This window comes from Streptomyces sp. NPDC006733 (genome assembly GCF_040636125.1).
GTDB lineage: Bacteria > Actinomycetota > Actinomycetes > Streptomycetales > Streptomycetaceae > Actinacidiphila.
This window is the reverse complement of sequence record NZ_JBEYJD010000019.1, coordinates 1-113544: the sequence shown is the minus strand read 5'-3', so window position 1 is coordinate 113544 and position 113544 is coordinate 1. Positions and strand designations below refer to the sequence as shown.

Genomic DNA, 113544 nt, shown 5'->3' with positions numbered 1-113544 from the left:
GATGCCCAGTTCGGGGAAGTCCTTGGGCTGGATGTCGACCGCGACCTGGTTGTTCGACGCGTCGCGGACCCGCACGCGGCGTTCGGTGCGGTGGTGCAGGTAGAACGTCGCCCAGGCCAGCCGGGTCTCGTCGTCCTCGCGGCAGGCCACCTTGAAGTAGTCCAGCTCGTAGACGTCCACCAGCGGGCAGCTGCCCAGCTGGTGCTCCAGTTCGGTGACGTCGTCCTTGCGCAGCATCTTGAACAGTTGCTGGTAGCCGGTCCGGCCGCGGACCTGGTCGAGCACTCGGCGGGTGACCTCCTCGGTCAGCGCGTTCAGGTCCTTGCCCTCGAGGTGGTCGGCGTTGTCCGCGCCGGCGACGTGGGTGACGCCGTCGGCCGCGGCCTGCGCGGTGGCGCGGATGTCGGCGTAGATCTTGAGTTGGACTTGGTTCCAGTCCTCCGCGGTGAGCAGGTCACCGGGGGCGCGTTCGACGTACGGGGTGTCGGTCATCAGATCTCCTCCGTCGGATGGGGTCCGGCGACCCGGTCCCTGGTCACGTCCGCATGGACGCCGGCCGCTTTGGCGAGGCCGACGCCGACCGGTCCGGGGCGCAGCAGCGCGTCGGCGAGCGACGGCAGCGGCGGTCCGTACACGATCTGCCGGGCGGATTCGAACCGGCCTCCGGGGAAGGCCACTTCGAGGTCGTAGACGGCCGGGCCCGATGCCCGGCCGCACACCCGGATCTGATTGCCCCAGGCCCCTGGTTCGGCGGCGGACAGCTCGACGAAGCCGGGCGCCAGGCCGGGTTCGGACAGGAACATCCGGGCGGGTGTTCCGGGGCGGCCGCCGCTGAGCGGGACCGGGTCGCGGAAGGGCAGCGCGACCGCGCTCCAGCCGATCGGCACCAGGTCGACCAGGCGGGCGCTGACCAGGCGGGAGCCGGTCTGCAGGTCGTTGAGGCGGTCGACCAGGAAGTCGGGGTCGGTCACCGGTTCGGTGACGACGCGGGTGTGCGCTTCGGGCCCGGCCGTACCGAAGCGGACGGTGCCCGTTGCCGGCGCTCCGGTGCCGGCGGCGCCGAAGGTTCCGCCGAAGCGTTCGTCCAGCTCGGCCGGGAGGTTGACGGTGAACGCGCCGGCCTGGTGGGCGTCCCAGTCCACGCGGAGCACGGCGGTGGGGCGCCGGAGGGCCAAGGAGGCGAGCACGGCGGCGGGGTGCGCGTGCTGGGGGCCGAAGCGGCTCAGGTCGAAGACCGCTTCCTCGCTGTCGGTGCCTCCGGCGAAGCGGTCGGCGTTGAAGGACGCGGCATCGAAGCGGGCGGCGCGGCACTCCGAGAAGCTCCAGGCGTTCACCCCCCGGCGTACGCCGAGCAGGCCGGTGCCGGTGGTGTGCACCTGGGTCGCCGGGCGGCTGGTCCCGTGTTCGGTGATGACCGCCCGCACGGTGTCGCCGTCGGCCGGCTCGATCGTCAGGGTGCCGCCCGCGCCGATGGCCTCGCCGACGCGGATCGACCAGCCCGCCGCCGGGTCGGCGATGCGCGGGGCGGACACCCCGGCCCGCGTGGTCAGTGTGACCCGGCCGGTGACATCACCGGCGCCGGTGTTGCGGAACCGCAGGACGGTGCCGTGGGCGGCGGGGCCGGAGGCCCACGCGGGGCGGGCGGGGTACTCGGCGACCTCCAGGAAGCGCAGCGGGACCACCGCGACCCTGCCGGCGGCGCCCGACGTCGGGGAGGTGAGCCGCAGCGTGTCCCGGGGCGCGAGGGAGGCCAGGCCCGGAGCGACGTCGTTGATCGCGGCGATGATCTCGGTGGCGACGGTGGTCGAGGCCGTGGCGCCGGCGACGTCCACGTCGAAGGGCGGCCCGTCGTCGACCGCCAGGCGCAGGACGGAGCGCCGGGAGAGGTCCACCGGGGCGAGCAGGTCGACCGCGCCGTCGAGGACGGCGGGGCCGGGCGGGCGCCCGACGGCCGACGGCGCGCCGAACAGCAGGGGGCCCGCGTTGCCGGTGCCCGTATGGGAGAGCGCGATGCGGCTGGAGAAGCCGCTGGTCGGCGAGGCGATCCGCAGCACCCGCCCGCCGGGCGCGGTCACCGGCGACGCGTGTGCGGGCGTCGCCGCGTTGATCGCGGTGGCCACCTCGGAGAGCGTCACGGCGGCGGGGTCGGCAGCCGCGCGCGTCAGGTCCACGACGACCGCCGGTCCCCCGTCGACCGCGAGCGTCAGCTGGTTGGCGACACTCAGATCCACCGGGCCGGTGCGGTCGATCGTGCCGACCACCGCGGCGGGCGTGGCCGCGGCCCCCTGGTAGGTGCGCGGTGCGGCAATCCCCAGGACGGCGGTGCTGGCGTCCGTCCCGCTGCTGGGCGGCAGCACTTCCAGTCGGCTGGGCGCGCCCAGGGACGGGGAGGTGAGCAGCAGGTGGTGGCCGTCGTGCGCGGCGACCTGGGCGACGAGGGCGACGTTGATCGAAGCGACCAGTTGGCTGAGGCTGCGCCGTACCGGTCCGGCGGGATCCCCGAGGGCGATGTCCACCGCCGGCGCGCCGTCGACCGCCAGCCGGAGCGTCGCGCCGGCCGGCAGTGTGACTCCGGCGGTCAGGTCGGCGGTGCCGGTGAAGCGGACACCGCCGGCTGCGCCGCCCCGCGTCAGCCCCGGGTCGACACCCAGCACCGCGCTGAGGGCATCGCGCCGGCGGGGTGCTTCCAGCACGATCGACGGGGTGTACCCGCCGGGGCGGGCGGACGACCGGAGGGTCAGGGTCCGGCCGTCGGTGGACGCGAGGGCCGGAATACGGGCCTGGTGGGTGAGGGCCGTGTTGATGGCGGTGACGATCTCGGCGGGCGTGGTGGCGCGCGGGCGCGGCCCGGCGCAGTCGACCTCCACCACCGTGCCGCGCTCCCTCCCGGAAGTGCCCTCCCCCGCGGCACCGGGTGCCGGCGCGGGGGTGTCGGTCAGCCGGATGCGCAGGTAGCGGTCGACGGTCAGGTCCGCGCCGCCGCTCAGGTCGTTGGTGCCGAGCAGGACGGCCGGCTCGCCCGCGGTCCCGACGGCGGTGCGGGCGGTGAAGCCCAGGAGCGTCGTGGCCGCGTCGTCGGTGACGCGGGCGCGGGTGACGAAGCGGCGGCGGTCGGTCCGGCGCAGGGGGGCCACCCGCAGGCGGCCGCCGGCGCCGTCGGTGGGTGAGACCAGGATCAGGTGGGCGCCGTCATCGGTCGCGATCTGCTGGCCGACGCCGGTGTTGATCGCCTTCGCCAGGTCCTGCACGGCCGCGCGGGTGAGGTCGCACACGCCCCGGCGCAGGTCGACCTCCACCGGGTCGGCGCCGTCGACGGCGAGCGACAGCAGGTGGCGGGCCGACAGGTCGACCGTCGCCGACAGGTCGGCGGTGCCGGTGAAGGCCGCGGTGACCGGGGGGTGGCCGGGGCTGCTGCGGGGGCGCAGGCCCAGGAGGTCTTCGGCGACGTCCCCGGCGACCTCCTCGACGCGCAGGCGCCCTGTCGGCCCGGGGCTCGACGAGGTCAGGGTGAGCGTGCTGCCGTTGTGGGCGGCCACCGCGTCCCCGAGTCCCTCGTTGATCGCGGCGACGATCTCGGCGAGCGTGGTCGCGGCCGGATCCGCGCCGGCCACATCGAGGGTGACGGCCGGCTGCGCGTCCACGGCCAACCGCAGATGCGACCGGTCCTGGAGGTTCACCCCCGGCCCCAGGTCCCGGTCCCCGACGACGCGCGCGCTGCGCGCGGCCTCGCCCACGGTGATCGGGGCGACCGGGCCGAACAGCAGCGCGGTCGCGTCCTGGGCGGCGGGGGTCTGGAAGGCGAGGTGCCCGGCCGCGCCCGACGTCGGCGAGGTCAGGGTCAGGAACCGGCCGTCGTGGGTGGCCACCGGCAGGCCGAGCCCGCGGTTGACGGCGGTGACGATCTCGCCGAGGGCGACGGCCGCCGGATCGGCCGCGGCGGCCGTGCAGTCGATCTCGGCCAGGTGGCGGCCGTCGACGGCCAGCCGCAAGTAGCGCCGGTCGGTCAGGTCGACCGCGGTACTCAGGTCGACCCGGCCCGTCACCGCGGCCCGGGTGGCAGCCGCCCCGCGGTAGCTGCGCGGCCGCAGCCCCAGGACGCGGTCCGCGGCGTCGCCCGGCCCGTCGTCGACGGTGATCCGCCCGGTGCTGCCCGCGGTGCGTGACATCAGCCGCAGCCGCCCGTTCTCCACGGTGGCGATCCCCGCCACGCCGAGCTGGTCGTGGATCGCGGCCACCATCTCCTCGGCGGTCACCTGGGCGGGATCGGCGGCGCCCGCCGCCAGTTCGACCGACTGCGGGCCGCCGCCGTCGAGGGCGATCCACAGCGTGCCGTTCGCGCGCAGGTCGACGCCGCCGCGCAGATCGACGTCCCCGGCGAGGGTCGCGCGGGCCGCGTCGGCGCCGTACCGGTCGACGGCCGGCCGGCCCAGGACGAGCGTCGCCGCGTCCGCGCCGTCCGGAAGGGACGTGAGCAGCACCGGCTCGTCCCGACTCCACCAGGAGTCGAGCGCGTCGTCCTCGAGGTGCAGCCCGAGCGCCTCGGCGGCCACCCGCAGGATGCCCCGCACGGTGACCGTGCCGTCGAGGAACGTCCGCACATAGCGCTGGAGATGCTCCCGGAACTCCTCGACCGATTCGTCCGCCCGCGGCGCCAGCCCGTACAGGGCCGCGAACAGGGCGAGATCGACGATCGCCGGCTCCCCCGCGTCCGCGAAGGCGACCCAGTGCGCGCGCATCACGGCCACCAGGCTGTTCTCGGCCGCCTGCAGCTCCCCGCCGTACGCGTCCGCCAGCGCCCGCAGCGCGGACGGGTCGCCCAGCGTGCGGAACGTCGGCGGCAGGTTCGCCAGGACGCGGTCGGCCTTAGGCACCGGACGCCTCCCGCAGCGTGACGTCCGTGGCGGCCATGTCGAGCGCGATCCACCACGGCTCGCCGGCGATCGTCGCCACGACGCGGAAGGTGCCCGCTTCGATCTCCGCGTCGGTGGCCGGCTGCCCGGTGGGGCCGACGAGCAGCGACCGATCGGGGATCCGCGCCCCCGTGGGGGCCTGCGACCCGGCCGCGGCGAGCGCGGCGGCCACAGCGGCGCGCAGCCCCTCGGCGGGCGCGGTGGCCACGGTGGCCAGCAACGCGTCGAGCACGGTGCCGTCACCGGTGTCGCCGGACAGGTCGGCGCGGGCCACGACGACGTCCACGATGGTGGCGGCGGTGATGTCCTCGACGCCCCGGACCGCGGCGAGCAGCTGCGCGCCGTCGGCGGCCTGGCCCCCGGACAGCGCGTCGACGACCGCTTGCAGCGCGGCCACGACCTCGGCGGCGATCTGGTCCTGCCCCGCCTCGGAGATGTCCGGGGTGACCGTCGCCGTGATCCGTGGCGTGATGTGGACGTACCGCGCGACCAGCGTCGCCAGCACGCCGGCCGCCCGGGTGTCGTGCACGGCCGCGGTGAGGCTGGGCAGGCGCTCCGGTTCGGCCTCCACGACCACCGTGACCGTGCCCGGATCCGACCGGTGCGCCGGCGGGCTGTTCGGGTCGAAGAACTCCACCGGTCTGCCGTGCCCCTCCCGGATCACCAGGTCGAGCGCGGGCAGCGTGGCCTTGCCCGACGCCCGCAGCGCCGCCCGGGCCCGGTCGCGCAGCTCGTCGTCGGTCTCGTCGGCGGCCGCGCGGATGGTCGGGTCGAGGTTGGTGACGCGCTCGATCCCGGCCACCGGTTGCGTCATCTCGCTGATCACACCGGCCGCCACCAGGCCGGCGGCGCCGGCGAAGCCGGTGTCCGCCCGCACCGGCACGTCGATGCGCACCTGTCCGCGCTGCAGGGTCCGGGGCTGGGTCGAGGTGAACACGACCCCGCCCCCGGCCAGCCGGGTCCCGGCCGGGATGGTGATGTTGCCGTCGACGGCCGCGACCCGGAAGAAGGTGACCAGGCCTTCGGCGTACTCGGCGGTCCGGCGGGTGACGCCCAGGATCGACACCACATAGTCCAAGGACCGGCCCGTCGCGGTGTCGACGAACGCGGACTTGTAGGCCTCGTTGATCTCTTGGTAGACCGTCGCGATCTCCCGGCCGACCGCCTCGGACAGGGTGCGCGTGACGCTGCCGACGTTGATGTCGCTCAGCGGCGAGCGGCTGGTCGTGCGGAAGTAGTCGACGTAGAAGGTGCTGTCGTCGTCCGGCCGGATGCCGTCCTCGAGCCAGATCACCGCGTTGGTGGCGGCGCCGAAGGTGAAGTCGATGTCGAGCACGAACGTGCGCGGCGCATCCGCCGCGGTGCCCGTGATGCCGCGGACGCCCCCCGCGGGCTCGGCCAGCGGGTAGGTCAGCACCTTCACGTCGAACAGGATCGGTTCGTTCACGACGCCGCCGACGACCGAGGTGAGGATGTCGTCGACCAGCGCGCCGTAACTGCGATGGATCAGCGTTGCGGTGTCACCGTTCATGCCACGCTCCCTCCGAGGTCGATCGGCAGCACGAGGTTCAACGGGGTGGGCTCGTGGAGGGTCAGGACCTCCACCTCGATGACCAGCCAGGTCGGGCGGCGCCGATCCGTCGTCACGGTCACCGCCCGGACCGCGGCGATCCGCGGTTCGCCCTGCAGGGCCTGCAGGACGAAGAGCTTGGCGCGGTTGCGGGTGGCGGCGGTGTTCGGTTCACCGACCAGCTCGTGCAGGCGGCTGCCGTACTCCGGATGGCCCAGGTGGGCCAGCTCGCCGACCTGGGTCAAGAAGCGCAGCAGCAGCGCCTGTTGCAGGGCCGGCACCCCGGTCAGCCGCTGCAGGTCGACCACGTCGGACGCCACCGGACGGGCCGCGGTCCGCAGGTCCGCGCCCCGCTCCCGCTGCTCGGCGTGCTCCAAGTCGCCCAGCAACCGCACATCGGCCCCGAACAGCGCGTCGAAGTCCGTCATGGGCGCCTCCTCGTCCTCACGGCGGCCACCGGTCGCTCACACAGCCCGCCGCGGGCGGGCCCAGGACGAGCAGCACGCCGGGCGGGGAGGGAATGCGGTCGCCGACCCGGACCAGCGCCCGGCCCGCGACCCGGACCCCGGAACTGGCGAGCGCCCCGATCACCAGCGGATACGGCACGCCGGTGACGGAGTTGACCATCGTGCAGAGCGAGCCGCTGGTGGCCAGCGGCATCCCGCCGGCCGTGACGTGGGGCGGCAGCACGGCGACGATCGTCCCGCTGTCGGGGGCTCCGGCCGCACCCGGTGTCACCAGCACCGCTGCCCCTACCGTGACCGGTGATCCCGGCATGGCGACCTCCCCCCTCGTGATCCGTCTCGTCCCTGTTCTACGGGCCGGCGGTCTTCGGACCGTCTTCGTGCTGTCTCAGGGGCTGAAGGAGGTGGCGCCCTGGATGGTGACGCTGGTGCCCTGGATGGTGGCGCCGGTGCCGCCCTGCAACGTCGCCTGCACGGTGCCCTGGACGGTGGCCCGGGATTTCGCCTCGATCGAGGCGTTGACGCCGGCCTTCACGCGGACGCTGCCCTTCGCCTCGAGCGTCAGGTCCTGCGCGGCGGTGAAGGACACCGACCCCGCCGAGTCCACCGCGACGTCGCCGTCCTGGTTCACCGTGATCGTCGTGCGGCCGGCGGTCACCGTGACCGTGCCGCCGCTGGCACCCGACTGGTCCAGCCGCAGCTGCGTCTTGCCCGCGGTGGCGGTGACGGTTCCGTCGACGACCCGCACGGTGATCTTCGGTGGCATCTCGATGACCAGCTCGCGCGGGGGGCTGCGGTCCGCATGGTTGCGGATCGCGGCCAGGACCGACTGGTCGTCCGCCGCGGCCAGCGGCAGCCGGAAGACGAGTTCGTCGGTCGTCGACAGCGGCGGGCGGTCGAGGTCGTCGTAAAGGCGGGCGATGACGATGGGCGCGTTCACGTCACCGTGGTCGAAGGCGAGCAGGACCAGGTCGTTCACGTTCGGGATCGCGACGCTGCCGACGTGCCCGGTGCCGACCGGGACGCGTTTGAGCTCCAGTCCGCTGCCGCGCAACTTGACGTCGACGCCGTAGTTGTCGTCATCGTCCGTGCCGGTGTGCGGATGGACCGCGGTCACGACCGCGAGCTCGGTGGTCCGGTGGGCGGCCAGCTCGCCGCGGACGATCGCGGCGATGGTGTCGATGATGGTGCTCACGGTGCCACCCCCTGCAGACTGCGGAATGCGACGTCGGTGGTCAGCCCTGCGGCCTTGGTCAGGTGATGGCGGACGGCGCGCACCTGGTAGGTCCCCTCCAGCGCGTCGACCCCGGCCCGGTCGGGAAACCCCTCCAGCCGGATCAGCTGGCCCAGCAGCAGCTGCGGCCGCCCTTGGATCCGGACCCGTCCGTGCAGGGCCTGCTCGGTCAGGGTCTCGGCAGCCGCCTGGGCCACCGCCGCGGCCAAGCGGCCGGTGCGCACGGCGGCGCGCTCGATCAGCAGCATCGGCGGCGCGCTGCCGGAGGTCCCGTGCCGGGGGCCGAAGTCCTTGGTCAGCCACGCCCACGACTCGTCGCCGCCCGCGCCGGGGCTGTCCCCCCAGACCTGCACGGAGCCCGCGCGCGGACGGGACCGTCGCAGTTCGGCGTGGAGCACGTGTTCGCCGTAGCGGAGTCTGTGCACGGTCCGGTTGCCGGTGAAGCCTTCGAAGACCAGTTTGCCGTCGGCCGTGACCCAGGTGTCGAACCCCGCCAGATACGCCAGGTCCCGCACGTGGCGGGCGACCGGGCGCCGGCCGTCGATCACGTACGCGGGCAGCGCGGGACCGTCCTCGACCGAGGCCACGTCGAGGCCCGCCGCGGTGGCGAGCGCGCGCACGATGGCCCCGGCCGTGGTGTCCTCGAAGGTCCGGTCCATGAAGGTGCGCAGCAGCGTGTCGCCCCCCGAGTGCCCGGTGATCCGCTGCGTCTGCAGGCCGGGCTCGACGGCCACCACGCTCCCGGTCAGGACCCGCACGAGCTTGTCCTCGTCGGCGTACCCGAGGTCGACCGACATCGTGTCCCCGGGCTGCGCCCGCAACCCGCCGACCTGCCCTTGGCGCAGGGTCACCGCGTCGGCCGGGGTGTCGAGATCCAGCCGTACGGTCAGCTCGAGGGCGGTACTGGCGCGCGCCTCGATCGTGGTGTCGATCACCTGGTCCCCCACGGTGATCCGGTAGGCAGGCCGCAACATGCTCAGCCACCTTCCCCGCCGGGGCCGAGCCACTGGCGCAGCCGCTCGCCGTACGCCGACGTCGCGTCGTCCGCGTCGTCCGCGCGGACCCGCGCGGCCAGCTCGGGCCGCTGGGCGAACACGTCCGCGGTGGACAGGGGGTGCGGCGTTGCGAGGAGGTTGGGCAGGAACGTGGTCAGCAGGTGGTCGCGCAGGTCCCGCTGGGCGGGATCGAGTGCGGTGCGGAACATCGCCCGGGCCAGCCGCGCGCGCTGCGCGGTGTCGAGCGACTCCGTCACGCTGGCGTCCTCGTAGGCCGCGCGCAGATAGGCGGCCTGGGCGTCGGTGCGGGTGGCGGGGTCCTCGGCGATGCGCATCAGCGCGTCGAAGCGCTCCGGCGAGCTGACGACGGCGGCCCGCACCTGCACCCACACGAAGCGGGCGAAGCGGGCGCCGCCGTCCGCGCGCACCTGTCCGGCCCGCGCGAGGATCTGGTCGACGGTCAGGGGGCGGGCCCGCAGGGCGAGCGCGAGCCGCAGATCCGGCAGCATCGCCGGTGCGGGCTGCAGGCTGCCGCAGTGCTCCTCGGTGAGCTGGTCGGCGAGGTGCGGGGTGCGGCCGTCGCACAGAGCGACGAGTTCGGACCCGGCCTCGGTGCTCACCTGCGACCAGAGGCCGTAGTAGTCGAGCACCACGTCCTGGCCGCCCCGCTCAGCCACGGGGATCCGCACGAGCTCCCCGACCGGGTCGGTCAGCGTGCCCTGCAAAACCTCCAGCAGCCGGACGTCGAGCGTGCCGGCCCGTGCGGGCAGGTGGTCCGGGCCGGGCTGCCACGGCCCGAACTGCCGGGCCTCGACGCGGACGTGCACGATCAGGCCGGCGGCCGCGATCTCGGAAACGACCGGTGTCCCGCTCATGCGCGTCCGTCCCCGGCCAGCAGCGGCACCGCGCTGGGAGCCCGGACTTCGACCCCGACCGAGGTCGCCGGCACGGCCGGCGAGGTGGTGGTCCGTGCGGTGATCCTGGTCGCCGGCGCGGTCGCCACGGTGATCGCCCCCATTTCTGGGTTGATGGTCCATCGTCCGTCCATCTGCCACGTCAGCCGGTGCAGGACGTCGTACAGGCGGTTCGCGGGGTGCGCGCTCGGCGTGCTCACCGCGCTGAGGTTGGTCCACAGCGACAGGAAGCAGGTGAAGCGGATCTCGAACACGAAGGCGGTCAGCTGCCCGCTCGCGGGCAGCGGGTGGGTACCGCGCGCCGACGCGCCGGGGCTGTCCACCGCTTCGACGATCCAGCGCTCCCCCACGGCCAGCGGCGTCCGGCTGCGGATGCGGCTGCGCCCCAGCGCGGCGGAGTCGCCCCCGGTGCCCACGGCGCTGCGGCCGGAGTCCAGGATCGGCGGCGCGACCAGGGCCGGCGCGGGATTACCCGGCAGGAAGGTGGGTCCGGCTCCGGTCGCCTGCGTGCCGTTGGAGCAGAAGACCAAGGGCGCGGGGTGGATGACGGGGGGCGTCACTGTCGCGTCGGTGTAGGTCGGGGCGAAGGTGTTCGGTCCGGCCATGTTGTTGAACCAGCCGCCGAAGAACCGTGTGGCCAGCCGGCGGCCGTTGGCCCCGCCGGTGACGAGGTCGATCTGGGCGTTCATGTGGATCGCCGCGGTGCCGGGGTTGTTCACGTCGAACGTTCCGGACCGGACGTTGATGCCGTTGCCGGCGAGCGGGGCCGCGGTGAAGTTGGCCGCGGTCGCCACGGAGTCGTCCTTGAACAACGTGGCGCGGCCGAGCAGCAGGTTCAGCACGATGTTCGGCTCACGGTCGATCTTGTACTCGAAGCGGCCGGTGCCGTTGCCGTCGACGAAGGGCCGGACGTGGAAGGTCCCGGTGTTGTCGGTCAGCAGCGTCGCGTGCCGATCGTTGCCCGCCACGACCGTGACGGTGGGCGCGGACCCTGCCGGATGCAGGTTGACGATCGCGGCGGCATCGTTGCCCCCGCTGGCCGCCGCGATGCCCGCGGCGCGCTGGGCGCCCCAGCTGACCGGTGTGCCGGCGGGCGTGACGTCGACGCTCAACTGCACCGGGCCGGCGCCCAGGACCGAGTTCTCCAGCAAAGGCAGCGGCTCGTTGAGCACCGGGTCCTCGTCGAAGGCGCGCGCGGCGGTGACGGTGAACAGATGGTCGGCGGCCGGTCCGTTGCCCAGCCGGGGCGTGCGCGGCGGCGTGGCCGGGACCGTCGCCTGCAGGTTGCTGAACTGCACGACCGTGAGCGCGACCCGGTCACCGTCCGGCTCCAGCCCGTCGATGCCCAGCTGGAACCCGCAGTCGCGCAGCCCCGCGCTGACCCGGGCGCCCTCCGCCCAGAACTTCGTGCCGGCGGCCGGGACGGGGCCGGCGAGCGTGGTCGTCGCGCCCAGCGCGGTCTGACCGGCCGCGGCCACCTCGTCGGCGGCCGCGAACAACCGCACGCGGGGGGCGGGATCGGCGAAGTCCAGCGCGCGCAGCACGAGGGTTCCGGTGAAGCCGGCCGGCTTGGGCGGGCGGACCGTGAGCATCGCGCGGCCATGGTGAAAGGCCCCGTCCTGCTGGTGGACGAACCGGCCGGGGCTCATCTTCGTGGCCGCCGTCATCGCGGCCGGGTCCGTCGTCCTCGCGGTCCGGCTCGCGTGCAGGTCCAGCGTCAGCGCGACAGCCGTCATCGCCTTCTTCGCCGACAGCCCCTTCTTGCCGTCGACGGTCAGGGCCAGCGTCAGGACGACGTCGCCCACCTGGTCGCTCGCCCGCACCCCGGCGGCGAAGATCGTCACTCCGGCCTGCAGCTGCGCACTGGTGAACACCGCGCCGTCGGCGACCTGGTTGCCGCCGGTGACCGCGTCGAAGAACTCGATCGGGCCCGCCTTGGAGATGCTCAGTTTGCCGCTGCCGGTGAAGGCGGTCGAGGCTTTCAGCTCGACCGGACGGCGAGCCGGGCTGGTCTGCGGTTTCTTGACCACCACCGCGTCCGGGGAGGTCACCGTCGGGGTCGGCGGGGGCGGGACCGGGGGGTTCGCCGGCACGTCCAGCACGATGCTGGGCTGGACGAACGCCACCGCGCGGTCGACCACGACGATCTCGGCGTCGGCGGAGCCGTCCAGGCGGAAGCAGACGGCGTTGCCCTTCACCTCGTCCAGGGACCGGGTCCCGGCACTGACGACGAAGGGGCCCTCCACCTCCGCGGTGTAGGTGCCCGGGCCCTTCTGCCGGTCGTAGTGGAAGGTGCCGTCCGGCTGCGGGCGGGCCTGGACGGGGGTGCCGGCGGGCGCGCTGCCGGCGGTCCTGGGGATCTCGCCGTCCAGGTACTCGCCGTCGGCCGCGGTGAGGAGGTACGTGCCGGTGAAGGGCGTACCGTCCTCGAAGCGGATCGTGCCGTGGACGGTGAACGAGCCCGGCTCGGCGGGCGTGCGGCACCAGGGGCGGGGCGGGTCCGGCGGACCGGTCGGGCAGGGCTGGTCCCAGGGGACGACGAAGCCGTCGACGGCGCTCGCCGTGTCGTCGCCCAGGCACCAGCCGCCGCCTCCCGCGCCATCCGGGACGAGGGGCAGCGTGGCCGGTCGCGGCACCGGGCACGGCATCACGCTCTCGTGGACGAACAGCAGCTCGGTGCGCCGGTTGGGCCGCCACGCGTCCTCCGTGTTGCGTACCGGATCCTGCTCACCGCACCCGAGCCAGCGCAGCGGACCGGAATCGCAGCCGGCGGTGTTCCGGTTCGCCATCAGCCGCGCGGCCGGCAGGTTGAGCGGTTCGTGCCCCAGGTAGGCCTGGATGAGCACCGGCCAGGTGGCGTCGCCGACCACGCCGTCGGCGGCGAGGCCATGATCCTTCTGGAAGGTGCGGATCGCCGTGTCGGTCAAGGTGGCGTCCTCGCCGGACGTCCTGCCGACGTTGCCCAGGTACCGGCCGAGGTCCTGCAGCATGTGCTGGACCTCGCGCGTCCCCCAGCTGTCCCGGACGGTGGTGATCGTCCCGCTCGGCCGCTGCTTGCGCAGCTCGTTCCACTCGGCGACCGACCGCAGCGGGTCGCTGCCGAACGTGAGCATCGCGTACGTCGCCCGGGCGCGCCGCTCGGACAGCGCCTGGTTGTATCGGTCCGCGCCGACCAGATCCGTGTGCCCGGACAGCACCAGGCGTTCGTCGGGATGCCGGTCGGAGTAGGCGGCGGCCGCCTGCAGCACGTGGCGCATGCACGGCTCGACGAAGGCCTTGTCGAAGCGGAAGTGGATCGCGAACACCGTGCCGACCGTCGCCCCCCGGCGCAGCACGATCGTCACCGCGGCGACCTGACCGTCCTGCACCCGGATCGTCGCCGAGCCGGTCAGCACCTCGCGTTGACCGCTCGGGGTCGCCGTGTCGTCGACGAGCGCGTCGACCGTGTACTGCCCGGCCGGAAAGGGGTCTTCGAACCAGGTGTCCGGCCTGATCCGGTGCGTGAGCACCCGGGTCAGGTCCGCCGTGGTCCCGGCCGCGACGCCGTGCGCGGTGACCCGGACCCGGTCCATGTCGAACGCCGGATCGCCCTCCACGACCACCGTCACCGACAGCTTGCCGGTCTCGACGTCGAGCGGCGGGGGCGGCGGGATGATCACGTCCTCGGTGTCGATCGTCGCTGCCGGCGCGAACTCCCGCAGCGCGAACCGGTACTCGAAGGCGTCCGGGCGGCCGGCCGCCTCGCGGACGTCCATCCGCTCGATCAGTACCCGGTCGACCTGTGTGGCCGAGGTGATGTCGGAGACGAAGGCGACCGGCTCACCGGCGTGGAACGCCTTGCGCAGAGCGGCCAGGTGCGGCAGCGTCCCGGCCGCCGTCAGCACCCCGGTCAGCCTGACCCGGGCCGAGCGCCGGCCGAGGGCCTGCAGGAAGTCCCCCTCGAGCCCGGGGACCGGGTGGCGGGTGACCACCTGGTCCTCCCCGGTCTCGATCAGCTGGACCTGTTCCAACTCCAGGTCTCCCAGCATCGGCCGGACCACCGGGTCAGCCCTTCAGGCTGTTCAGGTGCGCGACGATGGCGGCGATCAGCGCGAGGATCTCCGTCTTGACGGCTTCGACGCTCGGCAGTGCGGTGACGACATCGGCGATGTCGGCGATCGCCTTGATGGCGCTGGTCTCGTTCGGCAGCAGCTTCTTCGCCGCTTCGAGCAGCGCCGGGAGCTGGCCGGTCAGCGCCGACGCCTCGGCCAGCCCGGGGATGGTGGAGACGTCGAGGTGCTCCACCTCGGTCTTCAGCTTGGTCATCAGGTCGACGAGCAGGGTGAGCAGCTCGTTCACTTGCGGGACCAGCGCGGCGATCGCCTTGATCGCCGGTTTGATCGTCGGCACGTTGGTGTCCAGGAAGCCCTTGAATTCCGCCAGCACCGCCTTGAGCTGCTCGAACAGATTCTGGTCAGCCATGGTTCCCTCTCCCCCGGTCCCTTCGGTTACGGCAGGTCTGCGGTGGCCTGCGTCAGCCGCCCCAGCAGCTCGGTCAGCGGCTCGACGAACCGCTCCAGCCCGGTCGCGAACGGCAGCGCGATGTCGAGCCCGTCCAGGACGCCGTCCAGCAGGTCGGCGGCGCCATCGAGGATGTCCGCGTCGAGCGGTCCGACCGTGGCGGGTTCGACCGGTGCGATGAACTCGCGCAGCGTCAGCACGTAGCCGAACCGGCCCGGTCGGCCGGCCAGTTGCCGGACCTGCAGATCGTCGATGAGTACGGTGTCGATCGCACAGTCGGTCGTGATGTCGGCGACGAACGGCACCGCCACCCCGGTCCGCAGGTCCTTCTTCAACGTCTCGACGAGTTCGAGCGCCCGCGCGTCGGTGGCGACCCCGGTGACGGTGACGGTGGTCGGCGCCCGCCCGAGGTTCTGCAGCAGGCTGCCGTCCTTGCCGACCGGCTGGTGCTCGGCCAGCGCCCGCCGATCGCTCGTCCCGATCTCCTGGACCTGCGGCAGTTCGGTCCCCGCCAGCATCGGCCGCATCCCTCACACCTCGATCCCGTGCCGCCGTGCCGCATCCCCGAGCACCCGCTCCAGCACCCGTTCGACGTCCTCGTCATCCCAGCCGCCGGTCGCCCGCTCCCCGACAGGCTCCTCGTCGGGCCAGGGGGCCGGCGGCACGTCCGGGTCATCCGCGCGGGCCCGCGCCCGGCTCGCGTCGTGGACGGGCTGTCCGCCGCCGCCCCAGACGCCTGCGCTCGGCTCCGCGGCTGCTGCGGTCCGGGCAAGTTGGGGGTTCGGTCCGCCGCCTCGACCGCCCGGTAGCGCAGCGTCGCCCCTGCGGCCCGAGCCGCCGGCGACGTGCCCCGGCTCCGCACCATCCGACGGCGCCGGCCGGTTCGCACCCGGCGGCGCCGCCAGGCCGCCACCGGGCTGCACGAACGCGCCGGACGCCCGCTCGTGCCACCCGTTGCCGGGCCGCGACCGGCCCGGCTGCGCGGTGGCTCCGCCGGCTGTCCGGTCGTGCGGGCCGGTCCGCCCCGTTGCGCCGCCGGACGTCTGATCGGCTGCACCCCGCGGCCGCGGCTCGCCGTGCTCCGACGGGCCTGCACCACGCCTCGGTGCGGTCGCCGCGCCTGCGGGATCTTCTCCCGCCAGGGGGCGCCGAGCCCGGTCGACGGGCACGGCCTCGTCGCCGCCCCCACCCCCCGGCACGCCGGCTCGCCGCGCGTCGGCCTTCCGCCGCTCCGCGCGCTCACGAACCCGCTCGAGCAGCCCGGGCGGTGCCGGGCGGCCGGCGCGGGGCGGCGTGCGCAGGACGTCGCAGAGCGCATCGGGCTCAGCCGCGATCCGGCGGCCGACCGCCTGCTGGAGCAGGCCCGTCACGTCCTGCGCCGCCACCCGCGCCCGTGGCGGCTCGCAATCGGTCACCGGGTCCGCGCCCGGCGGCCGCACGGGCTGCTGCACCTCCGGGTCGGGAGGAGGGCAGAGCACCGGAGCCGGTGGTGCCGCTCGCCTCCGCGCGGCCGGCCGACGGGATGTGCTCTCGTCCGCTGGGCACGGGCGTTCAGGCGTAGCGGGCGCCACCGGCGTGTCGGGCGGTGGTACCGGCGCCGGCGCACTGGTCAGGCACTCCCCCAGCAGCGGGGCGGTCAGGACCGACGGCAGCGGGAACGCGGTCGCGCACAGGGCTCGTGCGGCCGGGCCGCTCCGATCCAGCCGAGCGATCGAGCGGGCGAGCTCGCCGCGCCAGGCAGCGAGCGACCCGGCGGCCGGCAGGCCCGGGCGGGCGGGACGGCCGGAGAGCTGAGGCGGGGCGAGCTGATCGGCACGGGCGGCCGCCGGACCAGGTCCGGTGGGCCGGCCGAAGGGAAGGGTCATGTCAGGCGACCTCCGAGCTGCGACCGGCCATCTCGACGTACATCAGGATCTGGCCGACCGTCATCGCGCTGACCTCCTCCGGCGTCCAGCCGAACTCGTCCGCGAGCACGAAACACGCGCGGGCCAACGGCGTCTGGACGAGTTCGCCGAGCCGGTCCCGGGGTGTGTCGATCCCGCTCAGCTCGTTGATCCGGTCGACCAGGAAGCGCGCCAGGCCGGCCGGCAACCGTCCGGCCTGGTCCACCGTCAAGGACGGTTCGACCAGCGCTTGCTGGATCATCAGGCCGGCCGCGAGTTCGCGGTCGTCGCGGGCCGCGTGCGCGATGCGTTGCACGTCCCGGACCGTCAGCGGCCGGATCGTGACGGCCCCGGTCGGGGAGCCGGGCGGCAGCTCGACCTCGTGGGTGAGCGCGCTGCCGGCCAGCAGGTCGTCAGCCGTGAGCATCGGTGGCTACCCCGTCTCAGGCGAAGGCGATGTTGATCGGCGGTGCTTCGCCACCGCCCGTGTCGCTCCCGGAGCCTTCCCGGTCGACGACCCGCACGGTCAGCGCCTTGAAGCACAGGTGCTCCACGACGAACTCGTCCTCCGGCAGCGACCAGCTCCAGTTGGCGAACTTCACTCCGCCCAGCTCGAGACTGAGCGAGTTCGCCGGCCGGGCCGGATCGGCCAGGCGCAGCGTGATGCTGAAGGTGGGCTGCACGTACGGCTCGGGCGTCGCGGTGGACCTGGCGCCCCGGCCGAGCAGCAGGAACAGCAGCGCGCCGTTCACGTAGGCGCGGCCGACCGTGCCGGAGATGGCGATGTCGCCCGGGCTCAGCGAGACCGGATGCCGGCGGCCGACCTCGTAGAACTCCTTGAGCGCGGTGTCGACGCGGACCTTCACGTCGCTCAGCCGGCCGACGGTCTGGATCGCGAACGTGTCGACGACGGCCTTCGCGTCCGCGCCCTCCGGCGTGTCCTCGCCGGCCAGCAGGAGGGTGCCGTGCGCACCCGTGAACACCTCTGTGAGTGCCATGACCGTCCTTACCGTTAGCCGAGGAAGATGGTGACGACGATGAAGTCGATGCTGAAGGTCGGCAGGATGACGAGGTCGACCAGCGCGCGCCCGCGGATCTCGTCGTCCCTGCTGGCGTGCACGTCGAGCTGGTAGCTGACCAGCATCTCGCTGGTCACCATCGACGCCAGGAAGCCGTTGATGGTCGCCCGCAGCGCGCCCCGGACGCGTTCGTTGTTCAGCAGCCCGATGTAGGGCGTCGCCGCGGACCGGACGCCGAGTTTGGCGTAGTCGACGATGCGCCGGGTGGTGATCTGCGTCCATGCGGTGTTCGTCGAGGTGGTGATGCCCTTCACCACCCGGAAGCCCTGCCGGTTCTCCAGGGTGAGCACGCGGCTGAGGACGAGCTGCTTGAGTTCGGCGCTGTTGAAGTCGTGTTCCAGCTTGTCGACCGCGAGCACTTTGTTGGTCAGGCTGATGTGCGGGCTCTGCGCGGAGAGCAGGCCGGCCACCGCCGCGGCGGAGTACGTCCCCGGCAGGACGACGGGTGCCGGCGGGCTCTGGGAGCGGTCGGCGGTGCCGATGCCGGGTCCGACGAAGACCAGGCGGTCACTGTTGAGGCTGTGCGCCGAGGTGGCCGCCAGGAAGGCCGGCCGGTCGGCGGCGGGTGCGGTCCCCACGACCGCGATCCGCTCGCGCTTGATCTCGTCGCCCGACGCCGCCGCGCAGTGGGCGGCGAGGTCGTCGCCGAAGGTCTGGTCCTGTCCGGCGGCGACGATGATGTGCGCGTCCACGTCGAGCAGCGCGTCCAGGCCCGTCTGGTAGTCGGCCCCCGCGGCACCGTTGGCGCCCCCGACCAGGGGGGTCGCGGCCACCGCGTCGGGCAGTTCAGCGGGGTGATACGCCGCGGGAGCGGGGGGCGAGGCCGGGGCCGAGCCCGTGACGAGGGCGGAGTCGGCGAGGTCCGCGATGAGGTCGTCGCCCGACACGATGTTGTAGGTCTCTTCGGCCTGGATGCCGAGCTTGACCGTGACCTTGCGGGCGGCCGACTTGGCCACGGTGTAGGTCGCGAGCACGGTGTCGCCGGCGCCCGGTGCGGTGCCGAAGGTGAGCTCGCCACTGGTGGTGTCGACGGCCACCTGCGTCGGGTTGGGCGTCGTGTCATAGACGATGCCCGGCACCTGGTCGGCCCCGCCGGCCGACGGCCGCACGACGATTCTGTTGGTCGCGCTCTGGATCACCGGGATGTGCGCGAGGGTCGGCGGTGTCCCGGCGACCTCCTCCGCGCGGACCTGGGCGTTGGCGGTGGCGGTCGACACCGCCACGGTGAGTGCGTTGCCCCAGGTGCCCGGGGATTTGGCCGCCAGCCGGACGCAGGGGCCGCCGGGTGAGGCGAGGTCCACCGCCGCGGGTGCGGTGTTGCTGTCGGCGATCCGGACGGCCCAGACGGTGGTGGCACCGTACTTGTAGGCCTGTTCGAGCGCCCGGGTCAGCGTGAGCTCACCCGAGGCACCGTCCACCCAACGGTCGTAGCTGCCGTACCGGGTGAGCGCGTCGGCGTAACTGCCGAGCACCTGCGGCACCCCGATCGGGCCCTTGCCGGCGGTGCCGACGACTCCCAGGTTGCCCACGGTGATGGCCCCGGGGACGATGAGCGCCTCGGGACGAACCTCGATCAGGACGCCGGGCAGAACTGTTTCCGTCATCTCTCCCTCTTCTCCGTGAGCCGCAGGTAGACCACGGCGGTCTGATCGAGGCCGGGCTCCGAGTAGGTGATGCTGAGCCGGTCGGACCTGGTGCTCAGCACGATCGGCGGGTCCAGCTGCCGGTCGAACCCGGCGTACTCGTCCGGTACCAGGTCGACGTTCCAGTCGCCCATCGTCAGCGTCGTGCCGGACGCCCCGAGGCTCGCGAAGAGCGCTCCCGGCGGCTGGGTCACCTCGGCCGGGCCGGTGGCCGCCAGGAAGCTGTCGAGGTCGGGCTGGACGACCGGCGGCGTGCCGGACGCGTCGGTACGGCGTACGGTCACCGTGCCGCCGAGCGGCGGTCCGGGCTCGAACGCGAGCGCGCTGATCCGGTGGATCGTCGTGGGGCCGGCCAGGCCGAGGGCGGGTGCCGCCTCGTCGTCCCAGCGGACCAGGCCGTGGGTGATCGTCTCGTGCTCGCGTGCGGGGCCGGCCGCCTGCTCCGGGTCGGTGGTCACCTCGATCCGCGTGATCAGGCTGTCCGCGTCGTCGGCGGCGGCGTACCGGTATTCGTAGAGCAGGTCGAAGCTGGTGGTCTTGCGCCAGGCGGTCAGGGAGCCGAACTCCTCCGCCGGCGGGGTGTCGGCGACGTGGAAGCGCAGGAAGCCCGCGGAGCGCAACTGCTCACGGTCGTCCAGCAGGTCGGAGTGCAACGTCAGCACTGCGGCGTCGACCTCGGGCGCCGACGCGGACCACAGCTGGAACCGCACGCGGGCGTCGAGCCGGCCCGCCCGCAACGTCCGCACTCCGAGAGCGGCGGACTGCGTTCCGGCCTGATTCCCCAGGCCGGCCAGCTTTTCGGTGACCCGCTCCAACGTCACGTTGGGTTGCGGCAACGCGGGAGCCCCTGCCGGCAACCGCGCCCCGAGCACGGCCAGCATGTCCGCCACGACCTCCGTCAAGGTGGGCCCGGCCATCACCGACCGCCGCCCGCCCACGCGCCCCGGACCGTCCGGACCCGCGTGGGCCGAAACCGCGCCGGCCAAAGCGGCCGCCGCCCGTCTCCCGTCGGCCGCGTCGCACCCCGGCGCCCCGGTGCGGGACAGCTGGCGTTCGACGAAGCGCGCGATGTCCGCCGGCCGCCGCCAGCCCTGCCGTTGCCCGGTGACCGCGTCGGTGACATACCCGGCCCAGCCGGCCGCTCCCGCCTGGCCGCCGGCCCTCGCCGCGGGCTGCTCGCGCAGCGCCCGGACCACGAACGAGCGCACCGCCACGAGGTCGTCGTCGTTCGCGCTGACCGCCTCACCGTTTCCCCTACCGCCGTCGGCGTTCACGCCGCCTGCTGCTGCTTCATCGCCGCGATCTCCTTCGCGAGCCCGCCCGCGAGTGCTTTCGCCTCCTCACTTCACCGGCCCCCGGTCTCCGCCCCGTCTCCCCGCCGTCTCTCCAACGCCTCAGCCCCACCCACGACGAACCGGCCCGACCCCCCAGGGAATCGGACCGGTGACGGCCGGATACGGCGTGTTGGATGGTCGTTCAGGCTGGGGTGTTCCCCAATTGGTGGCTGATCGCGTCGACACTCGCGCGCAGCGCCGCGAGTTCGGCGCGCACCCCGTCCAGCGTGGTGGGCGACCCGAGCGCCGCCGCGACCGGCCGGGCGCCGGCCGGCGGGCTGGGGCGCAACGGGGGAGACGGCGTGTCCGCGCCGATCTCCGCGGCCAGCGCCTCGGTCCGGGACTGGGGACGGACGCCCAGTTCGTTGGCGAGGACCTGTTGACAGCGCCGGAACTGCCGCAGGGCGCGCGTGCGGTCGTCAATCAGGTAGTACAGGCGCATCAGCCGGCGATGGGTGCGCTCGTGCGCCGGTTCGATCTCGAGCAGCTTCTGCGCCCAGCAGATCGCCGCCTCCAAGCGCCCCCGGCGCTCGCAACCGCTGCTGAGCTTGTCCAGCAAGGTGATGTGCAGGTCTTCCAGATGGGCTCGTTCCGCTAAGCACCACTCCTCGTAGCAACTCGTCAGCAGCGGGCCCCGATACAGCGTGCTGGCCTGGTCCATCGCGGCCAGATCCGCGTCGGTGAGATCCTCGACCCGGGCCAGCTGTGCGGCCCGGGCTTGGTCGGCGAAGACCTCGACGTCCGTCCACAGCGGCCGGTCCGGATTCACGCGCAGCAGGTCCCCGTCGGTCAGGACCAGTCGCTGACCGGCAGGTCCGCCAGTGTCGGTGACCTGGCGGATCTGCCAGAGTGCCTGCCGGATCGCCTTGCGCGACGCCTCCGGTCCGGCATCCGGCCAGATGACCTCGGCGGCCAGCTCCCGTCGTACGTTGCGTTGTGGTGCGAGCAGCACCAGCGCCAGCAGTTCCTGGGCCTTGCGCAGGATGGAGCCGGCGACTTCACGGTCGGCCGATACGATTTGGAACGGCCCGAACAGATGGACACGAAGCTCGAGCACAGCAGTACCCTCCCCCACTCGACCAGCGACCCAGGCGCCTGTGCGAGCCCGGTCCCCCCGCCGATCGAACACACCTCCTATCCGCAGCGTTCGGCCCCCCGAGCGGTACGTGTGAGTGGTGCAGACACAGGATGCGCTCATCCGGTAGCCGTCGGCAAGATGAGGTGGCCTGTCCGGTTCGCCGCGATTTGCCGGAGGTTTCGCGCCCTGTCGAATCCGCGCGCGGCAACGTCATCTTCGGGGTGAAGTCCTTCAATCCGCTGTCCGGAAGCGCGCGAAATCACCATCGAGCATGACCAGTTCGGGCCCCCTCCAACGGACCATGCCCGGCGTGGCCGACCGGGGTCGGCCGGGGAGTGCTCCCGAGGTCGGCCCGGATCTGATCACTTTGGATCAAGGCCGTGTCGGGCAGCCGTCGGCGAGTGGGGGCCGCTCCGCCCCGCGCCGGCCGAGCACCCGGGGGACGGATCTCATCCGCAGCACCACCTCCCGCGCCCATTGGCTAGGTTGGCCGGCATGACCGACCACAGGGCCCTCGCCTGGCCACCTGCCCCGATCACCACCGACCGGCTCATCCTCCGCGCGTCGCAGGCCCGGGACCGGGCGGCGGTCATCGAGCTGAACGCCTCACCGGAGGTGGGCACCTACCTCGGCGGCCCTCGCCCGCGCGCCGAGCTCGAGCGCACGCTGCCCGAGATACCCGGGCAGCGCCCCGGCTTCTTCGTCGTCGAACTCGACGGGGCAGCGATCGGCACGATCCTGCTCGACCCGCACGCCCCCGAGCTTCCGGGCAGCAACCACCGCCGGGCAGCCGGACAGACCGAGCTCGGCTACTTGGTTCTGCCGCAGGCGTGGGGACACGGGTACGCCACCGAGGCGTGCACCGCAGCGCTCGACTGGTTCGCCGGCGCGCTCCCCGGCGAGCCGGTGGTGCTCTACACGCAGAGCGCGAACGTCCGCTCGATGCGTCTCGCGGCGACGCTGGGGTTCACCGAGGTGGAGCGCTTCGAGGCCTACGGGGCCGAACAGTGGTTCGGCGTGCGGTCCGCGGACACGCCTGATGCGGCGTCCTGGCCCGCGAGCCTGCGCGGAACGGAGACGCGATGACCGATGAAGCTCCCTTCCGGGTAGGGCTTCGCGTCGAGGACGTGACCGGGGCCGCCACGTTCTACGCGGGGCTCGGGTTCCAGCAGGCCGGATCGATAGCGGGTCCCGACGGCGGGCCGGTCATGGTGATCCTGCGACGGGGTGGCCTCCAGCTGCTCGTCGATTCGCTGACCGGCATGCCGTTTCCTGACAGCGCTCGCGAGCGCCTGACCGTTGCTGGTCCGCGAGGCCTCGGGGTGGTCCTCGGCATCCAGGTGGAGGACGTCGACGCGACCGCGGAGTACTGCCGCTCGGCCGGAGCGGCGGTGACCTCCGGGCCGCTCGACGCACCGTGGGGCGAGCGTTACGCCGAATGCCTGGATCCGCACGGCTACGCCTGGAAGTTCTACCAGCCGCTCCCCGATGCACCCCCGGACGGCCTGAACAGGGCCTACGACAGCTGGTTCGCCTGAGACCCCACCCGGGCGCCAGGGGCAGAGTGCCTGAGCTGGTCCTGCTGCACGTCGAAACAGACCAGCCCCGTCACTGTCGCCAGGATCGCCGCGTAGGCCGACGCTTCCTCAGCCATACCGCCGAGCCGCTCCGCGGCACGCTTGCCATCCCCTGGGCGGCCCGTGCCCGTCCGGGACACGAAAAGCCCCCGGCCTACCGCCGTGCCCGGATCAGCAGGTACAGGAAGTACGGCGTGCCGATCACGGCGGTGACCACGCCCGCGCCCAGTTGGGCCGGGGCGATGACGGTGCGGCCGAGGAGGTCGGCGGTGCAGACCAGGAGGGCGCCCAGCAGGAGGGCTACCGGGATCACGCGGGCGTGGCGGCGGCCGACCAGGGCGCGGGCGGCGTGGGGGGCGACCAGGCCCACGAAGCCGATCGTGCCCGCGGCGGCGACGGCCGTGGCGCTCAGCAGGACGCTGACGATCAGCAGGCCCAGCCGGGCCGATGAGGTGCGCAGGCCGAGGAGTTTGGGGGTGTCGTCGTCCAGGGCGATCAGGTCGAGTTCGGTGCGGCGCAGGACCGCGACCGCGGTCCCGAGTGCCAGGGCGGCCGCGACGGGCAGCGCGTCGTGCCAGGTGCGTCCGTAGGTGGATCCGGACAGCCAGGTGAGTGCCTTGGTGGCGTTGAACGGGTCGGTGAGGACGATGAACAGGCTGATGAGCGCCGTGGTCGCGGCGGAGACGCCGACGCCCACCAGGATCAGGCGGTTCTGTCCGAACCCGCCGCGGGCCGCGAGGCCGAACACGACGACGGCGGTGATCGCCGCTCCCGCCAGCGCTGCCCCGGCGATGTTCCAGGAGCCGGCGAGGGGCACCTTGGTCACGAGCAGTACGGCGCCGAGGGCCGCTCCGCCGGTGACGCCGAGGATGCCCGGCTCGGCGAGCGGGTTGCGGGTGACGGCTTGCACGAGGGTGCCGGACAGGGCCAGCGCCGCTCCGGCGAGGAGCGCGGCCAGGACCCGCGGCACCCGGGTGTCGAGGATGAACGCCACGGAGCGCCCGGCCCGGCCCTGCGCCCAGTTGGCCACGTCGCCCATCAGTAGTTTGGTGTCGCCCAGCAGCACCGCGCCGACGACGGCTCCGAGCAGGACGGCCACGAGCAGTCCTGTCGTGACGACGAAGACCGCCGTGCTGGGGATGCGCAGCCGCTCCGGAGCGGGGGCGCTGGTGGTGTCGCGGACGCGCAGCGCCATGGCGATGAGGAACACCGCGCCGAGCACACTGGTGACGACGCCGGTGGGGACCGCCACCGCGGACTGGGCGCTCACGGTGGCGCGGACCAGGACGTCCGAGCCGAGCACCAGAGCCGCCCCCGCCAGTCCGGCCACCAGCAGGGTCGCCCGGATGCGGACGAAGGGCCGGATGCGGCGGGCGAGCGGGCGGACCAGGGCCGGGGCGCAGAGGCCGACGAAGCCGATGGGGCCGGCGAGGGTGACCGCCGCCGCGGACAGCAGCGAGGCGCACACGACCACGGTGGTGCGCGTGCTGCGCACGCGGACGCCGAGCCCGCGGGCTGCCTCGTCGCCCAGGGCCAGCGCATCGACCCGGCGGGCGACCAGCAGGAGTCCGGCGATGCCCGCGGCGATGACGGGGGCCATCTGCAGGACGCCGGCGAACCCGTTCTGGCTGATGCTGCCCTGGCTCCACTGGTAGAGGCCGTTGGTCCGCTCGGGATACAGCAGCAGCAGGGCTTCGGTGACGGAGGACAGGCCGAGGGACAGGGCGCTGCCGGCCAGGACGAGCCGTACGGTGCCGGTGCCCGGTCCGGACAGGGACAGGACGACGGCCGCCGCCGCGAGCGCTCCGGCGAACGCGACCCCCGAGGAGGCCACGAGCGGCAGGGTGGTGCCGGTGACGGTGAGCACCCCCAGCGCCAGGTACGAGCCCGCGTTGACCGCCAGGGTGTCGGGCGCCGCCAGCACGTTGCGGCTGACGGCCTGGAGTACGGCGCCGGCCACGCCGAGCGCGGCGCCGACCAGGAGGCCGGCTGCCGCCCGGGGCAGCCGGGAGGCGATGACCACCGAGGCGTCGCCGGCGTCGGCGCTGCCGGTGACGGCCTTCCAGATCTCGGCCGCGCCGACGGCGGAGGTGCCTTGGGTGATGTCGATGAGGGCGAGCACGGCGACCAGGGCCGCCAGCGCGGCCGTCACCGCGACCGCGCCCGTCCTGGAGGTGCCGGCCCGTGAGCCGGAGGCGGGCGCGGTTGCGGTGAGGGTCATGGTGCTACTTCTTCAGGGCGATGAGGAGGGCGTCGACGTAGGCCTGCAGCGACTTGGGGCCGCCGAACATCCAGATGCCGTCGGGCAGCCGGTGCACGTTGCCCTGCTGCACGAAGGGCAGCGTCGTCCAGGCGGCGTTCTTGGCGAGGTCCTTGGTGAAGGGGTCGCTGGGCTCGCCGGCGTTGCCGATGTAGGCGAACTCCACGTCCCCGAGGCCGGACAGCCCCTCGACGTCGGTGGTGCCCAGGCCGTAGCTCTTGTCGCCGGGGACCTTCCAGGCGTTCTTCAGACCGAGCGCGGTGTTGACCGCGCCGATCAGGGAGCCGCTGGTGTACGGGCGGATGGAGACCTGGTTGGAGGCGACGTAGGCGTCCGCGAAGGCGACGGGGTGCCCCGCGAGCCCGGCGGCGGCGAGCTGCTTCCTGCCTGCGGCGATCTTGGCGTCGAACTCCTTGTTCGCCTGCGTGGCCGCGGCGGCGGTGCCGGTGGCCCGGGCGATCAGGTCGAGGTTCTGCTTCATCCGCCCGATCTGGTCGGCGGCGTCGGCGGCGTTGAGTTCGAGGACCGGCGCGATCTTGCGCAGTTGCTTGACGGCGGCGACCGGCAGGTCGTTCGTGGCCACGATCAGGTCGGGGGACAGGGCGGCGATGGTGTCCATGCTGGGCTCGCCACGGGTGCCGATGTCCTTGGGGGCGTTCTGCAGCGGAGCGGCGGTGTCCCAGGCCGTGTACCCCTTGACGTCGGCGACGCCGACGGGGTTGACGCCCAGCGTCAGCAGGCTCTCGACGACGTTCCACTCGGTGGCGACGACCTTGTGGGCGGGCCCGGCGAGGGTGATCTTGGCGCCGGTCGCGTCGGTCAGGGTGATCTGCTGCGCCGTCTTCTCCGGGGTGCTGGTGGAGGCGGACTCGGTGGTGCCGCAGGCGGCCAGGGTCAGTGCCGCGGCGGTGGCCGTGAGGGCGAGGAGGTGGCGTCTCATGAGGTGGTGCTGAGCCTTCCGGTGCGTGCATGGTGGCGGCCGACGGCGCGGGTGCGCAGTCGGCCGGTCAGGGGGTCGGTGTCGACATCGATGCGGATGCCGTAGGTGTCGGTGAGGCGCTCGGTGGTGAGGACGTCCTCGGGACGGCCGTCGGCGATGATCCGGCCGGCCCGCAGCAGGGTGATCCGGTCGGCCACCGCCGCCGCCTGGTCCAGGTCGTGCAGGACGACGCCGACGGCGATGCCGTGGTCGTCCGCCAGGTCCCTGATCACGTCGAGCAGCTCGACCTGGTAGCGCAGGTCGAGGTAGGTGGTGGGTTCGTCGAGCAGCAGCACGCCGGTGTCCTGCGCGAGGCAGCCCGCCAACCACACCCGCTGCAGCTGGCCTCCGGACAGGTGCTCGGCTCCGCGGTCGGCGAGGTCGACCAGGTCGGTCATGGCCAGGGCGAGCGCGACGGCGGCCGGTCCTCCCGGGTCGGCCTTGGACCAGCGCCCCCGGTGGGGGTAGCGCCCGAATTCCACGATGTCGCGGACGGTCAGTCCGCTCGGCGTGGGGCGCCCCTGGGTCAGCAGGGCGACCCGGCGGGAGAACTCCCGGGCGGTCAGCGCGAGGGCGTCGGCCGCCGCGTCCCCGGCGCCGAGGGTCAAAGCGGCGGTACGGGGACGCTGCAGGCGCGCCAGGGTGCGCAGCAGCGTCGATTTGCCGCTGCCGTTGGGTCCCACCAGGGCGGTGACCTCGCCGGGCCGGAGCGTGATCGCCGCATCGTGGACCACGTCCGTCCCGCCGTACGCCACCGTCACGTCCCGGGCGGACAGCTCGTCGCCGCGGGCTCGGGGGATCTGGTTTGCTTCTTCACCGGAACTCACGATGGTGAGGGTAGCCTACCCTTACCTGTGCTGCTTCTTGCGGGTCTGCCTGGTCGCGGCGCGAGCTCGGCGGCACTCCCCTGCGGCGGGCGACACCGCCGGTGGCGTCCTCAAGCCGGCGACGTCCTCACGTCGGCGCACGGGGGCGCCCGCGCGTGTGCCCGGGTACCCCCGTGCGCCCCTGCATGACCGGTGACCGCGGAACACGATCCCCGCGACCATGAACTGCCGCCCACGGCCGGGCAGTCGCGCCCGTGCGGAACGAGGCGCTGGGGCACCTCACTCACCACGATCGCGGGGGCAGACGATGACACGACGCTGGCTGATCACGGGCTGCTCCTCGGGACTGGGGCAGGCCTTGGCCGCCGCCGCGGCGGCGGCCGGGGACGACCTGGCGGTGACCGCCCGCAAGAGCGCGGACCTGGAGGAGCTGGCAGCGGCCTGGCCCGGCCGGATCACCCCGATCCCCCTCGAACTGCGGGATGCCGCCTCCTGCGAGGCAGCGGTCCGCACCGCCGTCGAGCGCCTCGGCGGGATCGACGTCCTCGTCAACAACGCCGGCGCCGGTCTGTTCGGCGCGGTCGAGGAGGTCTCGGACGCCGAGCTGCGCGAGCAGCTGGAGATCCTGGTGGTGGGCCCGTGGCGGCTGAGCCGCCTCGTGCTGCCCCTGATGCGGGCCCAGGGACACGGGCACATCGTCAACGTGTCGTCCGTGGTCGGCCGCATGGCCTTTCCGGGCCTGGGCGCCTACGGCGCGGCCAAGCACGCGCTCGAAGGCATGAGTCAGGCCCTGGCCCTCGAGACCGCCCCGCACAACATCCGCGTGACGGTGCTGGAGCCGGGCATGTTCGCCACGCGGTACGGCATCTCCATGACCGAGGCCGGCCACCGGGTCGCCGCCTACGACGGCACCAACCGCGAGATGCTCGAAGGCTCCCGCGGCCTGGCGGACAATCCGGAGACCGGCCGCCCCGAGGCCTTCGCGGCCCACGTCCTCGACATCGTTGCCGCCGACGCGCCCACGCCCCTGCGCATCCCGGTCGGCGAGGACGCGTACGGCTACCTGGACCTGGCCGACCAGGCCGCCCGCACGGAGTTCGCCGCCGCCCGGCTCCTGACGCAGGCGTCACTGACGCCGGCGCCGGCGCCGACTGCCTGACGGACGGGTTGGCGGAAGAGGTCGCCAGGCGGCTACTTGATGAGCAGGGAATCTCGCAGCGCATCGTGGCTGAAGCTGTAGACCGCCCCGCGCTGCCGCAGGACACCCCGGGAGTGGGCGTCGTCCAGGAAGACCATCAGGTCCCAGGGCAGGCTGTCCTGCAGCACCAGCTGCCACCGCGTCACCGCGTACCACCCCCAGGCGCTGGTGTTGAACAGCACCAGGAGCCCGGTCAGGGCCACCGACAGGCAGATGAGGCTCCCGCTGCTGCTGCCGTTCAGGGTGTTGATCAGCACGATCCCGGAAACGAGCAGCCACACGACGAGGGCGCTGCGCAGGATGCGGAAGCGGTCGGTGCGCAGGGCGCCCGGCGGGCTGACGGACCGGTGGGACGAGCCCCCGCGCAGTCCGGGAACGTCGAGGAACCGGTTGGCCGTCAGTCTCTCCAGAATCCCCCCGTGCGACCGGGGGGGCCGGGCGACGAGACCGGTCGCTGCTCCGAGCACGGCTCCGGTCACCATCCAGTCCCCGAACGCGTCGTCCGCGAAGAAGTTCAAGCTGTCCAGGTCCGCCGCGTCGGCAATGATCATCACGGCGGTGAACGCGAAGAACATGAAGGCGCCGCCGAAGACGGCCCCGAAGAGCGTGAACCAGGCCAGGGAGGCGACCCGGGGTCGCGAGGTGTGCAGGCGCCACCAGGCGATGTCGGTGCCTTCTCCCGTTCTGACCTGCCACTCCGCGAGGAACGACAACCACCGTGTCACGCGCTCGGCCTGGTAGCGGCTCTCGCGGCCCCGGTTCTGGGAACGCATGTTGTAGACCCCCGGGATGTATCTCCGGTGCAGTTGCCGTCGGATGCCCTCCTCCGGGAACGACAGGAGTTCGGTCGGGTCGGTGCTCGGTACCTGATAGGACGTCCGCACCAGATCGAGGAGCATCGGCGTCGTCAGCATCCGGCTCACCGGAGCCTCCGGCATCCGGCGCAGCACCTCCAGGACGGGGGTCCAACGAGTGTCCCCCGGTGCGGTGCTCGCCTGGAGGTAGTCGGCGGCGTCGTGCGGGGACAGCGGCTGGAGTTCGATGACCGCCGCCTTGCGCAGGGTCTGCCCGGTTCGGTCGAAAGCGGCCCGATAGGGCTGCGTGCGGCAGGCCACCAGGAGCGACTGGGTGTACGGGGCTTCGGCCAGGACGTTCAGTGCCTGGTCCAGCAGGTGGGCGGGGAGTTCGTCGAGACCGTCCAGGATCGGCAGGACCAGGGGGCTGTCGGCGAGATCCCCCGCGAGCTGGTGGCCGGCCGAGCCGCGCAGCAGCGCGGGGTAGTCCTCGCGCAGCTTGCGCGCGATCCAGTAGCGCAGGCTTTCGGTGTCCGGACGCCAGGTCGACGCCGCCAGCACCAGCGGAACCGGTACGGCGCCGTTCCGGGCGGAACTGTCGAGCATGCGCTGGGCCACCTGGATCAGCGCCGAGGTCTTGCCGACCCCGGGGTCCCCCAGCAGCACCATCTGCCGGGTCGGCACGGTGAGGAACCCGTCGTACAGACGCTGCACGACACCGGTCAGGCCCTCCCCCGGCCGCAGCGCACCCCGCGAGGAGTTCTCGTCCGCCAGGCCCAGGCTGGGCCGCTCCGTCATGTGCCACCGGACCGGCAGGGGTGCGGCGGCGGCGAGCCGGCGGAACGCCGCCTCGGCCTCCAACTGCGCGGCGACCATCCGACCCAGCCTCGTAGCGAGCTCGGCCAGCTCGGGGTCGTCCGACGCCACCCGGGCCGCAGCCTCCCAGCCGTCCTCGGCCGACGCGGGGCCCAGCGCTTCCCGGTGACGGGTGCGGGCCAGGCGGGCCACCTGTGAGACGAGCGGCTCGATCCCCGCCGCGGTCAGTTGCCCGATGACGACCGGCTGCCGGTCGGAGCGGGCCAAGTAGGCCGGGATCCGCTCCGTCGATCCGCCGGGCAGCACCACCGGCAGGTGGAGTGCGCGGGAGAGCCCGAGTTCGTCACGGACGAGGTCTGCGGCCGACGGGAGGGCCCCGCCGTCCTCGATGTCGCCCCTGGCGTTCGGCGGTTGTGCCGACGCGACGACCACGAGCACCTGGTCCGCGGCGCGCACCTCCTCCCTGAGCCATGCCACCCAATCGGTGCGGCGCTGCCCGGGCGGCTGGTCCAGGCGGGCGTCGACGCCCTGCTCGCGCAGCAGGTACCACAACTCGCGCACGGCGCTGAAGTGCTCCGCGGACTCGTAGGTGTAGGAGATGAACACCCGCGGTGAGACGCCCTGCAGGCGGGTCCCGCTGCCGAGGGGCCCGCCGCCCGCGGGCAGGCGCCGCTGGAAACGGCTGAGCAGGGCCCGCCGCTCGGTCTCCGTCAGCTCCGACCGCAGCTCGGTGACCCGCCCGCCGGTGAGGTGGGCCACGACCCGTTCCGTGGCGGCGAGGACGGTGTTCTCCTGGCGCGGCCGGTCGCCGAGGGTCGCCAGCGTCTCCTCGTACGCGTAGAAGCTCTTGTAGGGGATCTCGACCTCGCCCCAGTAACGGTCCGGGTCGTCGACGTGGGAGAGGAACCGGCCGAAGCGGGCGCGGGCGTAGTCGCGGCTCGCGTCGAGCTTGTCCAGCTCCGCGTCCTCCACGCGCATCGGCACCGGAAAGACCGTCAGGTGACCTCCGCGGTACTGGCGTTGGGCGGAGGTCGCCACAGCCGCGGCACCGTCGATGGCCTGGGTGCTCAGGGAGAAGCAGTCGACGAGGATGTCGGGCAGCTGGACGGTGCAGATGCCCGCCGTATCGCTGAGACCGGTGCGGCTGTCGATCAGGACGTAGTCGTATCCCCTGCGCATGTCCCGCTTGAGCGCCTCCAGGAAGCCGCCGCCGCCCAGGCGGTCGTAGAAGTCGTCCCAGTCGAACGCGCTCACCAGGTTCGCGTAGGAGGAGTTCTGGCACCCGGCCGGCACCAGGTCGACCGTGCCGGCGCCCGGGAAGGCGTCGTACTGCACCGAGACCGTGTAGGGCGCCACCTGGGCGTACTGCTCGTACCAGGCCGGGTCCTCCGGTACGTCATCCGTTGGATCGTCCGGCTCCGGGTTCGGGTCCGGGTCCGAATCCGGGTCCGGGTCCGGGTCCGTGTCCACGGCGGCCTCGGCGAAAGCCCACAGCAGGTCGATGACACCGGGAGAGGAGCGCAGCTCCGGATCCGGCAGGAAGGGGTGGAAGTACCGGTGCAGCCCGGGGGCTTCGAGATCCCAGTCGACGATCAGCACGCGCAGCCCGTTGTTGGCCAGGATCCAGGCGGCGTTGGCCACGGCCATCGACCGGCCGGTGCCCCCCTTGTAGGAGTAGAAGGTGAGGATGGTGCCGTTCGCGGTCACGGCGTCACCCCGCCGGGCCCGGCCACGACCGGACGGGACGACGGGCCCGGCTCGGCGACCGGGCGCACCTTCGTGGCCTGACGGACGACCCGTCGGCGGATTTCGTCCAGCGCCCCGGCCAGGGCGCTTTCGAACTCCTGCATCGACTGGACGTTGTCGAGGAACACCTGTTTCTCGCCGCTCCAGTTGGACAGGCACTCGTCCAGCATCTCCTCGGCCGCGCTGCGGTCGGTCGTCAGAGCCTCCCAGGACACGACCACGGCGGTGTTGGCGTAGCGCCGGTCGTTGAGGCGGGTGAGGATGCGCTGGTAGTCCTCCAGCCCGGTGGCCCACGGGTCGACCAGCAGCACCACGAGTTCACGCCGCTCACGGGCCGCCTCGATCGTGTCGAGCAGGGTGTCGTCCAGTGGCTGCAGCCAGGAGAGCATGTTCTGCGCGAGCGCGACGCCTTGGGCCCGCAGCGCGAGCGGGTCGGGGGTCTCGGGGTGGTACGGCCGCCAGTCCTCCCAGTCCTCGCCGTACGATTCCAGGACCGTGCGCACCATCCGCATGCGTTCCGTCCCACCGGCCACCACAACGAAGGTGACGCGGCGAGGTCCGCGCACCGCCCCCTTTGCCCGTGTTGCCCGTGCCCCGGTGGGCGGCGGGCTCGGGGTGGGGGCGAAGGCCGGGACGAAGGCGTTGGGGGCCCGCGCGAGGTCGAGGACGCCGGAAGGGGACGCGGGGGTCTTGGCGGCGTCCACGATCCGCTGCGCCAGCCCGAACAGAGCCTCCTCGTAAGCGGTTCTGCGACTGGTCACGCGCATCAGGAAGCGGAGCCCGCTCTTGGCGTAGTCCCGGCCGAACTGGTCACGGGTGTCCTGCAGCCACGAGATGCCCCCCGGCACCCCGGCCAGGGGCGGCACCCACCACACGGGAACCACGCACAGCGGCCGGGACCCGCTCGCCTGCTCGTGCGCGTCGACGCGCGTGTGGAAGGCGTGCCACTCCTGGCCGCAGTATTCGCTGACGAAGAAGTGCGACGAGTAGACCGGGACGAAGACGTCGCAGGTACCGAGCGCCCCGCCGGTGGTGAGGGCCCAGTCCGACCCCGACGGCTGGTTCTTGTCGAGGAAGCCGACGTCCTTGGCCTGCCCGATGAGAGTGCCGACCTCGAGGCACAGGTCGTCGAAGAACGTGTAGAGGTGGTCGTCGACCGCGTCGTCACGGGCGTAGCTGAAGAAGAAATGCGTCACGGTGCCTCGCACGGCGGGGTCTGTCCTGCGGTTGCCAGGTCATGTCACTGCCCACCCGACCTGTCGGATGCGGGATGGTGGTTGCCGGACGGTGGTTGTCTGCGGAGATTCCTGTCGGGAAGCACCTCCGGCGGATCCGGGACCCGTCACGGCGCATCACCCTCCCGGCCGTCACGCTGCGGCGCCGCCAGCTGCACCCACGTGCCCATCTCCTGCTGCTCGATGCGGGTCACGTTGGCGGCCAGGGCGCGGTCCCGGGTGGAGGTGTCCGCGTACGGCTCGGCACCGGTCCGGTACAGCCGGCGCTCGGCCTCCACCGCCTCCCGCGCCTGGCTGAAGCGCACGTAGTCCTCCTGCCAGTGGAAGGCCGCACGCAGCCCGGTGACGACCACGACGATCCCCCCGAGCACGGCCGGTACGCGCGCGTCCCCGGGCTCGTACACCGCGGTCACGGGGATGGCCCCCGACACCAGCAGCTGCACGACTTCGGTCAAGCGGTAGAAACGACGCGCCTTGATCGCCGCCCTCGCATACCAGGAGTAGGAGCCGTCGGCCAGCCCGAGGGCGTAGCCGGGAGGCGCGGCCTCGCCGGACGATGAAGAGGACACGCAAGCTCCCCCGAGCAGGTGTGGCATCGATGGTGCACACACAGTAGCGGTCAGGTCCCGGCTCGCGGGGCGATCCACCGGATCAGGGGCACCGGATTCTCGGGGGTCACGGGCTCATGCCGACGCCGCGGATCCATCCTGTGCTCGCGAGACCTCCCAGGACCGGGAGCTCCAGGTCAGCCAGACCTGGCCTCCCATGACGGCGCGACCGTGGCGCCCGCTGCCCTCCCTCGCGGCACGGGCCAGTAGCCGGAGGCCGGCGCGCTCAACTGCCGCTGAGTGGCGAGCGCCACGAGACATCGTGCCAGGGCCTGCTCGTCAGACGCTCCAGCAGGGACGCCGCTGTATCGGCGGCAGAAGCCGGGGGAACCCCAACCGCTGTGAGCGCGGCGCTGACCCTGGCCACCGCCCCCTCGGGCACGTCCGGCTCATTGAGGAGGGGCAGGACCAGCAGGAGGCGGGCGTCGCAGTCCTCGACCCCGTCGACCGTCGACCGTCGGGTACCGCGGGGGCGTGCTGACGGCGGAGGCGCTCAGCCGTCAGCCGCCGAGGAGGAGTTCGAGAAGCCGCCCGGGAGCCCGCAGCGGCAGGTAGTGATCGGCGTTGCCGACCACCTCCGTCCGCGCGTCCGGGATGCCGTCCGCCAGGCGCCTGGCGATGACGCTGATCTCCGGGTGGTCGTGATCGCCGACGATGACCGTGGTCGGGACCGCGATGCGGTCCAGCCGGCCCACCGCGTCCTCGTCGGGGTCGAGCGCGTGTCCCTTCGCCGCGGCAGCTCTGATGTCGGCGTTCTGTCGCACCATGGGTTCGATGACGTCGAATCCCGGGGCCCGGTCGCCCAGGCTCGCCCAGAGCGTGAGCTCCAGCTCGGCGATGCGGCGTGCGTCCGATCCGTGCTGCGCCGCGCCATAGGCCTCCATGTCCGGGCTGCGGGGCCACTCGTGTCCTCCGGCCGAGGCCGCGATCAGCGTCAGCGCGCGCACCCGCTCGGGGTGCTCCAAGGTGAAGTCGAGTGCGACCTCCCCTCCCATGCTCAGGCCGACGAGCTCCGCAGCCGGGAAGGCAAAGTGGTCCAGGACCGCCAGCAGGTCGTCCTCGTAGCGGAACGGCGCGGTCGCGAGCGTTGACCGTCCATGGCCCCTGGCGTCGTAGCGGATTACGGTGTGGTGCTGTGCCAGCGGGGCGAAGACGCGGTTCCACAGGCGGCTGTCGTGGACCGATCCGTGCAGCAGGACGAGCGGGGGGCCGTCCCCGGCCCGCTCCGCCCAGAGGTGGCCTCCGCCGGAGACGGGGATCAGCTCGGTGGTCGTCGTCATACCGGCGATTCGATCACACCCCGTCGGCAGCCCGTCCACCGGTGGCAGAGCGCATACCCGGCGAGCTGTGCCGTGCGATCCGTCAGGAGCCGGGCGGGCTGTCGGTCAGGCCGAGGTCTCCTGAAAACGGCGCGGTACGAGTGCGGGGTTCGGGGTAGTCGCCCGCCATCTGATCCCCTCGCAGCCTTGCCTGCGGGGGGAGTTCGTGCCGAAGGAGTATCGATGATCAGGTCGCATTCCCGCCGACTGCAGCGGCGTGCTCGCGAGGTGTTCGGCTGGAAGCGGTTGCGTCCCGAGCAGTTGCCGGCCATGGAGGCGGTGATGCGGCGCCGCGACACGCTGGTCGTCATGCCGACCGGGGCCGGCAAGTCGGCGGTCTACCAGGTGCCCGGGCTGCTGCTCGACGGGCCCACCGTGGTCGTCTCGCCGCTGATCGCGCTGCAACGCGACCAGGTGCAGGGCCTGCTGCGCCGTGACGGCGCGGATGCCGCCGCGATCAACTCCACGCAGAGCGCCGGGGAGAACAGCGCGGTGTGGGACCGCATCAGCGGCGGTGACATCGACTTCCTGTTTCTCGCGCCGGAGCAGTTGACCAAGGACGAGGTGGTCGAGCAGCTCGCCGCCGCGCGGCCCGCGCTGTTCGTGGTGGACGAGGCGCAGTGCGTGTCGTCCTGGGGGCATGACTTCCGGCCCGACTACCTGCGGCTGCGCCAGGTCATCCAGCGCATCGGGCGCCCGCCGGTCCTGGCCCTGACCGCCAGTGCGGCGGCCCCCGTGCGGGCGGACATCATCGCCCAGCTGGGGATGGAGGACGTCCACGAGATCGTCACCGGCTTCGACCGTCCCAACATCCACCTGGAGGTCATCCCCTTCCAGGACGACGCCGTCAAGCGCCGCGCCGTCATCGAACGGGCCGCCGCCGAACCCAAGCCGGGGCTGGTCTACGCGGCCACCCGGCGGGAGGCGGAGGACTACGCGCGGGAGCTGGGCGAGCTGGGCCTGGACGCCGCCGCCTACCATGCGGGTCTGCGGGCCGCGGAACGCACCGACGTCCATCACCGCTTTCTGGAAGGTGAGTTGGATGTCGTGGTGGCGACCTCGGCGTTCGGCATGGGCATCGACAAGCCCAACGTGCGCTTCGTCCTGCACGCCTCCGTGCCGGGTTCCCTGGACGCGTACTACCAGGAGATCGGCCGGGCCGGCCGCGACGGGAAGCCGGCACGCGCCATCCTCGCCTACCGCGCCCAGGATCTCGGCATGCAGCGGTTCTTCGCCGCCGGACGGCCCGATCCCGACACCGTCGCCCAGGTCGCCCAGCAGCTGAAGGCCCACCGGGCTCCGGTGTCGCCCAGCGAGTTGCGCGAGGAGACGGATCTGACGGCCAGCCGGCTGACCGCCGTGGTCAACCTCCTCGAGCAGGTCGACGCCCTGAGCACCACGGACGAGGGCAAGCTGCAGCCGGTGCCGGGCATCAGCGCGGCACGCGCGGCCCGTGAAGCGGTGGAACTGGGCGACGCCCGCCAGCAGCTCGAGCGCAGCCGCGTGGACATGATGCGCGGGTACGCGGAGACCATCGGCTGCCGCCGCCGCTTCCTGCTGGGCTACTTCGGCCAGTCCCAGGACGGGGAGTGCGGCACCTGCGACCGGTGCGCCGCCGCCGAACTGCTCAAGAACGGCGACAGCGACCACGGCTGCGACATCCTCGCCGGCACCGGCAGTGCTCCGACCACGTCCACGGAGGCCGGCCCGCACCCCTTCGCCCCGGGTACCCACGTCAGTCATGAGCAGTGGGGCGACGGCGCGGTGATGAGCGAGGAGGACGGGCGGATCACCGTCCTGTTCGACACCGTCGGCTACCGCACGCTGTCCCTCGCGGTCGTGCAGGACAACGCGCTGCTGACGCCCGTCCCCGCGTAGCCCCGCGCGGTGGCCGGAACTGCTGCCGCCCTGCCCGGTTCAGCTCGGGCAGGGCAGCAGCAGTTCGTCCCGCGGAACGGCCGAACGGTCAGCGGTCAGCGCTCACTGGGCCGTGGCGCGGGCGGCTTCGCGGATCAGCTCGGCGACCTTCTTGGGGTGGGCGAGCATGACCAGGTGTGAGGAGGGCACCTCGGTGGTGGTCATGCCGGCCCGCTGGTACCCGAACCGTTCGACGTCGGGGTTGATGGTGTGGTCGTCCGCGGCGATCAGCCCCCAGGACGGTGTGGTCTTCCAGGCCGCGGCGGGCGCCGCGTCGGCGAAGGCCTGCGCGGCCAGCGGGCGCTGGCTGACGGCGAGGACCGCGGTGAGCTCCGGCTCGACGTCGGCAGCGAAGATCGCGGGGAACCGTGTGGCGTCCACCGTCACATCGGTGCCGGTCTCGGTGGAGCCTTCGATCGGGAAGGGCGTGTAGAGCAGGGCCGAGGCCAGGTCGGAGTCGGGGAAGCGGCCCTGCAGCTCCCCCAGGCTCTCGCCCTGCTCCAGGGCGTATCCCGCCAGGTAGACCAGCGCCCGCACGTTGTCCTCGACGCCCGCGACCGTGATCACCGCACCGCCGTAGGAGTGTCCGACCAGGACCACCGGGCCCGGGATCTGGCGGACGACCGAGGCGATGTAGGCCGCGTCACCGATCAGGCTGCGGTTGGGCACGGCCGGGGCGACGACGGGGAAGCCGTCGGCCAGCAGTTCGGGGATGACCCGGGCGTAGCTGGAGGCGTCGGCGAACGCGCCGTGGACCAGGACGATGGTGGGCGTGGGTGACGGGGCCATGGAGCCTTCTTTGCTGATCGAGGGGCCGGGGGTTGCGCGGTGGGGCCGGCCGGTCAGGCCGGGTGCAGCGCGGTGCGCAGGGTGTCGGAGGCCAGGTTGATGGCGACCTCGGCGCCGTGGGTGGAGCGCAGGGCGTTGAGCATCACGAAGTCGTGGATGACGCCCTGGACGCGGAGGGCGGTGACCGCGACGCCGGCGGCGCGGAGGTGGTTGGCGTACGCCTCGCCCTCGTCGCGCAGCACGTCGGCCTCGCCGGTGATGATCAGGGCCGGGGGCAGGCCGGTGAGCTGCTCGGTGGTGGCGCGCAGCGGGGAGGCGGTGATCTCGGCGCGCTGGTCGGCGTCGGTGGTGTACTGGTCCCAGAACCACTGCATGCCGTCGCGGCGCAGGAAGTAGCCGGTGGCGAACTGGTGGTACGAGGCGGTGTCGAAGCTCGCGTCGGTGACCGGGTAGAACAGCACCTGCTGGAGCAGGGGCACGTCGCCGCGCTCCTTGGCCATCAGCGTCAGCGCGGCGCTCATGTTGCCGCCGACGGAGTCGCCGACCACGGCCAGCCGGGTGCCGTCGAGGTCCTTGTCGGCCCCGTGGGTGACGATCCACTGGGCGACGGCGTAGTTCTGCTCGATGGCCACCGGGTAGCGGGCCTCGGGCGACAGGTCGTACTCGGGGAAGACCACGGCGGCGTGGGCGCCGAAGGCCAGCTCGCGCACCAGGCGGTCGTGGGTGTGGGCGTTGCCGAACACCCAGCCGGCGCCGTGGATGTACAACACGACCGGCAGGGGGCCGGTGGATCCGGCCGGGCGCACGATCCGCGCCCGCACGCTGCCGGTGGGACCGCCCTGGACGGTGATCCATTCCTCGTCGATCGCGAGCAGCTCCGCGTCACCGGACTGGACCTCGTCCACGGCCTTGCGGCCCTCGGCCGGCACCAGGTCGAACAGGAACGGCGGGTTGGCGGTCGCCTCGGCGAAGGCCAGGGCCTGGGGCTCGAGAACGGGCTGGACCGGGGTTGTCGCATCGGACATCTGCAGCTCCTTGCTTGAGGGGAAAGCTTTCCTGAGGACCACGCTAGGGGGTGCGGGCAGCGTTCACTTGTCCGCCGGTGCACCGGAAGTGTTCTCGCAGTGCGCTGCGGACCGGCCGTGCACCTGCCATTCGCGGGGCGTTGTTCCGTAGGCCGCGCGAAAGGCCCGGCTGAAATGGCTGGGATTGACAAATCCCCACCGCTGGGCGACGGCCGCCACGCCCATTTCCCGGGCCATGGGCCGCAGCAGATCCCGGCGGCAGCGCTCCAGGCGCTGGGTGCGGATCCAGCCACCCACGGTCGCGCCCTCGAGCTGGAACAGCTTGTGCAGATACCGCACCGACATGCGGTGCGCTGCGGCGATCGCGGGCGGCGTCAGGTTCGGGTCGTCGAGGTTCCGCAGGACGTGCTCTTTGACGCGATCGAGTGAGGCGGCGGTGACCTGCGGGTTTTCGGTTGCCAGGCGGCTGTGCCACTCGTCGATGAGCAGCACCATCAGGTCGAGTGCGGTGGCGGCGACCCGGCGGCCGACCGCGTCGCCGAACCCCTCGGCCTCGCGCGCCATGCGCGCGAGGAAGGTCGCCACCAGCGCACCGCTGCCCTCCTGGCCGCTGAACGCGGTGGCGGTCAGTGCGCGCAGGTCCTCGTCGCGCACCTGCAGTTCGGTGCGCGGGAAGTGGAAGGAGGTGAACGTGAAGGGTTCTGCGAGCCGGATCGTGAACGGGCGGGACGCGTCGCTGAGGGAGAAGGCGCCCGGCCCGATCACGCATTCCCGCCCGTCCTGCTCCTTGAGGGCGGTCCCCCGCTCCTGGAGGGTGACGATGAGCGAGTTCCGGTCATCGCGGGCGATGTGGCGTTTGTTGCGCCGGACCGTTTGTGGTCCCGCCTGGACGCGGGAGATCTGCAAAGGGCCGAGGCGACTGCCGACGATCGTGCCGGGCGCCGGTTCGGGCTCGAGCAGGCGTACTTCCATCGGCACGAAGGTGCCGGAGACCGCGGCGTGCCAGCACTCCGCCCGGTCGGCAGCGGACAGCGGCGCGGTGGACAGGACCGTGGGCACAGGCTTCCTCCGGGGACGTCGCGGCCGCCCGGCGAGGGGTTTCGGCCGGCGAAGCCCCCGTCCGTGCCGGCGCGGCGGATCCCGCTGGTCAGAAGCCGGGCAGCAGATCGGATCTGCGGTCTCCAGCCTGCCGTGCGGTCGGGGCGCACGCATCAGTCGGTCGACTGGTCCGCACGTCACCCCGGGTGGTGGCCGTCCTGCCGGGCGGCGGTCCGGGGTCGGGCGGCGGTGGGCGGCCGGGGCGCGGCGCGCTCAGGCCAGCAGGCGTCGCAGGAAGGCGCTGCCCTGCTGGACGGCGGCGCGCGTCGGCGGGCTGTCGCGCAGGGCGGACAGCGACGCGAAGTCGTGCACGGTGCCCAGGAAGCGCAGCGCGGTCACCCCGACGCCCGCACGCCGCAGCCGCTGCGCGTACTGCTCGCCCTCGTCCCGCGCCACGTCGGCCTCCGCCGTGATCACCATCGCCGGTGGCAGGGCCGCGAGGTCCGCGAGGCTCGCCCGGAGCGGGGAGGCCGTCGGGTCGGCCTGCTCGCGGGGGTCGTCGGTGTACTGCTGCCAGTACCAGTGCAGTGCCTGCCGGGTCAGCAGGTAGCCGGTGGCGAAGCGCCGCTGGGAGGGGCTGTCGCAGCGGGCGTCGGTGAGCGGGTAGTACAGCAGCTGGGCGCGGATCCGCGGGCCGCCGCGGTGCTTGGCCACCATCGTCAGCGCCGTGGCCATGGTGGCGCCGACGCAGTCCCCGGCCACCGCCATGCGGTTCGTGTCCAGGCCGCCGAGCGCATCGGCCTGCCGCACCGTCCAGGTCAGCAGCGCGTAGCACTCCTCGATGGCCACCGGGTAGCGGGCCTCGGGGGTGCGGCTGTATTCGGGGACGAGCGCGGCCACCCTGGCGCCCAGCACCAGTTCGCTGACGAGTCCGGCATGGGTCTGCGCGTCCCCCAGCATCCACCGGCCCCCGTGCACGTACAGGACCACCGGCAGCGGGCCGCTGACGCCGGCCGGCCGCACGATCCAGAAACCCACCAGGCCGGACGGTCCCACCGGGGCCACCCGGAAGTCGGCTTCCACCGCGAAGTCCTCGATCGCGTGGCCCTGGGACTCCAGCAGGACCTGCCGGCCGTCGGCAGGGCCCAGGTCGTGCAGGAAGGGCGGCGCGGAGGACGCGTCGACCAGCCGTCGCACCAGAGGATCGAGCACGACGCCGGCCGGGCCGTCCCGGCCGGCCTCCGTGCCGGAGGTCGCGCCGAACTCGGCGCCGAACTCCGCGCCGGGGTTCGGGCCGAACGTCGGTGGCGTCCCGCTCATCGCTCGGCCGTCCCTGTGCGTCCCGTACGCCGCTCGATCACGTCCCGCAGCTGGTGGCGGCTGCTGATGCCGAGTTTGGGATACACGTTGTACAGGTGCGTGCCGATGGTGCGCGGGGACAGGAAAAGCTGTTCTGCGATCTCGCGGTTCGACAGGCCGTTCGCCGCCAGCCGCACGATCTGCTGCTGCTGGGCGGTCAGCTCCGCCAGCGGGGCGGCGGCGTGCGGGGCGACGGCCTGTGCGGCGACCGCCTTCGCCGCGACGGCCTGCGGGGTGGTGGCCGCCCCGCTCGCCCGCAGTTCGGCCAGGGCCTGCGCGGCGAGCCAGTGCGCGCCCAGCCCGGTGGCGGCCTCGATGACGGTGGCCAGCTGTTCGCGCGCTTCGAGAGGCCGGCGCTTCCTGCGCAGCCAGATCGCGTAGCTCATGCGGGCCAGGGCGCGTTCCATCGGCCACTGCTCCGCGCGCGGATTGACCACGGCGAGGCGGAAGTGCTGCTCGGTGTCGGCGTCCTGGTCCACCAGGGCGGCCGCCTGGTGCAGCAGCAGCGTCATGCGGGTGGTCGGCCGGCGGCCCTGGCTGGTGCGCACCGCCGCGAGGACCTGCGCCACGTCGTCCTGTCGCCCCAAACGCTGGGCGGCGGCGGCCAGGGCCGGGAGGCAGCGGCTGGAGAGGAGGGAGTGCACCGGGGTGCCGTCGGCGGCGAACAGGGACCGCACGTGGCGAAAGGCGCCCTCATGGTCCCCGCGGGCCAGGGCGGCCAGCCCGCGGGCCCGCAGCACCAGGGCCCAGGTGGCGCGGTTCTCGTCCAGGTTGACGGCGCACCAGTTCGGCCCGTTGAGCTCGTCCCCCGGCGTGCTGTCCCCACGCAGGGCGCCCAGGGTCACGCGCAGAGCCTCGAGATCCAACGCGAGGTACGTCATCTTGCGGACCGCGGCGAATGCCTGCGCCTCCGCGATCACCTCCTGCGCCTCGGCCCAGCGACCGGTGGCCAGCAGCACGTCCACCTGGACGGTGAACAGGTGCGCGACCGGTCCGACGGCCCCGGCCGCCCGCAGGGGCACGAAAAGCTGCCGCAGCAGGTCCGCGCACAGGTCCGACTCGTCCGCGAAGTAGGCGACGGCTCCCACCGCCACCATGCGGTGCAGCGTCGCCGGGTCATTGACGTCGGACAGCCGCGGCATCGCGGTCAGGGACTTCAGCAGGCCCACGGCGTGCGCGGCGGGGTCGCCGATCGCCGTGACGACGGCGCGCAGGGAGGCGGCGACGTCCTCCCGGAGGAGGTGGGGGTAGTGCGGTTCCGTCGTCCGGGGACCGGCGCCCCGGGCGTGGCCGGCCTCCGCAGCCCGGTCGAGCATCCCCGGCAGGGCGCGCAGGTGCTCCGCGAGCCCGGACTGATGGGCGATACCGCCGGCTACCGCGACCATGGCGGTGGCGGTGGTCCCGTCGAGCGGGGGGTGGCGCTGCCACGCGTCGGCCAGCAGGGAGAAGGCCTCGCGCTGGAAGGAGAACAGCGACAGCGCCCAGCCGGTGGCGCAGATGGCGACGTTCAGCAGTTCCGGGTCGCGGTTCACCGCGGCGAAGCTCGCGTACAGCTCGCGCACCCACGCCGGGTCGCCGAAGTCGTTCGCGGCCGTCAGTGCCTTCGCGAGGCGGCGGGCCCGGTCGTCATCGTGCGGGCTGAAGCGCGCGGCCTGCTCCAGGGCCTTCGCCGTGGCGTACAGGCCACCGCGCCGCTGGGCCAGCAGGGCGGTGGCCTCCAACGCCGCGGCCACCGTCTCGTCCGGGCCGATCGCCGCGCCGGCCCAGTGCCAGGCCTGGCGTGACGGCTGTCCGCCCAGCACGGCCGCCAGGTCCCGGTGGGCCTGCTGGCGGGCCTGCACGGGCTCGCGGTGGAAGGCCGCCGTGCGGATCAGCGGGTGCCGGAAGAGCACCCGGCCGTCGGCGACGGTGATCAGGCCCGCGCGCTCGGCCGGGGCCCACACGGCAAGGTCGCTGCCGGCGCCGAGGGCCGCCATGAGCGTCGTGAGTTCCTCGTGCGTCGACGCGGCGGCCGAGTACAGCAGCGCGCGCCGCGTCGCCGCCGGCAACGCGGCCAGCTGGGCGGCGAACATCTGCTGGATCCGCGAGGTCTGCGGCAGCCCGTCGCCCGCCGGCGCGTGGGCGCCTCCGGCGCGCAGCGCCCGGCACAGCTCGATGACGGCCAGCGGATTGCCTTGCGCCTGCTCCAGCAGGTCCAGCCGGGCGCCGCCGGTGGGCGCGCCGGGCTGCGCGTCCAGGAGCTGGGCCGCCGCCTGCGGCGCCAGCGGCCCGAGCGGCAGCATCGCAAGATCCGCGGGAAGGCCCGGTGGGGGAACCTCGCCGCGGGCCCCGAGCAGCACGGTGACGGGTTCCTCGGCGAAGCGGCGGGTCACGAACAACAGGACGTCCAGCGAGTCACGGTCGCAGGACTGGATGTCGTCGACGGCCAGCAGCACCGGGCCGGCCTGCGCGATGTGCCCGAGCAGCGTCAGCACGGCGACCCGGAACACCATGGGCGCGGCGGGCCGCGTCGGCGGCGCGAGCCCGAAGGCCACGCGCAGCGCGTCCCGCTGGTACTCGGGCAGGAACGCCAGGTCCCCCAGCACCGGCAGCAGCAGCTGGTGCAGCGCCGCGAAGGACTGCTGCATCTCCGTCTCGCAGCCGAGGGCGGCCAGCACGCGCGTGCCGGACCGTGCGGCCCGCTGGGTCGCGAGGTGCAGCAGCTCGGTCTTGCCGGTGCCGGCTTCGCCCAGCACCAGGAGGGACTGGGGCCGGTCGCGGCCGCGCTCGACGCATGCCACGATGCGGGCGATCTCCGCCGCGCGGCCGACCGGGAGCGCGGCGTCGGTCTCGGCGCCACCCGGTGCAGGGTCACGCGGCGGGGCGGCTGTCGTGCCGGGGGCCGCGCTGTCCGTCACCCGGATCCTCCACCTTCCGCCTTCGGCGCTCGACGCCGGCCGAGCCCACTTACTGCCCGGTAGCCTATCGCGCGACCGTGACGCGCCCGCGGGCGCTCCCGGCCGCTGCGGGGCAGGCCGCCCGGCGCCGCTCACGTCGCCCCCGGCGCTTGCCGTGAGCGCGTCGGTCGGGGGCCGGGGTGGGTTGTCGCTCCGCCGGAGCGAAGTGCGGCTGTGCGAAACCCAGTTCGTCAGCACGGACAGCCGGCGACGCACGTGCGAGTGATCCTTTCCCGCACGGGTGCGTTTGGGCCGTTCGGGTGCGGCCGGGCGGGCAACAGTGGGTTCATGATCATGGATCCCGATGCCCCTTCCGGAACCCCTGAGGACGCCGGTACTCCCGCTGCTCCCGACCAGCCCGCAGCGGCGCCCTCGCGCCAGCCCTCCCGTCGTACCGTCATCGCCGGCGCAGCCGCCATCGCCGGCGCCGGCGGGCTGACGGTCGCCGCCACGTCCGCCGACACCTCCCAGGCCGCCCCCGCCGGCGCCGCCGCCGGTTGGGACGCCTGCCGGACGATCGCCCGGGCCATCCTCGTCCGGGACGAGCAGGACCGCCCGCTCGTCCCGCGCTACGCCGACATCCTGCTGAAGAACGGCCTGCCCCGCTCCCGCCGCCCCGGCAGGAAGGTGCTGATCGTCGGCGCCGGACCGGCCGGCCTCACCGCCGCCCACCTGTTGCGCGAAGCCGGCCACCAGGTCACCGTCATCGAGGCCAACGCCAACCGCGTGGGCGGCAGGATCAAGACCTTCCGCACCGGCGGCCACGAGAACGCCACCCAGCCCTTCGCCGACCCCAAGCAGTACGCCGAGGCCGGCGCGATGCGCATCCCCGACAGCCACCCGCTGGTCACCGGGCTGATGGACAGCCTCGGCCTCAAGCGCCGACGCTTCCACCTGGTCGACGTGGACGCGGCCGGCCGCCCCGCCCAGCGGACGTGGATCTACGTCAACAACATCCGCGTCCGCCGCCGCGACTACGCGCGCGCCCCGCAGGAGCTCAACCGCTCCTTCGGCGTGCCGACGGCGTACGAGTCCGTGCCCGCCGCACAGATCGTCCGCGATGCCTTCGCCCCGGTCCGCCAGGAGATCGACGGCAAGCAGGACACCGAGCTCGTCGAGGGCTGGGCCCGGGTCGTCCAGCGCTACGGCCATATGTCGATGTACCGCTTCCTGACGGAGGAGGCCAAGCTCGACGAGCGGACCATCGATCTGATCGGCACCGTCGAGAACCTCACCTCCCGCCTGCACCTCGCCTTCATCCACAGCTTCATCGGCGCCTCGCTGATCAGCCCCGACACCGCCTTCTACGAACTGCCCGACGGCACCGCCACCCTGGCCGACGCGCTGTACGCCCGTGTCAAGGACCTCGTACGGCTCGACCGCCGGGCCACCCGCATCTCCCACGGCAAGGACGGCGTCACCGTCGAGACCGTCTCCGAGGGCCGCGGCGGCAGCCCCGTACGGCGCGAGACCTTCACCGCCGACACCGCCATCATCACCGTCCCCTTCTCCGGGCTGCGGCACATCCCCATCAGCCCGGCCCTGTCCTACGGCAAGCGGCGCGCCGTCACCGAGCTGCACTACGACGCCGCCACGAAGGTGCTGCTCGAATTCAGCCGCCGCTGGTGGGAGTTCGACGAGGCCGACTGGAAGCGCGAGCTCGAGGCCGTGCGTCCGGGCCTGTACCGCAAGTACCAGACCGGGCAGACCGTGGCGGACGGCACCCTGCTGGGCGCCCACCCCTCCGTGCCCGCAGGTCACATCTCCGCGGGCCAGCGCACCCACTACGCCGCCAGCCGCACGGTCACCCGCGACCAGCCCGAGGCCGCCGAGGTCATCGGCGGCGGCTCGGCCACCGACAACCCCAACCGCTTCATGTTCCAGCCCTCCTACCCCGTCGAAGGCAGCGCCGGCGGCGTCATCCTGGCGTCCTACAGCTGGTCGGACGACGCCCTGAAGTGGGACTCACTGGACGACGAGGAGCGCTACCCGCGCGCCCTGGCCGGGGTCCAGGAGGTGTTCGGGCAGCGCATCGAGGTGTTCTACACCGGGGTCGGCCGCACCCAGTCCTGGATGCGCGACCCCTACGCCTACGGGGAGGCGTCGGTGCTGCTGCCCGGCCAGCACACCGAGCTCTTCGAGCACGTCCGCACGGCCGAGGGCACCCTGCACTTCGCCGGATGCCACACCTCCATCAAGCCGGCGTGGATCGAAGGCGCCCTGGAATCCGCCGTGAGAACCGCCCTGGAGGTCCACACCGCCTAGCGACCGCACCCGGCCCGTCCCACCGCGCCGACTCGGCGGCGTGGTGGGACGGGTGGGACGGTGGGAGAGAACCGCGGGTCCGGTCGCCCTCCGCGGCTGTGGCCTTCGGCAGGGCCGACTCGCGGCCCTGGGGCGCGACGGCTATCCCACCTGTGCGTGGTCGGCGCGCTTCTGACGGTCCGCCCACCGCCGCCGCACCCAGTAGGCCATCGGCGCGGTGGCGACCGCTGCCAGGGCGTCCGGCCCCTGGAAGGTGCCCGGTACCGGCAGCGTCGCCCACCGGGTCACCGGCCAGGCGACCACGAAGGCCCGCCCGACTACGTTCTTGACCGGCACGAAGCCGTCCCCGGCGTGCTGCAGCTGGTGGTAGCGCGAGTCCTGGGAGCCGTTGCGATGGTCCCCCATCACCCACAGCATCCCCTGGGGCACCTTCACGGTCCCCACGGGATCATCCCCGCACGGTGTCGCCCCCGGGTAGATGTACGGCTCGTCCAGCGCCACCCCGTTGACCTTCACCGGCCCGCCGGCGTTGCACTCCACGGTGTCGCCGCCCACCGCGATCACCCGCTTGATCAGGTCCTTCTCATCCGCCGACGGCATCACCCCGATGAAACTCAGGGCCTGCTGCGTCCGCCGCACCACGGCGTTCTGCTGCTGGGCCGGCTGATCCTTCAGCCAGTCCCCCGGGTCGTGGAACACCACGACCTCCCCGCGCTCGGGCTTCGATCCGAACCACGGTGTCAGCTTGTCGACCAGCACCCGGTCGCCCACTTGCAAGGTGTTCTGCATCGACCCGGAGGGGATCGAGAACGCCTGCACGAAGAACGTCTTGATCCCCAGCGCCAGCACCAGCGCCACCCCGACCAGCAGCGGCCACTCCACCCACGCCGGCCGCCGGCCCGTGCGCGCCCGCACCGCCGTGCTCGTCCTCGCCACCCCTGACCCCCACCCGCCGCAGCCCGACCCGCCGACTACCCAACGAACGAGAGTTCCCGTCGACCGCACGCGGGCGGGGGAACCCCGGCGGGCTCGGACCGCTCCTCCTGTTCTGTCCGGCCGGCCGGACAGGATCGCGGGGCAGACCGGGCGCGGCGCCGGGAGCGCAGCAGTGCCCGGCGGAGGGTGTTCCGCCGGGCACTGCGCGTTCGTGTGGGCTCAGGTCCTAGTCTCCGACGAAGTACAGGTATCCCGATTTGCGGATGGCCACGTGGGCGGCCTCAAGGACCTGCCGGATCTTCGGCGTCACCTCGTTCGACGGGAGAGCGGACAGCTCGTCGACGAATCGGTAGAGCTGGTACGAGTTGAACATCGTGTCCCCGTGCTGCATCACCCCGCGCCGGAGACTGTCCTCCGGCGCCGTGCGGCACATCGTGCCGAAGGAATCCTCGGCATCATCGCCGATGAATTCGATCTGGTCGCGCCTGACGTCCCGGACGTAAATTCCCAGGCCCATCGCTGGATCATCTCCTCACCTAGGGAATCGGGTACATGGTGATCACGTCGCCCCATTTGCTGCAGACCAGCATGACGCGGCTGGTGGCTCGCGCCCCTTGCTGCGCCGACGTGACCCCGATGTTGGCGATCCCGCTGTCGAAGACGCGTTCGTAGTACTGGTTCGCGTTGGGCCCGGTCATCTGGGTCTCCAGGCCCTTCTGGAAGATGTGTTCCAGCTGTTCGTTGCTCAGGTCCGACCGGAAGAGCCCCTTGGTGTAGTCGGTCATCCCCCCACCGGGGAAGTGATAGTCGCGCAGGTCGTCGATGGCCCGCTCGTCCAGCTCCGGGAATTCGAAGCCGCACGGCAGCGGCCACGGCACCCCGCCACTCGCCTGGACCGTCCTGGCCGATGCGCTGACCGTGTTCTTGCCGACCGTCTTGGGCTTGGTCGGGCAGGAGGGGGCTTCCGGGTCCTTCTTCAGCTTCTCCAGGAGCTTCCTGAATTCCTTCAGGACGCGCTTGCCCCGTGCGGATGCCTCGAAGAACTCGGCGATGCCCAAGGTGACCCGCGTGATGGCGACACTGAGGGCCGGGAGTTTGGCCACGAGGACGGCGAGGCTGAGGGCGTTGACCGCCGTCCACAGGCACGCTTCGATGTCCCCTTCGCTGAAGCAGGCCTTGGCGTCGGTGTAGCCGATCACGTCGAGGAGGATCGCCCCGCCGTTGGCCTTGACCCAGTCCAGCACGTCCTTGCCGGCGAGTCCCAGCGCCTCCTTCCACTCGTCCACACACGTCTGGCCGCACTGCTTGCGCAGCAGCGCTTCGTCGTCACTGCTCAGCGGCGCCCCGGTGTCCGGTCCGCCGGCGTCCACGCGCGCCTTGCGCTGCTCCTCCAGCCGCTTCTTCGCGGCTTCCTCGGCCCGCGTGGCGGCCTGGTCGGCCTCCGTGGCGCTTTGCTGGGCGTTGGCGGCGGCGGTCTCGGCCGCGGTGGCGTCCCGCTCCGCCGCAGCGGCCACGAGGCCGGCCTGCGAGGCGTCGGCTTCGGCGGCGTTGGCCGCACCGCGGGCTCCCGCGGCGTCCTTCTCCGCCTCCGTCGCCGCGTTGCGGGCTGCGGCGGCTTCGCCTTCCGCGGTGGTGGCCGCGGAGTCCGCCGCCGCGGCGTCGGCCTTGGCCTGCAGGTCGTACTGGGTGGCGTTGTTCGCGGCCTTCACCGTGGCGGCCGCGTCGACTGCCGCTGCCGCGGCGGACACGCGCGCCTGCTTCACCGACAGGGCCGCCTTGGCGGCCTGCGCCGCGGCGGTCGCGGCGGCTTCGGCGGCGAGCTTGGCGTCGGCACCGGCCCGGGCGGCGGCGGCCTTGGCGGCCTGCGAGGCCTTCTCGGCCTCCTCGGCCTTGACCTGGGCGGCGGCGGCCTGCTGCTCCGACAGGGTCTTGGCGCTCTGCCCGACCAGGACGGCCATGCCGGCCGAAGCGTCGATCTCCTTGTAGGGGGTGCCCAGCGAGATCGCTTCATTGGCCGGGTTGATGACCGCCGTGGCAGCATCGCTGGCTGCGGTCGCGGCCTGGGCCGCGGCGAACGCGTACCCGGCGGTCACCGCGCTTTCGATCAGAGCCTGCTTGGCCTCCGATCCGGCCACGGCCGCGTCGGCCTTGGCCTTGAGCGCCTCCGCGGCGGCAATCCGCGCGAACGCCTCGGCCGCCCGAACGTTCTGGGCCGCCTGTTGGGAGGCGTTGATGGCGTCGGCTGCCGCGGCGTGCGCCAGCGTGGCCTGTGCGTGGGTGGTGGCCGCAGCCGCCTGGGCGCCGTCGGACGCCGCCCGGGAGCGGCTGGCCGCAGCGGTGGCCTCGGTGGCCGCCTTGCGGGCGGCGATCGCCGCGGTACCGGCGGCGTTGGCCGCCGACCGGGCCCGGCCGGCGGCCCCGGCCGCGTCGTTCGCGGCCGTCCGGGCCTCCGTCGCGGCGGTGCGTGCGGCGGCGGCGTCGGCGGTGCCTTGCGCTGCGGCGGCCGCGGCTTCGAACGCGGACGCCCGGGAGGCGGCGGCGTCCTTGCGCCGTTCGGCGAGGACCGCGCTGTCGCGGGCGGCAGCCGCCTGGCTCTCCGCGACCAGCGCGGAGCCCAGCTTGCTGCTGGCGGTGGCCCCGGCGGTCTGCGCCCGCTCCAGTGCGGCGGCCGCTGCGGTCCGTTCGCTCTGCGCCCGGGTCTCGGCCGCCGCGGCCTTGGCCCGTTCGGTGTCGGCCCGCTGACGTGCCGCGGCGGCCGCGGCACCCTCGGCCTTGGCCGTCAGCAGTTTCGCGTGGGCCACGTCCGCCGAGGCCTTGGCCTTGGCTTCCGCGGCCTCGCCGCGGACCCGGGCGGCCTTGGCCGTCGCCGCGTTCTTGGCCGCCGCGGTGGCCTGGGCGGCGGCGGCCGTGGCCGCCGCGGTGGCCTGCGCCGCACTCTCCTGGGCGGCGGCCCGCCGGTACTGCGCCTCCAGCGCGTTCGCCTCGGCCCGAGCCTGGGAGAACAGCGCGCCGCTGTCGGCCACGGTGGCCTTCGACGCGAGCAGCGCGGTGCTGGCGGCCTTGTACGCGGCCTCGGCCCCTGCCGCCGAGGCCTTGGTCACCTGCGCCGACTGCTGCGCGTACTGCAGACCGCGTCCGCGCGGCGCGCCGGCCGCGGCGGCGACCTTGGCGGCCTCCGTCTGCGCCACGTCGACCTTGGCCGCCTGTGCCTTCGCGGAGTCCGTGTACTTCTTCGCCAGTGCGATCTGTGCGGTGATCCGGGTCTGGGTGTTCTTCAGCTCGGTGTCGGTCTTGAGCTTCTCGGCGGCCGTCGGCTTCCAGGTCGGACCCTTCTTCCGCTGCCAGGACAACACCTCCTCGGCGACCCAGGCCTGACCGACCGCCTCGACCATCGCGTACGAGGCGTTCCACATGTCGTTGTACGCCTGCGCCTCGGCCGCGGTGATCGCGTCGCGGAACGTGGCCTGGCCGTCGCGTTCGGCCTTCCACTCGGCGCGCGCGGTGTCCACCACGTTGTCCATGACCCGGTAGGGGTCGGCCGGATTCTCCGGATCGCAGTTGGACCAGCGGATCTTGAGCGCCTCGACCTCGGTGCGGAACTCGACCGAGTCCGGCACCGGGGCGACCTTGGCGAAGCCGCCGGACTGCAGGAACATCCGCGCGTCGTCGGCGGACATGCCGACCGACAGGTCCGTCAGCTTGCCGGCGGAACCGCCCAGGGTCTTGGCCAGCTCGGTCTGGAACTTGTCGAGCGCCGTGAAGTACGCGTCACTGCCCTTCGTGGCCTCGATGATGCTCGAGACCCGCGCCTTCGCCTCGGCACCGGCCCGCGGCACCAGGTCCGCGAACACGGCCCCGCTCGTGCGGTCGTGCGAGTTCCGTCGGAAGGTCCGCGTCGCGGTGTCGAACTCCGGCGCGTTGGCGTGGTGCTCGAAGGCGTTGATCTGCGTCAGCCAGCGGGTCTGCTGCTCGGTGTTGAACCCGGGCGGCGGCGGGGCGGTCGCCCAGTCCTTGTCGTTGGCGAGGTCGATGGGGGTCAGGCCCGCGCTGTTCTGCGTCACCGCCTTCCGCCGGTCCGCGTCGGTGCCCGCGAGGGCGGTCAGCGCCGTGCTCTTCACCAGCGGGCCGCCACTGTGCAGGACGTGGCCGACCCGGCACGCATCCGCCCGCGACTGCTCGGCAACCGTCGAGCTGGGCGTCCAGGTGTTCCAGTTGTTCGTGTCGGGCTTGCCGAAGTTGGTCCAGATGCTCCACTCGGGCCAGGGCCCCCACTGCAGGTCCGGCAACCCGGGCGGTGCGCCCTGGACTGCCGACCGCACCGCCGTGGAGCGTTCGGCAGCCGAGACCTGTCCCGCCACCGCACTCGCGTCGGCGGTGGAGGCGAGCAGCGACAGCGTGGTCGCCGCCGCGGTCACCGCGAGTATCCGTTTGACTGTCCGGTGGACCGTTCCCGGTCTCGCCCGTCGCGTTGTCCTCATACGTCCTTGTTCTCCTGGTGGTTGGTGCGCGCGGAGCCGACGGGCTGGTCGTGTCGGCGCCGCCTGTCCCGGAGCCGATGCCGGTGCCGCAGCGCACGCCGAGGTCACGGGGCGCGCCGCGGGGGCAGGGGTCCGGAAGAATGCGGGCTCCCCTGCGGGCGGGGGAGCGGTACGTGCCGGTGGGGCACTCGGTGCGGCCCGGGGCCGCGGCAGGGCTGCGGGCGCTGTCCGCCACGGCGACGGCATCGCCGGCGGGCAGGTGGGGGCGTGCCGATCGCGGTGCAGGGGCGCGGTGCGAGCGGACCGGTCGACGTGCGCCGCGCGAGCGCCGCTCCGCGCCGAGGGCGATGGGGCTGCCGGGTGCGGGGGGACGGGCTGCGGGCCGGCGGACTGGTTACGCGGGCGGTGGAGTGACGGCCAGGCTGTTCTTGGCGAGTTCGTAGGCGGGCAGCAACTTCTGGTGCTCGGCGGTGTCGAGGCCGCCCAGGTGCAGGACCACCGTCCCCTGCGGAGTGGCCACGGCCAGGGCCCGCTCCCGCCGGGGCTGGTCCGGCTCGAGGCCCACGCCCAGATAGGTGGTCTCCGCCGCGGTCAACGTGCCGGCGGCGACCTGGCGATCATGACGGTCGCTGATGTTCTTGTCCCCGGCGAGGAACGCGTCCAGCACCTGACGGGGGCTGCTTCCGGACGTGGGCCCGCTCCACACCCGCAGGAACCCGACCAGCCCCGACGGCTTCGCGTCGATTTCGCACACCAACGTGACCGGGCCCTGCTGGAACCCTCCGCTGGGGTCCCCGCCGTTGGTCACGGGCTTCGCCCTCCAGGCTGCCGGGAGGGCGAACGACACCGGCATGGTGCACGGTGTCCCCCCGCTGCCGACGTTTCCCGCTTTGAGAGACGGCTCGGTCCCGTCCCGCCAGACGTCGTCCGCTGACGACGTCGAGCCCGAACCGGAGGAACAGCCCGTCAGCACACTCAGCAAGGCAGCCACACATGCCGCAGCCCTCACCGATTTCCGCATTCCACTACCCCCGCCGACTGCGCACAACCACGCAGTTCGTGGTCAAGCCGCGCCAACCTAACTGGCACCCCTGACCGGGTCAACCTCCCCCGGGCGGGCCGCTTTCGCCACCCGGAGCCGGTGACCCCACCGTCGAACTCCCTCTGAGGGCAGCGCAATCGCCCCCATTTCCCGGCGGGCCGCTCAGCGGTCGGCGATCCCCCTTCGAAGGTCCGTACGGCGGGAACGACCGCCGCCGAAAACGCCTCGGACGCGAGTGCGAGGGGGTCCGGGCGCGCCTGCACCCCGTGCGGCGCGGGGATTTCGGGACGCCGACGCGTCCGGGCGCTCTCCACCTGGCGTGCGCGCCCCGGCGGGGTCGGATGCGGGTTGGGGCGGGCACAGCGGAACGCGGGGGCGGATGCCCACCGAGCCGCGGCACGCTCCCGAGCAAGCCCGCCGCCGCGGAGGGGAAGACCCGACCGGGCCTTGGCCTAGACTTTAGGTGATCTTTATCACGCCTTGGCCGCACCCGTCGTTTCGACCAGCTATGCCCGGTCTGTACGAGACGGCACCTGCCTGAGACGTGGCGCCTTGGCGGGGCCGGCGACCTCCCGCACGGACCTGCGCCCCGCACCGCCCGGCCCGCCGTCCGCCGGCCCGCGCCGCGGTGCGGGCGGGCACGGACCGGCGGACGACGAAGTCCGGGCGCAGCGGTCAGCCGCCGATGGACGACTCCTGCGCGGCGGCGACGATCGCCGTCGCGTCCTCCGGCAGCAGGTAGCCGGCACCGACGGACTTCTGCGCGGCCGCCCGCACCTTGGTCACGTAGTCGGCGTGGGTCGGGTAGAGCCGGCTGAGCGCCGGTTCGGGGGTGGACGGGAACAGCGGGTCCGAGGGGTCGCCGGCATCGTGCCGGTCCCACGCGTCGCCGTCGCCGTTCCACGGGTCGCGGGCACCGTACAGGCCGCAGAAGACGCCGCTGTCGGTGGTGTCGCGCGCACCGGTGAGCGTGCGGGTGGGCACCGTGACATCCGGCAGCCGCACGCCGCCGACGGCCAGGCCGGTGGCCGGATCGCGCAGCACGGCGCTCAGCGGTTGACCGCTCGGCGGCCGCACCCCGCCCCGTGCCCACAGCGCCAGGTGGCGCAGCGCCGCGTTCATCGCCCAGTGGCCGGGGCCGTCGTTGAAGGGGGCCGATCCGGCGGCGCAGTCCGGCGCGGGCGCGGCCGAACCGGCCGACTTCTGCACGGTCGGGTTGCCCAGGTCGAAGGCCCACTGATCGCCGTGCGCGGTGCCGGCCAGCTCCCAGTGCACGACGCTGCCGGTGTCCGGCTGCCGTGCGCTCGCCGCGCCCGGCACATCGGTCTCGGTGAGCACGACGAACGTCGGCACCGCCAGGTCGGTGCGGATCCGGGACGGGTTGGGCATCAGCAGGGTGTCGGCGAGCACGCCGCTGATCGGGGCGGCGATCGCGCTGTTGCTGTGCACCAGGAAGCCGTCGTAGACCTGGGCCACCGGCTGGACGGCGTTGACGTACGTCGTCATGAACCCCGCCGACTGCGACTCCCCGTCCGCGAGCAGCGTCCGGAGCGGGAGTCCGCCGAGCGGGTCCGCCCCGCGCGCGGTGCGCAGTGCCTGGCCCGCCTGGGAGAAGATGTCGTAGGCGAACGCGTCCCCGGGGTGGATCAGGCTGCCGTAGCGGGCCGGATCCCACCCCTTCAGGCCCTTGATCTGTCCCAGCCCGCCGTTGACCCCGACCGCCTGCGCGGACACGCCGACCCAGGCGTAGCCGGCGCGCAGCAGTTCGTCCCGCTCGAACCAGTAATCCGGGGACAGATCGAGCTGACCGCTGACGTTGAGCCACTCCACGACCACCGTCCCGTTGAACCGCGCCGGATCGGCGGGGCGGCGCACCAGCAGGCGGCTCTTGTACGCGGCGGTGCCCGAGGGGCGGACGCTCCACCGGCCGTCGGAGGTCCACAGGCCCGATTTGGCGTACGACGTAGCCGTACCTTCGATGAAGTACTCGCTTTCGGTGTAGCCGAACGAGCCGAGGTCCTCCGCCGCGGCGAGGAAGGGGAAGCCGTGGCTGCCGGCGGGCGCGACGGTGACCGTCGGACTCCCGGCCGCGGCGGCAGAGGCTGCGGCCGGGGCAGCCGGCGAGGTGACGACGAGGGCGCCGCACAGCAGCGCCCCCAACGCGGTGGCGGTGACGGACCGCCGGGTTAACCGAGCAAGCATGCGCACCAGTTGCCTCCAGGATTGCGTGTCCCAAGGGGTTGCCACCGCAGTCTCGACGGGCTGCCACGTGCTGCCATCGGCGAATTCACCAGTGCCGCAGGCGCGCTCCCCAACCACCGGAAGCGGCCCGACCGCTGAACGGTGCTCCGGCCGTGCGGCGTCGCCTCGCCGCTGGCCACCGGTGCGTCACCGCTCCCCCGCCCCGGCGTTCAGCGGGGTGTGCCGGCGTCGGCCGTGAACGGGCCGCCGTGGCCGGGCACGATCAGGTCCGCGGCTGCTATCACCCGCAGCCGGGAGGCCCGCAGGACCTCCCGGTCGGGGGCCACCGGGTCGTCCGCGGGGCCGTCCGCGTGCCACCACAGGTCGCCGGCGAAGGCGACCACGCCCGCGTCCGTGCCTGCCAGCAGGGTGATGTCCTCGGCGCTGTGGCCCGGGGTGCGGATCAGCCGCAGCGACGGCGTCAGCTCGTACCCCTCCGCGTCGCGGTTCGTCCACTGGTCGCCGCGGTACTCCACCTTGTGGTCGTGCACCCGCGCCTGCCCGAACAGGCCCACGTTCAGGGTGTTGTCGGGGTGGTGATGGCTGAGCACCACGTCGGTGATGTCCTCGGGGCCCAGCCCCAGCTGCGCGAGGGGGGCGAGGATGTCGTCGCGACTCGCCACCATGCCCGGATCGAAGATCACGTGGCGGCTGGCGTCGGCGATGTAGGAGACGGTGGCGGCGACGCCGGGGCCGGTGGAGCCGACGTAACCGGTGGTCAGGATCGTGTATACGGCGCTGCGGCCGAGCGGTGCGTCTGTCATGGCCGTCATCCTTCCGGGCCGGCGGTTCCTCAACGAGTGGCACAGCTGCCGCTGTTCGCAGGATTCGTGCCACACTGGCCGGATGCCGCCCTTCGCGACCGTCGCCGCCTACACCCCGCCCGGCGTCGGCATGCTCGCCGTCGGCATCGTCACCGAGGTCTTCGGCCCGCACGGTCCGGCCGCGCCCGGCTTCGACTTCGCCCTGTGCAGCGATCGGCCCGGGCCGGTTTCCACCGACCTCGGCGTGCCGCTGTCCATCCCGTACGGCCTGGACCGGCTCGCCGCCGCCGATCTGGTGATCGCCCTGCCGTGGGCCGACTTCCGCACACCGCCCCCGCCCGCCGTGCTCGAAGCGCTGTCCGCGGCCCACGAGCGCGGCGCCCTGGTCGCCGCCCACTGCGTCGGCTCCTTCGCACTCGCCGCCGCCGGGCTGCTCGACGGCCGGCGGGCCACCACCCACTGGCGGTTCGCCGAGCTGCTCGCCGGCCGTCATCCGAACGTCACCGTCGAGCCCGACGCCCTGTACATCGATGAGGGCCGCATCCTCACGGGCGCGGGAGCCGCTGCGGGCTTCGATCTGTGCCTGCACCTGATCAGACGGGAGCACGGCGCCGCGCGGGCCAACGCCGTCGCCCGGGACATGGTGCTGCCCTCCCACCGCGACGGCGGGCAGGCGCAGTACCTCGCCGCCCCCGCCCCGGAAGACTGCCGGGACGAGCGGCTCGCCGAGGTGCTGGCCTGGGCCCGCGCCAACCTCCACCAGCCGCTGCCCGTCGCGGACCTGGCCCGCCGGGCCGTCATGAGTAAACGCTCCTTCGCGCGCCGCTTCGCCGCCGCGACCGGCACCACCCCCCACGCCTGGCTGCGCGGCCTGCGACTGAGCAGCGCCGAGGAACTGCTGGAGACCACCGATCTGCCGGTCGAGGAGATCGCCCACCGCGTCGGCTACGGCAGCGCCGCCGTCCTGCGCGAACAGTTCGTGCGCCGCCGGGGCGTGCCGCCTCGCTCCTACCGCCGCTCCTTCACCACCACGCCGTGACCAGCCCCCGGACGGGTCAGGGCTGTGGTGCAGCGCGGTCCGCAGGCGCCGCGGGTAGTCCGGACTAGGACCCCGCCGCCTCAACCGGCGGGGGGAGGCGCGAGTCCGAGTCCGGACTCGGACCGGAGCCCCGGACGACTCGGGCAGCCCGGGCAGCGGCAGGACCCGGACCGGAGTACACGATTCCGCCCCCAACGCACTGAACCCACTGACCGATCCGGACTACCGAGCGGAGTGCTTCGACCACGAGAGGGCCACGGACGGCGCACGGGGGATGTGCCCACAGGCCTCCTGGGCGCCCTGGCGCGCAGCGACCTGAGCCGCTCCCCCGCCGGCACGGCCGGCGGGCCACCGGCCGACCGAGGTCCCGATGCGCCACGGCCCACGCCCCGGACTGCTGGGCGATACCGACCGCCACCGAGGGCCACAACGCCCTGGTGTTGGACCAAGCGGTCCGCGGGGAAGTCCTGACCCGGACCGCGAGCGACCGGATCGGAGGGACACGACTCGATACGGTCCTGATCGCGACGGGGCAGTCCGCCTGCCCGGTCGCGCGGTCGCCCCGTCGCCCGATCGTTTGCGGCGGGTCGGCCGCGGGCCGCCAGGGCCCACGCCTCCCCGGCCGCCCTGCCGTCCGCGCTGCCGCCCCCACTCACCCGCCGGCCGCGATCAACCGCGCAGGCCGGCGGGTGCGGGCAGTTGCCCTGCGACGATGGCGGCGAGCGAGAGTCCGAATCCTGCGAGCTGCAGCGGACCGAACCGCTGGTCGAGCACGACCACGCCGAGCGTGGTGGCGACCAGCGGCGAGAGCAGCAGGAGCACGGCGACCGAGGTGACGGGCAGCGTGGTGACACCGCGGAACCACAGGATGTAGGCGAGCAGCCCACCCACCAGGCCCATCCAGAGGTATCCGCAGGCGGCGGTCGCGTCGATGGTGGGAGGTGCTCCCTCGGCCAGGAACGTCACCGGCAGCAGGACGAGGCCGCCTGCGGTGAGCTGCCAGCCGGCGAAGGCGGTGGGGCCGGCTGCGCCGGGGCGTCCCCAGCGCTTGGTGAGGGTGATGCCCAGGGCCATGGAGGCCGCGCTGCCGAGCGCCGCCGCGATCCCCGCCTGGTCGAAGGCCGCGTTCGGCCCGATCACCATCAGGCCGACGCCGAGCACGCCGAGCACGCCCCAGGCCAGGCGCCAGGCGGACAGGGCCTCGCGGAGCACCGCTACCGCCAGCAGGGCGATGACGAGGGGCTGGGCCGCCGCCAGGGTGGCGGCGACGCCGCCCGGCAGGCGGGCGGCCGCGAAGTACAGCAGCGGGAAGGGCAGTCCGATGTTCAGCACGCCCAGCGCCGCGGCTTTCGCCCACCAGGCTCCGCGCGGCAGCCTCCGGCTCAGCGCCAGCGCGATCAGGCCGCCGGGCAGGGACCGCAGCAGGCCTGCGAACAGGGGGTGCCCCGCGGGGAGCAGTTCGGTGGTGACGATATAGGTCGTACCCCACGCCATGGGGGTGACCGCGGTCAGGACGGTCCGGGGCAGATGTCCGCGCGGGACACCGCTGATGGCGTCGGCGGAGGGGGTCCGGGCGGCGGGAAGGGTCATGTGCGCAGTCTCGTGCGGTGGTGATCCATGAGTCCAACACATGTTGGTCATGGGATCGATCGCGAGGGAAGATGCATCCATGGAGCTCCAGCAGATGCGCTACGTCGTCGCCGTCGCCGAGTTGAACAGCTTCACCCGGGCCGCCGAACGGTGCCTGGTCGTGCAGTCCGCCCTCAGTCACCAGATCGCCCGCCTGGAGAAGGAACTGGGCGCGCGCCTCTTCGACCGCACCAGCCGCCGGGTGCGGCTGACCCCGGCCGGGACGGCGTTCCTTCCCGCGGCCCGGCAGTGCCTGGACGCCGCCGAGCGCGCGGCCGCCGAAGTCGCCGCCGCCGTGGGAGAGATCCGCGGCCGCCTTGCCGTGGGCGCCATCTCCAGCGTCACCGCCGTCGACATCCCCCGGGCGCTGCGCGACTTCCACCAGCGCTATCCGGACGTACGCATCAGCCTGCGCGTGAGCCCGAGCGAACTGCTCGTCGAGCAGGTCCAGGACGGAGCCCTCGACGTGGCCTTCCTCGGGCTGCCGACCACTGCGCAACCCCACGGCGTCGCCGCCCGCGCCCTCGCCCGCGACCGGCTCGTGGCGGTGGTCGCCCCGGACCACCCTCTCGCCGACGAGCCGGTCGTCGACCTGCTGCGGCTCTCCCGCGAGGTGTTCGTGGACCTGCCGGCCAACACCGCCGGTCGCGTCCAGTCCGACCAGGCCTTCGCGGCCGCCGGCCTCGGCCGCGACGTCGCGTTCGAAGTGACCAACGCCGAGTTCCTGGTCCGTCTGGTCGAGCAGGGCCTGGGGATCGCCATGCTCCCCTCCGCGTACGCCGCACAGCTCACCGGCGTGCGCACCATCGAGGTCACCGACGCGCCGGCGCGCGTCGAGTACGCCATCTGGAGCCCCACCACCCACACCCCCGCAGCCGGCGCCTTCCTCACCCTCCTCGACATCCCGACCGCACGCGGGCCGGGAAGCCGCCTTGCCGCCGCGCGCTGAACGACCGGTGAGGCAAGAGCGGCGCCGATCGCCGGGGGGCGGGAGGGTGGGTGGTGCGGCGCCCGGACGGAGGTTCCCGTCCGGGCGCCGGGGTCGGGTGCGTCGGGGCCGGTTCAGGCGCCGGTCAGGGGGTGTTGTTGGCGAGGGCCAGCAGGCGGGTGCTGTCGCCGCTGAAGCGGTCGCGGTCCACCGCGCCGGAGATGCCGCTCACCGCACCGGAGTCGGTGTACTGCCAGAACGTCCAGTACGGGAAGCCGCTCGGGATGGACGGGCTGGCCGCGCTGGTCCAGTGGCCCACGAACAGCGGGCTCTTGGCCGACATGCCGCCCCAGGCGCCCGTGCACGAGTTCCACCAGCTCGGGCTGGTGTAGATGACCACGTCCCGGCCGGTCTTGGCCTTGTAGGTGTTGTAGAAGTCCAGGATCCACGTCCGCATCGCCGACGCGGTCTTTCCCGAGCAGCCGCCTTCGAGGTCCAGCATGCCGGGCAGCGTGAGATTGTCCCGCGACCAGGCGCCCCCGTTCGCGGCGAAGTAGGTGGCTTGGGCGGTGCCGCTGGACAGGTCCGGGCGGGCGAAGTGATAGGCGCCGCGGATCACCTTCGCGTTGTAGGCGTTGAGGTAGTTCGCGTTGAAGGTGGGGTCTTTGTACGTGGTCGACTCGGTGGCCTTGATGTACGCGAACTTGATGCCCGCGGACTTCACCGAGGACCAGTTGATGGCGCCCTGGTAGTGGGAGACGTCGATGCCCGGGGACTGGGTGGCCTGGATCGCCCCGACGCCCTGCGCGGACAGCCGCAGTTCGCGGGTGTCCGGCGTGAAGCTCTGGCTGTCCGGGAGGTATCCGGCGCCCATGTAGCCCGCGCCGAGGGGGATGGCGCCGTGCGTCGGCACGGGCTGCGCCGCGGCGCCGCTCGCCGACACGGCGGGTGCCAGGGCCAGGCTCAAGCTGAGCACTCCGGCGGCCAGCAGGTTGCGGCGCAGTGGGCTGGGGTGGGGGGTTGGGGAGAGCAAGGCGTTCCTCCAGGCGTGGTGGGGGTGCGGAGGTGGGGCGATCGGTACGTCCCGGTGTGTTGTCTACTCGCGTAGCTGTTGCGTCGCCGCCGACCACCTGAGGTGCGGGCAGACGGGTGGCCCGGCCGGCCGAACACGTGCGGGGGGCGACGATCCGTGCGGGGGCCGGCCGGCGTGGGCGCGCCGTCCATCTCGCCGCCGGGTGCGGGGGGCGGGAGCGGGACGTGCCTGGGCCGGGATGGGGAGGGGGCGTGTCCGCCGCGTGTTTGATGCGGACACGTCATGAGTGACTCATGAACCGGTGCACCCCGTAAAGGGGGCACCGCCACACCTCTGTGGTCTAGACCCTGCGCGAGATCCCGGAGCAGCGGCAACGGGGGTGCGCGCACCGGAATTTTCATCGATGTGAAAGTTGCCGCGGTCGCTCAGAGGGGAGCAACGGCCCCTGGTGCGGACCGGCTCACGCCTCCTTCACGCGCCCGCGCGGCACGGATGCGACGTAACCCCCAAAAGATCCCATGCCGCCCGCAGCACACCGTCGCACCTCCCCCACCAGCGAACCAACTCAGCGCCGTGTGCCTCTGCACGCGGGCGCGGCGACGGCGCGGCAGAGCCGGGAGCGACCACCGACACCCCCTGCGCCGGCGACGCGGAGCACCGCGGCCGGTACACCTCGCACCGCACCGCGCTACAACGTTGGCACAATCGCACCCGTCCGACGCAACGAAGACACCACCCCGTCAGAAGGTCTTGACGAGAGTGACCGAGCGCTCCGTGGGAGTGAAGTCGAGGCTCTGATACAGACCGAGGGCACCGGTGGGACTGTCCGCGTCGACATCGAGCACGGCACGATCCAACCCGGCCTCACGCAGCGTTCGCAGCGTGTGGGCCAACAGGGTGCGGGCCAACCCCTGGCCGCGGGCCTCCCGCCGGACGCCGACCATGGTGAGGTAGCCGAACGGGCCGCCCCGCAGCGGCCACTCGTCCGGCGCCACGTCGACGAAGACGAAGCCGACGACCCGCTCCGCACCGGACACGTCAGCAGCACCGGGAGCGCCAGGGGCGCCGGCGGTTCCGGACGCGCCGGAGGTGACGGCCAGCACCGACAGATCCGGACGGAAGGCCGCCAACCGGTCGCCGGCAGCCCAGTCCGCGGCCGTGACCGGCTGGCTGCCCCAGTGGTCCCGGAAGGCCTCATTGGTCGCGGCCCGGGCCCGCTCCTGCCATTGCGGCCCATAGCGCACCAGCCGCACTCCCGGGGCCGTCGGCAGTGCGGCGATGGGGGCCTTCAGATCGCGCTCTAGCTCCCACCACCAGCGGGCCCGTTCGTAGCCGTGCTGCTCCAACAGCCGGATCGCCGAGGTGGCGCGCTCCTGCGCGCCCGAGGCGAGCCACCCGGGCAGCGTGGTCTCGCAGGTGGCGAGGTACCGCAGCCCGCACGCCTCCTGCCACGCCAGCAACGCGGTGCCGATGCCTTCGCGCCGGCGGTCCGGGGCCACCGTGCCGTCGAGGTCGACGCAGACGACCGTCTCCTGAGTGGCCGGCGGCGCGGCCGAGCCGTAGGCGACGGCGCGCCCGGAGGCATCCAGGGCGATCACCGCGTCCCGCTCCGGCCGGAAGGACTCGCTCCGGAACTCCTCCTCCAACGCGTCCCTCGTCACCAGTGAGTGCGGATGATCGATCGCGCCGGCATCCCGCTTCAGCGCGAGAATCAGGCCGATGTCGGCGGCGGTGACCGGGCGCCAGGTCAGTCCCTCCCCGGCGCTGGGCAATGCCAGGGCCGGCGGAGCGCTCACCCGGTCGCGCAAGGGGGGCCGTTCGGGGCCGGTGTCCGCTGTCCCGCTCACGGGGATCCTCTCTGACTGCCGACCGCGCCCACCCGCACTGTGCGACCACAACCTGGGCCACAGTCGGTTTGACGGCATTTGCGCCTGACTGCTCCGACCTTAAGCGCCCCGCGCGGCCTGCCGCCAACAGGTATCGCGGCCCGCGCGTCGGCCCGGAAGCCGCCCACCGGTCGACAGCAGTCCACGGCGATCCCGCGCTCGCCCCACGAGGGGCTGCTTCCTGACGACCGAACCGCGAACGGTGAGCGCAGCGACCCGGCCGGGGAAGGTGGAGCGGACCAGCAGGCGCTGCGCTGGACGATGCGGACCGGCCGCCACGGCGCCGCTCCACCCGGCCGGTGAGCCGTGGGACCCCCGGCGGCACGGCGACGATCAGGTGGGGATGCCGCACGCGAGGCGACAGCCGCAGAGGTGTTCTTGGCGCCGACCGAAGGCCTCCGGCCCCGCGCGCACATCGCAGCGCGCATGGCGGTGTGTGCGTCAGGTGCTCATTGGCAGAAGGCTCGTCGACCAGCCGTCTTGGGACCGCGTTCAGCACCCTGTAGGTGCTCCGTAGCACGGCGATCAGACCTCCGGGCCGTCCTGGTGGTGCCTGCGCGGTGCCGGGGGCACTCGCAGGGCGTCCAGGGGAAGCCCGCGTCAAGCGGGCGGCTGTCCCGGGCCGGACGGATCCGATGTGTGCGCAGCTGACGCCGTTGCCCGTCGGAGGTCAACGGCGTAGATCGTGAGGGTCATGCCGGGGTGGGGTGGGAGCGACGGGTGTTCAGCGGGCGTCGGGGCACCTCCGCACGCCCGATGCGGGCGCCGGAGGACGGGGGTTACCGTGCGGCATGTCGGCCTGCTCCCGTCCGGTCGGCCACGCCCCCGGGCCGTGTCCGCGGCCGCCGGGGGTCCGTGCACCCACCGTGGCCGGGTGAACAGGGCGCAAGCCATGCCAGGGCCCTATAGCGGCGCCCTGCAGTCGAGTTCATGAGGGAGCAGTCGGCGGACCTGTGGTCCCGCCCTCGGCTGATGGCCGCCGTCATCAGCCGTGACTGGGGAGCGGTCCTCCGCACGTACCGGCAGCTCACCGGCATCAGCCCGACCCGGCTGGGAGAACTGGTCGGCCTCGCCCAGCCCGACGTGTCGGAGATCGAGCGCGGCCGTCGCCAGGGGACCTCCAGCGAGGTCAGCCAGCACATCTCGGCCGGCCTCGGGGTGCCCCCGCACGGCCGGCACCTGATCGACGCCCTCCGCGCGCACGACTGACTCACCGCCCAGGAGGGTAGGAGTTGCGGGCGGCGCGAGAAGCCCCCGCACGCCCACAGGCCTGCAACAAGACGCACCACAGGGGGTTCCCGTCTAGAGGGCAGGCCGGCAGGAAGCACGAACGGGAAGCGGATGGGCACCCCGATCGGAACCGACCGCAAGCCAGCCCCAAACGGACCCGTCTGGGCGGCACGGCGGCGGGCTGTCCCCGTCCGTTCGACGTCCTGCGCTCGCGGAGCGTGCTCGCGTCCTTGGCTCCGCGCTAGACCCAGCCGTGTTCCGTCAGACTGCCGCCGCCCTTCAGGTAGCCCATCAGGCCCTCCTTGGGGTATTCGATGACGTCCTCGGGCAGGTCGTGGACGCTGAACCATTCCAGGCGGAGGCACTTCGTCGGCTCCCGGTTGACGGGATCCCCGCTCCATTCGGTCGCGAGAAAGAAGAACCCGATCCGCTCCCCCGCGTCGTCCTGCCGGTGGTGCACGACGTGGACCAGGTGCAGATGCTGCGGGTCGACGCGGATACCGGTTTCCTCCAGCAGCTCGCGGGTGGCTCCGGCGCTCAAGGATTCGCCGCGGTCGAGTTTGCCCGACGGCGTGTGCCAGCGACCGTAGCCGTAGGGGGCGCCGCGCTGGGAGAGGAGGATCCTGTCCCCGTCGCGGAGGAGGACGTGGACGTCGATGACGGGGTGTGCCGGTTCCGGGTTCATGTTCCCTGCGCGGTGGCGAGAGTCGGTGAGGGGCACGACGTTACCGAGGGGACGGGCAGCGCGTCGGCGAACGGGGACCCGGCCCCCGATGGGGCGACACAGGGGGCTCCTGCGGAGGCGCCGGGGCTCGCTCCCGCCGACCGGGCGCACCTCGGCGGGCGGCACCGGCCGGATCCCGCCCCGGCGCGGGGGCCGGGGCGGGATCCGGGTGCTGGCGGGGCCCCGTGAGGGGGCGCGGGTCAGGCGGTGTGCAGGGTCAGGTGGTAGGTGGACAGGATGGGGTTGACCGGTTGGAACCAGGTCTCGCCGCCGGAGCCGCAGTTGCCCCAGCCGCCGGAGGTCACGCCCTGGGCCTGGTCGCCGGTGACGAAGGAGCCGCCGGAGTCGCCCGGTTCGGCGCACACGTTGGTCCGGGTCAGGTTGTAGACGCTGCCCTGGCTGTAGTTGACGGTCTGGTTCTTGCCGAGGATCGTGCCGCAGTGCCAGTGGGTGGTGGAACCGGAGCGGCACACCGAGGCGCCGACGGGGGCCTCGGCCGAGCCCCGTACCAGGACGTCGGAGGTGGCGCCCCAGCCGAGCACGACCGGTACGGTCCACCAGCCGCTGCCGACGTTGACCCAGGAGTAGTCGTTCCCCGGGAAGGTGCCGGCCTGGAAGTTGCCGATGTAGGAGTTGTCCCAGCCGTACACGGCCGACCCCGCCTGGGCGCAGTGGCCGGCGCTGATGAAGCCTCCGTAGACCGAGAAGCCGATGGAGCAGCGGATGCCGTGGCTGTAGTACGGGTCGCCGCCGACCGTGCCCGCCGACAACGTTGTCGGCGCTGGCGTGGCCGTCCGGTGGACCGTGACGACGCCTGCGGTGTCACCGCGTTGCGCCGTGGTGAGGAAGGTGCGGACGGCGGGGTCGGCGGCGGCGTCGGCGCGGACGTCGATCACCACGCTGTTGGTGCGGGGGTCGACGCGCCAGGCACTGACCCCGGCGGGGGCCGTGTGCTGCTTGGCCTGGGCATCGATCCGGGCCTTGGCCGTGTCGAGGGTCCGGCTGGTGTGCGCCACGAGGGTGGTGCGCGCTCCGGTGCGCTCGACCGCCGGCGTGGCGGCTGCGGTGGTGACGGCGACGACCAGCTTTCCGTCGGCCGCGTCGAACCAGGATCCGCCGAACGATGCTCCGGCGGCCTGCTCCGCCGTCGGTGCGATCCGGGTGGCGTCCGCTTCCAGGCGCAGCCGCTGGACGGCGGCGGACTTCGTCAGGCCCAGGTCGTGGGCCATCGCCGTGACGACGGCGTCCGGGGCTGCGGGGGCGGCGCTCGCGGCGGTGGCCGCGACCGGTCCGGCGCCGGTGATGACGGCTCCGAGCAGGGCCGTGATGCCGACCATGGCGGCGGTTCTGAGTCTCATGAACTTCCCTCTTCTGTGGGGGTGGGGGTCATTCAGTGAGAGCGCTCTCATGTGACGTCCGGGACATCGTAGAAGGCGGGAGATGGGCATGTCCATACCAATGCCGCGTGATCGTCGCGGGCGGAACCGGCCCTTCCGTCCGCTCGCGCCCCGCCCGCGACGGAAGGACAGCAGCTCCCGGGCCCGCGCGACGGGCGCGGGCCCGGGAGCTGCTGGGGGCGGGGGTCGGCGCCGGGTTACGGGGCGTCCAACTGCGCCTTGCTGTGGGCGTAGAGCACGCGCTCGCACACCAGGCGCAGACACAGCGCCGATCCGCCGCTCTCGGTGGACTCGGCGTTCACGGCCGGGCCGTAGTGCTCGGAGACCGACCACAGGCGCTGGGCGCCGCGTTCGTAGTACAGGTCCTCGGCGCCGGTGGCGGTCTTGATCGCGCTGCCGTCGGCAACCAGCAGGCCGTTGCTCCACCGGTAGCGCAACAGGTTGCCCGGGTCGTTGTGACCGGCGCTCTGGTTGACGTACAGCTTGGTGTCCAGCGCCAGCGCGCCCTGGGCGCCGCCGTTCGCCATGGGCAGGTAGTTGGCCCAGCCCTGGGCTGCCACCTCACCGGAGCGCCTCTCCAGCTCCTTGACGGGGAAGGAGGCGATCCGGCCGGGCGATGCCAGGTCGCCCGCCGGACGGCAGTACTCACCCATGATCAGCCGGTCCGGCTCCGGGACGCGGTCGAGCGAGAGGTAGGACGCCTTCGGGGCGCCCGTGCCGACGCACTGGAACGACCCGGTGGGGTTGGACTGCTTGGCCTTGAACTTCCAGGCCGCGACCTGCGGCATCACATAGCGGTAGCCGAAGCTGTACCAGACGTTGTTCTGACGGCCGACCTTGGTCTTGTCCTCGACGTCGGACGTGGTCTTCACCCCGTCGGTGTCCGCGCCCATCGCGTCACCGGCCTTGCCGTCCCCGTTGGGGTCCAGGTCCATGATCTTCTCCATGTCGAAGATCCGGATGCCGTTGCGGGTGTCGGCGACGTACAGGTAGTGGCCGTACCAGACCATGCCGCCCGCGTGCAGGCCGTTCTGCATGTCCCGGTTCGGGTCCGGGACGGTCGATCCCTCGTCGGAGTGCACTCCGTCGAAGGAGATGTGGTCGGCGTTGTTCAGGTACGCCCAGCCCAGCAGCACATGGCGGTACTTCACCGTGCCGTCGGCGCGACGCTGCACGAAGGAGATCCGCACGCCCTTCTGGTTGCAGGCGTCATTCGCCTCCAACTCGTCGGGGTTGCAGTCGCCGACGTCGTTGCCGTTGCTGTCGCGGCCCGGGTCCCAGTTGTCATAGGACGCATAGAGCTGGATGTTCGCGTCGTTGCCGACGCCGTACCGCTCGTCGGCCGCGGCGTCCGAGACGCCGGTCATGGCCTGGGGGATCCACTCGCGCGAGTTCGAGTCGTCCTTGTCCAGGCACCACTTGAGGGCCGGGGCGGGCGCCGTGCCGAACGGGTCGCGGGTGCACGAGGTGGTGTTGATGGTGCGGTTGGCTTCGGCGAGGAGCTTCGAGACACCCGATGTGGGCAGCACGCCGTCGAGAAGGGCCACCCGATCGGCGGTCGCCCCGTTCATCTCGCCGGCTTGCAGGGTGAAGTCCAGGGGGTCGGCTTTGCCGCCGGGGCTGACCGCAGCGCCGGCGACCCGGGGTGCCGCGTCGCTCACGGCGGCCTGCGGATCCTGCTGCCCCGATGGGGACAGCGGCGCCGGCGTCTGCTCGGCGCGGGCCGGGGCCGCCAGGCCGGTCAGCGCCAGCGTGAGCACGGTGGTGGCGGTCAGCCAGGCCCGGCGGGCGCGGACTCGGGACGGGCGCGGGGAGAGGTGCGGGGACGGGCGTCGGGTCATACGGGAAGCCTCCGTTGTTGCTGCTGGTGCTCTTGGTGCTGCTGCGACAACTGAATCGCGCAAGACTTTCAGGGCGCCCGCACCGAAGGCAAGGGTGATCCGGGGATCACCCCGCAGCGGCCCGGCGCCATCTGCCGCGTCGCGCACGACACGCCCCCGCACCCCGCTCCGGAGCCGCCACCCACCGGACTCCCCGCGCCGGGATACGGTGCACCCCGTGGAGCGGATCCTGGTCGTGGGTGCCACCGGTGCGGGCAAGTCGACGCTGGCCCGTGCTCTCGGCGGCCGGCTGGGCCTGGCGTACCGGGAGATGGACGCACTGCACTACATCGGCCCCGGCTGGGCCACGAACGACCGGCTGACCGAGGACGTGTCCGGGCTGACGTCCGGATCCCACTGGGTCTTCGACTCCCTCGGGACGCCCGAGGTCCGCGACCTGCTGTGGCGGCGGGCCGACACCGTGATCTGGCTGGACTATCCCCGACGCATCGTCATGGCCCGTGTCCTGCGCCGCTCCCTGCGCCGGACCGTCACGCGCGAGGCGCTGTTCGGCGGCAACCGGGAGACCTGGCGCGGGTGGTTGCGGCGGGACCACCCGGCCTGGTGGGCCTGGTCCCAGCACGCGTCGCGGCGGCGCGAGATCGGGCGGCGGAGCCGCGATACGCGCTTCGCCCCGCTCGACACGCTCCGCTTTGCTCACCCCGACGAGACCGCGGCCTGGTTGGCGTCCCTCTGACCGCACCGGTCCGCGCGCCCCTTTACGGCCATCGCCGCCCGCTCTGGCGGATTCCCGCTGCTCGGCGGCTCCACGCTTGCTGGTTGTTTGGCGTACGCCAAGGCGAATGACCGTACGAGCGAGCACTGATCGCGTTCTGTCATGTTTTGGTTACTGACAACCCGTTCAAACAGCGTCATGCCGGACAGACGGCCGGGTGAACCCCCAGCGGGGGGCGCCCAGTTCCCCGCCCGACATCAGGAGTCCCGTGAACCCGATCTTGTTCATCTACGCCAAGGGCGGTCCGCCGCTGGAGTACGCACTTCCGAAGATCGCCGCGCACGGCGAGGTGCATGTCCTGGCCCTCGCGCCGCTGCCCCGGTCCACCGAGGCGACGTGGAGGCCGTGGTGTGCCTCGGTCACGTCCGCCCGGCCGCAGGAGGGTACGGAATTAGTGGGCCTGATCTGCGCGCACGCCGCGCGGGTCGAGGCCGCGGCCGTGCTGACCTTGTCGGAGTACGCGGTGGTGGCCGTCGCGCACGCGTGCCTGCGGCTCGGGCTGGCCGGCGCGGGCGAGCAGGTGGTGGCGGCCCGCGACAAGCGGCTGATGCGGCAGGTCTGGCGCGACGCGGGGGTGCCCGTTCCGGGCTTCGCCGAGATCCACGCGGCACAGGACATCGCCCGCGCCTTCGAGACGCTGACACCGCCGCTGCTGCTCAAGGCGGCATGGAGCGCGGGCTCCACCGCGCACCTGACGGTCCGCACCGAGCAGGAGGCGGAACGCGGCTGGAAGACCGGACGCTCCGTCATGGAGGCCTCGTCCGGGCAGGGTTACGCGGAGCTGCACCGCGCGGACGAGGGCGTGAGTGACTTCCTCCTCGAAGAGATCGTCACGGGGGACGCCACCGACTGGTTCGACGGCCCCGACTGGGGGGACTACGTCAGCGTGGAGGGCATCGTCGCCGACGGCGTCTACCACCCGCTGTGCATCACCGGGCGGATGCCGACCATCCCGCCGTTCACGGAACGCGCCAGCATCACCCCGGCCGCGCTGCCCGAAGCACTGCAACGGCGCATCGAGGACGTGTCCCGGACCGCCGTCGACGCGCTCGGACTCGGCACCTGCGCCACCCACACCGAGATCAAGCTCGGTGCGGGCGGCGCGATGTGGCTGATCGAGACCGCGGCCCGGTTCGGCGGTGTGATGACCACCTGCCAGGCGGAGGCCGTCTTCGGCCTGGACATGATCGGCATGCTGGTGCGCCAGTTGCTCGGTGCGCGAGTCGCGTACCCCGCCCGGATGCTCACCGAGGGCGCGGGCGCCGCGGGCTCGCTGGTCGTGCTCGCCGCCGACAGCGCCGGTCGGCCGTGGCCGCACCTGCCGCGCTGGGACTTCGCCGCCGTGGACTGGTCCTCCCTGCTCAGCGAAGGGTCCCGCATCACCCTCGTGGACGAGCTCAGCCTGCCGGCCGGCACGGTCATGCCCGCCTACGAGGAAGCCGGAGGCGCCAACGCCATGGCCGCCGTGTGCTTCGTCACCGCCGCTTCCGGCCCGGTCCTGCTCGCCGACTGCGGGCGCATCGTCGCGTCCCTCCCCCACGAACTCGCCGCCGCCCGTCCGACCTCGCGGAGCGCCTCATGACGCACGCCGCCACCTCCCCGGCCCGCGCCGACGCCCCGGCCCCCGCCCACCGGGGCGCGGTGGTGGGCAGTGTGCTGACCCTGCCGCTGTTCGAGCAATTGTGCGGGGTCCTGGGCGGGCACCCGTACGTCAAGGTCGTCGTGGACCGCCAACAGGACGTCTGGCACATCCTGGACAGCGCCGTGCACTCCTTCCACGTCAACTACATCGCCACCGAGATCCAAGGGCTGACCTTGGAGGAACTCGACGCCGAGCTCGACAGCTTCAACCGCAGCGTCTACCAGGACCCGGAGCGCCGGTTCCTGCTCGGTGTGCTGTCCCTGCACGTCGGCGGCCCCGAGGAGCAGTCCCAGCCGTTCCTGGTGCTGGAGACGACCGAGGCCGACACCATGGGCGCGGCGCTGCTGACCGAGTTCTACACCTTCGTCCGCGAGCAGCTCGACAGCGCGCTGGCCCTGCTGGTCAAGCCGGCCAACCACGGCCAGGCGAACGCGCTGACCGCCGTGCCCGAGAACGTGCTGCCGCGAACCCAGGGCCACGAGCTGTTCGCCGCGGCCCCCTTCGTCCCGCTGACGGTCGGCGCGGCCGTCGGACGGCTGCGCGCGTTCGCCTCCACCGAGGCGTACCAGGCCGCCCGCCCGGGACTGACGTGGTACGACATCGTTGCCATGCCGGTGGTTCCCGACGACATCCCCCGGCTCGCCGGGCTGCTCAACGGCTCGCCCACCACCCCGCTGTCGCACACCAACATGCTGGCGGCCGGGTGGGGCATCCCCAACGCCATCGTGCGCGGGGTCCTGGAGCGCATCGCCGCCGAGGACCTCGACGGCGCCTGGGTCCGCTACAGCGTGTCGGCCGAGACCGCCGTCCTGGAGCGCGCCGAGCAGCCGGCCGACCTGCACGAGCCGACGTGGCACACCCAGCGCATCCGGCTCGACGCCCCGCAGGTCGCCGACGTGCCCATCGTGCCGCTGAGCGCCCTGCGCTCCCCCGACCGGCGCAGCTACGGCACCAAGGCCGCCAACCTCGGCGAACTGCACCATGTGCTGCGCCACGGGTCCGCCCGGCTGACCGGCTACTACGCCATACCCCGCCCGCCGCGGCCCGATCTGCTCGGCCACCTGGCGGGCCGCCTGCACACCTCCGAGGACGCCGATCTGGCCGAGGCCGCCGGTGCATTCCTGGCCCGGCGGGTCAGCGCCCCGGAGGGCATCGCCGTGCCCTTCGCCGTCCAGCAGCGCTTCTTGGACTCCTCCCCCGCGGTGCAGCAGAGCATCGGCAAGCTGAAGATGGCCCTGGAGCTGGACGCCATGGACGCGGTGGACACCGCCTGCGTCCAGTTGCAGCACCTGATCCGCACGCTGCCGGTGCCCGAGGACCTGGTCGGGGCGCTGGACACGCAGCTGGTCCGGCACCTGGCCGGAACCAGCCGCTTCGCGGTGCGATCCTCCTCCAACGCCGAGGACCTGCCCGGCTTCTCGGCCGCGGGCATCTACGAGTCCCACACCCAGGTCACCGATCTGCCCGGGCTGCTGGACGCCATCCGCCACGTGTGGGCGTCGCTGCTGTCCCCGCGCAGCGTGCGACTGCGCCACCAGGCGGGCATCTCCCTGGACGACACGTACATGGGGGTCATCGTCCAGCGCTACGAGGCGTCCCCGCTCGGGGGTGTGATGGTCACCTGCAATCCGACCAACCGGGCCGACTTCCGCAACGTCTACCTCAACTGCGCGCACGGCTCGACCTCCGACGTCGTCGACGGCACGACGCTGCCGCTGCAGTACCTGTACAACACGGTGGAGGGCGGCGGACGGACGCTCTCGCTGGGCGCCGCCGGCGAGGACCTGGACCCGCGCACCCAGGACCACCTGGGCGAACTCGCGCTGGCCGGCCGCCTGCTGCAGTCCCACTTCGCGACGGACTACACCTTCGCGGTGCCGCTCGACATCGAATGGCTCCTCGCCCCCGGGGGCCGGCTCCACATCCTGCAGTTGCGGCCCTACAGCGCCTGACGCCGGCCGGCGGGCCCCACCACCGCAGCCTTCCGGCGTGGTGGGGCCCGTCCCCGGCCCGCCCCCGGGTGCTCGCCGGGCCCCGCTCGCACCGCACCCGGCCCCGTGCCCCGTCCCGCACACCGACGAAGGTCCGTCATGCCTGTGTCCTTAACCGCGCGCGCCAAACGCCGCGCCCCCCTGCGCAAGAACGTGCTGCGCGTGATCCGGCTCAACAACGGCTTCCAACTGCTGTTCAACCTGCTGTGGTGGATGCCGGTCTTCTACCAGTACCAGAAGCAGGCCGGGCTGTCGGACAGCCAGATCTTCGGCATCCAGAGCATCTACTACGTGGCGTTCTGCCTGCTGGAGATACCCACCGGTCTGATCGCGGACCGCATCGGGCAGCGCCGCTGCCTGCAGCTGGGAGCGGCGGTGATGACCGCGGCCAACCTGCTCCCGGTGGCCTGGCCCTCCTTCTCCGGCTTCCTGCTGCACTTCCTGGCCATCGCCGCCGCCCGCTCCTTGGTGTCCGGGGCCTCCAGCGCCTACCTGTACGAGTACCTGCACGCCCACGGGGCCGGCGAGCAGTACGTGCAGGCGGAGGGCACCGCCCGGTCCCTCGGGCTGTGGGCCAAGATCGCCTGCTGGCCGCTGGTCGGGGTCCTGATGCACCTGCAGCACCAGGCCCCGTACCTGCTGACGGCCGCCTGCACCCTGGGCTCGCTGGCCTGCGCCGGTGCGCTGCCCGCCCTCGCCGCCGACCACGACGGCCCGCGCCCGCACGCCGAGCGCACCGGTCTGCTGCGCTCCGCCCGCCAGGCCCTGGGCCTGCTCAAGTCCTCCCGGGCGCTGGGTCCGTTGATGGTGCAGGGGGTGGCGGTCTTCACCCTGGCCCGCATCTGCCAGGTCAACCTCTTCCAGCCGCTGCTGCTCGACAAGGCCATTCCGGTCGCCGATCACGGTGCGGTGCTGTCGGCCATGACGGTGGCCGAGGCGGTGGGTTCGGCGCGGCCGGGCTGGGTGCGCGGCAAGCTGTCGGACACGGCCGCTGTGACCGTCCTGAGCATCGTCATGGCCCTGTCGCTGGCTGCCACCACGATGACCGGCGCGGTGGGCACCATCGGCTGGCTGTGCGTGTTCGCGGCGGCGACCGGGCTCGCCTATCCCGTCCAACGGAACCTGATCAACGCGGCGATCCCGCAGACCCCGTACCGGGCGACCCTGCTGTCACTGGAGTCGATCATCGACCGTGGGGTGTGCGCCCTGGTGGCGCTGGCCGTCGGCGCCTATCTCGCCGCCGACCGCCTCGATGCCCTGCTGGTGCACGCGGCCGTCGGCACGTGTCTGCTGCTGCTGGCTGTCAGCGTCGTCCTGCGGCTGGTGCGCCGGCGCGAGCGTGACCGCCCGGCAGCGGAGTCCGGGTGATCGGGGGTCGCCGGGGAGGGTGGTCCGCGGTCAGCTCCGGCCCGGCGCGTCGACCGCGCGCGGGGGCCAGGCGGTGGCGTCGAGGATGCCCAGCGCGTAGGCGCGCGCGACCATCGCCGGACGGGAGGCCGCGTCCAGCACGCCGCCCAGCCGCCGCAGGTGGTAGTCGAGCGCCTGCCGGGACAGTCCCAGCTGCGCGGCGATGGTGGTGTTGGGGCTGCCCGCGGCCATCGACGTCAGGACCCGCAGCTGCACCGGACTCACCCGCGGCCGGCCGTGGAACTCCGCGCTCAGCGCGGTCAGCACCGCGGCGATGTGGTCGGGCGCTCCGTGCCGCCGGACCACCGCCAGGTCGGTGCGCAGCACCCGGTGGCCGCCGGAGGCCGTGCGGCACACGACGGAGCCGCTGTACCGGGGGGTGCGGCCCGCCACGAGGTCGGCCCAGATGCCGCGCACGGTGCCGACCTCGCCGTCGTCGTCCAGGTGCTCGGTGGCCCAGCTCCCCTCCAGCGCGCTGCGGCCGCTGCCCAGCAACCGGGCCGCGCCCCCGCTGACCCGCCGCACGCGGCCGCTGAGGTCCAGCGCCACGACGGCCAGGCCGGAGCGCTCGCGCAGCGCGTGCAGTTCCTCGTCGGCGACGTTGCGCTCCTCCAAGGTCCGCGTGTGCTCGGTCAGGTCCACGTAGATGCCGCCCACGCGCGGCCCGCAGCCGGCGTCGAGCACGAAGCGGTGCCCGGTCACCTGCCGGGGCAGCCCGTCGGGATGGTGGAACGACAAGGTGTGGCGGACCGGCCGGCCGGACTGCAGCACCTCGCGGTCCAGGGCGCGGAACATGGCGGCGTCGGCGGGGGTGTCGATCTCCTCGACGGTCCGCCCGATGACGACGTCGGGCGCCATGCGGTACAGGTGCGCGTAGGCGGCGTTGACCCACAGGTAGCGGCCCTGTCCGTCGCGGACGAACGCGGGCGCCGGGGCGAACCCGGCGATCGCCTCGAACCAGTGGGCGGATTCCGGGCGGTCCTGCGGTCCCGGCGGTCGGCGGGTCGGCGCCGCCCACCGGCCGCGCTCCGGCCGGCCGTGGCCGTCCTCCGCGTCTGCGTACATGCCCAACTCCCCCATATGGCAGCGGACCTCCTGTTCCCGCGTCGTCGGACCCCGCCGGTGACGCTCGTGCTGACGGGCGCCTGCGGGTCGCGTGCGGCCGGCGTGGCGCCGGGCTCCTCGGCGCGGACTGCGGGACCCCGGCGGCCCGCTCGTGCGGTGATCACTTGGACGGTACCGGGGGTGCGCGCCCGGCGGCTGCGGCGACGGGCGAGAACCCGCCAGTGTCCGCTCCGCCGCCGGCGCCCGGACGCGGCGTGGACGGCCGCGGGCGGGTGTCCCCTTCCCGCCGGGTCCCGCGGTCGGTATCGTCGGATTTCGCGATCCCGACCAGTCGGTATGTGCGAGCGGAGCCGGGTGCCCGGCCGGGCGCCCGGTCCACCCAGCGGGAGGTTCCATGGCCGAGCAGGCAGTACCGCACATCGACGGGCGCTGCGACGCGCGCTTCGAGGGCGTCCGCGCCGCCTTCACCGAGAACTTCCGCGTGCGGGGTGAACTGGGGGCCGCCGTCACCGTGCTGCTCGACGGAGAGCCGGTCGTCGACCTGTGGGGCGGCTGGGCCGACGCGGCGCGCACCCGCCCGTGGGAGCGCGACACCCTCGTCAATGTGTGGTCCACGACCAAGGGGGCCACGGCGCTGTGCGCGCATCTGCTGGCCGACCGCGGGCTGCTCGACCTGGACGCGCCGGTCGCGGCCTACTGGCCGGAATTCGCCGCGGCGGGCAAGGCGGACCTTCCCGTCCGCCACCTGCTGTCGCACCGCGCGGGCCTGGCGGGCCTGCGCGAACCGCACACGCTGGCCCAGCTCTACGACTGGGAGTTGACCACCGCCCGTCTGGCGGCCACCGCACCGTGGTGGGAGCCGGGCACCCGCTCCGGGTACCACGCGTTGACGTACGGCTTCCTGGTCGGCGAGGTCATCCGCCGCATCACCGGACAGCTGCCCTCCGCGTTCCTGCGCGAGGAGGTCTGCGGGCCGCTGGGCATCGACTTCTCCATCGGCCTGCCGGAGAAGGAGGCCGGGCGCGCCGCCGAGCTGGTGCACCCGCCCGCCGCGCCCGGCAGTGCTCAGGCCGCCGCCGCCAGCCAACTGCCGCCGGTCGCCCTCGCCGCCCTCGCCAACCCGCTCACCGGCGCCGCCGACGCGAACACCCCCGCGTGGCGCGCCGCCGAACTGCCCGCGGCGGGCGGCCATGGGACGGCCCGCGGGGTCGCGGCCCTCTACGGTCTGCTGATCGGCCCGGACCACGCGGACGGCCGGTCGCTGCTGTCGGCGCCGGCCGCCGAGCGGGTCCGCGAGGGCCAGGGCGGCTGCCGGGACCTGGTGCTGGGCGCCGCGTTCGAACACGACACCGAGGTGGGTCTCGGCCTGTGGCTCAGCGGCGCGAACGGCTCGTACGGCCCCAACCCGCGGGCCTTCGGCCATGACGGCTTCGGCGGCTCCTGCGGGCTGGCCGACCCCGAAGCGGGCCTCAGCATCGGCTACGTCATGAACCACATGGGCGGGCACATCGCGAACGACCCCCGCAAGATGGCCCTGATCGAGGCCGTGTACGCAGCCGGGGTGGCCTCGGCCTGAGGCCGGTGCGGCGCGCGGTGGGGGTACGGCCGGTCCGCCGCGGCCGGGCGCGGTGGTGCTGCGGGGCCCGAACGGCCGGATGACACCGCTGCCGGCCCGCCCGCCTCCCGCACGGGGGTCAGGTGCTGTTGCCGGGGGGAAACCTTCCGGTAACGGCGCGTGCCGCGAACGCTCCTACGCTCGGACCGATGCGGCGCTTCCGGGGCGGCGCGCACACCCGCACGGTGAACAGGGAGGCGTGCCCATGAGCGGAATCCCCAGGCCGAGCGCCCGTGAGGGCCGGCCCCGCCCGATGCCCCTGCCGGACGTCGAACTGCGCCACCACGTCGTGCACGGCTACCGCCGGGCCTACCGGATCGCCGGCCAGGGCCCGGCGATCCTGCTCATCCACGGCATCGGCGACTCCTCCGCCACCTGGGCGGACCTCATCCCCGGGCTGGCGCGCCACCACACCGTCATCGCCCCCGACCTGCTGGGCCACGGCGACTCCGACAAGCCCCGCGCCGACTACTCGGTGGCCGCCTACGCGAACGGCATGCGCGATCTGCTGGGCGTCCTGGGCGTGGACCGGGTCACCTTGGTCGGCCACTCCTTCGGCGGCGGCGTGGCGATGCAGTTCGCGTACCAGTTCCCCGAGCGCACGGAGCGGCTGGTGCTGGTCGCCACCGGGGGTGTGGGCCGGGAGGTCAATCCCGTGCTGCGCGCGGTCTCGCTGCCGGGGGCGGACCTGCTGCTGTCGCTGCTCAAGCTGCCCACCGTGGGCCTGCAGACCCGCGTGTTCGTCCACCTGATGAAGCTGCTCGACACCGACCTGGGCCAGGACGCACCCGACCTGATCAACCTGGTCGACGCGCTGCCCGACGCGACGTCCCGCAGCGCCTTCATCCGGACGCTGCGGGCGGTGGTGGACTGGCGGGGGCAGGTCGTGACCCTGCTCGACCGCTGCTATCTGGTGCGCGGCATGCCCACGCTGCTGCTGTGGGGGACGCGGGACAGCGTCCTGCCGGTGTGCCACGCCCACGACGCGCACACCGCGATGCCCGGCAGCCGCTTGGAGATCTTCGAGGGGGCGGGCCACTTCCCCTTCCACACCGACCCCATCCGCTTCCTGTCGCTCGTCGAGAACTTCATCGCGAGCACCGAACCGGCCGGCTTGAGCAGCGAGCAGTGGCGGGACCTGCTGCGCACCGGGCGCCGCGAGGAGCCGCAGGGCTCGGCGGCCGGAGGCGGGGGCGAGCGCCTGACCGCCCAGGACGTCCGCGAGGCCAGCGAGCGCAGCGCGACCTGACCGGCGGTCAGGGCAGCAGGTCGCCGACGGCGGCGATCCCGGCCGCGACAGCTCGCTCGTCCACGTCGCCGAAGCCCAGCACCAGTTGGGGCGGCGCGGTGGTCGCGGCGGCCCGGTGGGCGCTCATGCCGTACAGGCCCACCCGGCGGGTGCGGGCCGCGGCGATGAGCGCCTGCTCGTCGGTGTCCGGTGCCAGGCGCAGCACGGCGTGGAAGCCGGCCGCCAGTCCGGTGACCGCGCTGCCCGGCGCGTGCTCGGCCAGCGCGGTCACCAGCGCCGCACGGCGGGCCGCGTACGTGCCGCGCATGCGGCGCAGGTGCCGGTCGTAGCGCCCGGACTCCACCAGCCGGGCCAGCGCGAACTGCTCCAGGGCGGGCGAGCCGCGGTCGGCCAGGTGCTTGTCGGCCGCGATGCCCGCGGTCAGCGCGGGCGGGCACAGCACCCAGCCGATGCGCAGGGCGGGGGCGAGGGACTTGCTGACGGTGCCCAGGGAGATCACCCGGTCCGGGGCCAGTCCCTGGAGCGCGCCCACCGGCTCGCGGTCGTAGCGGAACTCGGCGTCGTAGTCGTCCTCGATGACGAACGCGTCGTGGCGTTCGGCCCAGTCGATCAGGGCCAGCCGTCGCTCGGCGGCCATGACGACGCCGGTCGGCCACTGGTGCGCGGGGGTGACGAGTACCGCGCGGGCGCCCGTCGCCTCCAGCGCGCTCACGTCGATGCCGTGCGCGTCGACGGGGACGGGCACGGAGGCCAGGCCCGCGTGCGCCGCGGCGGCGGCGCTCAGCGCGGGCGAGCCGGGGTCCTCGTAGGCCACGGTGCGCACGCCGGTGGCGGCCAGGGTGCGCAGCGCGAGGCCGAACCCTTGCGCGTAGCCGGAGCACAGCACCAGGTGCTCGGGATCCGCGGCGGCGGCGCGCACGCGCCGCAGGTAGCCGGCGAGCACCGCGCGCGGCCGGGCAGGGCCGCGCGGGTCGCCGTAGTCGAGGGCGGCGGTCGGCAGCGCGCGGCCCGCCTCGCGCAGCGCCCACAGCCAGTCGCCGAGCGGGAAGGAAGCGAGGTCGGGCACGCCGGAGCGGAAGTCGGCGAGCAGCCGCGGGACGGCGGGCCGCGGGCGCGGGGGCGCCGGGGGCGGGCAGGCGCCGGCCGCGACGGTGGTGGCCGCGCCGACGCGGGTGACGAGGTAGCCCTCGGCCTGCAGTTGGGCGTAGCAGTCCTGGACCAGGCCGCGGGAGAGCCCCAGCCGGGCGGAGAGTTCCCGGGAGGACGGCAGCCGCTCGCCGACGTCCAGTCGGCCGGTGCGGATCGCCTCCCGCAGCTGCCGCTCCAGTTGCGCGCGCAGGCCCTCGGCGCTCTGCCGGTCGACGACGAGCAACAGTTCCGGCGACAGACCGGACCACTCCAGAGGCATGGAAATGGAGCTTACCGGCGATCCGGTCGGCTCCTAGCGTGGACGGCATGACCACCACTTCGCCCCCGCGGACCGCACCTGCCCGCCCCCCGCTGGTGACCCGGCCCCTCCTGCTGCGCTTCGTGACCATGATCGGCGCGTCGGCGAGCTTCTTCCTGCTGCTGTCCGTCGTCCCGCTCTACGCCCAGGCGTCCGGCGGCGACGCGGGCCTGGCCACCGGGGCGCTGATGCTTGCCACGGTCCTGGGCGAGCTGGCCACACCCCGCCTGGTCGCCCGGTTCGGCTACCGGATGGCCCTGACGGCGGGACTGGTGCTGCTGGGCGCGCCCGCGCTGGTCCTGACCGCCTCCGCCGACTTCGGCTGGATCGTGGCGGTCTGCTGCGTGCGCGGGCTGGGTTTCGCGCTCGCTCGCGGGCCTGCGGACCGGCGCGCTGGCCCGGCCCGCCGTCGTGTTCGCGACGACCGCGCTGGGGGCCGGCGTCATCGTCACCTTCCTGCCGCTGGCCGTCCCGGCGTCGATGTCCGGGCTGGTCGCCGGGGTGCTGTTCCTGCAGCCGGCCGCGGCCACGGCGGCGCGGTGGTGCGCGGGGCGGATCGGCGACCGGCGCGGAGCTGCCGGCCTGGTCCTGCCCGGCCTGCTCCTGTCGGCGGCGGGCCTGCTCGTCACGGCCGCGACCGGCAGCGCGGTGGCGGTGCTGGCGGGCGTGACGCTGTTCGGCATCGGGTTCGGCATCGCGCAGAACGCCACGCTGGCGGTGATGTACGCACGGGTGCCCGCGTCCGGGTACGGCACCGTGAGCGCGCTGTGGAACGTCGCCTACGACGCCGGGATGGGGGCCGGCGCCGTCGGCTACGGCGCGATCGCCGCCCGCACCGGGTACCCGGCGGCGTTCGCCCTGACCGCCGCGGTGATGCTGCTCGCCCTGTGGCCGGCGTTCCGGGACCGCCGATCACCCGCGGCGTGACAGCCGGGACTTCGGCGCGGAGCCCCCCGGCGCCGGCCCTGGGCGGCGGGCGCGGGCGCCCGGCTCCGTGCGGCGGCGAACCCGGCGGCCGGCGGTCACCATGGCCGAAACCGAACTCCCGTGCGACGTACGGCTCCCCGTTCACCAGGGCATATGCGCATCCGGCCGGTGGGCCGAACCGGGTGGGCCGCGACCGGTTCAGGCAGCGTGTCGGCGGACATGTGACAAGCATGAGGCTGATCAGTGAACGGGATCGCGGCTCGGAGCGCGGGCCGGCGGCGACGTACGCACTCACCGCTGCCGCGGTCGCTGCGGCAGCGGCCCTGGGCGCATGGGCGGTGGACGCGGACAGCGCCTGGTACCGCGAGTTGGACAAGCCGGCCTGGCAGCCGCCGCCGGAGGCGTTCCCCGCCGTGTGGGTGCCCCTGTACGCGTCGATCGCCCTCGCCGGCGGCCGCGCCCTCAACCGCACGCACCGCTATGACCGGCGCCGGCTGGCGGGCAGCCTGGCGGCGAATCTGGTGCTGAACAGCGCGTGGCCGTGGGTGTTCTTCCGGGGGCGCAGCCCGCGGGCCGGAGTGCTCGCCACGCTGCTGCTCGATGCCAGTACGGCGCAGCTGATCCGGCGTGTCGCCCGCAGCGACGCCACCGCCGCCGCGTCCCTGGCCCCCTACGCGGCCTGGTGCACCTTCGCCACCGCCCTGAACGTGACCATCGCCCGCGGCAGCGCGCCCGGCGCCGCACCGGCTCCCCCGCTTGCGGGGTGAGCCGGTGCGGCAACCTCACCTGCGGGTGTGCTGGGCCCTCAGAACGTGAGGTGGTTCATCGGGGCGTCGCCCATCCACTGCGCGGCGGCACAGCCGTTGCCGTAGACGACCGAGTGCTCGCCCACCGCCGAGAACTGGCCGCACGCCTCGAAGGCGCCGCCGTCGGCGAGCGCCGTGCCGGCGCTTCCCAGGAGGGCGGTGGCGGCCAGGACGGTGGCGGCAAGAGCAGTACGCAGACGCATGGTGGCTCCCGAAGGGTTGGGGTGGGTGTGAGCGGGAGGTGCCCCGACCAGGGCGGCACCTCGCCGTCATCGTGCTCACGATCATGGCCTGACGGGTCGTCGACCAGCACACCTTCCACCAAAGGTGGGCGTGGCGGCGTCCCTTCCCCCGTCCCCCCGCGGCCGGCGGCGTCAGCTGCCGACGTCCCGGCTGCGGAAGTCGTCCAGCGTCTCGCGCCGGATGAGGATCCGGGCCGTCCCCGCGTGGACCGCGACCACCGGCGGGCGGCCGACCATGTTGTACCCCGACGCCATGGACAGCTGGTAGGCGCCGGCCACCGGGACGGCGAGCAGGTCGCCGGGGTGCACGTCGCGGGGCAGCTGCACGTCGGCGGCGAGGATGTCGCCGGCCTCGCAGTGCCGGCCGACGACGGTCGTGGTGCGGGAACCGGCCGTCGAGGGCCGGCCGATGAGGCGGGGCGCGTACGCGGCCCCGTACAGGGCGGGCCGCGGGTTGTCGCTCATGCCGCCGTCGACGGCGACGAAGAGCTTCTCGCCGGTGTGCTTGACGGCCAGCACCCGGTACAGGGCGACCGCGGCCGGGCCGACCACGGCCCGGCCGGGCTCGATGGTCAGCCGCGGGACCGCCAGAGCGGCGGCGGCGCACCCCGCGGCGAGTTCCGCGCGCAGGTGCGCCGCCAGCGTCGTCAGGTCGAGGGCGGGGTCGCCCGGCCGGTAGGCGATGCCGTGGCCGCCGCCCATGTCCAGTTCGGGCAGGACGATGCCGTGCACGTCGCGGACGCGGGCCAGCAGGGCGACCATGCGGCGCAGCGCCACCCGGTAGGGCCGCACGTCGGTGATCTGCGAGCCGAGGTGGCAGTGCAGGCCGGTCAGTTCGAGTTGCGGCTGGTCCAGGATCCGGGCGATGGCGTGCTGCGCGCCGCCGGTGCGGGACAGGCCGAACTTCTGGTCGTCGGTGCCGGTGCGGATCTTGTCGTGGGCGCCGGCCGCGACCCCGGGCACCACCCGCACCAGGACCTTCTGGTGGCCGCCCGGACCGACGGCTGCCGCGAGCCGGGCGATCTCCGACGGGCTGTCGATGACGATCCGTCCCACGCCCAGCCGCAGGGCCGCCTCCAGGTCGCGCGGCGACTTCGCGTTGCCGTGCAGCACGATCCGTTCGGGCGGGAAGCCGGCCGTGACCGCGAACTCCAGCTCCCCGGCGGAGCACACGTCCAGGCCGAGGCCTTCCTCGCGGACCCATCGCACCATCGCGCGGGACAGGAACGCCTTGGCCGCATACAGCACTTCGGCGTCGGGAAAGGCGTCGCGGTACGTCTGGCAGCGCCCGCGCACCTCGCCCTCGTCCAGGACGTAGGCGGGAGTGCCGAAGCGCTCGGCGACCTCGGCCAGCGCCACTCCGCCGACGGCCAGGCCGCCGTGCGGCAGCCGCCGCGTGGAGGCCGGCCAGATCGCCAGGTCCTGGGCGTCGGCGGCGATCTCGGAGACGGTCACAGTGGTCATCGGGACCTCCTGGTCACAGAGCGGGGGCCGGGTGCCGGACCGGCCGCGCCGGCGCCGGGGTGACGGCGGGAGCGGTGAGGGTGGGGTCGATCGTCACCGGGCACGCGGTGAGCGGCGCGGCCAGCGCCCGCAGTGCGGCCTCGGACAGGCGCATCCACGGCTGGTGTGGGCCGAGGGTCGCGGCCAGCAGGTCCGGGCGGGTGAAGCCGACGGCGGTCCGGCCGCCGAGGGGGGTGCGGAACAGCCGGAGCACCACCTGCGCGGTTCCCGGCCGGACGGGCACGCACAGCAGTCCGGCCGTCAACCGTTCGTCAGGCTCGGGGTCGTCGTCGTACAGGAACAGGCACATGGGCCCTCCCAGGGGAAGCGCGGAAGTGACGGTGGTGCCCCGCGGGCGCACAGGCGGGACGGGGCGTGGCACCGAAGCTATCCCCGCGCACCGAGCGCCCGGCGGTCCCATGACGCGGCTCTGACGGCGACCGGGGCAGTCCATACGGATCGTTGACGGCGGCATCCGACGGGGCGGCTGTTTCCGGGCCCCGGGCCGGTCAGGCGGTCGGGCTCCCGGGGGCGCGCAGGGTGCGGCGGACGGCGTGGCGGAGCCAGTGGTGGGCCCGGTCGGCCGCGTGACGGGGGTGCCAGGCCATGCCGACGGTCACGGGCGGCAGGCTCAGGGGGATGTCCAGCAGCCGCAGCCCCAGGGCGAGGGCGTCGCCGGTCAGCGGGGAGGCGGGGGCGCCGGGCAGGGCGGCGGGGACGAGGCAGACGATGTCGCTGCGGGCGGCGAGGGTCATGGCGGCCAGGTGGCTGGGCAGGACGATGCTGACCCGCCGGGTGAGGTCGCGCTCGGCCAGGGCGGTGTCGAGGGGGCCGGTGAACCGGCCGCGGCGGCTGACCGCGACGTGGTGGGCGGCGGCCAGCCGGGCCGGGGTCAGGGCTCCTTCGGTCAGCGGATGGCCGGGCCGGACGGCGGCCACCATCCGCAGGTGGACCAGCTCCTCGACCCGGGTCTCGGGATCCACATGGTCGATGGACCCGACCTCCAGGTCGATCCGGCCGTCGCGCAGGGCGGGCCCGGCCTCCAACTCCTCGGCGCGCACCCGGAACGAGACGCCCGGCGCCTCCTGCTCGCCCAGCCGCAGCAGCCCGGGGGCCAGCGCCGCACCGACCAGGTCGGCGGCCTGGAGGGTGAAGGTGCCGCGCAAGGTGGCGGGGTCGACGCCGGGATCGGGGCTGAGCAGCGCGCCCAGGCGCTGCACCACGGCGGCGGCCTCCTCACGCAGCGCCAGGGCCCGCGGGGTGGGGACCATGCTCTGCCCGGCCCGGACCAGCAGCGGGTCCTGCAAGGTGCGGCGCAGCCGGGCGAGCGTGCGGCTCATGGCGGCGGGCGAGGTGTGCAGCCGGGCGGCGGCCCGGGTGACGCTGTGCTCGGCCAGCAGGGCGTCCAACGCGATGGCGAGATTGGCGTCGAGGGCTGCGTCCGGGGTGCTCACCAGCGTTATTCCATTTCCGTCAAGGATTCCCTGCCAAGGTTCCCATTGTGGCATCACCGGGGCGGTCAGCAGGATGAGGCACGTACCGCCGCCGCGAATTCACCCCCTGAGCCCGGCGGACCCCACCCCTTGCCCCTTGGGAGGCACCCCGATGCCCGCTGCCGTCACCGAACCCCCCGTCACGGCGTTCATGCTCGTCAAGACCACCCCCGAGTGGCTCGCCCTGACCGTCCAGCAGCGCGTCGACGCCTTCACCACCCAGGTCCTGCCGGCCATCCAGGCCAGGACCAGCGGGGTGCGGTCGCGCTTTTACGACACCGAGTTCTACTCCGCGCGCGTCACCGACGTGTGGGTGTGGGAGGCCGAGGACCACCACGCCTACCAGCTCCTCATCGACGCGCTGCGCGAGACCCCGTTCTGGGACCGCTACTTCGAGGTCGTCGACCTGCTCGTCGGCACCGAGAACGGCTACGCCCGCACGTACGGCCTCGAGCCCGTCGCCACCGTCGCCACCTGACGCGGCGCCCGCCGCCCTCCCCCGGCATCCGAACGGCGGTGTGACGGCCGTCACCTAGGGTGGGATGTCGAGAACGGGGCGGCGGCTCCGTCCCCGGGGCAGGAGCGGCCGGGACGGGCCGCGGGAGACAGGAGGCATGATGATCCACCGCATGGACCACGCCGGCATCGTGGTCGAGGATCTCGCGGCCGCGGTCGCGTTCTTCACCGAACTGGGCCTGGAGATCGAAGGTGAGGCCTCCGTCGACGGGGCGTGGGTCGACCAGCTCGTCGGCCTGGACGGCGTCCGCGCGGACATGGTCGTCCTGCGGACCCCCGACGGGCGCAGCCGCGTCGAGGTCTCGACGTTCCGCGCCCCGGCCGCCACCACGAGCGCGCTGCGGGCACCGGTCAACACCCCGGGCAGCATCCGCCTCACGTTCGTGGTCGACGACGTCGACGACGTGCTGAAGCGGCTGCGCGGCCACGGCGCCGCACTCGTCGGCGAGGTAGCGCAGTACCTGGACATCTACCGGTACTGCTACGTCCGCGGCCCCGACGGGATCATCCTCGGCCTGTGCGAGGAGCTGAAGAGCTGAAGCAGGCCCCGCTGGGACCTCCCCCACGCTTTTGTCGCCGAAAGGACCGCTTGCCATGGCTGTCGCCGAAGACCTGGACCACGCCACCGACTCGGCCTGGGACTGGGTCGCCGAACAGACCCGCACCTACCTGGCCACTGACGGTGCCGAAGGGCACGCGTCGAACGGGGTCCGCACGCTCGTGCTGGCCACCACCGGCCGCACGACCGGCATCGCCCGCCGCACCTGCCTGATCTACGGCACCGCGGGCACGGACGTGGTCGTCGTCGCCTCCAAAGGCGGCGCCGACGCGCATCCGGCGTGGTTCCACAACCTGCGGGCCGACCCCAGCGTCGGGGTGCAGGTCGGCGGCCGCCGCTTCACCGCCCGCGCCCGCGTCGCCTCCCCGGCCGAACGCGAGGACCTGTGGCGGCAGATGGTGGGCATCTTCCCGCTGTACGACGAGTACGCGCAGAACACCGACCGTGAGATCCCGGTCGTCCTGCTCACCCCGCAGGACTGACCGCGGTGCGGCGGGCGCCGCCGGCCTCAGTACGGGCGGTCGCCCGCGATGGCGACACGTTCGGCGACCCGGCGGTGCGGGGCGTAGTCGTTGACCGCGTAGTGCTGGGTGGCCCGGTTGTCCCAGAACGCCACGTCGCCCGCCCGCCAGTGGAATCTGACCTGGAACTCCGGGGCGTGGGCCTGCTGGAACAGCAGCCGCAGCAGACGGTCGCTCTCCTCCTGGGCGAAGCCCACGATCCGGGTGGTGAAGGAGGCGTTGACGAACAGCGTCCGGCGTCCGGTGGCGGGATGGCGCCGGACCACCGGGTGTTCCACCGGCGGGAACTGCTCCTGGTGGGGGGCGAGTCGCTCCGCCGGGGAGAAGCGGGAGAAGCCGGGGATGAAGTCGTGCACCGCCCGCGCCCCGGCGATGCGCTCCTGCACCTCCGGCGGCAGGTTGTCGTAGGCGGCGGCCATGTCGGCCCACAGGGTGTCACCTCCGGCCGGCGGCACCTCGCGCAGTTGCAGGACCGCTCCCAGGGCGGGGCGCTCGCGGAACGTCACATCGGCGTGCCAGACGTTCTCGAAGGTGGGCACGGTCGTCCGGTCCAGCCGGGCGACCTCGGGATCGTCGCCGGTGGCCAGCAGCGGGCTGGTCTCCAGCTCCCCCCAGTGCCGGGCGAAGTCCCGCTGTTGCCGGGACGTGAGGTGCTGGTCGCGGAAGAACAGCACCTTCCATTCGAGCAGGGCCCTGTCGAGCTCCGCGCGCAGCGCCGGGCCGACGGGCCGCGACAGGTCCACGCCGTTGATCTCGGCGCCGATGACCCGGCCCGACGGGACCACGGTGAACAGCTCGTAGGGCCGGTCGGTCCATCCGTCGGGCACCCGCCGCAGTATGCGCGGGCCCTCATAGAGCCCATCGGCGGGGATGCGGTGGTCGCGCAGGGACGGCGGCGTGCCGGTCGGGGTTTCGGTGGCGGCGCTCATGGTGGCTCCTCCGGGGGTGGGCGGTCAACGGGCGGCGTTGCGGACCGCCGTGCCGATCTCGGCGCGCAGCGCGGCGTATTCGGGCAGGCCGCGCAGGTCGTCCGGGGCGGCGCCGGTGCGGGGCAGAGTGATGGGGATGTCCAGGGCGACGGTGCCCGGCCGGGCGGACAGCACCACGGTGCGGGTGCCGAGGAAGACCGCCTCGTCCACGCTGTGGGTGACGAAGACCGAGGTCGTCCCGGTGTCCGCGCTGACCGCCCGCAGGTCCTCCTGCAGCCGTTCGCGGGTGAGCGCGTCGAGCGCGGCGAACGGCTCGTCGAGCAGCAGCAGCCGCTTGCCGCCCGCCAGGGCGCGGGCGATGGCCACACGGTGCTGCTGGCCGCCGGAGATCTGCCAGACGCGGCGCCCCGCGGTGTCGGCCAGGCCGACCCGGTCCAGCAGCTCGGCGATGCGCCCGGCCCGTTCGGCGCGCGGGACGCCCGCGTACTTCAGGGCCTGGCCGATGTTGTCGCCGACGGTGTGCCACGGGAACAGGCGCGGCTGCTGGAAGACGATCCCCGCCTGCCGGCCCGGTTCGGGGGTCTCGCCGTTGACGCGGACCTCGCCGTGGGTGGCCCGCTCGAAGCCCGCGATCAGCCGGAGCAGGGTGCTCTTGCCGCAGCCGGAGGGCCCGACGAGGACCAGGAACTCGCCGGCCGGGATCTCCAGGGAGACCGGCCCCAGTGCGGTGACCGCCTGCGCGCCGCGGCCGTAGGTGTGGCGTACGTCGTGCACGGAGACGGCGACCGGCGCGCCGCCGTCCCCGGGGGAGGCCGCGGCGCCGCCGGGGGTGGGGTCCGCGGCGGTGGCGCGGCCGGACGGGCCGGCCTGGTGGAGGTCAGGGAGAGACGGCATCGGTGAGTCCTTCCACGTAGACGGACCTGCGCAGGGCGTCGAGGTCGGGGGCCGCGTCGATCTGCTTCTGGTCGACGAGGAACTGCGCGGCACTGTGCAGGTTGTCCGCCAGTCCTCCGACCTTGCCCGGCGTGCCGAGCCACTTGGCGTCCGCCTGGTCGGCGGGCTTGAGGAAGATGCCCTGCTTGAGCTGTGCGGCGGCGTCGGCGGGGCTGATGCCGAGCTGCTTGCCCACGGCGGTGGCGGCCGCGGTGGGATCGTCGTGGATGAGGTTCAGCGCCTGGGCCTGGGCCTTGCGCCACACGGGCAGCACCTCGGGGTGCGCCGTGAGGAACTTGGTGGCGGCGACCCCGAGGTCCAAGGTGGGCTTGCCGGACGTGGCGAGCTCGCGGCTGGAGACGAGGACCTTGCCGGTCTTCTTCAGCTCGTCGAGGGTGGGCAGCCATACGTACGCGGCGTCGATGTCGCCGCGGGTCCAGGCCGCCAGGATGTCCTGCGGTTCGAGGTCGAGGAGCTTGACCTTCGCGGGGTCCACGCCGGCCTGGGCGAGCGCGGCGAGCAGGCTGTAGTGCGAGGTGGAGCTGAACGGGGTCGCCACCTTGTGCCCCTCCAGGTCCTTCACCGAGGAGATCTGGGAGCCGCTCCGGGCGACCAGGGCCTCGTTGTCGCCGGCCACGTCCAGCACCCAGGTGACCTGGTAGGGGATGGTCAGCGGCTGGGACAGGCCGCGGGCGACCGGGCTCGATCCGATGGCGGCGAGGTCCACGGCTCCGGCGATGAAGGCGGTGTTGATGCTGGCTCCGGAGTCGAACTTGATCCATTTGATCGTGTAGTCCGGCAGCGCCTTCTCCAGCAGCCCCTGCTCCTTGACGATCAGGTCACCGCTGGGGAAGGCCTGGTAGGCGATCCGGATCGTCCTGCCGCCACCCGTGCCGTCGTCGCCGGAACCACCCTGGCCGCACGCGGTCACCACCAGCAGGGCTCCCAGGGCTGCGGTGAGGGCGACGGTGCGGAGCCAACCGCGTGTTCTGGGCATATGCGTGTCCTTCGTACGGTGCGGGTGAGGAGAGGTGATGCGGAGGGTGGAGGAGCTGGTGGTGGGGCGGGAGGCCCGCGGGCCGCGTCACACGTGCCGCCGCCACGGTGCGAGCCGGTTCTCCAGCGCCCGCAGCACGGCGTCGATGAGCAGCCCGGAGACACCGATGGCCAGCAGGCCGAGGACGACCGTGTCGGACTGGTTGTAGCGCTGGGCGTCGCGGATCAGGCCGCCGATACCCGGCAGGCCGTTGACCGTCTCGGCGGCGACCACCGACGAGTACGCGATGCCGAAGGCGAGCCGGACGCCGACCAGGATCTCGGGCAGCGCGGACGGCAGGATGACCGAGGTGATCACCTGCCCGCGGCGGGCGCCGATCGCCCGGGCGGCCTCCACCAGGGCGGTCGGCGCGGACGCCACCGCCGACGCGGTGGCCACCGCCACCGGCGGCATCGCCGCGATGGCCAGCAGCCACAGCTTGGGCGCCTCGTCGATGCCGAACCAGATGATCAGCAGGCTGAAGTAGGCGAGCGGCGGCAGGGTGCGCACGAATGCCACCGCGGGCTCCAGCACGACCCGCACCCAGGGCAGCGTGCCCATGAGGAGGCCGAGGACGAGTCCGGCGACCGCCCCCGCACCGGCGCCGATGAGGATGCGGCGCAGGCTGATGCCGAGGTGTTCGACCAGGGTGTGGCCCTGGTAGCCGCGCACCCCGTCGTGGGTCCCCGACGTCTTCACCAGCGTCCGCCACACGGCGGCGGGCGACGGCACGAGCACCGGCGACCACACGTGGAGCGCGACCACCAGCTGCCACAGGCCGAGAAGGGTGACGAGCGCCACGAGCCGCAGGGCTGCGCGGCGCCACCGGACGGAGCGTTCCGGCCGGCGTGCGAGCGGGGCCTGCTCGCCGGACGGGGCCGCCTCGGCGGACCGCTCCGGTCCGCGTACGGATAGGGGCGTGGACATGAAGAGCGCTCCGGGGGCATGGGGGGCGCCGGACCCGGGGGCGGCTCGTCAGGGCGAGGTGCGGCCGGGGTACGGCGGGAGACAGGACGCGACGATCGCGAACAGGCCCGTGGCCTGGCGCGAGGGAAGATCCGTGCTGCGCGGGGGCCTCACGGGAAGATCACCGGGGCATCACTGAGGATGCCGCGTCAGGCTTCAACAAGAAGCGCTGGAAACGCGGCAGAGATCGATGTGGAGACACTCCACCAGAAGACGATCGCCTGTCACGGGAGTTGTTCTAGCACAGCGCCCCGGAGGGCACCAGGTGGGCGCCGCGGACTGAGATGCCGCGCCGGGGTATCGGCCGACATCCCGGGATATGCGCGCACCGGCGCAGGGGCGAGCGCGCCGGGGCCCGCCGCGCGGGATCCCGGCGGCCGGGCGGGGCGGATTCGCGCCACTCCAGCGCGGCTGGATCGGAACGCAAGTTGATCCCTTGTAAATGGTCATGAGAGCGATACGGGTTTGAGTCGGGGGCCTCGAAAACCGTTGATCCTTCGCCGCCGCGTCGGATGGCTGGACGGGTCCCCACGCCTCACGCTGCCGGGAGCTCTCGAGTGTCGCGGCGCCATCGGATGTGAGCCGCGGATCGTGCGACGGACGGCGCGCCGGGAGGCGCGGACCGACCGATCGGCCCGTCGCGGTGCGACGGGGCGGCCAGACTCCGTCCCGTGCCCAGCAGGAGCGTGCCGGCTCGCACCGCGAAGCCCGCTCTCCATGACCGGATGCCGGACAGACGACACTCCCACTCGACGGCACGAGCCGCCGGGCCGCTGATCTCACGACGGGGATGACACATGACTGACGCACCGTGGTCCACGCTGCTCATGGAGAAGACGGACCTCATCACACCAATGACGATCAGAGTGGCGGCGACGCTGCGGCTCGCCGACCACATCGCCGCCGGCGCCACCAGCCCGGAGTCCCTCGCCGCCAAGGCCTCCGTCCAACCGGCCGCACTGCACCGGTTGATGTGTCATCTCGTCGGGGCCGGAGTCGTCCGGCTGACGGAGTCCGGTGCGTACGAACTGACCGAGCTGGGAGAGCAGCTGCGGGACGACAACCCCACCTCGGGCCGGGCCTGGCTGGATATCGACGGCCCCATCGGCCGCGGTGACCTCGCCTTCTTCCAGCTGCTGCAGTCGGTGCGCACCGGCGAGTCCGTCTACGCCTCGGTGTACGGCCAGGGGTTCTGGGAGGAGGTCGGCGCCGATCCGGAACTGTCGGCGACGTTCGACGACCGGATGGCCGCCAGCATGGAATGGGTGTTGCCCGCCCTCGTGGCCCACGGCGACTGGAGCAAGGTCGGCCACCTGGTGGACGTGGGCGGCGGCAGCGGCACCCTGCTCGCGGCCGTCGTGCGGAACTGGCCGGGACTGCGCGGCACCCTCGTCGACCTGCCGGGCCCCGCGTCCGCCGCCGCCCAGTCCTTCACCGACGCCGGGCTGGGCGACCGCTGCACCGCGGTGGCGGGCAGCTTCTTCGAGGAACTGCCGCGGGACGGGGGCGTCTACCTGCTGTCGAACGTCCTGCTGAACTGGGACGACGAGCAGGCCATCGCCATCTTGTCCCGGTGCGCGGAGGCGGTGGCCGCCGACGGCCGGGTCATGGTGCTCGAGGGGCTGCTCGACATCCAGAGCGACGTGACGGAGCTGGACCTCCGCATGCTCGTCTACCTCAACGGCCGGATGCGGACCCGGCAGGAGATGCAGAAGCTCGGCGCCGCGGCCGGCCTGCAGCTCGACGCGGTGACGGACTTCGGCCACGCGCGCTCGCTGGTGGAGTTCGTCCCGCAGGCCTCCCGCCGCACCGCCGCCGGCAACTGAAGCACCATCACCTGAGGAGAGCAACCATGCGCATCGTTCGCCATTACGAGCACGGCGGTCCGTCGGTCCTACGGGTCGAGGAGACCGAGAAGCCGGTGTCGGCGCCGGGTGAGGTGCTCATCCGGACCGAGGCGGTCGGCGTCAACTTCGCGGAGTGCCAGCGGCGCCAGGGCATCGCGGTCGGCGGACCGGCGGACCTGCCGGGCTCGCCCGGCGGTGACGTCGCGGGCGTCGTCGAGAGTGTCGGTGAGGGCGTCGTCAACGTCTCGCCGGGTGACCGGGTCGTCGCGGGCGTCGGCTCGAACGCCTACGCGGAGTATGTCGTCAACCGCTCGGACTGGCTGTTCACGATCCCGCAGGGGATCGAGGCCGGCCCGGCCACGTCCCTGCCCATCCCCGGGCAGACGGCCTACCACGTCATCGCCACGGCAGGTCAGCTCCAGCCCGGGCAGTCCGTCCTGGTGCACGCGGCGGCAGGGGGCGTGGGCCATCTGCTGGTGCAACTCGCCAAGGCGCTCGGCGCCGGGACGGTCATCGCCACCGCGAGCAGCCCGGAGAAGCTGGAGTTCGCCAAGTCCCTCGGCGCCGACCTGGCGTTCGACTACAGCCAGGACGGCTGGGACGAGCAGATCCTGACCGCCACCGGCGGCCAGGGCGTCGACCTCGTGCTCGAGACGGTCGGCGGCGACATCCTGAGCAGGAGCGTCCCGCTCATCCGGCAGTTCGGCCGCATGGTGGTCTACGGATCCGCGGGCGGCGAGGTCCCGTCCGTGGACGTCGCCGACCTGTTCGACAACAAGACGGTGCTCGGGTTCAGCATGTGGGGCCTGATGTACCGGCAGCCCGAGGTCATGGCGGCCGGCGCGAAGGTGCTGCTCGACCTCGTCGGCTCGGGCCGGGTCCGTCCGGTCGTGCACGCCCACGTGCCGCTCGCGGAGGCCGTGAGGGCCCACGAGATGATGGAGGCACGGTCCCAGATGGGCCGCGTCGTCCTCGTCCCGTAGCCACCGAGGCCCCCACCGCCGGTCACGTCGCCGGCCCGCGCGGCACCAGGTCGGTCAGGTACCTGGTGCCGCGTGGCGCGGTCGGCGGCCTCGCGGGGCTCAGCGGGGGGCGGGGAGCTCGGTGCGCTCGGCTGCGGCGGCGGCCACCACGGTGGACGGCCCACCGCCGCGCCGGGCGCGCAGGCCGAAGGCGCTGATGACCGCGGCCAGGACCGCCGCGGCGAACGGGACGAGCAGACCGGCCCGGTAGCCGTCCAGTTGCGCGGCGGGCGTCTGCCCGTGCGTGGCGGCCACGCTGACGGCGGTGACCGCGGCCAGCCCGAGGGCGGCGCCGAACTGGAAGGCGGTGTAGAGCAGACCGCCCGCGAGCCCCTGCTCCTGCTCCGCGATGCCTTCCGTGGCCGCGATGGTGAGCGGGCCGTACGCCAGGGAGAACGCGACGCCGAGGAGGATCAGGCTCGGGAGCATCGCCGCGTAGCTCCAGTGCGCGCCCAGGGGGAGGAACAGCCCGTAGGCGAGCGCCGCGGCCAGGACTCCCCCGAAGATCATGCGCGCGTTGCCGAAGCGGTGGACGAGCCGGGGGGTGAGGGTCGGCGAGAGCATCGCGTCGATCCCCACGACCAGCAACGCGAGGCTCGTCTGCAGCGTCGACCAGTCGCGCAGCTCCTGCAGGTAGAGCACGACCAGGAACTGGAAGCCGAAGAACCCGGCGGAGAACAGCATCGCCGACAGGTTGGCCCGCACCAGGGAGCCGCTGCGGAAGATGCCCAGCCGTACCAGCGGCGCGGCGGAGCGCTGTTCGATGACGAGGAAGGCCGCGAGGAACGCCGATCCGGCCAGCAGCGTTCCCGCGCTGACGGCGATCGCGGCGTGGGCCGCCCGCTCGACGGCCAGCACGATCAGCACGAGGGCGGCGGTGACGGTGAGCGCGCCGGCGGCGTCCACGCGCTGACCGGAGCGGTCGGGGCGGGCCGACGCGGGGACGAACGCGAGGGCCAGGACGAGGATGACGGCGGAGAGGGCGACCGGGGCGAAGAACACCCACCGCCAGTCGACGGCGGTGAGCAGCCCCCCGGCCACCAGCCCGACCGTGAAGCCGCCGGCGCCGGTGCCCGAGTAGATGAGCAGGGCCTTGTTCCGCTCCGGGCCCTCGGCGAAGCCGGTGGTGATGATGGACAGCCCGGCCGGAGTCATGAAGGCCGCGGCGACGCCTGTGACGAACCGTGCGGCGATCAGCATCCATCCTTCGGTGGCGAATCCTCCCAGGCCGGAGAAGAGCAGGAAGACGGTGAGCCAGAGGACGAACATCTGACGGCGCCCGAACAGGTCCGCCGCCCGTCCGCCGAGGAGCATGAAGCCGCCGTAGCCCAGGACATAGGCGCTCATGACCCACTGCAGCTCACCGGTGGACAGTCCGAGATCGGCTCGGATCGACGGCAGCGCCACGTTGAGCATGGCGACATCGATGCCTTCGAGGAAGATCGCGCCGCACAGCACGAGCAGGACGCCCCGCTGGTGCGCGCGCAGCCCGCTCGAAGTACGCAAGGCACTCATGACGATGAACTCCCCTGGAAACGGTGGGTGCTGGTGACACCTCCAGCTTTCGTCGCGGCCCGGACCGGAACAACAGCGATGATCGCAACGTTCGTACGGCCAGGCTTACCGATCCGGGTGGGCCCCGGCCCGGAGATGTCGTGGACCAGACCGAACTCGCATGCTTTCTCGCGCTCGCCGAAGAACTGCATTTCGGCCGCACCGCCGCCCGCCTGCGCCTGTCCCGCGCCCGGGTGAGTCAGCTCATCCAGAAACTCGAGCGCCGCGTCGGAGCGCCGCTGTTCACGCGCACGAGCCGGCGGGTCGCCCTCACCGGCCTGGGCCGCCGGCTGCGGGACGACCTCGCACCGCACTACCGCGGCATGGAGGACGCCCTGGCGCGCGCCGTCGCCGCGGCGCGCGGCGTCGAAGGGACCCTGCACGTCGGCTTCTCCACGTCCCTGGCCGGGGAGGTGGTGATGAGGACGGCGGTGCGGCTGCGCGCCGTCCATCCCGAACTCGCCGTCGAGGTGTGCGAGGTGCCGCTCTGCGATCCGTACGGAATGCTGCGCAGCGGAGATTTCGACCTGCAGTTGGCCGATTTTCCGATGCGGGAGGACGACTTGACCCGCGGCCCGACGCTGCTGGTCGAGGGCAGGGTACTGGCGGTCGCGACCGGGCATCCGCTGGCCGCACTGACCTCGGTGACGCTCGAGGACCTGACCCGGGTGCCATTGCTGACGATCGAGGGAGACATCCCGGAGTACTGGCGGGAGCATCGGCTGCCCTCGCGCACCCCCAGCGGCAGGCCGATCGCGCAGGGTCCGTCCGTCACCAACTTCCAGGAGGCGCTGACCCTCGTCGCGGGCGGCCAGGGCGCCCTGCTGTCCGGGGCCCACATCGCCGTCTACCACGGCCGACCCGGCGTCGCCTATGTCCCGGTGGACGGGGACGCTCCGCTCGGTTACGGCCTGATGTGGCGCTCCGACAGCGGCAACCGGGCGATCGAGCTCTTCGGCCGCCTGGCGCGCGAGATCGCGCAGGAAGTGGCTCCGGCCGCGCCCGGGAGGGCGCTTGTCTGAACATGCGCACGCTGCGTGCCGCCAGTTCCTGCTCTTCGACCACCAGTAGTTCCGTTTTGTACTGATTTAGGCGGGTACCATCGGGAGGAAGGACCCGCTCGCCCGATCTGAAGGGCTGCCCGATGAGCATCCATCCCGGCACGGCCAACCCGCACCTGCCCGACGAAGGGCTGGGCGTCCCCGAGGACGCCCAGCAGCAGCCCGGCCAGACCCCACCGGCGGAGTCCGGGGTGTCCTGCCTGGACGGCCCGGAGCACGAGCCCCTCAGCCGCGGCTGGGGCAGGATGCCGATCATCATCATCATGGTCGTCGTCGCCCTCTTCGTCCTCGGCACGCTCGGCCGGGCCATCGAGCTGATGCTGTGACCGGCGAACCGACGAGGGCCGGGCCCCTCAGAGGTGGCGCTTTGAGGGCGGTGCCCTCCACGCTGAACCCGCAGGACGCCCTCTCGTCGCGGCGCATCTCGCCCGTGCGTCCGGTGATGCTCGTCAGGCCGAGCGCGAAGTAGTCGTCGCCGCGGAACCGCCGCAGGTGCTGTCCCATCGGGGATCGCCGCGGCGAGGTGAGACGCGAGCTCCTCGTCCGCGCCCGCTCCTGGGCCCAGGCGTCGAGGGGCCACCCTTCGCTGACGCCGTATGCGAAGGCCGGCATGGTGAAGCCGCAGCGTTCGACCAAAAAGCGCAGGAGGGCGCGAGCACGCCGGTGGCTCGCTTCCAGTGCGGAAGGCGGGGGAACGGGTCAGTCGCGCGGGGGGACGGGCGCCGCGTTCTGCAGGTCGTCGATGCTGCCGGACATGATCGTGCGGAGGTGCTCGGTGAGATGGGGCAGGGGCCAGTCCCACCAAGCCAGTGCGAGCAGGCGGTCGATGTCGGCGTCGCTGTAGCGGCGGCGGATGAGCTTCGCGGGGTTGCCGCCGACGATGCCGTAGTCGGGGACGTCGTCCACGACGACCGCGCCCGAGGCGATGATCGCGCCGTGGCCGATGCGGACTCCCGGCATCACCAAGGTCCGGTAGCCGAACCACACGTCGTTGCCGACGACGGTGTCACCGCGCCGCGGCAGGTCCGTGATCAGGTCGAAGTGCTCGGCCCAGGAACCGCCCATAATGGGGAACGGGAACGTCGAGGGGCCGTCCATGCGGTGGTTGGCGCCGTTCATGATGAACCGCGTCCCCTCCCCCAGGGCGCAGAACTTGCCGATGACCAGCTTGTCGGGTCCGTAGTGGTAGAGGACGTTGCGGGTCTCGAACGCGGTCGGGTCGTCCGGGTCGTCGTAGTAGGTGAACTCGCCGACCTCGATCAGCGGTGAGGTGACCAGCGGTTTCAGCAGCACCACGCGCGGCTGCTCGGGCATGGGGTGCACCACGGTGGGGTCGGCGGGCACGGGTCGCGTCATGGCTCGGTTCCTTTCGGCGCGGGACGGCCGGGCGTGCTGCGGGGACGGAGCGCCGGGCCCCGCAGCGGGCGCCGTTCTGACGCCCCGTCAACAGAACGGCACGTATCGTGCCGATATCCAGCGTGCCGAAGACCGATCACCGATGTCAAGCACGGCACGTGCCGTGCAGTTAAGGTGGGCGCATGACCACAGCGCGCGCCCGTCGCGGCGCCGACCTCACCGAGGCCATCATGCGGACGACGCTGCAGTTGGGCCAGGAGATCGGTTACGCCAAGCTCAGCATCGAGGCGATCGCGGCCCGCGCCGGCGCCGGCAAGCACACGATCTACCGCCGCTGGTCGTCCAAGGGGGCCCTGCTGCTGGACTCGCTGCTGTCGCTGCACGCGTCGGAGCTGGACTACCCCGACACCGGCGACATCCTCGCCGACCTGCGCACGCAGATCTACTCGGCCGTCGACCACCTGGCCGGGCCCGAATTCCGGCAGCTGTTCCAGGCCCTGGTCGGCGAGGCCCAACAGGACCCGCAGGTCGCCGCCGCGCTCAACGAGCGCTTCATCGCCCCCCAGGCGCGCAAGACCGTCGCCCGGCTGGAGAGGGCCCGGGAGCAGGGCCAACTGGCGCCCGACTTCGACCTGGACCTGGCGATGGCGGTCCTGTCCGGTCCCCTGTACTTCCAACTCCTCATCACACAGGAGCCGCTGACCCACGACTACATCGACCGGCTCCTCAACGCCCTGTTCGCCGGGATGGGGCCACGGCCGCACAGCGCGGCGTGACGCCCGCGCGAGGCCGCGGCCCGGCACGGAACCTGCGTCGTCGCGGACGGCGTGACGCCCACCTGCCCGTCGGAGGGGCCTTGCCGAAGCCGTCGCGGCGCTGCGCCGGCGCAGCGCGATGTCGGACCGGATCACGGCAAGCGCTGCCGCCTTCCGTGCGATGTCCTGCCGCTGGTGGGCGGCATCGACGGTGACCCACACACCGACCACGTTCTGCTGCCGCTTGCAGGCGACGTCGGCGGTCTCGGCGTCCCGCGGCCGCTGTCCGTGGCCGACGACGGTGGCGACCACGGACAGCGGACCCCGGGGGTGGTGGCCGGCCTCAGGAGGTGTGCGGGCAGTTGCCCCGGTACTCCTCGATGGTCGAGCTCCGCGTCGGCAGCGGGCACAGGAACTGCTCGTAGCGGGTGTCGTTGTCCAGGAACCGCTTCAGCCAGGAGATGCTGTACTTCGCGATCGTGGTGTTGGGCGTGTTCGGCGCCAGGTGGTCGGCGTTGTTCAGCTCCAGGTACGCCTTGTCCAGCGTGCTGGGCAGCGTCTGGTAGAACGGCTCGGAGTGGGTGGCCACGGGGGCGATGGTGTCGTTCTCCGCACCGACCACCAGCGTCGGTGTCCGTACCTCGGGCCAGGTCGCATCGAGGTTCCAGCCGGTCAGCGGGATCGCCGCCTTCAGCGAGGTGCGGGCCTTGGCGGCCTCCAGAGTGCCGCCGCCGCCCATCGAGTGGCCCATCACGCCCAGCCGGGTGGCGTCGATGCGGTTGCGGACCGAGCTGGTGCGCGTCAGGTAGTCGAGCGCCGCCAGGAGTTGCCGCCCCCGGCTGTCGGGCTGATCGAGGGTGGTCAGGGTGTCGATGGTGAACACCACGAAGCCCTGCGAGGCGAGCCGCGGCCCCAGCCAGGCGAGGCTCGACTGGGTCGCCGTGAACCCCGGCGCGACGGCGAGCGCGGCGAAGGTGCCGTCTGCGGTCGACGTCGGGTAGTACACGGTGCCGCCGCCGAAGCCCGACACGCTCAAGCGGGCGACGGTGCTCTGCGAGACGGCGTAGGAGCCGCGTACGGCCTCGATGCTGGCGACGGTCGGTGCCGGGCCCCGCTCGTAGGGGTTGTCGGCGGCCGCGCGGGCGTCGGGCGCGAGGTTCGTACCCAGAAGGCCGCCCGCCGCCAGCACGGCGGCCAGGCAGGCTCCGAGAACGGGGCGGGACGAAGCGTGACGGTACACGGAGGGATCCTCACGTCGGTGGGGGGCGCCGCCGCCCGGGACCGAGGTTCGACCGGGCGGCGCCGTGTTCGTTGGCGCCCCCACCGTGGGGGCGCCGACGGTGTGGCGGCATCGGTGTAATCACCGGTCGTGCGGAAGCGTGCGCGTCGGCACGGGTCCCGGATACCGGACGCGAGCTGTCTGGAATGAACCGTTCGGCCCGGCCCATCATGCGGCATCAGGGCACCAGTACCAGGCGGCCACGCAGCCCACCCGCCGCCAACCTGCGGTGCGCTTCGGCCACCTCGTGCAGCGGCAGGACGCCGGCGACCCGGGGACGCAGCCCGGCGGCGGCCAACGCGGCGAGGCGGGGGCCGTCCGCGCGGATCCACACATTGCTCACCCGGATGCCGCGCAGCGGCGTCGGCGCGTTGCCCAGCACGCTGACCAACGCACCCCCACCGCGTACCGCGTCCAGCGCGAGCATGCCCACGGACGCCGCGTCGACGGCGGCGTGCACCCCGCCGGGCACCGCGGCGCGGACCGCGGCGGGCAGGTCCGCCGTGCGCGGCACGAAGAACTCCGCGCCCAGATCGCGCACCACCTCCTCGTCACCGGCGCCCGCGACCGCGACCACCCGTACCCCGGCGGCCGCGGCGAGTTGCACCGCGTAGCCGCCCACCGCTCCCGCCGCGCCGGTGACCAGCAACGTGTCGCCGGGCCCGGCCCCGGCGGCATCGAGTGCCTGCGCGGCGGTGAGTCCGCCCAGGGGCAGGGTCGCCGCGGCCACCAGGTCGGTGCCGGCCGGCACCGACGCGACCGCGTCCGCGTCCAGCACCACGTACTCGGCCTGCGCCTTGAGCGGCAGCGCCAGCCGGTCCGACAGCCCGATCACCGCGTCACCGCGCCGGAACCCGGTGACCTGCGGCCCCAGCGCCTCGACGGTGCCGGCGACATCCCAGCCGATCCCGAGGACCTCGCGCGGAGGGAGCACGCCGCCGGCGGTGAGCGCGCCGGAGCGGGTCTGGAGATCCACGGGGTTGACGGCGGCGGCAGCGACGCGGATCCGGATCTGGCCGGAACCTGCCTCCGGTACGGGGACCTCCTCCACCTCGAGGACGTCCGGGCCGCCGAAGGAACGAACTATCACAGCTCTCATGTCCGCGAACCTATGGGGCGTTACTCTCCATCAGGAAGTACGTACCTGGAAGTGCGTACCCGACCTGGGAGTGCCATGGCCACCCGCACCGCCGACCAGCGCCGCTCCGACGGGCGCATCGCCTACGACGCCTACCTCGCCGCCTGCCCGGCCCGGCAGTTGCTGGACCGCATCAGCGACAAGTGGGTGAGCCTGGTGCTGAACGCGCTGGCCGACGGCCCCCTGCGGTACCGCGACCTGAACCGGATCATCGCCGGGGTCAGCCAGAAGATGCTCACCCAGACACTGCGCACCCTGCAGCGCGACGGCCTGCTCACCCGCACGGTGACGCCCTCGGTGCCGGTCCGGGTGGACTACGAACTCACCCCGCTCGGCCGCAGCCTGCTGCCGGTGATGGCCGCGATCAAGGCGTGGGCCGAGTGCCACATCGAGGAGGTCCAGACCGCCCGCACGGAGTACGACCGGGGCATGGCCGCACAGTCGAGCGTCCCCGGTCCATGACCTGGGGCGCGGACGCCACCAGAGTCGACGTGCCCGGCGCGGGCATGCCCGGCATGTAAGCACGGCCGCCCACAGCGCAACGGCCCCACGCGACACCCGCTACGGCGTGCGTGTGTACGAGTGGAGCCGGTCGATCTCGCGGAAGCCCGCCGACTCGTAGAGGCGGTTCGCTGCGGTGCGGTCCCGGGCGTCTCCCGCGGGCGCGTCGTCATCGACGTACAGGATCGCCTCCGTGGCGCCCAGTCCGGCCAGGACGTCCAGGGCGGAGCCGAGCAGGGCACGTCCCAACCCCTGGCCCCGTGAGGATTCGGTCACGGCGATCCACCACAGGACGCCGATGCCGTGTACGGGCTCGCCCACCAGCGCCTCGGCGACCACGACGGGGCCGCTGTGGATCTCGAGGCGGCAGGCCTTCCGGGCGGAGTCGTCGACGGGTCGGACGTGGACGTGAGGGGCGCGGGGCAGGCCGTGGGCGGGCAGGGGGGCGAGCATGTAGCGCCACAGCCGCTCCCCCGCGAACCCCGCCCGCCGCAACGCCTCGTCGGTGGCCCCCCGGTTCCGCACCGGCAGGGCCTCCAGCCCCAAGGACAGCGCGGAGGCGATCTGGAACGCCTGGACGGTGCGCGGCGCCAGCGCGGCCACCGCGTGCTGGACCAACGCGCCGGCGGTCGGCGGATCCTCCGCGCAGTGCAGCCACAGGATCAGTCCTGTGTCGTCCTGGCGCCGAAGGGCGTACGACACCACCCCCGTGACAGCCCCCGTCTCGTCCACGGCGACCTCGGTGGCAGGCTCCTCCAGGGCGGCCCACCACTGCGCGTCCACCGGCGAGTGACCGTTCAGCGCCTGGGTGAGCATTGCGGGGGTGGCCGGAGGCTGGCCGGCGAGGCGGTCGGCGTCGATCAGGCGGAGAACGGCCGTCTGATCGGCTGGGGTGTACGGGCGCAGCGCGACGCGCCGTGGGGTCCTCACGGATACGACCCTGACCGGGCCGCTCCCCGCTGTCCAGGGTGCGGCGGAACGGCGGACGTGTGCGCCTCTCGCTCCCGCCCGCAGGGTGAGACGGCACTTGTGAGACGGAGAGTCACTACGCCACGATGACCCGCATGGATCGCCACGTGTACCTGAGCCGTCGACTTGCCGTCGACCTGGCTCACGCGTGTTCCGCGATCTGTCGCCGCGTCTCCTTCTGAGCGCGGTCACCCGCCCGGCTGAGCCGGGCTGTTCTCGTCCTGTCGGGCGGAGTGCACCGCGCTGTCGCGCTGCTCTGTTCTCTCTCACCCCCACGGACGGGATCCTCCATGCGCTTCGCGCTGCTCTCCGCCGCTGCCCTGCTCGCCCTGACCGGCGCCACGCCGGCGCAGGCCGCTGCCTCGTACGCGCCGCTGCCGCCGCACAACCCGTATGCGGGCCCGGACGGCACGGCCACCATGCACGGTGACACCGGTTCGTCCGACGCTACCCCGCTGCCGGGTCCGGGCGCCGGGGCGCTGGCCTCGCACCGGACGGCGCTGGCCTCGGCCTGCCCGACCGTGCTGGTCGGCGGGGACGGCTTCCCTGTCGCGCTCTGCACCACGATCTTCGGACTGACCCCGACCGTCCACCTGCTCGACCCGGCGACCGGCGCGTCGCTCGCTGAACTGCCGATCGCCAAGGGGTCGCTGCTCGGCGGGGTCTACGCCTATCTCGACAACCGCGATCGTCTGGTGGCCGTCGACGGTGAGCGCACCTTGCTGCGGATCGCCCACCGGCGCACCGCCTCCGGCGCGTGGGAATTGTCCGTCGACAGCGCGCTTTCGCTGACGGGCGCGGTGCCGGACGGTGACGCGGTGACCGGGCTCTCCCCGGACTGGCAGGGCCGGGTCTGGTTCGCCACGGGCGGCGGTGTCGTCGGCACGGCCGACGACCGGACCGGTGCGGTGCGCTCGCTGGCGCTGCCCGCCGGCGAGAAGGTGGCCAACTCGATCTCCACCTCCCCCCTCGGTACCGCCGTCTCCACCACCCACGCCACCTACCTGCTGACCGCGGCGGCCGACGGCACCCCGCGCGTCGCCTGGCGCCAGGCGTACGACCGGGGCCCGGGCCGCAAGCCCGGCCAGCTCAGTTGGGGCACCGGATCGACGCCGACGTTCTTCGGCCCCGCCACCGGAACCGACTACGTCACCATCGTGGACAACGCGGCGCCGACTGTGAGCCTGCTGGTCTACCGGGCGGCCACCGGCGAGCAGATCTGCTCGGTGCCCGTGCTCAAGGCGGGCGGCAGCGGCAGCGAGAACTCCCCGATCGCGGCCGGGAACTCCGTCTTCGTCGCCAGCACCTACGGCTACCCCTACCCGAAGCTGCCCGACGACGCGGGCACGAGCGTGCCCGCGTCCGGTGACTTCTCCGGCGGCCTGTCGCGCGTCGACGTGCGGGCGGACGGCTCGGGCTGCGACCTGAAGTGGGACAACAAGGTGCGCTCCGCGGCGGTGCCGCGCCTGTCCACCGGTGACGGGCTGATCCACACCGTGATCCGCAACCCGGTGATCCCGGGTACCAACACCACCTCGATCCTCGACCCGTACTCCTACGGGGAGGTCGACCCGGAGAGCGGCAAGGTCGTCCGGACGGCGTCGCTGGGGGCCGGTTTCATCTTCGACACGCTGCAGATGGCCGGCACCATCGCGCCGGGACGCGTGGTCCTGCAGGGGACGACCACCGGGGTCCTGCGCATCACAACGCAGTAGGCGTGGCCGCCGGGAGGCGGCGGCGCGTCACGGCGTCGTCGCTTCCTCGCCCTCCGGTGGCCAGTTGCGCAGCACTGCCTTGGGTCCCTCCGCGGCACCGGCGATGCGTACGCCCGTGGCAGGGGCCGCTCGCGCGCTGCCGGAAGGCTGTGTCCAGCTCCAGCCCCGACGCGTCGACGAAGTCGCCTTCGCAAATCACGCGGCAACCAACGATCGCCTGACAACCATGCACGACCCACGCTCCGTCAGGCTTCGGTGAGATTCGCTTACGGTTCGGTGCGACGGGACACCTCGCTGCCGAAACATCTGCGAGGCCACGTCGGACTGGATGGGGCACCGACGGAAGTCGGTGAACAGGGGGTTCGTTCACGGAAGGCAGCGGGCTTCCCACGCTTCCAGTGATCGTTTCCCAGGGTTCGGCTGAGCCAGTCGCACGGTTCCCCGGCTCCTCCATCGAGTGGACCTGCAGCGCGCCTGGCGGAACAATGTCGCCGTGTTCGCAGATGCCGTGGATGCCGTGGACTGGTCGGCGCTACCCGCCTTGCCCGACGATCCCTACTCCCGTCCCGAGCGGATTGCCGAGAACCTCAAGAAGCTGGCAGCAGGGACTACGTACCACCAGATCACCGCTGCCGCCAGCGGGCTGGCCAATGGGGTCATCCATGATCACAGCGGCATGGTCTTCCCGGCCGCCTACACAGCTACTCCGTTCCTGCTGGACCTGGTGGAGCACGGACAGCGGCCGCGCATCAAGGACGCCGCCTTTCGGGGCGATCGCGGAAGGCGCAGTGCCCTACCGCGCCGACTGCGGACTCCGTGGGCACTGAACAGCAGGCTGTAGCCGTCCCGCCGATCTGCGCTGTTTCGATGTCCCGACAGCGTCCAGATCAGGTTTTCAGTCCCACCAACTGACGATGCAGAGTTGGCATTGAGCTGACTGCTGGCAGAAGTCGACGCGGGTGGCGAAGTGGCCGGCCAGGTACAAGTGTGGGTCGGTGAGGCCTTGGGCGTTCGGGCCGAGGCGGGCGGCGGCCTGTCGCAGGTCCGTGGGTAACGTGGCCATGACGTACACGAAATCGATCGCGCGCAAGGCGGCGGCCGCGGCGCCTCAATCCGTGCAGCAGGGCCATTCCCCCACGGCCTTCCCGCAGACGACCTCGCCGGCACTGTCCTACGAAGTGATCGCATCGCGTATCCCGACCAGCGGTCAAGTCGTCGCGGGGCTCCGGGCGGCCAAGTGTCGACAGCCTTCAGCACGGGAACAGCTTCTGGGCCACATCCGCAACCCCTCGGTCTCCTCGATCCTACGAATGACCGGCTCGGACCCACTCACAAAACGTAAGACAGCTTCTGAGCAGGCGACCGGTGCGGCAGCCGCATCGGCGCCCGCGCGCAGGTCAGATCGCCCCGGGCCACGTCACGTCAGACCTGCCTCTATGGCGCGGCGGACGGCGTCGGCCCGGTCGCGGATGTCCGCCTTGGCGAACAGGTTGTTGATGTGGGTCTTGACGGTGGCCTCGCTGATGAAGAGCTTCTCCGCGATGCCCCGGTTGGGCAGGCCCTGCCCGATCAGCGCGAGCACCTCGCGTTCGCGGGGCGTGAGGTCCTGGGGCAGCGGCTGTCCGCCGACCGGGGCCTTGGTCCTGACGGTGGCCAGCAGCCGGTCCTGGACCTCGCGGTCGAGCACGGACTGGCCGGCGGCGGCGGCCCGGATGGCCCGGGTGATGTCCTGACGTCCCGCGTTCTTCGTCAGGTAGCCGCGGGCCCCCGCGCTCAGCGCGCCCAGGATCGAGGTGTCGTCGGCGAAGGTGGTCAGCACGACCACCGCCACCTGCGGGTGCTCCTCGCTCAGCCGCCGCGTTGCCTCGATCCCGTCCATCACGGGCATGCGCAGGTCCATCAGCACGACGTCCACCGGCCCGGCGGCGACCGCCGCCAGCACCTGGCTGCCGTCGGCGGCGCTCGCCACGACGTCGATGTCCTCGGCCAGCGCCAGCACCGCGGCGAGCGGCTCCCGGACGGCGGCCTGGTCGTCGGCGACGACCACCCGCAACCGCTGTGGCTTCTCGGTCGGTTCACTCATCCCGGGATCACTGCCTCCACCTGCCAACCACCCTGGTCCGGTCCTTCGGTAACCGGGCCGGCGGTGACCTTTCCGCCCAACAGGGCGACGCGCTCGCGCATTCCGATCAGCCCCATCCCGCTACCGACACCCGCGTTCACCGCTCGGGTGGCGGGGCGGTTGCGGATCCTCAGTGTGGTCGACGAGGCCGTGAACGTCAGCTCTACGGCGACATCTCCGCCCGGAGCGTGCCGGGCGGCGTTGGTCAGCGCCTCCTGGGCGATCCGCAACAGGTTCTGGGTCACCTGGACCGGCACCTCGCGGTCGGTGCCGTGGACGGTGAGCACGTCGCGGTGGCCCGACGACTCCAGCATCGCCGTCAGGCTCTCCAGCAGCGGCAACGCGTCCTCGCGCAGCGCGTGCACGGTCCACTGCGCCTGTTTCAGGCTCTCCTTGACCAGGGAGTGGGCCTTGTTGTTGGCCTCGCGGACTCTCTCCAGGTCTCCCGAGTCGAGCAGGGCGTCGGCCAACTCCAGCTGCATGTTGATCCCGGCCAGCGAGTGCGCCAGCACGTCGTGCACGTCCCGGGCGATCCGGCTGCGCTCGGTCAGCACCGCGCTCTGGGCCTCGGCCCGGGCGGCGCGTTCGGCCGACTCGGCCGCCGCGATCCGCGTCAGCACCATGCGGCGCTGGCCGCGGTTGACGATGCCGACCAGGACCGGCGCACCGGTGGCGAGGCCCAGTGCCCAGGGCAGCAGGTGGTGTCCCGGGCCGAGGCGGAAGTACAGGACACCGCCGCACAGCAGGCTGCAGATCCCGGCGAGGACGAGGGCCGGTCTGGTCCCGAGCCGGTATCCGATGTGACCGGCGAAGAAGAAGGCGAAGAGATGGCTCGTACCGCTGCGGGCGGCGCCGATCAGGGCGGCCGCCGCGACAACGCCGACGGACAGCCAGACGATGGCCAGGCGCTGGGACACCTTCTCTTCGGGCCGGGCCCGCGCCAGCAGCGCCGCGGAGTTGATGACGAAGAGCACAGTGACAACCAGGCCCAGGCCGCTGAGACCCATGGGCCGGATCGTCAGGATGCCGGAGACGATGACCGCGACGCCCAGCGCCCACTGCACCCGCGCGTCCTCGCCGGGGATCGGCCGCGGGTCCGCCCCCTGGGCCGGAGCCTTCTCAGGGGGCGGGGCGCTGCCGGTCGCGGACACGGGCCGAACATATCGCACGGTCAGGCCGCGCGGTCGAAGGCGGGTGCGGCGTGGGTCACCGTCCCGGTCCGGCTGCGGAGGAAGATCGTGGCCAGCCGTGTGACCACTTCGGTCAGGGCCATCAGTACGAACGCCGCCACCCAGGCCTGATCGCCGGTGATGTGGTGCGCGATGCTGAACCGGGCGACGTCCTCGGCGCCGCCGCCGTGCTCGGCCCACATCTGGAAGCCCATGCGTGCTCCCATGCCGACGACCCACAGAATCGCGGACACCGCGCCGGCCTTGATCAGCGTGTGCTCGCCGACCCTCCGGATCCGGGTGTAGACGCCGCCGGCGATGCCGAGCGCGGCCCCCACCGCCACCAGGGCGCCGATCAGCACCAGGTCGTTGCCGGCGGTGGGAATGGTGTCGAGGTAGGAGTTGGCCACGAAGGCCACGATCCCCAGCGGGATCAGGAAGGTCTTGAGGTCGATCCGGCCTTCCCGCAGTTGCCGGAAGACGACGAGGATGAGGGCGATGTCGGTGATCCACTCGGTTGTTGTCATGCCCTCAATGCTGCTGTGATCGGGCGCTCCGCACCTGGACCCACGGGTGGAGGCGGGGGTGGAGATCCCGCGCTTCTCCCCCGTCCACCCCCGGTGCCCGCCCGCTCAGGGCCGGGTGGGCGGGGCGGCCGCGCGGCGCAGGAAGTCGGCTGCCAGCTCGCGCGGATCGAGGGCACCAGCTGGCCGGCCGCTGAGGATCCAGAAGAAGACCGTCCCGACCAGCTGGGCGGTGGCCTGGGGCATCGGGATCGTCAGTGCGTCGCCGGGCAGGGCGCGGCCGATGACGGCCGCCGCGCTCGACCCGATCGGGTCGGTGCCGCTCAGCAGGTCACGGACGGCCTGGTCGTGCTGGGCCTCGCCGATGAGCGCGCGGTAGGCGGCGCCGGCGTCGGAGGTGGTCAGAAAGGCGATCAGCGCCTGGAGGTAGGCGGTGAGGTCGTCGGCGGGGTCGTCGTGCGCGGGGACGTCCAGTTCCTGCAGGGCGTCGGTCGCGCTCGCTTCCAGCAGGATCTCGGCCTTGGTGGTCCACCAGCGGTAGACGGTCTGGCGGGAGACGCCCGCGCGCTGGGCGATGCCTTTGAGGGTGACCGCGCCGTATCCCAGCTCGACGACGAGGTCGTCGACGGCGTGCAGGATCGCCGCCCGGGCCTGCTCGCTGCGCGGGCGGCCGACTTTGCCGTGCTCGCTCACCATCCCACCCTCCTACTGGACACCGTGTCTCGCTGATCCTAAATTACGAGACACTATGCACATTAATAAATCCCACGCCCTCGTACCGGGCTCCGTGGCGAGCCTGGCACACGCCTTCGCCGACACCCTCGACGCCGATCGGCGCGCCGACCTGTTCCAGCCCTACACCGCGGCCACGGCGGCGAACGGGTCGAACTTCCCGCAGGGCTATCTCGGCGCGCGCGGTACGTGCGGATCGACGGCCCCCGGGTGTGGATCGAGTTCTCGATGCACGACGGGATCGTCCTGGCCGACCCGCATCCGCACACGGTGTGGCGTGACCGCCTGACCGACTACGGCGGGCCCGGCCTGCGCTAATTTCTGGACACCGTGCACCGCTTCTGTTAGTTTCGGTGCACAGTGACTCGTATGTGTCGGCAGGGCCGGCACCGTGCCCGTCAGGGCAGAAAGGAGACCGCGCCATGCGCGTCTTCGTGACAGGTTCCACCGGCTGGATCGGGTCGGCCACGGTCGACGAACTGCTCCGTTCCGGCCACGAGGTCCTCGGCCTCGCCCGCTCCGACGCCTCGGCGGCGAAGCTCGCAGCCAAGGGGGCGCAGGTCCAGCGCGGCGATCTCGACGACCCCGCCTCCTTCCGGGCGGGCGCGAGCGCCGCCGACGCGGTCGTCCACCTCGCCAACAAGCACGACTGGGCCGACGCGGAAGGCAACGACCGCGTCGAGCGCGCCGCCGTGGAGGCGATCCTGACCGCACTCGAGGGCTCGACCAAGCCGTTCGTCATCGCCAACGGGCTCTCCGGCCTCGTGACGGGCCGCCCGGCGCGCGAGACCGACGCCTCACCCGAGGTCGGTCCGGGCGCGGACCGCGGCGGCTCGGAGAACCTCACCCTCGAGGCCGCCTCCCGCGGCATCCGCGCGATCGCGGTGCGCTTCGCGCCGAGCGTGCACGGACGCGACGACTGGGGCTTCGTCAACTGGCTCACCGCCGCCGCACGCAAGCGGGGCGTCTCCGGTTACGTCGGGGACGGCACCAGCGAGTGGTCCGCCGTCCACGTCTCGGACGCGGCACGGCTGATCCGCCTCGGCCTGCAGTACGCCCCGGCCGGCACCCGCATGCACGCGATCGCCGAGCAGGCGGTCACCACCAAGACGATCGCCCAGGCGCTCGGCACGGCGCTCGACCTGCCCGTGACCTCGATCGACCCCGCGGACGCGGCGGAGCACTTCGGCGTCGTCGGCCACTTCTTCGGCCAGACCATGACCGGCTCCAGCGACCTCACCCGCGAGTTGCTCTCCTGGGAGCCCACCGGCCCGACGCTGATCGAGGACATCCTCGCCGGCGCCTACACCACCGGCTGAGCCTCCCGCCTCCCCCGGGGTGGCGCCGGCGCCCCGGGACGCCGGCACCACCCGCGTCCGGCCACGCGCGGGACGGCGGGCGGGTCCCCCCGCGCCGTATCGCTGTGCCGCTGAGGCACTGGGGCCTTGGGCAGGTGCGGTCGCCGAGACGGGCGGTGGACGGATCAGTGGCTGCGCGGGGCGTACATGATCACGGCCATGCCCGTGAGGCAGACCAGCGCGCCGATGACGTCGTAGCGGTCGGGGCGGTAGCCGTCGGCGACCATGCCCCAGGCGATCGACCCGGCGACGAAGATCCCGCCGTAGGCGGCGAGGATCCGTCCGAAGTGGTCGTCGGACTGCAGCGTGGCGACCGCGCCGTACAGGCCGAGGGCGATGACGCCCGCGCCGATCCAGATCCAGCCCTTGCTCTCGCGGATGCCCTGCCAGACCAGCCAGGCCCCGCCGATCTCGAAGAGCGCGGCGACGGCGAACAGAGCGAGGGAGCGAGCGACGGTCATGTCGGCCGACTCTAGCGACGTCCCGGTGCGCTGACCGGCAGCAGGCCCGCGGACGCCGCGCCGCCGGGCCGGCGCTCCCGCCCGCCGCACCGAGGCCGCGAGGCCGCGCGCACCGGGGGTGAATCCTTTCCGTGCCGGCGGCACTCCTATCCCCGCACCGACCGTCCTGGTCGATGCGACAGGAAGGGAAGTCCTGATGACAACGGTGATCGCGGTCGTGGTGACAGCGGCGATGGTGTGCGGGTGCGGGTTCGTCTTCCTGCGGCGGCGCCGCGGGAACAATGGCTGAGCGGCCGGTCCCGCAGGGGCGGGCGCGGCGGGGAGGGAGTGTGATGACACGATCGGTGTCCTGGCCGGACGAGGCGCTGGTCAAGGCCGCGCAGGAGGGCGATGTGGCCTCGCTGACCGCGGTGGTGGAGGGCGCGCACCCGCATGTGCGCCGGTTCGCCGGGTCGTTGTGCTCCAGCGCCCAGGACGCGGAGGACGCGGCCCAGGAGGCGCTGATCATCCTGTACCGGAAGATCGGCACGCTGCGGGCCGGCGGCGCGCTGGCCTCGTGGATGTTCCGGATCGTGCGCAACGAGTGCCTGCGGCACCTGCGGCTGCTCGCCCACCGCAACGACGAGCCGCCGCCCGGGACCGCGCCGTCGGCGGAGGAGGCGGCGCTCCAGCGACTGGAGGCCCAGCTGGTCGCGTCCGCGATCAGCGCACTGCCCGCGGAGCAGCGTCGCGTGCTGGTCATGCGCGACGTGCAAGGGCTGCCGGGGCGGCTGGTGGCCCGCTCGCTGGGCCTGAGCGACGCGGCGATGAAGTCACGGCTGCACCGGGCCCGCGCCGCGCTGCGCGACGCGCTGCGGCCGGTCGACGGCGCACCCACCGGCGACACGACCGCAGGAGAAGGAGCGTGACGGCGACGAAGGCGACCCGCGCGGGGCACGCCGACGGTCGGGGAGCCACGGACGAGTCCGTCGCGCGCCAACTGCTGCGCGGCCTGCTCGGACTCGCCCTGATCGGTGCCGGCATCGCGCTGACGCCGTCCCTCGGCCCGGCGGCGCTGCTGATCTGCGCGCTGGGCCTGGTGCCCCTGCGCGGTTGCCCGACCTGCTGGGCGGTCTCCCTGATCGGGAGCGTCTCCCAGGGCCGGTTGGAGCGCTCGTGCCGCGATGGCGCCTGCACGCTGGTGCGGCCGGGGGAACGGTAGGAGCGCTTGCCGTCGGCGACATCCCGGAGCGGACGGACCGGGGACGGACCGGCGGCCGGGTGAGGTCACCCGGCCACTGCTGGTCCCAGGCACCGAAGTGCGGGCCCATGGAGGCGTGCACCGCGCGGATCCCGGTGTCGACGAGGGCTTGGACCGCCGCGTCGGAGTGCTCGGCCGTGCGGGAGTTGTGCGAGAAGTCGAGCATGCAGGTGATGCCGCTGTCGATGGCGGTGAGGGCGGCCAGCCGGGTGCCGACGTACATGTCCTGCGGCCGGTGGACGGTGGCGTGGCCGGCCAGCGTGGAGCGCACGTATCCGCCGAGGTCGTCGACGTCCGGCATGGTCCTGCGCAGTTGGGTCTGCCAGGCGTGGCGATGGGTGTCGACGAAGCCCGGCGCCAGGACGGTGCCGCGCGCGTCGACCGCCACCGCGCCGTCCCGCCGCAGCTCGGGACCGACCGCGGTGATCGTGTCGCCCTCGACCAGCAGATCGGCGTGGTTCAGGACGCCCGGGCCGGGGTCCATGGTGACGATCGTCGCGTCGGCGAACACGATGCGCCGGTGCGGATCGGCGGAACGGCGCCGGAGCTGTTCGAGCACGGCGGGGTCGGTGGTGTCGAAGGAGGTCACGGAAGGTCCTGTTCGTCGTGCCAGGGTGGTGCGGCCTGCGCGGTGCGGGCGGTGATCCCAGCGTCGGCTCAACCGCGACCGGCAACCAGGCCGCCGTCCACCCAGGTCCGGCGCACCCCGCCCGCGTACTCGTTAGACGGACGAAAGACTTGCGTGCATAATCCTTAGACATGGGAAAGACTTATGAACGTATCGACGGCCGACTGCGCACTTTCATCGAGGCGCAGCCCATGTTCTTCACCGCGACCGCCCCGCTGGCCGGCGACGGCACCATCAACCTCTCCCCCAAGGGCCTCAAGGGCTCCTTCGCCGTGCTCGACGAGCAGCGGATCGCCTACCTCGACTTCGCCGGCAGCAACGCCGAGACCATCGCCCATCTGCGGGAGAACGGGCGGATAACCCTGATGTGGTGCGCCTTCCAGGGGCCGCCCAACATCGTCCGGGTGCACGGCCAGGGTGACGTGGTCCTCCGCGACGACCCGCGGTTCCAGGATCTGCTCGCCCATTTCCCGGACATCGACCCCACGCCGCACGGACTGCGGGCCATCATCGTGGTCACGGCCGAACTGGTCCGCGACACCTGCGGCTACAACGTGCCCTTCATGTCGTACGACGAGGACCGCGACCTGCACGCGAAGCGCTTCGGGCGCGAGGACGACGCCTCGCTCAGCGCGTACTTCGCCAAGAAGGAGCACATCGCGCAGAGCATCGACGGCCTGCCCGGACTCCCGCTCCCGCTGCCGGCCCGCACCTTCTGAGCGCCCGTCCGGGGTCCGTCCGCCCTCACCGGTGAGCCGTCGCACTCCTCAAGCGCTCCCGGTGCGCCCGGGCGGTGGCCATCAGCTCGTCGAGTTTGTCCCGGGTCCGCACAAGGTCGTCGATGTGCAGGGACAGCCGCTCGCGCTCCAGCGCCATCCGCTCCAGCGCGGAGTCGGAGTTCTCCTCGCTGGGCGCATCGACGCACGGCAGCAGCTCGGCAATCGTGCGGCTGGACAGCCCCGCGGTGTACAGCCGCTGGATGAAGGCGACCCGCTCGACCTCCTCCTCGGTGTAGTGCCGCTGCCCGCTGGGGCTGCGGGTGCTGGAGAGCAGCCCCTGCTCCTCGTAGTACCGCACGGACCGAACGCTGACTCCGGCGCGCGACGCGAGCTCCCCGATCCGCACAAGGCCCTCCCGGCTGAGTTCTGCGTCACAGACCCTTGCCTCTGACGTCAGTGTGAGGTTTTAGCGTAGCCGCAGTGCCCGACGGACGGGCGCTGCGGATCGCGAAGGACTCCTGACATGACAAGTCTCTTCACCAGCCACCGAGTCGGCGGCCTGACGCTGCCCAACCGCGTGGTCATGGCCCCGATGACCCGGGTCCGCGCCGCCGCCGGCGGACTGGCGACGCCTTCGATGGCGGCCTACTACGCACAGCGGGCCACCGCCGGACTGATCGTGAGCGAGGGCGTGCAGCCGAGCGTGATCGGGCAGTCCAATCCCGGCACCCCGGGCCTGCACACGGACGAGCAGGTCGCGGCATGGCGCCCGGTGACCGCCGCCGTGCACGCCAACGGCGGCCGGATCTTCGCTCAACTCATGCACGGCGGCCGGGTCTCGCATCACGACACTACCGGCCTGCAGCCGGTCGGGCCCTCCGCCGTCCCCGCCGTCGGCGACGTGTTCACGGCGACCGGCCCCCAGCCCGCGCCGACCCCGCGCGCGCTGGACCTGGCCGAGGTTCCCGACCACGCGCACTCCTACGCCCGGGCCGCCGGCCGCGCCGTCGAGGCAGGCTTCGACGGAGTCGAACTGCACGGCGCCAACGGCTACCTGATCTCGCAGTTCCTGTCGTCCAACGCCAACCTGCGCACGGACCGCTACGGCGGCCCGATCGCCCATCGCATCCGGTTCGCCGTCGAGGCCGTCACCGCCACCGTCGAGGCCGTCGGCGGGGATAGGACCGGCATCCGGCTCTCCCCGGGCGGCACGTTCTGGGGGGTCGAGGAGGCCGACGTCCTCGAGCTCTACACCGCGCTGCTGAGCGAACTGGCCCCCCTGGACCTGGCCTACGTGCACCTCGAAGCCACCCTGGACGAGGAGTCGCTCGTCGCCCTGCGCCGGGCATGGCCGGGCACCCTCATCATGAACCCGGTGCTGCCGATGGGGCCGAAGCAGACGGGTAAGGACAGCGCCGACCACTGGCTCGGCCTGGGCGCCGACCTCATCAGCTTCGGCCGCGCCTTTCTCGCCAACCCCGACCTGGTCGAGCGGCTGCGGGCCGGGCTTCCCATCGCGCCCGTCGACGAAGCCACGTACTTCCAAGGCGGCGACGCGGGCTATCTGACCTACTCGACGTTCCCGTACGCGGCCTGACCCCACGCCGTGCGGCAATCGGGTGTCCCGCAGCCCGCGTCGCGGATTTTGCGATCATTGAGGTAGCGGTCCGCGCCCCGGTTGGAGAGGATGCGATCACGTTGATCAAGGCCGGTAGGGCGGCCGATCACCACGACGGCAAGGGGGAGACATGACCAGCGCTGAACATGCCAAGCACGAGGGATTCACGGCCGAGGAGCGGGCCGCGATGAAGGACCGCGCCAAGGAGACGAAGGCCACCGGCCGGCGCACCACCGCGGCGGAGAAGGCGGCCCAGGCGGAGCAGGACGTCGTCGAGAAGATCGCCGAGATGCAGGACTCGGACCGGATCATGGCCGAACGGATCCACGCCGTCGTCAAGGCCAGCGCCCCGGCCCTGGCCCCCAAGCTCTGGTACGGAATGCCCTCGTACGCCACCGACGCCGGAAAGATCGTCTGCTTCTTCCAGAGCGCCGAGAAGTTCAAGGCGCGCTATGCCACGCTCGGCTTCAGCGACCAGGCGCAGCTGGACGACGGGCCCATGTGGCCGGCCGGCTTCGCGCTGACCGAGGTGACGCCGGAAGTCGAAGAGCGGATCGCCGCGCTGCTCAAGCGCGCCGTGGGCTAGCCGAGGCCCGGGGCCCCGCCCCGGGCGGGGCGGGGGGGGGGGGCCGGGGCCCCCCCCACCCGGGGAGGGGGCCCCCCCCCCGCCGGCGCCCCCCCCCCCCCGCCACCC

The 113544-nt window shown here is 73.0% G+C and carries 97 protein-coding genes and 2 pseudogenes (1 of these 99 only partly in view); 35 read left to right on the top strand and 64 right to left on the bottom strand.

Annotated elements, in window-relative coordinates:
* The 17 genes from ABZ721_RS18785 to ABZ721_RS18705 form a co-directional block, all read right to left on the bottom strand.
* A protein-coding gene (locus tag ABZ721_RS18785) for a hypothetical protein (RefSeq protein WP_358789731.1) crosses the window boundary here: on the bottom strand, positions 1 to 492 show its 5' portion. Its footprint begins 456 nt before the window's first position; only the first 492 of its 948 coding nucleotides appear in the window; it begins with the start codon at positions 490 to 492; its stop codon lies off the left edge, out of view.
* A complete protein-coding gene (locus ABZ721_RS18780; protein WP_358789730.1) occupies positions 492 to 4871 on the bottom strand; it encodes a hypothetical protein in 4380 nt (1459 codons plus the stop codon). The genes ABZ721_RS18785 and ABZ721_RS18780 overlap by 1 nt, the downstream gene beginning before the upstream one ends.
* On the bottom strand, positions 4864 to 6441 hold the full coding sequence (locus ABZ721_RS18775; RefSeq protein WP_358789729.1) for a baseplate J/gp47 family protein: 1578 nt from the start codon (positions 6439 to 6441) through the stop codon (positions 4864 to 4866). Before ABZ721_RS18775 ends, ABZ721_RS18780 begins: the two co-directional genes overlap by 8 nt.
* Entirely contained in the window at positions 6438 to 6908 is a 471-nt protein-coding gene (locus ABZ721_RS18770; protein WP_358789728.1) for a GPW/gp25 family protein, read from the bottom strand. The genes ABZ721_RS18775 and ABZ721_RS18770 overlap by 4 nt, the downstream gene beginning before the upstream one ends.
* A gap of 16 nt (positions 6909 to 6924) precedes the next feature.
* On the bottom strand, positions 6925 to 7257 hold the full coding sequence (locus ABZ721_RS18765; RefSeq protein ID WP_358789727.1) for a hypothetical protein: 333 nt from the start codon (positions 7255 to 7257) through the stop codon (positions 6925 to 6927).
* A gap of 75 nt (positions 7258 to 7332) precedes the next feature.
* A complete protein-coding gene (locus ABZ721_RS18760) occupies positions 7333 to 8139 on the bottom strand; it encodes a phage baseplate assembly protein V (RefSeq protein ID WP_358789726.1) in 807 nt (268 codons plus the stop codon).
* Positions 8136 to 9152 (bottom strand): hypothetical protein, encoded by a 1017-nt coding sequence (locus ABZ721_RS18755; RefSeq protein WP_358789725.1) that lies wholly within the window; start codon positions 9150 to 9152, stop codon positions 8136 to 8138. The genes ABZ721_RS18760 and ABZ721_RS18755 overlap by 4 nt, the downstream gene beginning before the upstream one ends.
* Positions 9153 to 9154: 2 nt before the next feature.
* A complete protein-coding gene (locus ABZ721_RS18750) occupies positions 9155 to 10048 on the bottom strand; it encodes a hypothetical protein (protein ID WP_358789724.1) in 894 nt (297 codons plus the stop codon).
* Positions 10045 to 14115, bottom strand: a complete 4071-nt coding sequence (locus tag ABZ721_RS18745) for a peptidoglycan-binding protein (protein ID WP_358789723.1) — start codon at positions 14113 to 14115, stop codon at positions 10045 to 10047. The genes ABZ721_RS18750 and ABZ721_RS18745 overlap by 4 nt, the downstream gene beginning before the upstream one ends.
* Positions 14116 to 14131: 16 nt before the next feature.
* Positions 14132 to 14548, bottom strand: coding sequence for a hypothetical protein (locus tag ABZ721_RS18740; RefSeq protein ID WP_358789722.1), 417 nt, complete (start codon positions 14546 to 14548; stop codon positions 14132 to 14134).
* A 26-nt stretch (positions 14549 to 14574) separates the two neighbouring features.
* The gene (locus ABZ721_RS18735; RefSeq protein WP_358789721.1) at positions 14575 to 15114 is read right to left on the bottom strand and encodes a hypothetical protein; all 540 of its coding nucleotides are present in this window, start codon (positions 15112 to 15114) and stop codon (positions 14575 to 14577) included.
* A gap of 3 nt (positions 15115 to 15117) precedes the next feature.
* Entirely contained in the window at positions 15118 to 15252 is a 135-nt protein-coding gene (locus tag ABZ721_RS18730) for a hypothetical protein (RefSeq protein WP_358789720.1), read from the bottom strand.
* A gap of 1201 nt (positions 15253 to 16453) precedes the next feature.
* The gene (locus ABZ721_RS18725) at positions 16454 to 16897 is read right to left on the bottom strand and encodes a hypothetical protein (RefSeq protein WP_358789719.1); all 444 of its coding nucleotides are present in this window, start codon (positions 16895 to 16897) and stop codon (positions 16454 to 16456) included.
* Positions 16898 to 16913: 16 nt separating this feature from the next.
* Positions 16914 to 17468 (bottom strand): hypothetical protein, encoded by a 555-nt coding sequence (locus ABZ721_RS18720; RefSeq protein WP_358789718.1) that lies wholly within the window; start codon positions 17466 to 17468, stop codon positions 16914 to 16916.
* A 14-nt stretch (positions 17469 to 17482) separates the two neighbouring features.
* Positions 17483 to 19153: a phage tail sheath subtilisin-like domain-containing protein gene (locus ABZ721_RS18715; RefSeq protein WP_358789717.1), complete on the bottom strand. Its 1671-nt coding sequence runs from the start codon at positions 19151 to 19153 to the stop codon at positions 17483 to 17485.
* The gene (locus ABZ721_RS18710) at positions 19150 to 20466 is read right to left on the bottom strand and encodes a hypothetical protein (protein ID WP_358789716.1); all 1317 of its coding nucleotides are present in this window, start codon (positions 20464 to 20466) and stop codon (positions 19150 to 19152) included. The genes ABZ721_RS18715 and ABZ721_RS18710 overlap by 4 nt, the downstream gene beginning before the upstream one ends.
* Positions 20467 to 20668: 202 nt before the next feature.
* Positions 20669 to 21583 carry a BTAD domain-containing putative transcriptional regulator gene (locus ABZ721_RS18705; RefSeq protein WP_358789715.1) on the bottom strand — a complete coding sequence of 305 codons (915 nt, stop codon included), beginning with the start codon at positions 21581 to 21583 and terminating at the stop codon, positions 20669 to 20671.
* Between the two features lie 516 nt (positions 21584 to 22099).
* On the opposite strand from ABZ721_RS18705, the gene ABZ721_RS18700 reads away from it, so the two are divergent.
* Positions 22100 to 22690: a GNAT family N-acetyltransferase gene (locus ABZ721_RS18700; protein ID WP_358789714.1), complete on the top strand. Its 591-nt coding sequence runs from the start codon at positions 22100 to 22102 to the stop codon at positions 22688 to 22690.
* Positions 22687 to 23142 (top strand): VOC family protein, encoded by a 456-nt coding sequence (locus tag ABZ721_RS18695; protein WP_358789713.1) that lies wholly within the window; start codon positions 22687 to 22689, stop codon positions 23140 to 23142. The genes ABZ721_RS18700 and ABZ721_RS18695 overlap by 4 nt, the downstream gene beginning before the upstream one ends.
* A 193-nt stretch (positions 23143 to 23335) precedes the next feature.
* On the opposite strand, the gene ABZ721_RS18690 is transcribed toward ABZ721_RS18695, so the two are convergent.
* Genes ABZ721_RS18690 through ABZ721_RS18680 form a run of 3 tightly spaced genes read right to left on the bottom strand, consistent with a single transcriptional unit; the run spans position 23336 to position 27247 of the window.
* A complete protein-coding gene (locus tag ABZ721_RS18690; RefSeq protein ID WP_358789712.1) occupies positions 23336 to 25402 on the bottom strand; it encodes an iron ABC transporter permease in 2067 nt (688 codons plus the stop codon).
* Positions 25403 to 25406: 4 nt separating this feature from the next.
* Positions 25407 to 26381: an iron-siderophore ABC transporter substrate-binding protein gene (locus tag ABZ721_RS18685; protein WP_358789711.1), complete on the bottom strand. Its 975-nt coding sequence runs from the start codon at positions 26379 to 26381 to the stop codon at positions 25407 to 25409.
* A complete protein-coding gene (locus tag ABZ721_RS18680; RefSeq protein WP_358789710.1) occupies positions 26378 to 27247 on the bottom strand; it encodes an ABC transporter ATP-binding protein in 870 nt (289 codons plus the stop codon). Before ABZ721_RS18680 ends, ABZ721_RS18685 begins: the two co-directional genes overlap by 4 nt.
* 307 nt (positions 27248 to 27554) lie before the next feature.
* On the opposite strand from ABZ721_RS18680, the gene ABZ721_RS18675 reads away from it, so the two are divergent.
* Positions 27555 to 28406 (top strand): SDR family oxidoreductase, encoded by an 852-nt coding sequence (locus ABZ721_RS18675; RefSeq protein ID WP_358789709.1) that lies wholly within the window; start codon positions 27555 to 27557, stop codon positions 28404 to 28406.
* A gap of 32 nt (positions 28407 to 28438) precedes the next feature.
* Here ABZ721_RS18675 and ABZ721_RS18670 read toward each other — a convergent pair whose 3' ends face one another.
* The 4 genes from ABZ721_RS18670 to ABZ721_RS18655 all read right to left on the bottom strand — a co-directional run bounded on the left by ABZ721_RS18670 (position 28439) and on the right by ABZ721_RS18655 (position 34924).
* Positions 28439 to 31762, bottom strand: coding sequence for an NACHT domain-containing protein (locus ABZ721_RS18670; protein ID WP_358789708.1), 3324 nt, complete (start codon positions 31760 to 31762; stop codon positions 28439 to 28441).
* Positions 31759 to 33009, bottom strand: a complete 1251-nt coding sequence (locus ABZ721_RS18665; protein ID WP_358789707.1) for a TIR-like protein FxsC — start codon at positions 33007 to 33009, stop codon at positions 31759 to 31761. Before ABZ721_RS18665 ends, ABZ721_RS18670 begins: the two co-directional genes overlap by 4 nt.
* A gap of 134 nt (positions 33010 to 33143) precedes the next feature.
* Positions 33144 to 33605 carry a DUF4231 domain-containing protein gene (locus ABZ721_RS18660; RefSeq protein WP_358789706.1) on the bottom strand — a complete coding sequence of 154 codons (462 nt, stop codon included), beginning with the start codon at positions 33603 to 33605 and terminating at the stop codon, positions 33144 to 33146.
* 539 nt (positions 33606 to 34144) lie between these two features.
* Entirely contained in the window at positions 34145 to 34924 is a 780-nt protein-coding gene (locus ABZ721_RS18655; protein WP_358789705.1) for an alpha/beta fold hydrolase, read from the bottom strand.
* Positions 34925 to 35146: 222 nt separating this feature from the next.
* Here ABZ721_RS18655 and ABZ721_RS18650 point away from each other — a divergent pair, with 222 nt between their 5' ends.
* Positions 35147 to 36841, top strand: a complete 1695-nt coding sequence (locus tag ABZ721_RS18650; protein WP_358789704.1) for a RecQ family ATP-dependent DNA helicase — start codon at positions 35147 to 35149, stop codon at positions 36839 to 36841.
* A 102-nt stretch (positions 36842 to 36943) separates the two neighbouring features.
* Here the strand turns inward: ABZ721_RS18650 and ABZ721_RS18645 are convergent, their stop codons facing one another.
* The 5 genes from ABZ721_RS18645 to ABZ721_RS18625 all read right to left on the bottom strand — a co-directional run bounded on the left by ABZ721_RS18645 (position 36944) and on the right by ABZ721_RS18625 (position 43988).
* Positions 36944 to 37669, bottom strand: coding sequence for an alpha/beta hydrolase (locus tag ABZ721_RS18645; protein WP_358789703.1), 726 nt, complete (start codon positions 37667 to 37669; stop codon positions 36944 to 36946).
* 53 nt (positions 37670 to 37722) lie between these two features.
* Positions 37723 to 38694 (bottom strand): alpha/beta hydrolase, encoded by a 972-nt coding sequence (locus ABZ721_RS18640; RefSeq protein WP_358789702.1) that lies wholly within the window; start codon positions 38692 to 38694, stop codon positions 37723 to 37725.
* A 63-nt stretch (positions 38695 to 38757) separates the two neighbouring features.
* The gene (locus ABZ721_RS18635) at positions 38758 to 39753 is read right to left on the bottom strand and encodes a helix-turn-helix domain-containing protein (protein WP_358789701.1); all 996 of its coding nucleotides are present in this window, start codon (positions 39751 to 39753) and stop codon (positions 38758 to 38760) included.
* A gap of 252 nt (positions 39754 to 40005) precedes the next feature.
* The gene (locus ABZ721_RS18630; protein ID WP_358789700.1) at positions 40006 to 41052 is read right to left on the bottom strand and encodes an alpha/beta hydrolase; all 1047 of its coding nucleotides are present in this window, start codon (positions 41050 to 41052) and stop codon (positions 40006 to 40008) included.
* On the bottom strand, positions 41049 to 43988 hold the full coding sequence (locus tag ABZ721_RS18625; protein WP_358789699.1) for an AAA family ATPase: 2940 nt from the start codon (positions 43986 to 43988) through the stop codon (positions 41049 to 41051). The genes ABZ721_RS18630 and ABZ721_RS18625 overlap by 4 nt, the downstream gene beginning before the upstream one ends.
* Positions 43989 to 44315: 327 nt before the next feature.
* Between ABZ721_RS18625 and ABZ721_RS18620 the strand changes: the two genes are divergently transcribed.
* Positions 44316 to 46292, top strand: coding sequence for an FAD-dependent oxidoreductase (locus tag ABZ721_RS18620; RefSeq protein WP_358789698.1), 1977 nt, complete (start codon positions 44316 to 44318; stop codon positions 46290 to 46292).
* Positions 46293 to 46433: 141 nt separating this feature from the next.
* On the opposite strand, the gene lepB is transcribed toward ABZ721_RS18620, so the two are convergent.
* From lepB to ABZ721_RS18590, 6 genes are all read right to left on the bottom strand, one after another.
* Entirely contained in the window at positions 46434 to 47207 is a 774-nt protein-coding gene (gene lepB / locus ABZ721_RS18615; RefSeq protein ID WP_358789768.1) for a signal peptidase I, read from the bottom strand.
* 247 nt (positions 47208 to 47454) lie between these two features.
* Positions 47455 to 47745 carry a hypothetical protein gene (locus tag ABZ721_RS18610; RefSeq protein ID WP_358789697.1) on the bottom strand — a complete coding sequence of 97 codons (291 nt, stop codon included), beginning with the start codon at positions 47743 to 47745 and terminating at the stop codon, positions 47455 to 47457.
* A 19-nt stretch (positions 47746 to 47764) separates the two neighbouring features.
* A complete protein-coding gene (locus ABZ721_RS18605) occupies positions 47765 to 51643 on the bottom strand; it encodes a hypothetical protein (RefSeq protein WP_358789696.1) in 3879 nt (1292 codons plus the stop codon).
* A gap of 457 nt (positions 51644 to 52100) precedes the next feature.
* Complete coding sequence (locus tag ABZ721_RS18600; protein ID WP_358789695.1) at positions 52101 to 52727, bottom strand: lipoprotein; 627 nt, start codon at positions 52725 to 52727, stop codon at positions 52101 to 52103.
* Positions 52728 to 53423: 696 nt separating this feature from the next.
* Complete coding sequence (locus ABZ721_RS18595) at positions 53424 to 54950, bottom strand: alpha/beta hydrolase domain-containing protein (RefSeq protein WP_358789694.1); 1527 nt, start codon at positions 54948 to 54950, stop codon at positions 53424 to 53426.
* 209 nt (positions 54951 to 55159) lie between these two features.
* On the bottom strand, positions 55160 to 55753 hold the full coding sequence (locus tag ABZ721_RS18590; RefSeq protein WP_358789693.1) for an MBL fold metallo-hydrolase: 594 nt from the start codon (positions 55751 to 55753) through the stop codon (positions 55160 to 55162).
* A gap of 82 nt (positions 55754 to 55835) precedes the next feature.
* On the opposite strand from ABZ721_RS18590, the gene ABZ721_RS18585 reads away from it, so the two are divergent.
* On the top strand, positions 55836 to 56792 hold the full coding sequence (locus tag ABZ721_RS18585) for a helix-turn-helix domain-containing protein (protein ID WP_358789692.1): 957 nt from the start codon (positions 55836 to 55838) through the stop codon (positions 56790 to 56792).
* Between the two features lie 669 nt (positions 56793 to 57461).
* On the opposite strand, the gene ABZ721_RS18580 is transcribed toward ABZ721_RS18585, so the two are convergent.
* Positions 57462 to 58382: an EamA family transporter gene (locus ABZ721_RS18580; protein ID WP_358789691.1), complete on the bottom strand. Its 921-nt coding sequence runs from the start codon at positions 58380 to 58382 to the stop codon at positions 57462 to 57464.
* Positions 58383 to 58461: 79 nt separating this feature from the next.
* Here ABZ721_RS18580 and ABZ721_RS18575 point away from each other — a divergent pair, with 79 nt between their 5' ends.
* A complete protein-coding gene (locus ABZ721_RS18575; protein ID WP_358789690.1) occupies positions 58462 to 59370 on the top strand; it encodes a LysR family transcriptional regulator in 909 nt (302 codons plus the stop codon).
* Positions 59371 to 59494: 124 nt separating this feature from the next.
* Here ABZ721_RS18575 and ABZ721_RS18570 read toward each other — a convergent pair whose 3' ends face one another.
* Together ABZ721_RS18570 and ABZ721_RS18565 are read right to left on the bottom strand one after the other, a co-directional pair.
* Positions 59495 to 60382: a GH25 family lysozyme gene (locus ABZ721_RS18570; RefSeq protein WP_358789689.1), complete on the bottom strand. Its 888-nt coding sequence runs from the start codon at positions 60380 to 60382 to the stop codon at positions 59495 to 59497.
* A 740-nt stretch (positions 60383 to 61122) separates the two neighbouring features.
* Positions 61123 to 62229 (bottom strand): GNAT family N-acetyltransferase, encoded by a 1107-nt coding sequence (locus ABZ721_RS18565; protein ID WP_358789688.1) that lies wholly within the window; start codon positions 62227 to 62229, stop codon positions 61123 to 61125.
* A 969-nt stretch (positions 62230 to 63198) separates the two neighbouring features.
* Here ABZ721_RS18565 and ABZ721_RS18560 point away from each other — a divergent pair.
* Complete coding sequence (locus ABZ721_RS18560; protein ID WP_358789687.1) at positions 63199 to 63477, top strand: helix-turn-helix transcriptional regulator; 279 nt, start codon at positions 63199 to 63201, stop codon at positions 63475 to 63477.
* Between the two features lie 262 nt (positions 63478 to 63739).
* Here the strand turns inward: ABZ721_RS18560 and ABZ721_RS18555 are convergent, their stop codons facing one another.
* The 3 genes from ABZ721_RS18555 to ABZ721_RS18545 all read right to left on the bottom strand — a co-directional run bounded on the left by ABZ721_RS18555 (position 63740) and on the right by ABZ721_RS18545 (position 67460).
* A complete protein-coding gene (locus ABZ721_RS18555; protein ID WP_358789686.1) occupies positions 63740 to 64183 on the bottom strand; it encodes an NUDIX domain-containing protein in 444 nt (147 codons plus the stop codon).
* A gap of 239 nt (positions 64184 to 64422) precedes the next feature.
* Positions 64423 to 65580, bottom strand: coding sequence for a S1 family peptidase (locus ABZ721_RS18550; RefSeq protein ID WP_358789685.1), 1158 nt, complete (start codon positions 65578 to 65580; stop codon positions 64423 to 64425).
* A 236-nt stretch (positions 65581 to 65816) separates the two neighbouring features.
* Positions 65817 to 67460, bottom strand: a complete 1644-nt coding sequence (locus ABZ721_RS18545; RefSeq protein WP_358789684.1) for a hypothetical protein — start codon at positions 67458 to 67460, stop codon at positions 65817 to 65819.
* 217 nt (positions 67461 to 67677) lie between these two features.
* Here ABZ721_RS18545 and ABZ721_RS18540 point away from each other — a divergent pair, with 217 nt between their 5' ends.
* The 4 genes from ABZ721_RS18540 to ABZ721_RS18525 all read left to right on the top strand — a co-directional run bounded on the left by ABZ721_RS18540 (position 67678) and on the right by ABZ721_RS18525 (position 73236).
* Complete coding sequence (locus tag ABZ721_RS18540) at positions 67678 to 68196, top strand: adenylate kinase (RefSeq protein WP_358789683.1); 519 nt, start codon at positions 67678 to 67680, stop codon at positions 68194 to 68196.
* Between the two features lie 247 nt (positions 68197 to 68443).
* A complete protein-coding gene (locus ABZ721_RS18535) occupies positions 68444 to 69817 on the top strand; it encodes an ATP-grasp domain-containing protein (protein ID WP_358789682.1) in 1374 nt (457 codons plus the stop codon).
* Positions 69814 to 71829: a PEP/pyruvate-binding domain-containing protein gene (locus ABZ721_RS18530; RefSeq protein WP_358789681.1), complete on the top strand. Its 2016-nt coding sequence runs from the start codon at positions 69814 to 69816 to the stop codon at positions 71827 to 71829. Before ABZ721_RS18535 ends, ABZ721_RS18530 begins: the two co-directional genes overlap by 4 nt.
* A 138-nt stretch (positions 71830 to 71967) precedes the next feature.
* Entirely contained in the window at positions 71968 to 73236 is a 1269-nt protein-coding gene (locus ABZ721_RS18525; RefSeq protein WP_358789680.1) for an MFS transporter, read from the top strand.
* Positions 73237 to 73266: 30 nt separating this feature from the next.
* Here the strand turns inward: ABZ721_RS18525 and ABZ721_RS18520 are convergent, their stop codons facing one another.
* Positions 73267 to 74340, bottom strand: a complete 1074-nt coding sequence (locus ABZ721_RS18520; RefSeq protein WP_358789679.1) for a PAS domain-containing protein — start codon at positions 74338 to 74340, stop codon at positions 73267 to 73269.
* Between the two features lie 394 nt (positions 74341 to 74734).
* Here ABZ721_RS18520 and ABZ721_RS18515 point away from each other — a divergent pair, with 394 nt between their 5' ends.
* Together ABZ721_RS18515 and ABZ721_RS18510 are read left to right on the top strand one after the other, a co-directional pair.
* Positions 74735 to 75916 (top strand): serine hydrolase domain-containing protein, encoded by a 1182-nt coding sequence (locus ABZ721_RS18515; protein WP_358789678.1) that lies wholly within the window; start codon positions 74735 to 74737, stop codon positions 75914 to 75916.
* Positions 75917 to 76160: 244 nt separating this feature from the next.
* Entirely contained in the window at positions 76161 to 77204 is a 1044-nt protein-coding gene (locus ABZ721_RS18510) for an alpha/beta hydrolase (protein ID WP_358789677.1), read from the top strand.
* A 7-nt stretch (positions 77205 to 77211) separates the two neighbouring features.
* On the opposite strand, the gene ABZ721_RS18505 is transcribed toward ABZ721_RS18510, so the two are convergent.
* The gene (locus ABZ721_RS18505; RefSeq protein WP_358789676.1) at positions 77212 to 78612 is read right to left on the bottom strand and encodes a PLP-dependent aminotransferase family protein; all 1401 of its coding nucleotides are present in this window, start codon (positions 78610 to 78612) and stop codon (positions 77212 to 77214) included.
* A gap of 47 nt (positions 78613 to 78659) precedes the next feature.
* Between ABZ721_RS18505 and ABZ721_RS18500 the strand changes: the two are divergent.
* The 3 genes and pseudogenes from ABZ721_RS18500 to ABZ721_RS18490 form a co-directional block, all read left to right on the top strand.
* Positions 78660 to 78965 (top strand): annotated as a pseudogene (locus ABZ721_RS18500) (MFS transporter); the annotation flags it as partial.
* 97 nt (positions 78966 to 79062) lie between these two features.
* Positions 79063 to 79578 (top strand): MFS transporter, encoded by a 516-nt coding sequence (locus ABZ721_RS18495; RefSeq protein WP_358789675.1) that lies wholly within the window; start codon positions 79063 to 79065, stop codon positions 79576 to 79578.
* A gap of 230 nt (positions 79579 to 79808) precedes the next feature.
* A complete protein-coding gene (locus ABZ721_RS18490; protein ID WP_358789767.1) occupies positions 79809 to 80345 on the top strand; it encodes a TspO/MBR family protein in 537 nt (178 codons plus the stop codon).
* 38 nt (positions 80346 to 80383) lie between these two features.
* Here ABZ721_RS18490 and ABZ721_RS18485 read toward each other — a convergent pair whose 3' ends face one another.
* The 4 genes from ABZ721_RS18485 to ABZ721_RS18470 form a co-directional block, all read right to left on the bottom strand.
* The gene (locus tag ABZ721_RS18485; protein WP_358789674.1) at positions 80384 to 80587 is read right to left on the bottom strand and encodes a hypothetical protein; all 204 of its coding nucleotides are present in this window, start codon (positions 80585 to 80587) and stop codon (positions 80384 to 80386) included.
* Positions 80588 to 80758: 171 nt separating this feature from the next.
* Positions 80759 to 82090: a diaminopimelate decarboxylase gene (gene lysA, locus ABZ721_RS18480; RefSeq protein WP_358789673.1), complete on the bottom strand. Its 1332-nt coding sequence runs from the start codon at positions 82088 to 82090 to the stop codon at positions 80759 to 80761.
* A 13-nt stretch (positions 82091 to 82103) separates the two neighbouring features.
* Complete coding sequence (locus tag ABZ721_RS18475) at positions 82104 to 82439, bottom strand: SAV_915 family protein (protein WP_358789672.1); 336 nt, start codon at positions 82437 to 82439, stop codon at positions 82104 to 82106.
* A 199-nt stretch (positions 82440 to 82638) separates the two neighbouring features.
* Entirely contained in the window at positions 82639 to 83583 is a 945-nt protein-coding gene (locus tag ABZ721_RS18470; protein ID WP_358789671.1) for a LysR family transcriptional regulator, read from the bottom strand.
* Between the two features lie 151 nt (positions 83584 to 83734).
* Here ABZ721_RS18470 and ABZ721_RS18465 point away from each other — a divergent pair, with 151 nt between their 5' ends.
* From ABZ721_RS18465 to ABZ721_RS18455, 3 genes are all read left to right on the top strand, one after another.
* Positions 83735 to 84100, top strand: coding sequence for a darcynin family protein (locus tag ABZ721_RS18465; protein WP_358789670.1), 366 nt, complete (start codon positions 83735 to 83737; stop codon positions 84098 to 84100).
* Between the two features lie 136 nt (positions 84101 to 84236).
* Complete coding sequence (locus ABZ721_RS18460; RefSeq protein WP_358789669.1) at positions 84237 to 84677, top strand: VOC family protein; 441 nt, start codon at positions 84237 to 84239, stop codon at positions 84675 to 84677.
* Between the two features lie 55 nt (positions 84678 to 84732).
* Complete coding sequence (locus ABZ721_RS18455) at positions 84733 to 85179, top strand: nitroreductase family deazaflavin-dependent oxidoreductase (protein ID WP_358789668.1); 447 nt, start codon at positions 84733 to 84735, stop codon at positions 85177 to 85179.
* 26 nt (positions 85180 to 85205) lie between these two features.
* On the opposite strand, the gene ABZ721_RS18450 is transcribed toward ABZ721_RS18455, so the two are convergent.
* The 4 genes from ABZ721_RS18450 to ABZ721_RS18435 all read right to left on the bottom strand — a co-directional run bounded on the left by ABZ721_RS18450 (position 85206) and on the right by ABZ721_RS18435 (position 89043).
* Positions 85206 to 86147, bottom strand: a complete 942-nt coding sequence (locus ABZ721_RS18450) for a TauD/TfdA family dioxygenase (RefSeq protein ID WP_358789667.1) — start codon at positions 86145 to 86147, stop codon at positions 85206 to 85208.
* 24 nt (positions 86148 to 86171) lie between these two features.
* Positions 86172 to 87041, bottom strand: coding sequence for an ABC transporter ATP-binding protein (locus tag ABZ721_RS18445; protein WP_358789666.1), 870 nt, complete (start codon positions 87039 to 87041; stop codon positions 86172 to 86174).
* Positions 87025 to 88077 (bottom strand): ABC transporter substrate-binding protein, encoded by a 1053-nt coding sequence (locus tag ABZ721_RS18440; protein ID WP_358789665.1) that lies wholly within the window; start codon positions 88075 to 88077, stop codon positions 87025 to 87027. Before ABZ721_RS18440 ends, ABZ721_RS18445 begins: the two co-directional genes overlap by 17 nt.
* A gap of 87 nt (positions 88078 to 88164) precedes the next feature.
* Complete coding sequence (locus ABZ721_RS18435; protein WP_358789664.1) at positions 88165 to 89043, bottom strand: ABC transporter permease; 879 nt, start codon at positions 89041 to 89043, stop codon at positions 88165 to 88167.
* Between the two features lie 836 nt (positions 89044 to 89879).
* Here ABZ721_RS18435 and ABZ721_RS18430 point away from each other — a divergent pair.
* Complete coding sequence (locus tag ABZ721_RS18430; RefSeq protein ID WP_358789663.1) at positions 89880 to 90908, top strand: methyltransferase; 1029 nt, start codon at positions 89880 to 89882, stop codon at positions 90906 to 90908.
* Positions 90909 to 90934: 26 nt separating this feature from the next.
* Positions 90935 to 91912, top strand: coding sequence for a zinc-binding dehydrogenase (locus ABZ721_RS18425; RefSeq protein WP_358789662.1), 978 nt, complete (start codon positions 90935 to 90937; stop codon positions 91910 to 91912).
* Positions 91913 to 92011: 99 nt separating this feature from the next.
* Here ABZ721_RS18425 and ABZ721_RS18420 read toward each other — a convergent pair whose 3' ends face one another.
* Entirely contained in the window at positions 92012 to 93466 is a 1455-nt protein-coding gene (locus ABZ721_RS18420) for an MFS transporter (RefSeq protein WP_358789661.1), read from the bottom strand.
* 140 nt (positions 93467 to 93606) lie between these two features.
* Between ABZ721_RS18420 and ABZ721_RS18415 the strand changes: the two genes are divergently transcribed.
* Both ABZ721_RS18415 and ABZ721_RS18410 read left to right on the top strand, forming a co-directional pair.
* Entirely contained in the window at positions 93607 to 94527 is a 921-nt protein-coding gene (locus tag ABZ721_RS18415) for a LysR family transcriptional regulator (protein ID WP_358789660.1), read from the top strand.
* A gap of 122 nt (positions 94528 to 94649) precedes the next feature.
* Complete coding sequence (locus tag ABZ721_RS18410; RefSeq protein WP_358789659.1) at positions 94650 to 94892, top strand: DUF6480 family protein; 243 nt, start codon at positions 94650 to 94652, stop codon at positions 94890 to 94892.
* A gap of 373 nt (positions 94893 to 95265) precedes the next feature.
* Here ABZ721_RS18410 and ABZ721_RS18405 read toward each other — a convergent pair whose 3' ends face one another.
* On the bottom strand, positions 95266 to 95922 hold the full coding sequence (locus ABZ721_RS18405) for a CatB-related O-acetyltransferase (protein ID WP_358789658.1): 657 nt from the start codon (positions 95920 to 95922) through the stop codon (positions 95266 to 95268).
* A 182-nt stretch (positions 95923 to 96104) separates the two neighbouring features.
* Here ABZ721_RS18405 and ABZ721_RS18400 point away from each other — a divergent pair, with 182 nt between their 5' ends.
* Positions 96105 to 96698 (top strand): TetR/AcrR family transcriptional regulator, encoded by a 594-nt coding sequence (locus tag ABZ721_RS18400; RefSeq protein WP_358789657.1) that lies wholly within the window; start codon positions 96105 to 96107, stop codon positions 96696 to 96698.
* A 322-nt stretch (positions 96699 to 97020) separates the two neighbouring features.
* Here ABZ721_RS18400 and ABZ721_RS18395 read toward each other — a convergent pair whose 3' ends face one another.
* The gene (locus ABZ721_RS18395) at positions 97021 to 97866 is read right to left on the bottom strand and encodes an alpha/beta hydrolase (protein WP_358789766.1); all 846 of its coding nucleotides are present in this window, start codon (positions 97864 to 97866) and stop codon (positions 97021 to 97023) included.
* A gap of 268 nt (positions 97867 to 98134) precedes the next feature.
* Positions 98135 to 99055 (bottom strand): NADP-dependent oxidoreductase, encoded by a 921-nt coding sequence (locus tag ABZ721_RS18390; protein WP_358789656.1) that lies wholly within the window; start codon positions 99053 to 99055, stop codon positions 98135 to 98137.
* 75 nt (positions 99056 to 99130) lie between these two features.
* Here ABZ721_RS18390 and ABZ721_RS18385 point away from each other — a divergent pair, with 75 nt between their 5' ends.
* Positions 99131 to 99556 carry a helix-turn-helix domain-containing protein gene (locus tag ABZ721_RS18385; RefSeq protein WP_358789655.1) on the top strand — a complete coding sequence of 142 codons (426 nt, stop codon included), beginning with the start codon at positions 99131 to 99133 and terminating at the stop codon, positions 99554 to 99556.
* 99 nt (positions 99557 to 99655) lie between these two features.
* Here the strand turns inward: ABZ721_RS18385 and ABZ721_RS18380 are convergent, their stop codons facing one another.
* Entirely contained in the window at positions 99656 to 100525 is an 870-nt protein-coding gene (locus ABZ721_RS18380) for a GNAT family N-acetyltransferase (protein WP_358789654.1), read from the bottom strand.
* 329 nt (positions 100526 to 100854) lie between these two features.
* On the opposite strand from ABZ721_RS18380, the gene ABZ721_RS18375 reads away from it, so the two are divergent.
* Together ABZ721_RS18375 and ABZ721_RS18370 are read left to right on the top strand one after the other, a co-directional pair.
* Positions 100855 to 102279 carry a hypothetical protein gene (locus ABZ721_RS18375; RefSeq protein ID WP_358789653.1) on the top strand — a complete coding sequence of 475 codons (1425 nt, stop codon included), beginning with the start codon at positions 100855 to 100857 and terminating at the stop codon, positions 102277 to 102279.
* A gap of 457 nt (positions 102280 to 102736) precedes the next feature.
* Positions 102737 to 103120, top strand: coding sequence for a hypothetical protein (locus tag ABZ721_RS18370; protein ID WP_358789652.1), 384 nt, complete (start codon positions 102737 to 102739; stop codon positions 103118 to 103120).
* Positions 103121 to 103174: 54 nt separating this feature from the next.
* Here ABZ721_RS18370 and ABZ721_RS18365 read toward each other — a convergent pair whose 3' ends face one another.
* From ABZ721_RS18365 to ABZ721_RS18345, 5 genes are all read right to left on the bottom strand, one after another.
* A complete protein-coding gene (locus tag ABZ721_RS18365) occupies positions 103175 to 103342 on the bottom strand; it encodes a hypothetical protein (protein WP_358789651.1) in 168 nt (55 codons plus the stop codon).
* Positions 103343 to 103696: 354 nt separating this feature from the next.
* The gene (locus tag ABZ721_RS18360) at positions 103697 to 104362 is read right to left on the bottom strand and encodes a response regulator transcription factor (RefSeq protein ID WP_358789650.1); all 666 of its coding nucleotides are present in this window, start codon (positions 104360 to 104362) and stop codon (positions 103697 to 103699) included.
* Positions 104359 to 105465 (bottom strand): histidine kinase, encoded by a 1107-nt coding sequence (locus ABZ721_RS18355; RefSeq protein WP_358789765.1) that lies wholly within the window; start codon positions 105463 to 105465, stop codon positions 104359 to 104361. Before ABZ721_RS18355 ends, ABZ721_RS18360 begins: the two co-directional genes overlap by 4 nt.
* Before the next feature lie 107 nt (positions 105466 to 105572).
* Complete coding sequence (locus ABZ721_RS18350) at positions 105573 to 106097, bottom strand: hypothetical protein (protein WP_358789649.1); 525 nt, start codon at positions 106095 to 106097, stop codon at positions 105573 to 105575.
* Between the two features lie 105 nt (positions 106098 to 106202).
* Positions 106203 to 106790, bottom strand: coding sequence for a TetR/AcrR family transcriptional regulator (locus tag ABZ721_RS18345; protein ID WP_358789648.1), 588 nt, complete (start codon positions 106788 to 106790; stop codon positions 106203 to 106205).
* A 225-nt stretch (positions 106791 to 107015) separates the two neighbouring features.
* Here ABZ721_RS18345 and ABZ721_RS18340 point away from each other — a divergent pair, with 225 nt between their 5' ends.
* Both ABZ721_RS18340 and ABZ721_RS18335 read left to right on the top strand, forming a co-directional pair.
* Positions 107016 to 107144 carry a DUF3500 domain-containing protein gene (locus ABZ721_RS18340; protein WP_358789647.1) on the top strand — a complete coding sequence of 43 codons (129 nt, stop codon included), beginning with the start codon at positions 107016 to 107018 and terminating at the stop codon, positions 107142 to 107144.
* Between the two features lie 104 nt (positions 107145 to 107248).
* Positions 107249 to 108145, top strand: coding sequence for an SDR family oxidoreductase (locus ABZ721_RS18335; RefSeq protein ID WP_358789646.1), 897 nt, complete (start codon positions 107249 to 107251; stop codon positions 108143 to 108145).
* A gap of 164 nt (positions 108146 to 108309) precedes the next feature.
* Here the strand turns inward: ABZ721_RS18335 and ABZ721_RS18330 are convergent, their stop codons facing one another.
* Complete coding sequence (locus ABZ721_RS18330) at positions 108310 to 108645, bottom strand: YnfA family protein (RefSeq protein ID WP_358789645.1); 336 nt, start codon at positions 108643 to 108645, stop codon at positions 108310 to 108312.
* 332 nt (positions 108646 to 108977) lie between these two features.
* Here ABZ721_RS18330 and ABZ721_RS18325 point away from each other — a divergent pair, with 332 nt between their 5' ends.
* Positions 108978 to 109553, top strand: coding sequence for an RNA polymerase sigma factor (locus tag ABZ721_RS18325; RefSeq protein WP_358789644.1), 576 nt, complete (start codon positions 108978 to 108980; stop codon positions 109551 to 109553).
* Positions 109550 to 109846 (top strand): hypothetical protein, encoded by a 297-nt coding sequence (locus ABZ721_RS18320; protein ID WP_358789643.1) that lies wholly within the window; start codon positions 109550 to 109552, stop codon positions 109844 to 109846. Before ABZ721_RS18325 ends, ABZ721_RS18320 begins: the two co-directional genes overlap by 4 nt.
* 163 nt (positions 109847 to 110009) lie before the next feature.
* On the opposite strand, the pseudogene ABZ721_RS18315 reads toward ABZ721_RS18320, so the two are convergent.
* Positions 110010 to 110186: pseudogene (locus tag ABZ721_RS18315) on the bottom strand (amidohydrolase); the annotation flags it as partial.
* 458 nt (positions 110187 to 110644) lie between these two features.
* On the opposite strand from ABZ721_RS18315, the gene ABZ721_RS18310 reads away from it, so the two are divergent.
* On the top strand, positions 110645 to 111232 hold the full coding sequence (locus ABZ721_RS18310) for a pyridoxamine 5'-phosphate oxidase family protein (protein WP_358789642.1): 588 nt from the start codon (positions 110645 to 110647) through the stop codon (positions 111230 to 111232).
* A 25-nt stretch (positions 111233 to 111257) separates the two neighbouring features.
* Here the strand turns inward: ABZ721_RS18310 and ABZ721_RS18305 are convergent, their stop codons facing one another.
* Positions 111258 to 111638 carry a MerR family transcriptional regulator gene (locus tag ABZ721_RS18305; protein ID WP_358789641.1) on the bottom strand — a complete coding sequence of 127 codons (381 nt, stop codon included), beginning with the start codon at positions 111636 to 111638 and terminating at the stop codon, positions 111258 to 111260.
* Between the two features lie 117 nt (positions 111639 to 111755).
* On the opposite strand from ABZ721_RS18305, the gene ABZ721_RS18300 reads away from it, so the two are divergent.
* Complete coding sequence (locus tag ABZ721_RS18300; RefSeq protein WP_358789640.1) at positions 111756 to 112829, top strand: alkene reductase; 1074 nt, start codon at positions 111756 to 111758, stop codon at positions 112827 to 112829.
* Between the two features lie 151 nt (positions 112830 to 112980).
* Positions 112981 to 113436 (top strand): hypothetical protein, encoded by a 456-nt coding sequence (locus tag ABZ721_RS18295; protein ID WP_358789639.1) that lies wholly within the window; start codon positions 112981 to 112983, stop codon positions 113434 to 113436.
* Positions 113437 to 113544: the final 108 nt, after the last annotated feature.

Coding starts and splice junctions, on each gene's coding strand:
- ABZ721_RS18450 (WP_358789667.1), bottom strand. CDS start 86,147: ATGAGCGCCGCCACCGAAACCCCGACCGGCACGCCGCCGTCCCTGCGC.
- ABZ721_RS18740 (WP_358789722.1), bottom strand. CDS start 14,548: ATGGCTGACCAGAATCTGTTCGAGCAGCTCAAGGCGGTGCTGGCGGAA.
- ABZ721_RS18345 (WP_358789648.1), bottom strand. CDS start 106,790: ATGGTGAGCGAGCACGGCAAAGTCGGCCGCCCGCGCAGCGAGCAGGCC.
- ABZ721_RS18775 (WP_358789729.1), bottom strand. CDS start 6,441: ATGAACGGTGACACCGCAACGCTGATCCATCGCAGTTACGGCGCGCTG.
- ABZ721_RS18585 (WP_358789692.1), top strand. CDS start 55,836: ATGCCGCCCTTCGCGACCGTCGCCGCCTACACCCCGCCCGGCGTCGGC.
- ABZ721_RS18490 (WP_358789767.1), top strand. CDS start 79,809: ATGAGGCTGATCAGTGAACGGGATCGCGGCTCGGAGCGCGGGCCGGCG.
- ABZ721_RS18610 (WP_358789697.1), bottom strand. CDS start 47,745: ATGGGCCTGGGAATTTACGTCCGGGACGTCAGGCGCGACCAGATCGAA.
- ABZ721_RS18650 (WP_358789704.1), top strand. CDS start 35,147: ATGATCAGGTCGCATTCCCGCCGACTGCAGCGGCGTGCTCGCGAGGTG.
- ABZ721_RS18475 (WP_358789672.1), bottom strand. CDS start 82,439: ATGTGCCTGTTCCTGTACGACGACGACCCCGAGCCTGACGAACGGTTG.
- ABZ721_RS18365 (WP_358789651.1), bottom strand. CDS start 103,342: ATGGCCACGTTACCCACGGACCTGCGACAGGCCGCCGCCCGCCTCGGC.
- ABZ721_RS18360 (WP_358789650.1), bottom strand. CDS start 104,362: ATGAGTGAACCGACCGAGAAGCCACAGCGGTTGCGGGTGGTCGTCGCC.
- ABZ721_RS18595 (WP_358789694.1), bottom strand. CDS start 54,950: ATGCTTGCTCGGTTAACCCGGCGGTCCGTCACCGCCACCGCGTTGGGG.
- ABZ721_RS18720 (WP_358789718.1), bottom strand. CDS start 17,468: ATGGCACTCACAGAGGTGTTCACGGGTGCGCACGGCACCCTCCTGCTG.
- ABZ721_RS18700 (WP_358789714.1), top strand. CDS start 22,100: ATGACCGACCACAGGGCCCTCGCCTGGCCACCTGCCCCGATCACCACC.
- ABZ721_RS18440 (WP_358789665.1), bottom strand. CDS start 88,077: ATGCCCAGAACACGCGGTTGGCTCCGCACCGTCGCCCTCACCGCAGCC.
- ABZ721_RS18330 (WP_358789645.1), bottom strand. CDS start 108,645: ATGACCGTCGCTCGCTCCCTCGCTCTGTTCGCCGTCGCCGCGCTCTTC.
- ABZ721_RS18460 (WP_358789669.1), top strand. CDS start 84,237: ATGATGATCCACCGCATGGACCACGCCGGCATCGTGGTCGAGGATCTC.
- ABZ721_RS18325 (WP_358789644.1), top strand. CDS start 108,978: ATGACACGATCGGTGTCCTGGCCGGACGAGGCGCTGGTCAAGGCCGCG.
- ABZ721_RS18525 (WP_358789680.1), top strand. CDS start 71,968: ATGCCTGTGTCCTTAACCGCGCGCGCCAAACGCCGCGCCCCCCTGCGC.
- ABZ721_RS18645 (WP_358789703.1), bottom strand. CDS start 37,669: ATGGCCCCGTCACCCACGCCCACCATCGTCCTGGTCCACGGCGCGTTC.
- ABZ721_RS18735 (WP_358789721.1), bottom strand. CDS start 15,114: ATGCGGCCGATGCTGGCGGGGACCGAACTGCCGCAGGTCCAGGAGATC.
- ABZ721_RS18675 (WP_358789709.1), top strand. CDS start 27,555: ATGACACGACGCTGGCTGATCACGGGCTGCTCCTCGGGACTGGGGCAG.
- ABZ721_RS18520 (WP_358789679.1), bottom strand. CDS start 74,340: ATGTACGCAGACGCGGAGGACGGCCACGGCCGGCCGGAGCGCGGCCGG.
- ABZ721_RS18685 (WP_358789711.1), bottom strand. CDS start 26,381: ATGAGACGCCACCTCCTCGCCCTCACGGCCACCGCCGCGGCACTGACC.
- ABZ721_RS18445 (WP_358789666.1), bottom strand. CDS start 87,041: ATGCCGTCTCTCCCTGACCTCCACCAGGCCGGCCCGTCCGGCCGCGCC.
- ABZ721_RS18755 (WP_358789725.1), bottom strand. CDS start 9,152: ATGTTGCGGCCTGCCTACCGGATCACCGTGGGGGACCAGGTGATCGAC.
- ABZ721_RS18715 (WP_358789717.1), bottom strand. CDS start 19,153: ATGACGGAAACAGTTCTGCCCGGCGTCCTGATCGAGGTTCGTCCCGAG.
- ABZ721_RS18695 (WP_358789713.1), top strand. CDS start 22,687: ATGACCGATGAAGCTCCCTTCCGGGTAGGGCTTCGCGTCGAGGACGTG.
- lysA (WP_358789673.1), bottom strand. CDS start 82,090: ATGACCACTGTGACCGTCTCCGAGATCGCCGCCGACGCCCAGGACCTG.
- ABZ721_RS18545 (WP_358789684.1), bottom strand. CDS start 67,460: ATGACCCGACGCCCGTCCCCGCACCTCTCCCCGCGCCCGTCCCGAGTC.
- ABZ721_RS18580 (WP_358789691.1), bottom strand. CDS start 58,382: ATGACCCTTCCCGCCGCCCGGACCCCCTCCGCCGACGCCATCAGCGGT.
- ABZ721_RS18600 (WP_358789695.1), bottom strand. CDS start 52,727: ATGCGGAAATCGGTGAGGGCTGCGGCATGTGTGGCTGCCTTGCTGAGT.
- ABZ721_RS18400 (WP_358789657.1), top strand. CDS start 96,105: ATGACCACAGCGCGCGCCCGTCGCGGCGCCGACCTCACCGAGGCCATC.
- ABZ721_RS18410 (WP_358789659.1), top strand. CDS start 94,650: ATGAGCATCCATCCCGGCACGGCCAACCCGCACCTGCCCGACGAAGGG.
- ABZ721_RS18350 (WP_358789649.1), bottom strand. CDS start 106,097: ATGACAACAACCGAGTGGATCACCGACATCGCCCTCATCCTCGTCGTC.
- ABZ721_RS18575 (WP_358789690.1), top strand. CDS start 58,462: ATGGAGCTCCAGCAGATGCGCTACGTCGTCGCCGTCGCCGAGTTGAAC.
- ABZ721_RS18630 (WP_358789700.1), bottom strand. CDS start 41,052: ATGAGCGGGACGCCACCGACGTTCGGCCCGAACCCCGGCGCGGAGTTC.
- ABZ721_RS18690 (WP_358789712.1), bottom strand. CDS start 25,402: ATGACCCTCACCGCAACCGCGCCCGCCTCCGGCTCACGGGCCGGCACC.
- ABZ721_RS18725 (WP_358789719.1), bottom strand. CDS start 16,897: ATGCTCACGGCTGACGACCTGCTGGCCGGCAGCGCGCTCACCCACGAG.
- ABZ721_RS18560 (WP_358789687.1), top strand. CDS start 63,199: ATGAGGGAGCAGTCGGCGGACCTGTGGTCCCGCCCTCGGCTGATGGCC.
- ABZ721_RS18375 (WP_358789653.1), top strand. CDS start 100,855: ATGCGCTTCGCGCTGCTCTCCGCCGCTGCCCTGCTCGCCCTGACCGGC.
- ABZ721_RS18405 (WP_358789658.1), bottom strand. CDS start 95,922: ATGACGCGACCCGTGCCCGCCGACCCCACCGTGGTGCACCCCATGCCC.
- ABZ721_RS18765 (WP_358789727.1), bottom strand. CDS start 7,257: ATGCCGGGATCACCGGTCACGGTAGGGGCAGCGGTGCTGGTGACACCG.
- ABZ721_RS18505 (WP_358789676.1), bottom strand. CDS start 78,612: ATGCCTCTGGAGTGGTCCGGTCTGTCGCCGGAACTGTTGCTCGTCGTC.
- ABZ721_RS18620 (WP_358789698.1), top strand. CDS start 44,316: ATGATCATGGATCCCGATGCCCCTTCCGGAACCCCTGAGGACGCCGGT.
- ABZ721_RS18300 (WP_358789640.1), top strand. CDS start 111,756: ATGACAAGTCTCTTCACCAGCCACCGAGTCGGCGGCCTGACGCTGCCC.
- ABZ721_RS18640 (WP_358789702.1), bottom strand. CDS start 38,694: ATGTCCGATGCGACAACCCCGGTCCAGCCCGTTCTCGAGCCCCAGGCC.
- ABZ721_RS18310 (WP_358789642.1), top strand. CDS start 110,645: ATGGGAAAGACTTATGAACGTATCGACGGCCGACTGCGCACTTTCATC.
- ABZ721_RS18335 (WP_358789646.1), top strand. CDS start 107,249: ATGCGCGTCTTCGTGACAGGTTCCACCGGCTGGATCGGGTCGGCCACG.
- ABZ721_RS18510 (WP_358789677.1), top strand. CDS start 76,161: ATGAGCGGAATCCCCAGGCCGAGCGCCCGTGAGGGCCGGCCCCGCCCG.
- ABZ721_RS18485 (WP_358789674.1), bottom strand. CDS start 80,587: ATGCGTCTGCGTACTGCTCTTGCCGCCACCGTCCTGGCCGCCACCGCC.
- ABZ721_RS18425 (WP_358789662.1), top strand. CDS start 90,935: ATGCGCATCGTTCGCCATTACGAGCACGGCGGTCCGTCGGTCCTACGG.
- ABZ721_RS18390 (WP_358789656.1), bottom strand. CDS start 99,055: ATGAGAGCTGTGATAGTTCGTTCCTTCGGCGGCCCGGACGTCCTCGAG.
- ABZ721_RS18420 (WP_358789661.1), bottom strand. CDS start 93,466: ATGAGTGCCTTGCGTACTTCGAGCGGGCTGCGCGCGCACCAGCGGGGC.
- ABZ721_RS18655 (WP_358789705.1), bottom strand. CDS start 34,924: ATGACGACGACCACCGAGCTGATCCCCGTCTCCGGCGGAGGCCACCTC.
- ABZ721_RS18430 (WP_358789663.1), top strand. CDS start 89,880: ATGACTGACGCACCGTGGTCCACGCTGCTCATGGAGAAGACGGACCTC.
- ABZ721_RS18590 (WP_358789693.1), bottom strand. CDS start 55,753: ATGACAGACGCACCGCTCGGCCGCAGCGCCGTATACACGATCCTGACC.
- ABZ721_RS18455 (WP_358789668.1), top strand. CDS start 84,733: ATGGCTGTCGCCGAAGACCTGGACCACGCCACCGACTCGGCCTGGGAC.
- ABZ721_RS18385 (WP_358789655.1), top strand. CDS start 99,131: ATGGCCACCCGCACCGCCGACCAGCGCCGCTCCGACGGGCGCATCGCC.
- ABZ721_RS18745 (WP_358789723.1), bottom strand. CDS start 14,115: ATGCTGGGAGACCTGGAGTTGGAACAGGTCCAGCTGATCGAGACCGGG.
- ABZ721_RS18550 (WP_358789685.1), bottom strand. CDS start 65,580: ATGAGACTCAGAACCGCCGCCATGGTCGGCATCACGGCCCTGCTCGGA.
- ABZ721_RS18770 (WP_358789728.1), bottom strand. CDS start 6,908: ATGACGGACTTCGACGCGCTGTTCGGGGCCGATGTGCGGTTGCTGGGC.
- ABZ721_RS18750 (WP_358789724.1), bottom strand. CDS start 10,048: ATGAGCGGGACACCGGTCGTTTCCGAGATCGCGGCCGCCGGCCTGATC.
- ABZ721_RS18515 (WP_358789678.1), top strand. CDS start 74,735: ATGGCCGAGCAGGCAGTACCGCACATCGACGGGCGCTGCGACGCGCGC.
- ABZ721_RS18555 (WP_358789686.1), bottom strand. CDS start 64,183: ATGAACCCGGAACCGGCACACCCCGTCATCGACGTCCACGTCCTCCTC.
- ABZ721_RS18465 (WP_358789670.1), top strand. CDS start 83,735: ATGCCCGCTGCCGTCACCGAACCCCCCGTCACGGCGTTCATGCTCGTC.
- ABZ721_RS18435 (WP_358789664.1), bottom strand. CDS start 89,043: ATGTCCACGCCCCTATCCGTACGCGGACCGGAGCGGTCCGCCGAGGCG.
- ABZ721_RS18530 (WP_358789681.1), top strand. CDS start 69,814: ATGACGCACGCCGCCACCTCCCCGGCCCGCGCCGACGCCCCGGCCCCC.
- ABZ721_RS18295 (WP_358789639.1), top strand. CDS start 112,981: ATGACCAGCGCTGAACATGCCAAGCACGAGGGATTCACGGCCGAGGAG.